The sequence below is a fragment of the Pasteurella oralis genome (genome assembly GCF_002850605.1).
In the GTDB taxonomy this organism is placed as follows: domain Bacteria; phylum Pseudomonadota; class Gammaproteobacteria; order Enterobacterales; family Pasteurellaceae; genus Pasteurella; species Pasteurella oralis.
This window is the reverse complement of the sequence record NZ_NXGB01000002.1, coordinates 57,672-173,014: the sequence shown is the minus strand read 5'-3', so window position 1 is coordinate 173,014 and position 115,343 is coordinate 57,672. Positions and strand designations below refer to the sequence as shown.

Here is a 115,343-nt window from a genome sequence, read left to right as displayed (position 1 = left end):
TTCAGGGTCTGCACCATTTTCTATCTCTTGTTTAGCCTGTTTAAGTAAAGAATGATTAGCTGTTTTGGCGGTTTCCCCTGCAAAAGAATGCTTCATGTTAACACTGTTTTTAGTTCGAACTTCACCACCCGCATTTCTCTTAATGTCGCTTAATAATTTAATCAAATCATCATGACTAAATTTATCCGCTGTTTCTTTACCAAATAATTTTGCAATAAACTCACGGATTCTTTGTGCTGTCATTTCTAGCCAAGATTTAAGTCCTTTCTCATGTCCTTTTGGAATCTCAATTCCATAGCGACTTTTAAGTTCATCTAGCTTACCCGTTACATAAGCCGCGTGTAACTCGGCTAATGCCTCCTCTACTGCTAAGTGGCGATTCTGTGCTGTTTCTGAACGCTGTTTTTGGATGGCGTTCGCAAGTTTATTAATCGTACTGTTTTTATCAATCTTCGCCATGAGATCATTAAACTCTGCACCAAATTTAACCCCTAATCCCCTGTGCGCCAACTCGTGCCAAGCAACCCAAGCTAAACGCTCATCACGAGTTAAAACGTTACTTGCTCGGATATTATCTGCAACAATGAATATTTTACCTGTCTTAGGATTGTAGCCAGCCTCTACCGTTGGATCTGTAATACCTATTTCAGTAGCAGTCACCACTTCAAAATGTTTGGATAGGTGCTTGCCGACGAATCGTTTGATTTGGTTGTGAGTTTGCTCCCGTTCTGCATTTTGTTGTTGCAGAATTTGCAATAGGCGTTTATCATTGACATCAGGTAAAGGCGACGAGCTAGAAATCTCCGCAGTTGATACGCGAGAGGTCATTTCTAACAAGTTGCCTTTTTCTATTTTAGTCAACTTATGATCGTAGTATTTATCCCCAGTCGTTGATACGCCAACAACAGCTCTTACAGTGTAGTCTTCTCCACCAATTTTTAAGCCTGCTAGATAATATTCATACTCTTTAACATCAGGATTTTTTCTGACTTCTTCATTTGGCAATGTATCTATGTAAACTGCATTTTCGATAATTTGTGGAATTGCAGCGATACTTTGCAAATGCTCCACATCTTTATAATCGTGACGTAAAATTTCTGTAATGCTAGCACGTCCAATATGGATTTCTCTGCCAGTATCTTTGTTGGTATAAGCCCCACGCAACAACTTGCCATACTTCAACGCATTGCGTTTATATTGACGTAAGTCATCGCTTGATTGGATTTCATTCCCTGTAATCTCAATCGGTTTTGCTTGACGTAGTTTTTCTAAGCGGTCAGGTTTTTGGAGGGCTTTGGAAAAGCGAATGTCAGCATTGCTATGATCAAACGCCCCCGTGTTGTTAGTGGCGGATTTGATTTGGTTGGGTTCAAAAACAACATTCTCTAATCTATTTGGATATGAAACACCATCATACCCATTATCTTTGATTGCGCTTGTCAAAGAACTTGAATAAGGTTGGTAAACTTTAAAATCAGCATTTGGTGTAAAGGAAAACATTCCATCATCAATACCTAGATGTTTGGAAAGTGTTTCGCCTGAATCAAACTTGAGTGGGTCAAATGGTTGACGAGAATTTAAGAAGCTCTCCGTAACATTAGAACCGTAGTTCATTGAAACAAGATCTTTATTTGGCGAGAAGTAAAAGCCTTTTCCTCTCATGCCATTATCTGTTGTTGTACCAATTTTATTTTTATCGAATACAGTAAACTCCGCATTACTCCCATGATAAACCACCAGTGGTTCACCTGTTCTTGGATTAATAACTTTACTTGCGTTTTCAGGATCGCTCTCCCAATCACCAAACCACGCTTTAAATTCAGGTGTGCGGACTTGTACCCATTGGCGATAACTCAATTCTGTTTTACCGTCTTTCACTGCTTGTTGATATGCTTCTTGTCCACCTAATCTGTTTTCTGTTTCATAGAAAGATGGTATTTCTTGTTGCGAACGACTTAGTTTTAAATCACCACTTTCTTCTGAAAGTGCATTCAGATCATCATTGATATCATCCGCTTGATTATCCTCTTGCTGTTTTTGCATTCTCATTTGTTCGGCAACCACATTCGCTCGTTGATTCATTGCATTTGCTCGTTGAATGTTTATCACCAAATCATCAACATCATTCGCCCATTGGTTTATATTATCCGTATAGCGTTGCAATTGCGCATCAATTTCTGGATTGCCTGTTTCGATTGCATCAACAATGCGCTTACGCTCTTTGCTCATTGTGTTTTTGTGAGTGATTGTATCAATACCACCCGTCACACCACCAAATACACTGCCAAGCACCATGCCATCAGCAATATTCTGTTTCATTCCTTCTGTTAATTCACGACTTGGATCGTAATATTCTTGTGCTGTTTTATTAATTGCATATTGTTCTGCTGCACCCTGCACCCCCTCCGTTGTTGATTCAAGTAATGCACCTTTAAGTAATCCACCTTTGATTGTTTGACCCGGTTTCGCTAGACCCCATAGACCACCACCAAGACCGCTGAAAGAATTTGATACAATATCAGTCGCAATTGCTGCTGGGTCTAACGCGGCAGTACGCCCAACTTGATTTTTAAAAGACTGCTTGGCTTGTTCAAATAATTCTTCATGCGTTAAGTTTTGACCCTTTGGACTTTCTTTAAGTCCCCAATAAGCCTGTTTGAAACCCTCTAAATTAGCCAATTCCTGATTACTCATCTGTCCCACTTCGTCATAGACCTGACTAGCGCGTCCACCAGCAGACATCGCAGACATAACAGCAGTAACCCCCATTGCGCGTTGTAAATGTTGTGGCACACCTCTTTTGGCAGCTTCTTTTACTGCAACTTCGCCAACTTGCTCCGCAACTTCTTTCGTTAAATATTTTCCTGCAACCTTACCTGTTGTTTTTATACCTTCTGTTAAAAGCTTGCCCGATCCCAGTGTTACTATTGTATCTAATTGCTCACCCAGCAAAGCTCCTAGATTACCAGCCCACCAATATGCATTAAGTGCCCCTCTGCCTTCGCCCGTCTCTTCATCGAATCCGTCAAAAGCACTTTGCCCTAACGCCTCTTGCATTCTTGTTGACATGGTAGCCATGTTTTCATCTGCACCACGAGCAGCCCAATCTGCTGCTTTATTAAGCCAATCACTATCTAATGCTACGCCTAATCCGCGTGCCAAATGACTTGCGCCACGCCACACTCCCATTTGAAAACTATCAACAGCATCACCCATAAAGCCTTGCTCTTCTGCTCTTGGTGCCTCGCTGGCAAAAATCGGCGTTGAATCAGAAACCTGTGATTCTTTGTTACCAAATACAGTTTTCTGCATATATTGATATTCGTCATTTGAGAGTTTGAATGCTGACATGTTTATTTCCTTTTCTTTGGGCATAAAAAAAGACCTTTCGGTCTATCTTCTTTCTCTTACTATTAATCTAATCCAATGTTGTTACGCACTTCGGTTTCTGGCACTGGCGTTTGTTTAAGTTGAACTTCTGTCTTAAACTTCGCCATATCAACCGCCTGTCTTCCGCTTTCTTTCTGAATATCAGCGGAGATTCGAGCGGTGTTGAGCTCTCTATCGAGATCGAGTTTAGCTTGTGAGGATTGCTGGTGAGTTTGGATTTCTAGTAGCTTAATCTCTAGCTCTTTTTCTTTAATTGCCACTTTCATCTGCTCTAACTGCAATTGATGTTGGATTTTCATTTGCTCTAATTGCATTTCGTGCTGTTGTTTCTGTTGCGCTAACTGCATTTGCATTTGTGCTTTTAGAATTTCTGGATCTTGCGGTTGCTCACTCTCAGACTGTTGTATTTGTTGTAATTTCTGCTCATATTCATCTTTCGGAATAAGCATCGTCTGAGTCCCCATGCTCATAGATTGCATTAGTGTTTTCGCGCCGTCGTACCAATCGAAAGCGTGCATTAATTGTGGGTGCTGTCCAAATTTTTGGAAAATATCAATAATTTGTGCGGTTTGTGTTTCTTTCACAAGTAATGCAGATGTGCCACGTGCAACCACTTGCATATCGCCTTTTACATCATTGTCCTCACTCATTACCATATTGTATTCGTAGAAACGTCTGATTAGCGGTTTTGTGACTGCGTCATCCCACTCTTTAACTTGCCGTCTGCGCACTGCATTAGCTGCGTTCATCAACATAGACATTCCACCAAGCGTTGGTGTCACCTGTCCTTGCTCACCTTGCGCAATCATTGGTAAGCCACTTTCTTCATCCATAAATGACTTAGAAAGTTGGATGATGTTAGAAAACTCTTGCTGTCGACTGTCAAAGCTAAACACCCCAAAGGCTCTTTGCGTTTCAAACTGAGCGTTAGCTGTTGCTCTGTCGGCTGTTAGCCAAATTTTGTTCGGTGTAATTTCCCAGTTATTATCTGCTGGCTGTAATACAGAATTATTCACTACAATTTGCGATCCAATTGTCATAACACTGTTATCAATCATCCCACGCCAAGCTGTATTTAGGATTTCTTGCGCGTCACGACATAGATAAGGAATACCAAAACCAAATACACACGCCACATCAGGCTCGCATGTATAGACAGAATATGGGAATTCAGATGTGTTAATTGGATTTAAGTTGACGCTTAAAATCTTTCCATTTCCAGACATAACGATAATGCCATCAATTTCTGCGCCACTTTCTTTTTGTGCATCTGTGATTTTGAGCTGTTCACCACTTTCTAGCTCTTGGACCGCTTGTTCAAGCACTGATACGGGAATACCGCCGTGATATGTCCACACTTCATAGCGTTTGTCATTTGTTGCCTTTTCTAATCCAGATAATGTGCGCAATGTATCTAAATAACCATCCATATCAGAACTAGAGGTGTGTGTTTCTTTTGCTTCTGTTTCGATTAATTCTTTAATAGTTTCTTCAAAATAGTAAGGATTATTAATTAATACCTGTAAGTGTTTTTTAGTGAGATAAGAGCGCTCAAACACGAACTGGCACTCTTTCAAGTTGGGTGCGGTCATGTCTGGTACAAAGTCCCACGGTAAGACGGCTTTCACAGACGGCTTGTTTTTAATTGAAGAATTAGCTGACCAATTCCCCAAGCCATCATCTTTCCAGCTTCTTTCTTCGACTGTTTCAAGGACTGGACCTCGTAAAACACCAGTGCCAAGCACTGCGGCATAATGTAAAGCCAAACGTGCTTCTGCTGCGTAATCGCATTCTAATAATTGATCATCAATAAGCCTTTCCATTTTCTCTGCACGCTCTTTTGCATCTAGCATAATTTGACGTGCATTTTGGATTTGTTGCATTTGCATTGGGTCTTGAGAGTCTGGTTGTTTAGCAATATTAGCAATAGACGGCACGGGTGTTGGTGAAATACCATAGTTTTTATCATCACTCGGAAATAGCATATCTGTCATTTGAGCAGACCATGCGTCGGTTTTCGATCTCGTATAACCCACAAATACTTTTGATTTATTTGTGCTAGATTGCTTTTCATATTGATTGCGATATTGATGCATATCAGTTACCCATCGTTGAACTATGGGTTGGCGTTGTTTGATTTGCTCCATTAATCGGCTTTGTAGCGTTTGCCCAAAGCTTTCTACTGCATTTACAAATTGTTCTGACATTTCTAATATCCTGTTTTCGAGCTGATTGGATTATGTGATTTGACGTTGATGATTTGTTGTTTGAACATTGTTGGCATTGCGCCTAAACATAAATATTGGTTTGCATCGTGTGGATGTGAATAGCGGTTTTTATCTGGCGTTTCTGTGTATTTTTCTTCACCACTCACGTTTAATTGACGGTATGCGTAGCCCGTTTCATAACCTTTAATGAGTGTTTTGCAGTGTGGGCTAATTAGCATTGCTGGTTGCCCTTTACCCACCAATCGAGACAACCACCAACGCACTGCTTCTAATCGTGCAGTTGTGTTGTTGGTATCTGCTGGGCGAGCTTTAAAACCGTATTTTTCTAATATCTCAAAGCATGTTCTTTCGTCTGTTTGTGCTCGTTGCACACCCGCAGGATCGCCAATTACATACACATCACATTCCGCATATTTACTTTGAATAAGCGGTGATAATTGCTCTGTGATAAACCGCTCGATCCCCATTCCAGTCGCTACCACCTCATCAATAATTCTAAGCTGTCCAATTGGTGCTATCTGACCAATAATCGCGGCTGGAGTAAGACCAAAATCCAAACCAATAAATGTTTCCCACGATCTGACTGGGACAAGCTTCTCTTTTGAAACGTGTAATTCTTTGTTGAAATGATCTATAAACACTGATTTTCCTGTTTGTACTGTTGCAAACTCATTACAGATGCGTGATTTAATCCAGTTTAACGTTTTGCCCTGAATGTTATCGAACCAGTACTCATATTGTTTTTTGTGATTCTCAACGTTCTCAGCAAGCGGATTAGCAACAAAGCGACGACCTTTATAATCAACAAACAAACCTTGTTTAATAAAGGCTTTTACTTCCTTACTTAAACTGTCATGAGGGATGCCTGTGACATCAATTAACGCACCTGGTTGCGTGATAAATTCCCAATTGGATGGCTTTAACGGCTCGCCTGTTTCTTCATCAACTCCGCATTCAAACTCATACCACCAATGGTCATCATCAGGTGAATTTGTGTCCATAATCATTCCTGACCATGTTGCACCAACACCCTCTTTCATAGATGGATAACGACCCGTACGACTCACCGCTTCGTTAACTATAGCTAACGGCATAAATTGAGCTTCATTGATCCAAACGCCCGTTAATTCCAATGACATTAATTTGTCGATATCTTTCGGCTTATCGAGTGAAAGAAAGAAGAACTCTGCCTCAACAATTGTCTTACCGTCAGGATGTGGAATTCTCATTATTCCAATAATTGGAGAGTCGTATTTAATCGGACAAATACTTTGTGGAATCCAATCTTGGAATGTCTTAATTACAGTCCCCTTTAGCTGCGGATAAGTGTTTCTGATACAAGCCCAGCGTGTTTTTCTAATGCCTTCGGCATTTGGTTCTTGATTTAGGCTTATTTGGAACATCTTCATTACGCAACCAACTGATTTCCCACTACCGATGGGACCACGAATAGCAAGCACGAACGGATTTAAGCGATGGATTTTCTTAAACGTCGCTGATGCTTTGTAGTTGATTTGCATTATTAGAATTCGATGTTGTAAACGACTGAATCTTTAAGTCCGCGAGATTTCGTTTTAATCTCTTGCTCAAGCTTATCTACTTCAACAAGTGTTTTTCTCGTCTGCGCTTTTCTATATTCAATTTGGCTTTTGATATTGAGAATGGTGTTATCCGTGTAATTTAATGCTTCAATTCTTCCAACCGCACGCTCTAGTGCATTATCTGCCGAGTCAATAATCTTTGAATAAGATTCTTTTTCCTCTGCTGTTTCTGCCTCTTCTAAAAGTGCGGTGAATTTCTCAATACTCTTAACTGCGCTCACTGCTCTTTGTCGCATTAAGTCAATTTCGTCTTTTAAACTGAAATCTTTAACAATGCCAAAATCAGAATCATCCTTAAAATAACAAGAATAGCCACCGTGAATTTTTGGTCTACCACCCTTGTTCGCAGTTTTTTGCGCACTTTCTACTTCGCTTTTCGCAATTTCGCAGTTTGATTCGCAGTTTTCGCTGTAATCTTTTGATTTTTCTTGTTTTTCTGTGTTCGCAGTTTCGCAATTTACTTCGCACTTTTCTGTTTGCTCAAAAACAGTTTCAGGCTTTTTTATATAGCGTTTCGCAGTTGCGAGATTTAGTCCTTTTTTAGCGCACCAGTCTTTCACAGATATACCAGTTTTGGCATTTGCTCTGATATATTCTATTTGTAGTGCTTTCCAATTAATTCTTGCCATAAACAATATATAAAAAAGCCCGAGTTAATCGGGCAATAAACTGTTAAACTCCGTAAGTAATGGCTTTTACAGCCCACATTTGAGCGTCAATGATTCGCTTTTCTGCTTCATCAAGAAACATCTCTTTTTCTACATTCAGTGTGCCGCATTGTTGCGCTATTTTTCTGCACTCTTCAAGTTGATCTATTGCTGCTGCAAAATATTTTTTGCATTCATGTACATCATCTCTATTTTCGACATTGAATGTAATTCCCACTAGCTTTTTACCTTTTGTTTGCTCCATTTGTTTTCTCCAAGATTAGTTTTGTGCATTTTCTGTTTGCCATTCACGAATCTTATCAACTCGATTTAAGCAAACATCTCTTTCACGTTTAAGAATGACAGCGTATTTAGCAACTTCCCCATACGTCTGCCCTGTGAATCCTGTTTTATCTAAATGAGCGAGTAATGCTGACGGGATATGCGGACATACTTGTACTACTGGCTTACTTGCGCAAGAAGTCAACAATGCTGCGAGGAGCGTTGCTGTTATAACTGCTAGAAGTCTTTTCTTGTTCTGATATGCTTTTGATAACTTCATAAGATTTACTCCGTGATTCACTTTCTAATCTGCTGATTTCAAGTGTGAGTTGTCTGTTTATTTCTTCTTGATGTTTAAGCTTTTTGATACTTTCGCTCTGTTGAGAAATGATTTGGGCTTGAATGGTGTTTCTGGCTTTTAAGTTAGAAATAGATTGGAACTGGAACCACAACGCGACACACAAGCCCAAAATCGTTACGATAAGCCATGTGTTTGGCTTACGGATAAACTGAGCGATGAAGCTCAAAATGTGGACCATCATAAAATTTCTCGTCTTCTGATTTACCATTTTCATTCCAGTCACCACCCCAGCGAATAGTGACATTTAGTTCTTTCGCTGCGGCAAACATTGCCTTAGCAATCTCTTTAAAGGCGTTTTTATCCTCCCAAGAAATGCGTCCAAACACCAACGGGGCTAAATCCACAGCGTGACCCGTTAAGTGGCGGCTATTCATTGTCTTAGTCGCACCTTTGGCTAAGAGTTCTTTTTGTCGTTGCTTTGTACGAACACCTTCGATTACTGCAAAATCTACCGCGCTTTTTGTGAGTGCTAGACGAACGACTTTTACTAGCTCTGGTTTAACACCAACAAGACATTGCTCACTGCGCTTACCAAATTTAAAGTTATTCATATCCACCACCAATTGAACTGTTATCAACTTTTTTATTAATGAATTTAAATAAAAACTCTCGGATCTTTTCTGTCCCAATAAACCCAATCATAGTTCCAATGAATTGGGAATATTCAGAATGTCCAAAGAAATGACTTCCTGCTGATATAGTTGCATATGCCAGAGAGGCGCAGAGTGTTGCATCAAGTAATTTATGGAAGACAGATATCTTTTTGCGCATAAACCCTATGCGCAGAACAGAAACAAAAATGGCAGAAAAAACACCTTGAATCGTATTAGCGTTGAGCATAATAAAATTCCAAATAATTGCCCAAACATCAGGACTTTTCTCAGGCATAAACATTTCCTTACATGCTTTTTAGGGGTAATAAAAAACCCCAAACACTGCGAATGTTTGGAGTTTGTTTTCTTGGAGTATGCTTCAAATATTGGTAATAACAAAAAGGCATGGTTGTTATGACCATGCCTTAAATTCCTAGGAGTAAATCCATTTGCTGAATCGCTGCAAACTCTCGCTCAAGTTCAGCTTTTTCTTTTTTGCATTCGTTTAACGCCTTTCCTTTTTGGCTAGATCGCATTTTGTAATCTGCCATTTTAGCTTGCCAAGCCTCTGTTTTATTTTTCACTTCATCTCGACGAGCAATACCTGTTGTCCAATAATCCCATAAAGCAAGGAAACATTCTTCTTGGTAGTTTTCTAAACGTTCTTTTAAATCTGAACGCACTTTATTTGGGTTGATTGAGAACAGCCAACCATTTAATTTCTTGATTGGCATACACAACATTTCACGATTTTTCCCATCTTGGGCAACTGTGGTGATATGACCACAGTTGAATTTGGCACTTTGTTCAACCAATTTCTTATGTTGAACTTTCCAGTCCAACCCAATCCCTAAAACAATTTCACGCATTGCTACATAAGCAATACCATTGTTATCAATTAATGTAATTTCTTGACCTAAAAATTCTGTTTTTAATGCTTGCATAAAGATGCTCCTGTTAAATTTTGAGTAATAAAAAACCCCGACCATTTCTGATCGAGGTTGTTTGTTGCCCACAACGTTCCTACCTTTCGGCTTAGTATCTACCAATTTAAAGATGTTTAAGGAATTTTAGACATAAAAAAAGCCAAAAAGTAATTAGTTACAATTTGGCTATTTTGGGAAATCTTACTGCAAAATCAGAAAAAAGTCAAATTCTGGATTAAGCTTATTCATAAATACATTGTGATATTGCGCCTCTTAACTGAGAATTGCTTTTGCTTTTCAATCTCGCACAATTACATATCTTTTTAGAGAATGCATCCAGTTGAGCGTAGTCAACCTTATCCCCTTTCCGCTTTGCCATTTCAATAAAAGCATCTTTAAAGTGTATTTCACAGGTATTAGCAGTTAGTTCATTTAGTCCTTTTGGCTTTTCTGGAAATATTGAACCGTGGCTAATGAAGTTGAAAATCATTCCTACAACTAATGCAATGCCAAGTAGTGATAAAAAACTTTTTAGATATCTCATTATTCTAATTTTGCCCTACAAAAACGGTATTTATCTATAACTATAGAGACTTCACTAGGTGTATGTTTATATTCATTTAAGCATCGATTAAATGGCGTAACAGATGAATAATAATTAGATAGGGAGTAAGCTATACTCGCTATAATTATTGCGACACTTATTACAAAAGCAGACATAAATATTGGGTTTTTAAACATGTCTTTCATAAAAAACTCCATAAACAGGTTAATATTTACTCTAATTTACAGGGTTTTATTAATGATTCCTAGTGTAAGATTTTTAATTTGTGATCTAATCCTCTATTTCTTTTTTTAATCTATCCTTAATCGCAGTTTCAGCTTTACTCATTTCACGATAACAAAGCTGTTCAAACTCAATAAGTTTTGATTCATCGCAATCTACAAGTTTTCTTATCATGTTAATATTAGCAATCAGCCTCCCCTTGCCGCTACAAGAAGGACATTGTGTTTTTTGTACTCTTCCGATCTCACCAGTGCCGCGACAACGAGGGCACATGTTTGATTTTCTTAAATCATTAAATTCACGAATACGAATTTGACGCGCCTCAATGCTGTTTTTTTCTAGATTATTCTCTTTTACTATCTTATTTGCTCTTTCTGCTGCTTTAATGTGTGAAAACTGCGAGCGTAAATGTCGATTTCTGAGTGATTTTAGGTGCTTTATCTGCGTTGGTAAAGGAATATTTGAAATGATATCAACAACGTAATTTAAGCCTGTTTTTTCGCTTTCTGTAAGCGATGGATACATCTGATTAATACACTCCGAGATAGCCTTTCTGGAATCACTATCGTTTGTATATTTCGCAAAAAGTAAATGATAGCCCAGTATACTTCCTCTCTCTGCTTGATTAATAATTGAGATAATCTGCTCACGCTCAAGACCGCCAAACCAGCGATTTTTTATCTCAATACTTGCGCATTTTGGATGTATCATATTAATTAGTAACTCAATAGCTCTCATTTAAAACCCCTTGCGCTTTTCCAACATTCTGCTTTTCTTATTGAAGATTTTTTTAATTCGTCTCAAGTCATCTTTTGAGTAATGTCTTGGTCTTTGGTCTGCTTCTATTTGCTCGACTTTTTCAATACCTAGACGTTCAATTAAGCCAATTCTGAATTGATGATAATTCCCTCCTAGGTGATGATTGCATTTCTTGCATTGACCATGAATGTTTAACGTATAGAATCTTAAGTGTGGCGCACTGCCTCGACTGCGATAATGACCAGCATCAAATCCACCACCCAATTGCTCCGCTACAAGCGATTCCCCGCACGAAATACAACACTTATTTCTATCTCTTAGTCGGATGTACTTATTAACTGCACTTTGTGTTTCAGAGAGTAATTTTGTTGTAGTTTTCATTCTCTCTTTAGTTTCTTTAACGCGTTTTTTCTCTTCCCTTTCGCGTTTTTTGGCTGCTTTTTCTTTCTCTTTTTCTAATCGCTGTCTTGCTAACTTAACGCCACATTCTGGGCTGCACCATTGCACATTAAAAAAATTAGTTTGGAATTTTTCGCCACAGATTTTGCATTTGCGATTTAATGGCTTTGTTTTTTTAGTCATAGAAAATCACCCATTAACAAACAGCCCAAAAACAACATTCCTAGTGATACTATTACAATTAAAAAATCGTCCATATTACTTAACCATAATGATCGTTAGATTTCCGTTAAATACAGCACCAGTGTCAATGTAGAAACGATTTCCCATCTGCTCTGGCTCTCTCATTGGTGTATGCCCAAAAACGAACATATCAGCACCATCAATTGAAATATGGCTATCATTTTCAACACGATCTCGGTTCCAGATAACACCTTTATTGCTTATTTCTTTTCCATATTCATATTCGTTATGTGGATAGTCTGCGTGAGCAATAACAATCTTCTTTTCACCAACGGACAGCTCAATAATTAACGGTAACTCTTTGCATTGTTTAATTAGTTTTTCAGCCTTTTGTTTTTGAATTGGATCGAGTTCAAAATACCAACTTCCACCGTTATACAACCATGCGTAAAGTGACTGTCTATTTCCCTCTAATCCATTAATGGCTAATTGTTCGTGGTTTCCTCTTACTGCTTCGAACCAGTCAAAATTAATCAATTCTAGGCATTTGATGTTTTCAGGACCTCTATCAATCAAATCACCAACAGAAATGAGTAAGTCATTCACAAAATCAAAACCTGTTTTTTCTAATTCATTAACAAGTAAGTCATATGACCCATGTAGATCGCCAACAATAAAAATTTTCTTGTATTTACTTCCGTCAATTTTTTTATAAATTTCTGTCATTATTTACCTCCAAGGGGGTGATCTTATTTTTACTATTTTGACTCACCATAAAAATTAAAAACCTGTATAATCAATAACTTAAAACTAGAAAATAAGTAAAGCCTATTGATCTTATTTTCGCTTAAACAAATCCTATTAATTGATTAACCTTGTTTTCTAACTGCCATTCATTTTCGTAAACGTGGCAAAGTGTTTCATTCCAGATAACACCAAACACTCCTTTGTAAACCTCGTTAAATTTTTCCTGCGGCATATTCGCAAATGATATAGACCAGCGTTCTTTCATGGTTCCCCCATCTTGCGATGGCTTGACATCAAAAAAACCAGCACGTTTCATTACGTGATTAAGGTATGCTTCAAGTGTTTTCATTCCCTCGTAGTCCAGCTTGTTTTCACGATTTTTACGTACTCTTGCCAGCACCCCATCAGCAATAGGCTTGGTTACGTTTTGGTAAAGATTTTCATCATTTGCAGCTACAGCAATTTCTTTTGCTACTGCTTGCGCTATCCACTCTTCAGCTTCCGTTAAAACACTAAATTCTGGTTGCCAATACTCAAATCCAGCATCAAGAAGTGCGAAAAATTTTTTGTGATGTTGATAATTACGATTGCTTGAAATTGGAGTTATTTTTACAGCACTCCCAATAGGTAAGCTTTTTAATAAAGTGCGGTCGTAGTCTGTTTCTGCCACGACTGCGCCATTGGCGTATTTAACTGCGTGAATAACGGTTTTTGTTTTAGCTTTAGAACTTGCCATAGCTAAACCTCATTCCCCCACACGTCCCAACCATCAGTCGTGTTACGTGCGAATAATTCAATGCGCGGCAAATCACCCATCAATTCAACGATTTTTTCACGCACAACATCTGGCTTTTTGCTGTGATGTTGAATTGGCTCAACGATTAATTGACTAACTTTATTGCTGACTCGGCTAGGTTTTCCTTTTGTTGCAATCAAGCAGCATTCCGTATTTCCACGGGTCCATCGACCAAGACCAAAAAAGAACGTATCTTTGTTTTTCTTGTTTGTTTTTAACCACTGAAAACCAATCGTTTTATATTTAAATCCCCACGCCTCAATAAGTCTTAACCCCTCTGCTAACATTGGGTATGTCACCCAGAGAAATAAAACGCAGTTTTTATCAGCTATTTCGTTTACTGGCATTTCGCAAATATCTTTAATATTCATTGTTTGATAATGATTTTCAGCACTGCCGTTACAGCCTTTATCGCTATATCTCCACGGTGGATCAGCGTAGATAATTTGATATTTTTTATTCATGTTGAATTGAATACTCATGCAGCACCTCTGCGAGCATAATTCTTAAATTCCATCTGCTGTGCTGGTTTTTCATTAGCAAATTGATATGCCAACGCTTGATCGCAATCTACAAAATGCCCTTTATCAAACTTCATATAAGCCGTTCCAAGTTCACCAAAACGATTCTTAGTAATAATGGCTTCTGAATAATCGTTGTCGCTATCTTTTTTGTATGCCTTTTCTCTGTAAAGCATAATGATTTGGCTGGCATCCTGTTCGATTGAACCACTATCTCTTAAATCAGAGTTTTGAGGACGCTTATCACTACGAGAATCAACCTCACGGTTTAACTGACTTAGTAAGATGATTGGCACATTAAAGTTCTTGGCGAACGTTTTAAGCGTACTTAATGAATCCTCAATTAATTGGCTTTTGTTAGCATTTTTAAGCGATCCGTGATTCATTAATCCAAGATAGTCAATACAGATTGCTGAAAGTGGTCCTGTATTGCTTAAATGATTTTCTGTAATAGATACAATCTCATTTGCTGATAAACCACCACGATCGACAAAGTAAATGCGGTGATCTTTGATTTTTCCTAGCCCATCACCTACACGACCAAATTCAGTTTGATCCATGCTATTTGGATTGCGGAGCTTTCTGACTGGAACATTTGCATTAGCGCTTAAAATACGGTCCATCAATTGTTGATTTGCCATTTCTAAGCTAAAAAATAAAACTGCACCTTTTTGTTCTGCAATATTACGAGTGAGCGTTAGAGCAAACTCAGTTTTACCCATACCTGGACGACCAGCAATTACAACAATATCAGTCGGATTAATGCCACCTAAAATGTTATCTACAGCCTCAATGCCTGTATGAAGAAGTCTTGAGTTGAAATCTTGTTTGCTGCGTTTTTCTAAAACATCGATATATTCATCAACTAACTCCCCCATTACGATAGGCTTAACTTCAACTTTGCTGCTTAAAAGCTTTTGCATTTCAGAAAGTGCTTTTTCTGTAATTTTTTCTGCCTGTTCATCTCTTGCTTGAGATAGTTTTGCTGCCATTTCAAGCATGGTTTTTTGTGCAGTGCGATTAACCCAAAATGACCGTACTTTATACGCATAACCAGTAAGATTCGCGGGTGTAATTGTGTTTTTCACAATTTCTGCCAAGTTGGCGAAGTCTTCGCCGAAATCTTGATGCAATAAAATAATATCGATCACGTTATCTTTGCGTGCTTGTTTGCGAATGTTGTTATACATTGAACCAAGTTGATAAGTGGCAAACATTTCAGGTTCTAACCATGTCATCACTTCACGAGCTTGAGCAGTTAATCCACCAGCAAGAAATGAACCAATTAAACTGTATTCAAGGTCATACGTTGTGTTTTTCATAGCGATCCCTCGATTGTTTTATCCATGATTTTTTCACTCAAGATATACTCAAAATCAGCACGCCAACCACGTTCGTTCTCACCAAAGTAAAAAGACCTTGCCGACTTCATAAAATCCAAGAAATAATTTTTAAATGTTTCTGCATCACAAGAGCCAAAGCGTTTTTTCATCACTGTGGCAAGTATTTTGATTTTGCGTTTTCTTGCTTGACTAAGGTTTTCAGGGTCTGCAAGTGACGGTAGATTTTTACCAGTTTCAGCTACACATTGGTTGTACGCTTTTCCAATTCCCACATAGTCGATATTCAGTGAACGTTGTTTTTTATTTTCAGCAACTGGCACACCATCAGCGTTAGCTGATTCACCCTTAGGGGGTAAGGGGGTATTTTCTTGTGTATAGATCTCTTTATTCTTATGGTTATTGGTATGGTCATTTTGACCACATGACATCTGGTCATTTTGACTATATCGATCATCCCATTTTGACCTCATGGATGAACCGTTTTGGTCACATCGCATTTGGTCATTTTGACTAGTCAATTCTTCAATTTTTTCATAAGCAATTGAGTACCATTTTGTTTTATCCATTTTCATTTTGTTCAATTTGTTTGTAGATAAAACCAAACCTATTTCTTCAAGTTTTTTAATGGTTCTTTGTATTGTTTTTTTAGACCAAAAAGGAAATACTTCACACCATTCATCAATAGTGTTATATATCCAAGTACGGTCTTCGTATTTGTGCTTGCTGATATTGAGAAAATAATGCAATTGCTGAACAAAGATCGCCTCGTTCAAACCGATCAAAGTGGCAAGACTAGGGATAACTTGTAATGGTTGTTCATTAATTAATAGCTTGCTCATCCTCTACCTCTCCACTCTGTTTATCTTCTGCCTGATAGTCCCAACGCTCTAATAATCCATCTACACAATATTCTAGTAATTCATCCACCCGAACAGGTCTGTTAAAGCGTTCCATATCACACCACCATCGAATACTGGGCTACTCGTTTACCGCTTGGCACGGTTATCATCTTTGTTTCGATTAGATAACCTTTTTGTTTTAAGTCATAAATGCGTGCGCCAAGACGTAAGCAGTTAAAGCGTCTTTCAGCATCAAGGTGAGTGAGTTTCTCGCCATTTTTTAACGCTTTTAAAATCTGTGCACTTTGTGCTTTACTTTCGTTTTCGTTTAAATTAATATTTTCCATGTTATTAATTCCTATAAATTAATTAGCCACCGCTCCAACGGTGGTTTTTTACTGCCCAAACTCAGCCAGACCTTTACTTGCAAAAAGCTTTAACGCCTCAAGCTCTGCATCACTTATTTGATTAAGTCCTTTTTCTGTAACTGTTAATCCAAGCTCATCTAAATAAGCGCAGAATTTATCTAAATGCTCCGCTTTAAAACGACATAAAGTGCTTGGATCTATACCGATACACTCAGCAAGCTCTTTATCTGTTCTTTCTACTGCCTTTCTTCTAACTAAGGCTGCAATCTCTATTGCAGATTTTGTTAATTCATTGCGTGCCATTGCACACCCCTTTTGATAAGTTAACCCCATACGTCAGGGCGAATATCTGCTTTCTTTACTGCCCCATTAGTTAGGTTTTCGATTTTCTTAGCTAACTCGATAGGGGCTTTTGAATATCCCTTTTCGACCTGACAAAGAAATGATTTTGAAATACCTAGCTTTCTAGCAAACTCGGCTTTGAAACCGCGGGGGCGATTTGATAAGTAGTTTTTAAGTTCCATTTCACCTCCGATATTAAAAACTAAATATAGTTTAGCATTTAATAAATACAAAAGTAAACATTATTTAGCATTTGCTAGTTTAGTTATTACTAAATATCATTAAACTGAATAGGAGTACTTTATGAATCTAGACAAAAACGAACTAACACAGGTAAGAAGAGAAAATCTAAAAAAATGGTTCTCAGACAAAGTTGTACCTGAAAAAGATAGAAGTTATATATCTCAGTTAATTAGTGGGAAAACGCCATCATTTGGTGAAAAAGCGGCAAGAAGATTAGAAAGTGAAAATGGAATGCCACCGTTTTACTTAGATATAAAACAAAGCAGTATAGAATCTAACGTAAAAGATATTGGCTCATTTGATTTATGGGATCGCAATACCCCACTTCATGACGAAGATATCGAAGTACCATTTTTACAAGATATTAGGCTTGCAGCAGGTAATGGGTTTGCAGATGACATCATGGACTATAACAATTTTAAATTGCGCTTTTCTAAAGCAACATTACGTAGACAAGGTGTGCAATATGAAAATGCAGTCTGTGTTGTGGCAGAAGGTGACTCAATGGAACCTGCAATACCAGATGGGGCAACTGTTGGTGTAGATATGGGGAATAAAGTTATTCGTGATAACAATATCTATGCAATCAATCATGGCGGATTATTGCGCATTAAAATTTTAAACAAAATGCCAAATGAGCAAGTATTGATCAGAAGTTTTAACTCAACATCATACCCAGATGAAATAGTAAACCTAGATGAAATTGTAGTGATCGGGAAAGTATTTTGGTATTCGGTTTTGTTGTAGGTATTCTGGTGGTCTGTGCTTTGTGATTGGTGGATTTAACATAAGGAAAAAATATGGCAAAAAAAAAATATAACAGAAAAAAAAATCGAAACTGCTCAAGTCGTATTACGAGCCTTTAAAATTAACAATCCTAATGCAACAACAGATACGAGTCAGGTAAGAGAGAAACTTGAGGCTTTTTTAGAAAGTGATCATTCCGCTGAAAAACGCTGTTTGATATTAAATCCAGATGATACTGATAAAGAACAAGATCTTATCTCAGACTATAGCAGTAAAGGAAAACAACAATCTCTATTTTGTACATTATTACGGATGAAATTAGGCAACGGTGTGCAACACATTACTGATGAGCTATTGAATGAACATAAATTCAGTATTAACGACTTAAAGAAGCGCACAATTTCGACAGCTGGTATATATCAACGTCATTACTATTTTTCTATCCTTGATGATTATCTTGTTACTGCCTGTATGCCATTAAATCAAACTATTAAGCAGTTACAAACATATTTGGCATGGCTACTCAATGATGAAATTTTAGAAATTACACCAATGATTTCTCCACCACCGGAATGTAAGCTCAGTGATTTGGTTTCAGCTACTTTTGTTGATCCAGAATTCAACAATATCCCACATTCGCAACCAGAACAACATGTGGATAGTCAGAAATCCCCAAACAACTACACTATGCAAACTACAGAAAATACCGGAACCAAACGTCATTGGCTTAGTAAGGTAGTTATCAAAGAGTTACTTCCTAAACTATTGAAAGAGGGTTCTGACTTTAAAGAAGTTGAAAATCTTGCTAAAATAATTTCCGCTGAATTGGTGGTTAAATTTAAAAAACCACGTAAAATGATTCAGGATGACTATGAAAAAATCCTTGGAGCTACCCTTAAGCCTGTGGGTGATATTGAGAATATAAAATTTAAAACCAAAGATAAAAAAAACATAGTCAAAGGAAAAGATTTGCTCAAAACAAAGACTGTTGAAATTGAAAAAACAGAAAGCGGATATCTTGTTGAAGAGCAACTAATACAGGCTATGGCACATTACCTACAAGAGATCAGGCAGTGAAAATTATAGCTCAATTAATCGTAGCTTTTTTTATTTCATTATTAATCTGCAATATTGGAACTTACCGCCCTAGCACATCTACATTAAACGTACTTTATACCGTGGCAGGCATTTTGTTTAGTGTTGGTCTTGGTCTGATTATTACGATCGTACCTAGTGGAGTTAAAAATCCATCTTATATTGCTGAAATTCGTGGTGCTATAAATAAAGTAAGGAATAGATTTTTTATTGAGTTTTTTTTGATTACTTTGGCTTATATTTCTTTTTCAGAACCAAAAAACTGGGAAGTTATTAAAATCGTACTTTACGAAGAAATAGCGTTAAAAATTGATCTTGTATTATACACAGAAATTTTTCTTATTCTCTCTCTACCTTATTTTATGTACAATTTTTTATCAATTCAAAAGTTGAACAACGATATTTTTGATAAAGTAAATCAAGAGAACAAGAATAAACCTAATCAATAACAAACGCCCAAAATCCCCCAAACCGCCCACACTGGCGGTTTTTTCTTTTAATAAAGAGAAAATCATGAGCAGAAGCTATAAGAAGACAAAAATATTTGGATTTACATCTTCAGACAGCGATCGAGAAGGTAAAAAACTCAATCATAGAAAGTTTCGCCAAGCAACTCGCCTCTCCTTGATTAATAACAAAGAGCCACCATGTACACTCAATGCGTTATATACAGAAAGCCAATTTCCTAAAGACGGCAAGCACTACTGGGCAAGTGCAACTAAAAGAGATATGGTGAAATAACTCTCATTAGATTAAATCGTAATTACAAAATAACTTGACTTACAATCTAATTGTAATTACAATATAGCTAATTTAATCATATTATTATGCCGCAATGAAAATCACTTATGACCCAAACAAAAACCAAAAGAATATTGAAGAACGGGGCTTGTCTTTTGATTTAGTGGCATTACTTGATTGGAATACAGCCATTATTTGGCAAGACTGTCGGTTTAATTATCCAGAAACACGTTACTCAATGCTGGCATTATTAGATGAACGGCTGCATTTCGCTAACTTTACCCCAATTCCACAAGGTATTAGAGTAATTAGTTTTCGCAAGGCAAACAAAAGAGAGGTAAAACGCTATGAAATTAAATACCCGTAACTCTATTGATTATGACGCACTTTCCGAAGCTCCGCTTACCGATAATGAATTAGCACAAATGAAACCTTTACGTGAAGTTATGCCACCAGAATTTGTGAACATGGTGCTTTCTCACCAAGCTGAAATGGAGGCACAAGGAAAAATTAAATCACGTACTCGCGGTAAACAAAAAGCGCCGACTAAACAATCTGTCACTATTCGCCTTTCACCTGAAGTTATTGCTGCATTTAAAGCAACTGGGCAAGGCTGGCAATCACGTATTAATGATGCATTGTTACAATACGTTCACAATTCAATGTAATTTTTAAGCTTTTCATTTCACCACTAAGCTCCACACAAGGGGCTTTTTTCTTACCCAGCTCCGACAATAACTCCACTTATCAACTCTCTTTTCTGTGACATAGCTCACAAATTCAGCAATTAATCAAAAAATTTCAAAAATATTTTTCTTTGAAAATCAACCTTTTACTAAACATTAAGCAGAATTTAACTAAATTTTACTAAATAATCACTTTACTAAACATTTAGTGTTTGCTAAATTATATCCAACAAAACGAGATACATATCAGGAGAGAAAGATGGAATTTAATAACGCACAAGAGCTAAAGCAATTCATTATCAACGAAGTATTGCAAGATTATGCAGACAGAGCAGGTAAGACACTTTCTGAAGCAAGAAAATTGTTTGAAAGCGTAGATTGGGTAAAAGAAGAAGTAATGGATAAAGTTTACGAAATTTCACTTCAAATTGCTAGAAATCAAGGTTTTAAACTGTAATCAGAATTTTTACTAAGCCCTTTCTATAAGAGGGCTTGAATAAAGGTTCTAAACCTCGCTCTTTAAAAAACTGGATAAAAACGCATAGCTTGCCAAATGGTGAGAGTGTTAGTAAAAGTGTGGTAACAGACCCACCGCACTCAACAAGACGGAACCAAAGCCCGAATCAAGTTATGTGTATACTTGCGGAAATTTCAGCACTGGCAGTGAATCAGGAAGCCCAAACGCAAGTATAAAAATTCCTTATGTGTTGTGGTGACCATAAGCCTTGTAGCTTGGGCAAGGTAAAAAAGCCAAGCAACCATCAATAAAGCGCATTTACAGAGAAATCTTGGTAAGTACAACTGAGACAAAGGTCAGACAAGTGTGCTTTATTGATAACACACTTTACTTTTAACTACCTGCTAATTTACTATATAAAAAGGTAAATTTACCTACCAAATTATTATTTTATATCACTACACATGGAACGTTATTATGAAAATTAACACATTACTTTTAACAACGTTGTCAGTTCTTCCTGCTTTTGCAATCGCTCAAGCTGGTCAATTTAATTTTTATGGTAAAGCGGGGATTGATTTAACCTCTCGTTTTGAATCAGTAGAAATAGCAACAATAAAAAGTCCTTTTTTTAATAGCACTATCCCATCAAAGAAAAATACATTTTCACCAAGCATTTTTCTAGAAACAACATATAACATTTTGCCGCAAACAGAGATTGGCGTTGGGATGGGTTATATCAAACGTAAAGGATTCAATCATGAAACATCTAAAGTTTATATGAATGGGAACAATAAAAGCGTAGCTACAGAAAAAGCCAAAATAAATCGCTATTCTTCTATTCCTATTTATTTAATTCTAAAACAAAATTACCCTCTTAATCAGGATACAGCTCTTTATCTCAAAGGTAATTTGGGTTATTCACTGAATAAAGCACGCAATACAACATACACATTTTCTCTCGATAATAATCCTTATTCCCATCCCGTTAATGTAAAAACTAAGAATGGACTTTATTTAGGTCTAGGTGCTGGAGTGGAATATAAATCATTTTTAGCTGAAATAGGATATTATCACACTGACTCTGCTATCAAATATAAGTTCCCTCATGACAACCATAACTTATACGAATCATACAACAATGACGCACTACGCTTCTCTATTGGCTTTAAATTCTGATAAGTAGCGTAATATTTACATAACCCGAAGCCGTTTAATAACGGCTTTTTTTATACCTAAAATTTGGAGAAAACAATGAACAAATATGAAGCTCTCGGCAGATATATTGAAGCTAAAGAAAAATTAACAAAATTAACTGAAAAGCGAAAAATATTCGCTGGAAAAATTATAGATGCTAGTCAACATTTACAAGGAATTAGTGCTACTAGCTTAAAGAAAACATCCGCTGAAATCACTGAAATGTTGGAACAATTTATCAAAATTAACAATGAAGCACTGGAATTAGTCGCTGAAATTAACCAATATGCAGAAATTTGCGAAAGACCTAAAGTAAGTTAATATTGACATAATACCCCCTTTTATTTTACTATCTGCTTCAAGGTGTCGAAACCTAATGTCAAAGGCGGATAGTGTAACTGGTCGCCAAGAGCGACTTTTTTTATATCCGTAATCCTGACTATGTCGGGAGGGCGACTAATACAATACTCGCAAGAGGAATACGTCCAGCCCTTGCCTTTGACAGGGTTTTCGAACCTCCCGACACCACTGTCGAAAGTGGTTATCTCAACTAGTCAAAGGATTAAATTATGTCAAATTTAACTATTCTCAATACCTCAATCCGTACTATTGATAATCTTTTTTGTTTAAATGATCTTCATAAAGCTAGTGGTTCTGATAAAAATAAACAACCAGCTTTTTTTATTCGCAATGAGCAAACTAAAGATCTAATTAGTGAGATTAATAGCGAAAACTCCCACTCTGCAAATTCGCAGACTGCAATAAAATCAATTAATGGTGGCAAAGATCGTGGCACATACGCTTGCGAAGAATTAGTTTTATCTTATGCAATGTGGATTAGTCCAAAATTCCATTTAGTCGTCCTACGGGCATTTCTGGCAATGCACAGAAACGAACCACAACAACTTGCCTTACCTGAACCTGAAAAGAAATATACATTCTCATTTACTGAATACGAACTACAACAACTTGCTTGGGCATGGTTTGCATTTAGTCGTTGTACTGAAACACTACGTAAACTTTATTCTCCATTGCAAAAATTAGGCTCACATTTCGCAGTAGAAGCATATGGTTGCGGTGTGGATTACCATCACTTAGTACAAAACTCAAATGACACAATTAACCGCATAACAAAAGAATTTAAATGCGTAAGTCATAACAATTGGCGAGTGCTAGAACACGTTCGTAATTTCGATAAGAACGCAATAGTCTACAACCAAATTCACGATTAAAACTCCCCAGAAACCGACCGCACTTTATCGTGTGGCGGTTTTCTGCACCCTAAATTCAGCCAATTGATTAAAAAGGAAACGATTATGAAACACATCAATCTATGGAACTTACTATCAGTATTCATTCTCGCGTTTATTTTAGGCATTAGCTGTCATCCAGTCTACGCATCAGAAATCGACTGGGAAGCACAAGCAAAAGCAGAATGGATTATCGAACACGGAGACAATCAAGTCACGCTCACAGAAGAAGCTGAGCAGTATTTAAGAAAACAAACACTAATCATTCAGGAGTTTTATGACGCCAAAAGAGAAAAATTACACAGCGAGAATTAATGAAAGTCGCGGATGGTATCACGGTGCTATTTATATCAACGGGATATTAAAAGAACGAACCGCAGGCGTAAGAAATAAGGTTATAGCAATCTGTTTGTTAAATAAAAGAATTAAGCGGTTAAATCTTAGCTTAGAGAAAAAAATTCCAGAAATGGAGGTGTAATTATGAGAAATAGACGATTTTTACCTGCTTGGCAGTGCGACAGCGATCAAGATTACTATGCACAGTTTGAGCAAAAAGAAGAGCAAGAAGTAGATCCTGATGATTACGATGATGAGTGGTTTGTAGAACAGGATATTAAATATCACAACGGCGACAGAGGTTAATTATGGAATTTGGTTTAATTCTATCAACAGAAAGCAAAGTATTAGCTTGTAACATTCAAGACTTCAAAGCGCAAGCAGAGAAATTCTTATCAACAATCACGAGCAAATTTGAAACAGATGAGGATTTTGGAAAAGCAAAGGACGAAGTAAAACTGCTTAAAGAAGTCGAAGATCGCACTCGCGAAGCAATTAAAAACGCACGCCAAGGCGACATTCAAGAATTAATAGCACAAGCGGAAGATATTGCGGAGCAATTTAGACAAAAACGCTTGTTTTTAGATAAAACAGTAAAAACGCGCGAAGTTGAGATTAAGACTGAGATTGTGTCAACAGCACTAGATGAAGTTGTGCGTTCAATGAGTGGTTATAGCAACGATGTTTCAATCGTACTTAGCAGCAAGTTCACTAAAAATGCCATGAAATCCCGACTTGATGAATCAGGAAAAGGAAGAAGTAAAACTGAAACGTATAGAAAAGCAGTTAACGCTGAAAAATCATTAATTATCACTGAAATTTCATCCGAAGGTGCTCGCATTGCTGAGCGCAGAAAGATGATCCCAATTCATTACGAACATCTGTTCAGAGATTGGCAACAGCTAATTGGTGGCGAGCAAGATTTAGATCCAATTATTTCAGAACGTATCGCAGAGGAAGAAAAGCGAGAAGCAGAATTAAAAGCAAAAGCCGAAGCAGAGGCTAAAGCGAGAGAAGAAACTCAGGCTCAAGAACAAGCTGAAATTGAATCAAGCCAAGCACAAGAAAAGCAGTCAAGCCTGGAAAGTGCGGTAGAAAAAACGCAAGAATCCACTACTACCACAAATGAGCCTGTTTTTGAGTTTTTAGTGAAAATTCCTTTTACCGGCACGATAAATGAAGCGGTTGCTTTCGCAAGAGAAATTAAAGCGAAATATGGCGATCAAGTTCAACTAACAAAAATTAAGTAGGAAAGAAAAATGGCAACAGCATTACAGACGTTAACAAATAAACTCGCAGAACGCTTTGAAATGGGTTCTAGCGAAAATCTTCCACAAACTTTAATGGCAACTGCTTTTCGTGGGCAAAACGTCACACCAGAGCAGATGACTGCACTTTTAGTTGTTGCAAATCAACATGGTTTAAATCCGTGGACTAATGAAATTTACGCATTTCCCAATAATGGCGGAATTGTGCCAATTGTTGGGGTTGATGGTTGGTCAAGAATTATGAACGAACATCCGCAATTTGACGGCATTGAGTTTGTCTTTGGCGAGGATAATAGCTGTACTTGTACTATTTATCGCAAAGATCGCACTCGCCCAATTGTAGTTACTGAATATATGGGTGAATGTCAGCGCAACACGCAGCCTTGGAAATCCCATCCAAAGCGAATGCTGCGACATAAAGCTATGATTCAGTGCGCAAGACTTGCTTTTGGGTTCACTGGGATTTATGACCAAGATGAAGCAGAACGCATAGTTGAAAATAACAAGGAGCCAATTAATGTAACTCCTAAGCCTAATGTAATAGAAGGACAATCAACAGAACTTGCAACTGAAGAACAGGTTAATTTGCTAAAACAGTTAATTCAACTAACTAACACAAATACAGTTAAAGCATTTGCGTATTATGGCGTTAGCACTCTTGAGCAACTACCTAAAGAAAAAGCAGAACATTTCATCAAAACATTAAATCAACGTCTTGATGAACAATCAGCTAATATTTCAAAAAATGATTTAGGTGAAGAAATACCACTATGATTGATGGCTTAATTACGCTCGATTGTGAGCAAGGCACAGAGGAATGGCTAGTTGCAAGGCTAGGCATTCCTACAGCCACAGGAATTAAAAATATAGTAACTCCAAACGGACAGAAGTCTAGCGGTTGGGTTTCTTATCTTGCTGAACTTGTTGCAGAAAGTATTGAGGGAGTGACCGAGGGCTTTAAATCACAGCACATGGAGCGCGGTAATGAACTTGAGCCGCTAGCACGCATGGCTTATGAGTTTGCAACAGGAAATGAAGTAACACAAGTCGGTGGCGTTTATCTCAACGAGAAAAAAGAGCTAATGATAAGTCCTGACGGCTTAATTTTGAGCCGCCAAAAAGGCTTGGAAATCAAGTGTCCGAAGATGAAAACGCATATCAAGTACATTCTTGAAGGTGGTGTACCGTCTGAATACATCATTCAAGTTCAAGTAGCAATATGGGTCACGGGTTATGAAACGTGGGATTTTGTTAGTTATTGTCCTGAATACCAGAAACAAACGCTTTATCTATACACAGCAACTCGAGATGAGAAATTGATGAAAGCGTTTGATGAATATATTCCACAGTTTTTGACATCATTAAAAGCACTTAAGGGGTAAGTAATGGCTGGAGTCAATAAAGTAATTATCGTGGGAAATTTGGGAAACAATCCTGAAATTCGCACAATGCCAAATGGCGATCTTGTGGCTAATATCAGTGTGGCCACAAGTGAAGCTTGGAATGATAAACAAACTGGCGAACGCCGCGAAGTTACAGAATGGCACCGCATTGTGTTCTATCGTCGTCAAGCTGAAATTTGTGAGCAGTACTTGAAAAAAGGTTCAAAAGTTTACGTAGAGGGCAAACTCCGAACACGCAAATGGCAAGACCAAAACGGGCAAGACCGCTACACCACAGAAATCCAAGGCGACGTATTACAAATGCTAGATAGTCGCCAAGATTCACAACCGCAGCAAGCGCAAGTTAATACACAAGCACCACAAAACAACGCTTATGCGAATGCGAAAGCTGGAAAGCCTGTACAGCAGGTTGATAACTTTGAAGAAGATAATATCCCATTTTGAGTTACATATACAGAACGACAGCCACTTTAACAAGTGGCTTTTTATTAGGTGAAATATGGATTTAGTGAAAAATCTTTTGGAAAAACACAATTTTAAAATACATAGCAGTCCACCAGGTTTCATTTGGTCAAAAAGAGATAAAGACAACACAAGTATAGTTTGTAGTTTTAACATGGAAGTAATGACGGTTTCCATCTCTCACGGTGGCGCAAGAAACCCAAGAAAAGCCAAAAAAATTATCAAATCTATTTTTGGTGATTCGTATAGATGTGAGCAGCAAAAAGTAATCAGTGCTAGTGCTGTATATTTTAATTTAACAAGATTAAATTAGGTGAAAGTATGAATAAAGAAATCAAAGAATTAATCGAGAAAATCGAAAAGTGGGCGGAAGATAGAAATTTGATCAAAGGCTCTACTCCACAGAAACAATCCTTAAAGTTGATGGAAGAATTTGGCGAATTATGCGGAGGTATTGCCAAAAACAAACCAGACGTAATCAAGGACAGCGTTGGTGACTGTGCTGTTGTGCTTATTATTCTCGCTAAACAACTCAACTTTAACATCGTGTTACAAACAAAAGACGGGAACTGGTATAGCAAGACCACTGATTATCTGCCGTATTTCGCTGTGAGATCCGCAAGACTAATGTTGGATTTAAGTGAGCGAGGTCGTACGGTAGATGAATTCGATTTTAAACTCACCCAACACTACCTGACATATATTTGCGATCAGCAAGGGTTCACATTCACAGAGTGTCTAGAACGTGCGTGGAACGACATTAAAGACCGCAAAGGAAGAATGGTGGATGGCTTTTTTGTCAAGGAGGAAGATTTGTAATGATTGAAAAAGTCTTAGACGAAAGAGAAACAACACACGGTGATTTTCACGCGGGCGCAATGGATTTTAAAGAGCTGATGAACGTTATTAATAGCGGTAGAAATAATATGGATTCATCACAATATTACGCGCTCACAATGATTGCAAGTAAGATTGTTCGTATTGTGAACGGAAATGCACATGAAGTTGACCATTGGCGAGATATTGCAGGTTATGCGACGTTAGGCGGTCGTTTGAATATTGAAGATGAACCGCTAACTCCACAACCAGCAGTTGATATATTGCCTGTTGTTAACTATCCGCAGAATTAATCAGTTATAAAGTAAAACTTAAATACTCAACAGCACGCAATAGCGTGTTTTTTGTATCTGAAATAAGGAAAAAGTTATGTTTTGGTTTAAAAACGCAATAATTTATCGTCTAACTAAAACGTTAGATTGGTCAACAGAGAAATTACGACAGGCATTACAACAATGCGCTTATCGTCCGTGTGATAAATCTGATGTGAGTAAATTTGGTTGGACAAACCCATTGCGAGGTAGTGAATTACTCTATCATGCAGCAGAAAACAAGATTTTGCTTGTTGCGCAGAAAGAAGAAAAAATTCTTCCAGCTCATGTTGTCAATAACGCACTAAACAAGCGCATTCATGAACTTGAGAAGAAAGAAGAGCGCAAATTAAATAAAGTTGAGAAGCAGGTACTCAAAGATGATGTGATTGCAGTGTTACTTCAACAAGCTTTTAGTAAGTATAGTCACACCGCACTTTTTATTGATGTAGAAAAAGGCTTGATTTATGTCGACGCTAGTTCATATAAGCGATCAGAAGATGTGCTTGCTTTGTTACGTAAAACGCTTGGTTCATTGCCTGTTGTTCCGCTGGCGTTTGCTAAAGAGCCAATTTTAGCAATGACAGCTTGGGTAGTTCAGGATGAGACTCCTGAATGGCTTGATTTGCAAGGCGATAGTAAATTAATAGACTTTAATAGTAATGGTGAGGCTGTTTTAAAAAATCAAGACTTCCATTGCGAAGATATTGCACAGCGTTTCGATGCAGATTTTATCTTAATGACAAGTGTTCTGTCAGAACTAACAGAGTTGTTGCTTAATGAGTTTGGCGGAGAGAAAGAACATGATCAATAAGTTATCTCGACTTTTTGAAAAGTCAGTAAAAATAGCAATACTGTTGTTGCTCATTGTTTTCTTCTTAAATGTAACTGGAGTTTTAGAGCTTGATAAAGTCCAGAAAGCTTTTGTTATAACAACGCTGTTCTCGCTGTGGTTGCTGAGAATTGAAATAACAGTTGATAAAGTCAATGAGAAGCTAGATAGAAAAACACGTATCAGCTACACATATACAGATGAACACGGTAAAGAAAAGACCGTATCATATCTAATCAAATAAGCCACTTAATTGTGGCTTTTTTATTATGAGGAATTTAACTATGACAGAAACAGTAACAATCACAAAAGAAGAATATGAAATGTTATTAGCTAATACAAAGAGAATGAATTTTCTTGAGCGTTATCGACCGTCGATGACAAAAGACAGGGAAGAAGAAGGAGTTGAATTTTCAGTTGATACACACGGAATAATTGATACTTTGCGCTACGGTAGCGTAACAGAATGCATTGATGGTGCAATCAATGATATGCGAGAGCTTCAAACAGTATTTTGGGTCGGTAAAGAAACAGAAATATATGCTGCACGCTCACTTGAAGAGTTAGTTTTAGAAAAATGGTTCACTGAAGTAGAAATGGATGAGTACAAGCGTGAGGGTACTTGGGGTGTAGTTACTGATTTAGATGAAGAGCTTAATGTCTTCAATGAAGAAACTGGGCTTAAAGAGAAAACAACAATTAAAAAGTTATTGGAAGATTGTGTAAATTTTCCAGACCAATTGCTTGCTAGCTACAATTGAGGTGGGTTATGACAGAAACAGAAAATAAATATTTTTCAATAGACATCTGCAACAATAATAGTATTTCTTTTCACAGCAACGAAGAAGAGGCTAAAGAAGAATGTTTGAATTGCGCAGAAGAGTTTCATCAACAATGTGTGGATGATCAAGATATGCAATTTTATGAAGACTGCGTAGATAGTGCAATCTACGGCTTGGTTCTCGGAAAAGCTGAATCTAAGAGCAGAAGCTTAAACGAAAAAGATGATGGCTGGATTAGTGTAAAAGATAGATTGCCTGAAAGAAATCAAGATGTCTTAGTTGCGTTTTGGACTGGTGGCAATTACGGGATTAGTTTCGCTACATACAAAAAATATGACGGAGAGATGGCATTTGTCGAACCAAATTACGGATATTACGGTATCGATGAGGTAACAACTGAATGTGATTTTTGGAGACCACTTCCACAGCCACCGCAAGGTTGAAAAACCAAAAGTCAATAGTTTTTTATATAAAACTAAAAAACAATAAACAATTGATTAAATTTTTTCTATTTGACATTCTACCGCTATTGATTTAGGATGCCATTTGCCTAAAAAGGCAGGTGCTTCAAACACACCTTGACTCATAGCGGAAACCAACCGCATTAAAGTGCGGTATTTTTTTATCCTGATTTTTATGATCGGGTGGCGTTTCGTACATACAAGACCGCAAGGGAAAACGAAAGGCTGTCTATGAGCAGTGTTTGAAGCACCCGATCACCCTATCTCAAACAATAGGGTTTTGTAAAATTACTCATAGGATAAAAAATCATGTCAAATATCAATTCCTTTAGAAGTCTATCCATCGACACGATAGACGAAATCAACAAACTTACCGAACAAGCCAAATCACTTATCCAAATTGTTTTGAATGATGGAAACGATCTCTCGTGTGGATTTGCATCATCTCAACAAGTTATTACTGGTACGCTCTGGGCAGCTTTAGATCTCGTCTCTCAAATTGACCACCACATTTCTAATGCTAAATAATAGGAATTTTTATATGAACAAACTAATCGTATTAAATAATGAAACTTTAACAATAAGTAGTCGTGAGATTGCTGAATTGCTAGATTTTAAACTTGAAAAAATTTTATTAAAAACTGAATTATTTGAACACCTTCAAACAGGGAAATTATCTTTAAGCAGTGCTTCTCATTTGGCATTTTGTTTGAATAAAGAGATACAAAACAACATAACTCATATTTATGACACAGCTCTCACATTATGTGCAAATGGGTACCTCTCAAAAAGTAGAGAGATGTCTACCTCAATCTGTTTATTAAAACAAATTACAGCCTCTGCTGAAATATGGTTTTCTCATTACCCCACATTATCTCGAGCATTTAATGTTTTAGGAAAGATATTGTTTGAGATTGATTGTGGATTAATAATGATGACCTCTCCCATACCAAGAAGAAAACAAAACCATATTAGCTATCAGCATAGTGTAGTTTTAAATTAAGGGAGAAGAAAAATGAAAATTCAAAAATTCTTTTATAACAATATTAGTGTCTCATTCAATGAACAACATTATTTGAATGCAACCGAAATAGCCAAACACTTTAACAAACAAGTTAGGGATTATCTAAAAACAACACAAACACAGGATTATCTAAGAGCACTTGCTCAAAATTTAAGCGTTAAGAATATTATCCTAACGGCAAATGATCTTGTAATCGTCAAACAAGGCGGTGTTGAACAAGGTACTTGGTTACATCCAAAATTAGCTGTCAATTTTGCCCGTTGGTTAAGTGCGGATTTTGCTGTTTGGTGTGATTTAAAAATAGATGCCCTAATGAAAGGAGAGGATACTCCTCAATCAGTAGATCCAATGCAAATGCTCAATGACCCTCGAACTTTACGTGGATTGCTAGATAATTATACTGAAAAAGTTCTGGTATTAGAGCATAAAGTCGAAGAAATGAAACCGACTGTGGCTGCCTTTGATCGCATAGCTACTAAAGCAGAAGGAACAATGTGTATTACTGATTCTGCTAAACACTTAGGTGTAAAACCAAAATTTCTGTTTGATTTCCTATCATCACAAAAGTGGATCTATAAACGACCAGGTAACTCTAATTGGATTGCTTATCAAGATAAACTACAACAACTATTACTTGAACATAAAATCCATGTAGCAATGCGTGATGATGGCACAGAAAAAGTTTGTGAGCGTGTATTAATAACTGCAAAAGGGCTGACAAAACTCGCAAAAATATTTGAATTACAGCAAGCAGCATAAGAAAACCGACCGCACTTTATTGTGCGGTTTTTTATTGCTTAAAAGATTGAAAATTAAGGATTAAAAATGAAATATCCAAAAAAATTAATTCTTGCTGTTTCAGTAGAAAACAAGCAACAAGAAGATGCTATTTTTAACAGTTTTGTACAAAACAAGAGTATAGAAAATGTAGGAAATGTAAGTGCAATCTCAAGAGATGATTTGTTCGAAGAAAGACGTATTTTATATAACTGTTTCAGTGAAAGCGTTATAAACAAGCTAAAAGATATCGCAAAACTGAAAGACGGATCTTTAGAAGAAATGCAATCTCAAATATCAAACATTATTGATGAGTTTATTGAAGATTTGGAGTGAGAGTAAATGAAAGCATTTGACTTAGAAAAAGCACTAGCTGGAGAGCCAGTGGTGCTTAGAGATGGGAGCAAAGCATTTGTTAAGTTCGAGGTTCCGAAAGAATTAAGAGCAAATAACTTTGCTGATATTGTAGGATTCAGGATAAGCGGTTATGAAGACATAGTCGGAATGTGGGAAGAACCACGACCTACAGTAACGCTGACTTTGCCTTGTCCGTTGTTGAAGCCACAAAAAGACATGTGGTTTATTTCTGCATTTAACAAAATTGTTAGATCAGATTATGGATATAATCCAGATACAACAGAGTTATCTTATAATTTAGAAGAAACGTTTTATTTTGCTACACAAGAAGATGCTCATGCTTGGCTTGATGCCATGAAAAATGCACGGAGATAAGTTATATCAGAAGTATGATTTTAACAAATCGTTGTATTAAGCCGTCCATGACGGCTTTTTTATTTAAGTGAGGTAAAAATGGAAAGATTAATACCATTAAAAGAGTTTTTAGAAATAACTGGTGTTAAAAAATCAACAGCGTATAATCGCTGGGACCCGAATAGTAAATATTTTGATCCTGAGTTCCCCCAGCCCATTCATAGAAAAGGGAAATTACTTTTCTCTTACACTCAAACACAAAATTATGCTGAAAAAGTCGTGTCTAACATTATCTAGTAAAAGTTTTTGGTATTATGTTTGGTATTATTTTTATAAAAAATCCAAGCCTAATACCAATAAAATCAAATTACTAAAATAACTTTCCTCAGCCAGCTAGTCGCACCATTTCACTTTCCAAACCTATCCAAAACTCCCAATAAAATCAATAAGAAACCAATAAATCACAAAGTAATCTTTCCAAAATATTCCAACCCCAACCAATAATTTTGGTATTACTTTCTCTAAAAAATGAGCTTTTGAAATGTAATACTAAAATACGAAGGAAGTATAACAATAAAAGTTAAGAGTCGCTTACATATACATATCAAAACAAGGCAAATAGTTTTAAAACTCTATATATCACAAGTTAATCAAAAACAACCTACTTGAATAGAATAGAGAACGAATTAAACGGGCTTATATTCAGTAGCAAAAAACTCTTGTGGATTACCGCCAAAACTAGCTGAATCTGTTTACTATGCAATTTATTTTATTAATTAATAATTATAAGTAGAAATAATATCTGAGGAATCAATACTATCATCCGTATTTTTTTGTAACTCGTAGGATAATATATTAACAAATTCAGCAACTTCCCTTGCTATTGTTGAGGTCAATATTTCTTTAATATTGAGAGCTAGCTTTCAAAATACCTCGAGCCATAACTAAAGTTATTTTTTATGTATTGCGGTGAATAAGCCTTGTAGATTGAGCAAAAGAAAAGAAACTAAGCCACGGTAATTAAGATCAAGTAAATAGAAGACACTAGGCAATTTCAAGTTGCCGAATATGTCAAGCCCCACTCTGACTACTATAATAAAACACATTTACAGGGAGCTAAGAGAAGTTAGCCTTAAGAAAAATGTTAGACAAGTGAGTTTTATTGATAATATACTCTTATCTCCTTGATAACTATAATCAAGGAACATGGATTCATCTGTGAAATTGTTATTATTACTATGCATGGAAGGTTTACTATGAAAATTAAATCATTAATATTAATCACATCTTCACTAATTCCTGCAATTACGGTTGCACAAACAAGTCAAACTAATTTCTATGTTAAAGCGGGTATTGATTTAACCTCTCGTTTCGAGACATTGAAAATACATAGCGGATTTGACGAGTCTTATCATCATTTTGCTAGAGGTTCAAAAAAAAATACGTTTTCACCAAGTATTTTTCTAGAAACAACATATAACATTCTTCCGCAAACAGAAGTTGGTTTAGGGGTAGGTTATATCAAGCGTAAAGGTTTTAATTATTATCATGAATATAATCTATTCAAAGAGGAATACAAAATAAACCGCTATTCTTCTATTCCTATCTACTCAACTTTTAAGCAAAACTTCTCGCTTAACTAAGATACAAAAATCTATTTTAAAAGTGACTTAGGCTATTCATTTAATAAAACACGTAAAACTTTATATAAAGCTAATAGTCATCCATATAGAAATACTATTCATTTTAAAACTAAAGATGGTCTCTATTTAGGGTTGGGAGTAGGGATAGAATATAAATCTTTCTTAACTGAAATAGGCTATTATCATACCAATTCAGCGGTTACTTATGTTTCTAGGCATTATAAAACTAATGCTCATAGCTCATACAACAATGATGCATTACGTCTATCTATCGGCTTTAAATTCTAACAAGTAGCCCATTTACATAATCTAAAGCCGTTTAATAACGGCTTTTTTGTGCCTAAATTTGGAGAAACGCAATGAATTTACCTGATGAATTATTTCTTAGATATGATGAAATGCCTGTTTATCTTGAAAATCAAGCTAAAACAAAGATTAAAGAAATACAAAAACCAAGCAACAGTAACCAAAAAAAGCTTATGAATTACTAAATCGATAGGTTCAATCACTTTATATTAATTAATAGTTCAAATACTATGTATCCAATAATTATTGTTTTTTATTTTTTGGACAGTTTCAGCATTTATACTTACTCATTATAGATTATTAAGCAAAAAAGACATTAAACCTTCAACAATGGGAAAAATTAGCAATGCCTAGAAAACCATTTATTTCCAATTCTAGGACATTATCTTATTGAAAATGACTTCCCCACCTTAATTGGAATTGTAAAACTACTCAATAAAGTATAAATAATGTACTCCGTAGAATCATAATCCTTACTAATCAAATAGTAAGTTTGGTTTAAAAGTTTCTAACCTCAAATTAATCGTTCTGCTAATTTATATTTAGATTTTCTCTCTACTTTTTCACATTACTAGAAAGATATTAAAATCCTAAAAATAGCTATTTATTCTGACTTTCTCTCTCATTCTATTCCTTTGGAATGAATGTTAATTTTATAGCACTTCTAATAGCGGTAAAGTTATTTAATCCAAATTCCTAAGCTACATGACTTCATATAAGCAAGGTAAAATGTGTTCTTATGCTATTTTACGATATTTCTAGTTTCAATATAAACCCCATCTAAAATTCTATCGATAAAGAAATCATCAAAAAATTCTGTTTAAATATCAGGTTACACCTTTATTGCTCATTCTTTGGGCTATTCATTTAATTCTTTAAATTGTTTTGCGTATCTTTAGACTGATGAAAAGTATTCAACACTTTATAGATACTACTGAGAATATGAAAATTGTATAAAAAATAAAAAAACAGCTTAATTAATGAATCAAAAAAGTGCATTTTGTCAACAATAAGATTTACTCTTAACCATTTAATAATTACAATGTGGAATAGTAGGCTTGTCTACTAACTTATTATTTTTATTTTTTATTACTACACATGGAACGTTATTATGAAAAATCAATCATTACTTGTAACAATATTGTCACTCATTCCAGTTTTTGCAACTGCTCAAACTGGTTAGTTTAATTTCTATGGTAAAGCTGGTATTGACCTGACATCTCGTTTTGATGCAATTGAAATAGCAGCCTTCGCTCAAGATAATAATAATGAACTTTTTACAAGTTCCCCTTCAAAGAAAAATACTTTTGCAGCTAGCATTTTCTTAGAAACAACATATAATCTTTTATCACAAACAGAACTTGGCTTTGGTATAGGTTATATCAAACGTAACGGTTTTAATTATCAACGAATCATTAAAGACAGGGAAAACGTTAAAATCAGAGAAACATACAAAGTAAATCGTTACTCTTCTATTCCTCTTTATTTAACGCTTAAACAAAACCATTCCCTCAATCAACACACTAAATTTTATTTTAAAAGCGACTTAGGCTATTCATTAAATAAAACACCTAGTACAGTACATAATGAGTATAGGCTTGATAAAGGTATTAACGATCATCCTTATACAATTAATTTTAAAACTAAAAACGGTCTTTATTTGGGATTAGGCGTCGGAATCGAATATAAGTCTTTCTTAGCTGAGCTTGGATATTATCATACTAATTCAGCAGTTACTTATAATAATTACAAAAAAGTAGGTGTTAACAATCCTATAATGGAAGATGTACATCGTTCATATAATAATAACGCGCTACGCTTCTCTATTGGCTTGAAATTCTAAATAGAATAGATAGTTATACAATAAAAGCCTGTATATATTACAGGCTTTTATTTTTCATTACTAACTAAAAACCACTTTTTATGAAAGTATTTTTTTACTATTGCTGATCATTAAACGCTTCTAATGCACGCAATGAATAAGTGTATGCAGCTCCAGCATTCATCGCAATTGCGGTTGCAAGTGCCGCAGCAACTTCTTCTTCCGTTGCGCCTGCCTTCACTGCTTCGGCAGCATGTATACCAATACAGCTTTCGCAACGTGTCGTTACTGCAACAGCTAATGCAATTAATTCTCTTGTCTTTGCATCTAGCACGTTATTTTCTACAGCTGCAGTATTCAATGCCGCATAAGCCTGTAGCATTTTAGGATATTTTTGACCTAAAGCGCTAAAAGATTTTCTTACATGTGAAACATCATTTTTCCAATCTGCAAACATAAAAACTCCTTATAACTAAAATGAATTGCAATGGTATAGTATTTTCTCATTAAGGCTTTAGACCATAAATTTCATAAATATATCCCAATTCTCATTCAATTACTTTAGTTTTAATCTTATATTAATTTCCAATGATAAATTTTAGCCCACTAATTACTATTCTTTTTTGTTTGTTTTACATACAATTAGTGATTTCTACCATGTATAGTGCAGAATATATCTATTAAGCTATCAACACTAACAAGACATAAATAGATTAATTTTATATTACAACCCACTGGAGGAAATCTATGAAGAAGCTATTTTTATTAATCTGTTTAGTACTGAGTTTAACTGCCTGTAAGACAGAAATTGAAAAAGAAGTATCACTTAAATCTATTTTGAATGAACCTATAAACACGGAAATAGCAGTCTTAAATGTACAAATTGCCTCCTGTCATAGCCATGAAGATTCAAGAAAACCTTCAAAGGATTTAGTGAAGACTCAACAAAAGATTCCTACTGTATTTACAAAAGCAAAATATAAAGAGTGTTTTTCGAAACAATTTGATTCTTTTGCCAGTTTTGAAATTCCTATTGATATAGGCAGACTCAAAAATGAATCTGACTTTCAAAATGATGTCAGTATATACAGTTATAAGAATCGCCAATTGAATGTAAGAACAAGCCCTCAATTGGCACAAAATATTCGTCGTTTTGTTAAAAATGAGTTTATCAATAATTTAGATTTTAATATGTTGATTACATTAAAAAATGATACGAAAGAAAGTCATTCATTTAATGTATATTCTGCTTATATAGATGATGAGCCTATCGCAATTGATCAGTTGACCTTAGATCCTAATACTGAAATTAAAATTAGACTTTCTAATACTTCGGCAGATAGTCTATGGGTATATGAAGATGGTGGAAAAACAACCGTATTAAGCTCTGCATTTGAGCTAGATAAGATACTAGATAAGCTTGATAATGCTTCAAAATAAGCAGGAATGGTATAAAAAAATCCCCCAATTTTCATTGAGGGATTTTTTTATATTCTAAACAAGTATCAATTAAATAACTCGTATATCAATTGCTGATGGACCGCGTTGTGAATCTTGTACACTATACTCTACGCGATCACCTTCGTTTAGCGTTCTGTAATTAGAACCGATAATGCCTGAAAAATGAACAAATAAATCTTTACCACCATCTGCTGGCGTGATGAAGCCGAAACCTTTATCAGAATTGAACCATTTTACTGTGCCATTGAATTTAGACATATTGTCTTCCTCTTAATAAATTGAAATTAAAATTTAATGCTTGAAACAAGCGTAGTGCTAATAACTGCTACTTAAATAAAGATGAGTAAGAGTGCTTTTCAAGTAACAAATTTAACGCTTGTAAACGAGGAAGAACTGTACTAACTAACTTATATAAAGACGGGTCTAGCGAAATGCATTAGAACACGTTAATCTTATTAAAGCAAACAATATTTTAAATTATTTTTCCAATCTGATTTATCTCTCATATTGTGACTCTACCTATAAAGTCGCATTTTCCCTTGCTAGCATTGCATTCCTTAAACCTTTTTATTATCCTACTATTTGAGTCAACTATTAAAATAAATTAAGGGTAAATTATGAAAAACGAATTAATCTGTTATAAAAGAATGCCAGTTTGGACTGCAACCTCACTACCACAAATGTTTCAAGAAAAACATAACACTAAAGTTGGAACCTGGGGGAAATTAACAGTTCTAAAAGGTCAACTTAAATTTTATGTATTGTCGGAAGCAGGTGAAGTGATAAGTGAACATATCTTTACACCAACAAGTGAAATTCCGCTTGTTGAACCACAGCTTTGGCATAAAGTTGAACCACTTTCTGATGACTTAGAGTGCTATCTTGAATTTCACTGTAAAAAAGAAGATTACTTCAACAAAAAATACAACATGACTGTAACCCATTCTGAAGTGAAACATGCAGTAGAAATACTATCACCATGCAAAGTTTTAGATCTAGGTTGTGGTCAAGGTCGAAATTCCCTCTTTTTAAGCCTATTGGGTTACAATGTCACATCCTGGGATCACAATGAAAATAGTCTTAAATTTTTAGCAGACACCGCAGAAAAAGAAAATCTCCTAATTCAAACCGCACTGTATGATATTAACTCAGCCAATATTCAAGAAAATTATGATTTCATTCTTTCTACTGTCGTTTTTATGTTCTTAAACCCTGAACACATCCCACAAATTATTGAAAATATGCAAAATCATACGAATACTGGCGGTTATAATCTAATTGTTGCAGCAATGTCTACTGATGATGTGCCTTGCCCAATGCCTTTCTCTTTTACTTTCAAAGAAGGGGAATTAAAACAATATTATCAAGATTGGGAATTGGTTAAATACAATGAGGAAATGGGAGAATTACATAAAACCGATGAAAATGGTAATCGAATTAAAATGAAATTTGTCACGATGCTTGCTAAGAAAAAATAATACAACAACGCCCTGTTGTCAGGGCGTTTTACTTGCTTTAATCACCTAATTTACTGATTGGAAAATCTAAAATTTCTGCTAAGCTCAGTATGCTTTCTACATCTGTCTTTAGACAAGGTAAAAAGCAATAACTCTCCAAACGCGTTTCAATATCTAATAAACTATAATTTGATTCAGCTTCAAACTTTCTAGCAATATCATTAGGCTGTAAGCCATCTTCTTCCTCAAGTTCAAAAGGTTGTTCTAGATATTTAGCAAGATAATCAAACAACATATCATAATCCATTTGCCAATGATCTTCATAAGTAGAAGTTAAAAATTCACACAAAAGAAAACGGTAATTTAAGAAAGCGGGTTTAACTGTGCCATAAAAACCCTCATCTTTCACTTGTTGGATTAATTGTTTTTGTTGCTGTTGTATTTTTAACCAACGTGCTTTAAAACCGTCTATATCCTGAATTTGTGTTAATTGGCAGAACTGCTCTAAATACAGTGAATATGCTTCTAATGTTTTTTGTTGGTAAGTCGTATTCGATAAAGCGAAACCAGTCACTTCAATAGACAGCGTTTGGCATATCTGCCCAATAGCGCGTTCTAATAGTGACCAATACGTTTTATCTAATTGTGCTTCACTCTCTATGTCTAAGATACGTGCACACTTCATTTCTTTAAAAATGTCACCAAATGTATTTGGCACCACTAAAATTTTAAAGCGCTGCTTCCCTTCCCTATCAGTGTAAGGTGTGCAAAAGAAAGTGACTTGCTCATATTTAGCCTTTTTCGCTTTCAAATGTTCCTGAACTGGTGCAATACCAAAACTTATCATGATAAAACAATAACTATTCCCATCGACTAATTCTTCTTTCGGAATAGGTTCAATATTGGCTTTCCATAATAATTCTGCCAATGCGTCATAATGATCTGTATAACCTGCATCCGCTAAGGTAGCTGTAATCAGCTCTTTTTCGTCATCATCAACATCGACAAAATGCCCTGGATAATAATAGTAATCAACTAAAATATCTGTTTTAAATAGATTATTTGGTATCTCGACACTATAGCTTTCATTGTCTAAATATTCTTCAATTTTGACTAAAGCATTTAAGATATGCTCATACATAATTTACTCTCATCTAAAAAAATTACATTTATCAACGTAGCACAATTTATCAACATGTTAATCATGGATAAACGAACAAAAAACTGACCGCACTTTATTTCTTTCAAGATAAAGTGCGGGCAATTTTAATCAAGTTTTAAAAAAGTGAGCTAACAACACTATTCATCAATTGTGCGCAATAATTCGTTAATACCGACTTTCCCACGTGTTTTCTCATCCACTTTTTTCACGATTACAGCACAATATAAGCTATATTTGCCACATTTAGATGGAAGGCTACCTGACACCACGACAGCCCCTGCTGGAACACGACCATAAGTAATTTCACCCGTTTCACGATCATAAATTTTCGTTGACTGACCAATGAATACGCCCATAGAAATCACAGAACCTTCTTCAACAATCACCCCTTCGACAATTTCAGAACGTGCACCGATAAAACAATTGTCTTCAATAATGGTTGGATTTGCTTGTAATGGTTCTAACACACCACCAATGCCTACACCACCTGACAAATGAACATTTTTACCAATTTGTGCACAAGACCCTACTGTTGCCCAAGTATCAACCATCGTGCCTTCATCAACGCGTGCGCCAATATTCACATAAGATGGCATTAATACTGTATTTTTTGCAATATAAGCGCCTTTACGCACTGCGGCTGGTGGCACAACACGAAAACCTTCTTGTTGAAAACGTACCGCATCATAATCAGCAAATTTCATTGGCACTTTATCGTAATAATTAGTTTCTGCACCAGTAACTAATTCATTGTCATTAATACGGAATGATAATAAAACTGCTTTTTTTAACCATTGATGAGTGATCCATTCCCCATCAATTTTTTCTGCAACACGATATTTTCCACTATCTAAACCTTCAATAGCTTCTTCAATTGCAGCACGAGTTTGTGCATCAACTGTTTTAGGGGTAATTTCAGCACGTTTTTCAAAAGCCGCTTCAATGATATGTTGTAATGACATGTTATGTTCCTCAATGGATTAAAACTAAGGGTGATAGTTTTATCATATTTCGACTTAAAACTCACCTGTTAATTTACAAGGAAATGGTCGGTTCTTTAAAAAAACAATGATCAAAGATTGCTCAACGAAATACATTTCAGGTAGAATCAAATCATTTATATATTGCTAAGTATTGCTAAGGATCTCTTTTATGAATAAACGATATTTCTTTTCCCTATTCAGCCTATTAGCCATGATTTTTATGCTGACAAGCTGTGAAGACAATAAAAATGATGAAGCTAATCGCATTAACTTTGAAATCAGCCCAATAGAATTAACAAATTATTATGAGAACCCTAAAGAAGTATATCCACTAGTCATTTCTTTTTCTGGTCCTGCCGCTCCAATTACCGCTGTTAACAAAGAAGTGACTGAAGGAATCAGCATTGAACCTGCAATAAAAGGAAAATGGTTTTGGCATACTGATTCGATGCTCTCATTTAAACCTGAAAACGATTGGCCAGCTGAGCAAGAATACAAAATCAAAATTGATGAAAAAATTTTAAATCCAAAACAAACTTATGTAAAAGAACTAAAACAACCATTCACCGTTACTACCCCAAGTTTTTATGCGAGAATCGCACAACAACATTTTTATCAAGATCCAAATCAAGCACATATTCGCCATGCCATTGTTGGTGTTGCATTTTCACATCCCGTTGATCGACAAAAATTTGAAAAGGCTGTTCAAGTTACGCTAATCCGTGATAATAAGGATGATACACGACATGTTATTTCACCGTTGAAATTCAAAGTACGTTATGCCGAAAACGATCTTGTTGCTTGGATTAGTTCTGATAATGTGAGTTTAGCACAAACGAATAACCAATATATTGAGACTAAAATTGCACAAAATCTAACCGCACTTGTAGGTGGTAACCAGCTTGACGGAACGCTATTCGCTAATGTAGAAGTCCCGACTAAATTTAGCCTTGATTATTCCTCCAACATTATCATTGCACAAAATGAAAAAAATGAAGCGGAACAAATCTTACGTTTAAACTTCAACCAACTTGTCAAAGGTAGCGATATTGCGCAAAATATTGCTGCCTTCCTTTTACCTGAAAAAACACCTGACAATAATACACACTGGCGTTATAACCAAATTAACCAAGACTTGCTAAATCAAGCACCAAAAGTTGCTTTAAAATTATTGCCAACACAAACTACTTATACCAATACACAGAGCTTCCAACTCGATATTCCAGAAAAGCGTTGTGTTTATCTACAAGTTAACAATCATTTCAGTGCATTAGGCGGCTATCAATTTAAGAAACCACTAGGCGAATTTATCTGTGCACCAGAATATCCAAAACATGTTGGTTTTGTTGGCACAGGCGCAATACTCTCTTCAGCAGGAGAACAAAAACTCACCATAGGTTCACGTAATTTCAATGAAATCACCTTACAAGTTGGTCGTATTCAAGAGGAACAATTACGTCATCTGGTTTCACTCAATCAGGGAGATTTCCAAAATCCAGATTTAGGGCAATTAAAAATTGATCATATTGCGGATTTCATCACAAAAGTTTACAAAGTAAATAATAAGAAACCGCAACAAACCAACTATATTGGCGTTGATTTAGCAAACTTAATCAAAACAGATATGCAATCTGCTGGGATATATTGGTTAAAAGTGAGTGGTGAAGATAAAAATTCCTCAACCCCATTCCGTGATACATCACAACGCTATGATTGGCGTAATGATGCAGATAATCAATTCACTGATTATCGTTTAATTATGCTTACTGATTTAGGCATTATCGCTAAGAAAGCTGTTGATGGTTCACAAATGGTCTTTGTGCAATCTATCAGTACAGGGGAAGCAATTGAAGGAGCGTCTGTTTCTGTTATCAGCCGTAATGGTTCAATTATTAAAACGAGTTTCTCTGATGAAAATGGGGTTGTGCATTTCGCCTCATTAGATCATTTTAAACAAGAGCTGGCTCCAGTAATGTATTTAGTTTCGACAGAAAACCAGTTGTCTTTCTTGCCAATTGATAAGCATGATCGAAGTCTTGATTATTCTCGTTTTGATGTTGGTGGTATTTATACTGAACAAGATATGGCAAGTTTAAAAGCTTACTTATTTAATGATCGTGGTATCTATCGTCCAAATGAAACTATCCATACAGGAATTATCACGAAACTGCAAGATTGGCGAACAGAATTGAATAATGTGCCATTACAATTTCAGATTATCTCGCCAAGCGGTAGAACAATGTTTAAACAGACAGTTCGTTTAGATAAGAGCGGTCTAAATTCTGTCAATTTTGAACTACCCGACGTAGCTGAGACTGGCGAATGGTTTGCACAATTGCTGATTGGCGAACAACACAAGCAAAAAGAAATTGGTTCTATGACATTCCAAGTACAAGAGTTTCAACCAGATAGCCTAAAAATTGCAACGACATTTAATCAAGTTGCAGCTGAAGGTTGGATCGGTCCTCGTGATCTCGTCGCAACTGTAAAACTGACTAATCTCTTTGGTACACCAGCTCAACAGCGTCGTGTCAACGCAGAGCTAACCTTGCATCCAGTATTACCTAAATTCAGTCAATATGAGGATTATCAATTCTTTGATAATCAACGTAACAAGTCAGCTATCTTGTATGAGACTACATTAGATGAACAGACAACAGATAAAGATGGTAAAGCGATTTTCCCAATTGATTTAAGCCAATATGCTGAAAATACAGCACAAATGTTGTATTTCACTGCAGATGGTTTTGAGAATAATAGTGGGCGCGCTGTCTCTAGCGTAAAATCCGTTATGGTGTCAGCACAACCTTGGCTAATTGGATATAAAAGCCATGTGGATTTAGCTTATTTGAAACAAAACACTCCGCAACAAGTTCATTTAATCGCAGTTAACCCTGCATTAGAAAAAATTGCACTTGAAGACTTGAAAGCCACTTTATTTGAGCGTCAATACCTTTCAGTGCTGACACAACAGCCTTCTGGTGCCTATAAATATGAGTCTAAATTAGTTGAAAACGAGGTTGAACAAACTTCAATTCAATTTGCTTCAACTGGTTTAGATTTTAGTCTAAATACGAAAAAAAGCGGTGATTTTGTTCTTGTATTAACCAATGAACATGAACAAGAAGTCAATCGTATTCACTATACGGTGATCGGGAATCAAAATCTGACTGTAGCAATGGATAAAAACACAGAATTGAAGCTACGCTTGAATAAAAAACAATTCAAACCAAATGAGGAAATTGAAATTGCTATTCAGGCGCCTTACGCGGGCAGTGGCTTAATTACAATTGAACGTGATCGTGTTTATGCACATAAATGGTTTAAGGCTACCACGAATAGTTCTGTACAACGAATCAAGTTGCCAGCGAATTTCGAAGGTAATGGCTATATTAATGTACAGTTCTCGCGTGATATCCATTCTCATGATATTTTCACCAGCCCACTGAGTTACGGTGTTGTCCCTTTTACTGTCAATGTGGATAATCGTCGCTTAAAACTCGAATTAACAACACCAAAACATGTGAAATCAGGCGATACCGTCGAGTTTACATTAACTAGTAATAAGCCAAGCAAAGCGGTGATTTATGCAGTGAACGAAGGTATTTTACAAGTCGCAAACTATAAGTTTACTGACCCACTAAAATACTTCTTCCCGAAAAATGCATTACAAGTCCAAACTTCACAAATTCTGGATTTAATCCTGCCAGAGTTCAGTAAAGTCATGCAATTTGCACAAACTGGTGGGGATGCTGAAATTGATATGGAACTCGCCATGAAAAAACCAATGGCGAATACCAACCCATTTAAACGTAAAGCAGATAAACCCGTCGCCTATTGGTCTGGTATTGTCGATATTAATGGTGAAAAAACCGTGACTTATCAAGTACCGGAAGAATTTAATGGTAACTTAAAAGTAATGGCAATTGCAGTAAGCGATGAAGGCAATCAACTTGGTCATGTTGAAACTGCAACAGCCGTACGCAACGATTTAATCCTCTCGCCAACCGTACCATTGATCTTAACACCAGACGATCAAGCACAAGTCAGTGTCAATATTGCTAACAACACGACTCAGACTCAACAAGTGAAGGTAAAAGTTGATGCTGAACCACAAATCAATATTATTGATGAAGCAGAAAAAACTGTTGAAATTGCTCCTATGTCAGAAAGTACGGTCGATTTTATGATTAAAGCGACACAACAATTAGGCGCAAGTAATATTCGTTTTAGTGCCACTTATCAAAATGCACAACAGCAAACTATTGATGTAGTACGTAACATCAATCTTTCTGTACGTCCAATTATGCCAAAACAATTTGTCACACAACTTGGTAAAGTGGAAGCTGGAAAGCGAGTTAATAGTACACTGCCTGTTACCCTCTTCCCACAATATCGTGAGCAATCAGCCCTATTTTCACCAATTCCATTGGTGTTAACACAAGGTGTTTCAGCTTACTTAAATCAATATGATAATTATTGTACAGAGCAAATTATCAGTTCAGCAATACCAACTCTCTTGTTCACGCAAAATAAAGCTTATCAGCCATTATTAAATACATTGTCACTGGTCAGCCATCAACATTTACCACAAGCAAGCGAACAAGATATTCGTCAATCATTACAAAAAGTCTTCAAACTTTTACCAACTCGCCAAACGCAAGATGGTAGTTATGGTGTGTGGAATAATGTCAATCATGGCGAAATATTCCTTACAGCTTATGTTGCACATTTCTTAATTGAAGCGCAAGAACGTAATATCAAGCTACCACAAGCTTGGTTTGGTCAAAACGGCTTATTTAATAACACTGTCAGTGCATTAGAATATCAAAGTATTCCACAAGAAGAAGACGAGTTAGTTGATTTGCGCCAACGTGCCTATTCTGCCTATTTATTAACACGTTTAGGTCAAGTCCCCTCAAATGCACTCATGTCAATTCGTACTGAACTTGAACAAAATTTTAATAATAAAGACTGGCAAAGTGACATGTTAGCAGCATGGTTAGCCGCAGCTTATCAGATGCTAAAACAAGAAACAGAAGCTAATCAGCTCATTGAATCAGTTATAAAACAACTAACCAATGAACGTAACGAAAAATGGTTGTACCGCAGTTATAGTGATCCATTGATTCAAGATAGTTCAATGTTGTATGTTATTGCACGTCATTTCCCAATGCATTTGGCTAAAGTATCAGATAAAGTCTTAACGCGTATCGCGCAAGATCTTAATCAACAGCGTTATAACACATTGTCTTCTGCGATGGTGCTATTAGCGCTAGATGCTTATACACAACAGAACCAAACGGATATAACAGCATTACACATTCAACAAAATGAAAAAGATATCAGTCAAAGTAATCCTCTTTTCCGTTTTGCTGATTTAATGGAAACACAAATGAATTTAGCTTTTGTGAATAATAGCACCCAGCCAGCATGGTTTGCTTTAACTCAGGTTGGTTATCCACAAAAAGCAGATGATAAAGCACTGGCTGATGGCTTAGAAATTTACCGTACTTATACTGATGAAAAAGGTCAACCACTAAACTCAGTCAGAATTGGTGATACCATTTATGCCACAATTAAAGTGCGGTCAATTTCTGACTATTTAACAGATGTGATTATTACGGATCTCTACCCTGCTGGCTTTGAAGTTATTTGGCAATCTGGCGTAGAAGAAGCTTCTGCAAATGGTTGGTATCCACAACATTCTGAAGTGCGTGAAGATCGTATTCTCAGTTATGGTGATGTAGAAGGTGAAATGAAAACCTTAAAATACCAACTTAAAGCGGTAAATATTGGCACCTTCCAAATTCCACCTGTTTATGCTGAAAGCATGTATGATCGCTCAATCAAAGCTTACTCTGCAAGTGAAGGGAAAATCCAAGTGATTAAATAATAACATTCAAGACAAAATGCCCACAGCGATCAATCTGTGGGCATTTTTTATCTATAATATCCAAAAAGAAATGGAGTTAATCCCTTTCTCTATTTTTTTGAAAATTGACGCCTACTTAACGAAAGGCTAATTCAATCCCTTCAAATAGCTTCTTCACAGCATCCTTATCACGTAGTCGTTCTGCTTTTTCAACCACATCACGCGTCAAATGAGGTGCAAAATACTGCATAAAATCATACATATATGTACGTAAAAAGGTACTGTGTTTAAATGCGATTTGTACCGCACTTGGCGCAAACAGATGATCACCTTTTAATGCCAATAAATCCGTATCGACTTCGGTATGTGCCATTGAGGCCATAATACCCACACCAAGCCCTAATCGAACATAGGTCTTTATAACATCAGCATCCGTCGCAGTAAAAACAATATTAGGTAAAATGCCAGCGCTATTAAAAGCATAATCTAAATCAGACACGCCAGTAAAACCAAAAGTGTAAGTGACTAAAGGATATTTTCCGACTTCTTCAATAGTTAAATTTTTACATTGTGCAAGTGGGTGAGCATGCTTCACGATGACTGAACGATTCCACATGTAACAAGGCAATAAAACTACATCATCAAATAAATATTGCGCTTCTGTTGTAATGGCAATATCTACATCTCCAGATAAAAGTGCATCATAAATTTGGCTTGGTGAACCTTGATGAATATGTAAACTCACATCAGGATATTTTTTAGAAAAACATTCAACCACAGGGGGTAAAACATATCGTACTTGAGTATTGGTTGTGGCAATACGTAAAACCCCATGATTAGGCTGAGTATATTCATTAGCAACAGCTTTGATACTTTGCGTTTTGACTAATAATTCACGCGCGATTGTAACAATTTTTTGTCCTGCGGGCGTGAGTGATTTAATGTGCTTCCCATTACGTTCAAAGATTTCTAAACCAAGTTCATCTTCTAACAAACGAACTTGTTTACTAATACCAGGTTGTGAAGTAAACAGCGCATTCGCAGCTTCTGTCACATTCAAATTTTGATTAACAATTTCAACAATATAACGTAGTTGTTGTATTTTCATGCATTTGTCCTCTCACAGCACTTGCTCAGAAGAAAAATTATTTTTTATAACGCTTACTTAACTCTGTATAACGCTTCACAGCCTTGCGAATTTGTCCTGTTTTCGCTCGGCGACGAGGTTTTGTGACGTCAAGTTTCGTTTCCACCTCAGGTGGTAACCCAACTAACTCCCTTAGATAATTTACATTGATTAAGTCCATTTCTTCCCAACCGCCTCGAGGCAATGACTTCATTAATGAAATATTGCCATATCGAGTACGAATTAAACGGCTGACCTGTACACCTTGTGACTCCCATAAACGACGGACTTCACGATTACGTCCTTCCATAAGTGTCACATCAAACCATTGATTAATCCCTACACCACCAGCAAATTTGATTTCTTTAAAGTTTGCTGGACCATCTTCTAATTGCACGCCTTTTTTCAAGCGGTGCAACATAGCATCATCAACCTGTCCAAACACACGTACAGAATACTCTCGTTCAACTTCTCGACTTGGGTGCATTAAACGATTGGCTAGTTCACCATCAGTCGTAAATAACAATAAGCCTGACGTATTAATATCCAAACGCCCAACTGCGATCCAACGCGCTCCTGTTAAACGAGGTAAACGGTCAAAGACAGTAGCGCGTCCTTCTGGATCATGGCGAGTACAAAGTTCACCTTCTGGTTTGTAATACATCAATACACGACAGACTTCTTTTTGTGCTTGTTTTAAATTCACAATATGCCCATCAATACGCACCTTTACGCCAGAATGAACATTAATACGATCACCCAATGTGGCGATTTTACCGTCAACACTAACACGCTTCTCAACAATCATCGCTTCAATTTCACGACGCGATCCTTGACCTGCTCGTGCTAATACTTTCTGTAATTTCTCACCTTCTACATTCGCTTTTGAAACAAGGGACTTTGGTGTAGATTTTACTGCACTAACAGGTTTATCCTGCATACTAGCCGCTGGCTTGATGACATTAGAAACCACTTTTGGATTTGATGTATTTCTTTGTCCTTTTTTCTCAAAGTGCGGTCGATTTTGACGAGAATTTGTTTTAGTAGATTTCATATTTCCTCTAAATTGTCGCTTTCACAAGCGTCTATACTTATAACTATATGCATTAAATAAAGGGGGTGATTGACCCACTGCCTTCACGCATAATGATTGGTGTATCTGTTGTTAAATCAACAACTGTTGTTGGCTCTTGTCCAAGGTACCCACCATGAATAATTAAATCCACCTGACGCTCTAAACGATCTCTAATTTCCTCTGGATCCGACTGTGTCATATATTCCTCACCAGGTAACATAAGCGAACAAGATAAAATTGGCTCACCTAATGCTTTTAGTAAATCTAACGCAATTTGATTGTCAGGCACTCGAATACCAATTGTCTTACGTTTGGAAGTCATCAAACGTCTTGGTAATTCTTTCGTTGCCGTTAGAATAAAAGTATAACGTCCTGGTGTATTATTTTTAATTAAACGATAAGCACTGTTATTCACCAGAGAGTAAGTGGATAGCTCAGATAAATCGCTACATACGAGTGTAAAATTATGCCCTTCTGGTAGCTGACGAATTTTTACAATACGATCCATTGCATGTTTATCTCCAATCATACAACCAAGTGCATAACCAGAATCCGTCGGATAGACAATCACTCCACCATCACGCAAAATCTCAACAGCTTGATTGATCAATCTCACTTGTGGATTTTCTGGATGAATATAAAAAAATTGACTCATAACTCAAATATTTTTATCAAAAAATAATTCTTATTATACACTTTGTTGCATAAATCTTATAACGATTTGATTGAAAAATAACAAAAAACCAAAAGAAATCAGCTTGATCAAAAGCACAACTCAATTCTAACTCTTGACTATTTAGCCAATAAAAATAAACCCACTTTAAATAAGTGGGTTTATTGGTACTATTAAGGACATTAAAGTCTACAATTTCTTAATCTGTAAAAATTGAAGCCATTAATTTTTTTATCACCAGTTATAACCCAAATTAATGCCTAAACTGACCTCAGAAGATTGTGAACCATATTTTTGTAACTTTAATTTAGTGCCAAGTGAAATACTATTTGCAAATTGTTTTTCAAGTCCTACATTGACACCATAAACAACACTGCTTGATTTAATTCTATGTTGGTTATCTTTGTAATTAGCTTGCGATAATGTAGCGCCATCTTTAACTAAAGCAACATTTGGTCTAATAGTCACTTTAATATCTGCTAAGTTATAAGCGATATTTAGTCCCACATCACCAGCCATAACGAGGCGCTTATTCAATGCGACATCTTCATCAATTAATGTTTTAGATGATAAAGAAGCATAAGCACCAACTGACGGTGCTAACGTAAGATGATTATCAACTTTGAATTCGTGAGCATAGTTAATATAAAGATCCACATTATTGTTTCTTTCTATGAAGTCATCATGTTTAACTGTTCTATAGCGTAAGAACGCGGACAGTACATTCTCATCTTTGCGATATTTTGTTCTTACCCCCACTGCGTTAGTTTTTCCGTCTTTTTTGTCATGTTCAAAAAATACACCTGCTTGTGTATTTCCACCTAAACTTGTGTTAACACCAATTGCTAACGATGGACTGTGCTTACTATTTTTGTTTACTGAATCATATTCAACAAAAACATTATTATAAGAACTATAGAGAATGTCCGTATCATAGGAATTCAATTTTTCAACATGTTTGACATAGTTAGAAAAATCCAATTTAGTATTTAGGGCTAAAAACGAATGACGCAACATGTGCATCAAATCTTGTATACTTAAATAGTTCAGATAAGTTTCACTAGTATCACTAGTCAAGCTTCTCACTTCATTCACATCTCGATTAAATTGCTTGATTTTTGAAGGCAAGGCTCTAGTCATTGCGGCAGACTGTTTAGTCAATTCAGTAACTTCATCTTTTAATCCTTTCATTTCACGGTTTAATACTACAGATTCAGAAACCGCATTACCATTTGCTCTTTGCATTTTGGCACTAAGCGTATCTTTTTGTCCTTTATTTAAATGTTCTAATGCCTTTATTTGCGCTACTTCAGTAGCAATTTCATCAGTCAATCCCCATTCGGTCGCTTTATCTTCAATAGTCTTCATATGCTCAGTTAAGTTTTTAACTGTAATATCACCATCATCCTCAAACGCAATAAATAAGTTGCCTTCTTTATAAGCTAAAGAAGAATAGCCCGCGCCAGCAGCATTACCAGACCCAGGTCTAATAATTGCAACTTCATATTTATGATCTGGATTCTTCGCATCTAACATCCATAAGGCTAAATTACCACGTGCATATCTATCATTCCCATTGCCATTCGGTTTCGAAACTAACAACACACGTTTCCCACTTGGTAATGTCACATAAATTGATGAACCTTGTGATGGCGCCGCTGTTGTTGTACTAAAACCATTAACAGGACTATATTCATGCCAAGTTTTACCTAAATCTTCTGTATAATAAGCCCATCTGGTTTTTTTCGTATTGTCTTCACGACCAGTCATGACTAATTTATTACCAATCTCAAATACCATGTTTTCTAACGAACTTTGGTTTGGCGCTAATGCATTCTCAATAGCAGGCATATCCCAAGTCTTGCCATTATCTTTTGAGTACATAATTGTAGTCGCAATCCCATTAATATGAGCTGTTTGAATTGGAAAAACTAAGGTACCATCTCGCATTACAATCCCAGAACCAACGCCACCTAGAAAACCAATTGTTGGATTATTTGGATCTTTTTTAACTTTTGAAAAAACATCTGCGTTTATAGTTTTGCTAAATTCACTGTTTTTTTGCCAAGTATAACCACCATCTGTTGATTTGTAGATCGTTGCCGCCCAAACATTATCATTAAAATACGATATTCTATCCTGATACCAATTTCTCGTTCCTGTTGCCCAAGTACCATGCATCACATATAAACTACCATCAATATTATTATGAAGTAATGTTGGATCCATCGCTCTACGCAAAGGGAATTTTGACTCATTAAAACTCCAAGCTGTTCTTTTTTGCCATGTATGCCCACCATCTTCTGAAATCACTACACCTGGATCGATACGATTTTGATCACTTGCCGTTTTCCATCTCAAGTCAAACATCACAACCATTTTGTTATCGTCAGTAATTGTCATTGCTGGAATTCGGCTATAAGGTAAATTAACAGTACCGCCTGCTTCCCCGTTTGGTCCAACACCAGGCCACGGTTGCCCCGGTTTATTTATAGTAAAGCCATCTCGTCCAGCTACTTTCGTCACATTCGTGAGATTTTCATGTAAGTCAGCTTTCCAAAAAGTGTTGGCTTGCACAGCAATAGAGGTAGAAACCGTTAATAGCGATAACAAGAATACACGGCTTTTCATTTCATTCTCCTTAGGTTAATTTTAATGATTGAAAGGTCAAAAAATGATTGATTTCAAGTATATAAATTGTGAACAAAAAAACAATTACAGGAAAATACGGCTTTTGAAGGGTATTATTCAATTATTGCCAGAGAAAAATGGAGTGAAATCATCATTTTAATAATAAAAATGGAGGTTTTTATATAAAAAAATATCTATTTAATAACCAATATTTTTTTCTTAATTGTGAACTAGATCAACTTTTGTACAACTTTAATATTGCTGAAGTCAGCCTAGAATTCATTTTATGGATAAAATACATACAAAAAAGGCGGTTAATTTCCGCCTTTTTCACTTTGCTTTATATCTAAATTTGCCTGTAATCATTAGCTTGCTGTAACAACTGTCGGCTTTCTTTCAGAAATTGCTCAGAATAATCACCAAACCATTGTTTGACTTGATTAAAACTCTCAATAAACCCTTGTTTATCTCCATTAGCAAAAAAAGCTAAACTTTCTTCATAGCTTTGCTTTAAACTTTCAATAACAGCTAAATTTTCAGGTTTATCTAGGATAATATCAGCATAAAGAGCTGCATCTTGTGCGAATAAACGCCCAATCATCGCGAGCTCTAAACGATAAATGGGCGAAGATAAAGCAAGTAAACTGGCTAATTGCACAGGTTGCTTAGATAAATGCAATCCATTAGCAAAAGTAGAAAAATGACGCAACGCCTGAACGTAAGTCATACTATGATCATGTTCAATTGCATCTACAGGATAAAATTTGGCGCCCCAAATTTGCATTTGTTCAATTAACCACTGATAGCGTTGCTCAAAACGCCCATCACAACGTACAATCACTTGTTTTGCCATGCTTGCAATATCAGGACCAAACATTGGATGTAAACCTAATACTGGACCTTTATGATAATCTAACATCGCAGCTAATGGTGCTCGTTTGACCGAAGTAAGATCAGCTAATAACATATTCTCTGTTAAAAATGGTGCTAAACGCTTGATAGTTTCTACTGTATTAGCAATAGGCACAGAAATAATAACTACATCAGAATTTTTTAAAATATCGACCGCACTTTGCCAATCTTCCCGTTCTAAGACTTCAACAGAGTAACCCGATAAAGTAAAGTAATGTGCAAATAAGCTGCCTAATTTTCCCCTTCCTCCAACGATCACAATTTTTCTGATTGCAGAATTCACTTTCTTAAAGCCGAATTGATTTTCACTGGTGTAAGATTCTCGCATAACACGCCGCAACACATCTTCAATCAAATCAGCAGAAATCCCCAATGCTTCGGCTTCTAAACGTCGCGCGTTTAGCATATCTGCTTCACGTTCTGGCACATAAATTGGTAATCCATGCTTATGCTTAACTTCACCAACTTGCTTCACCAAAGCTAACCGTTGTGCTAAAAGTTGTAGCAACTCACGATCAACTTGATCTATTTGTGTTCTTAATTCTTTTAAAGCATCCACTTATCCCGCCCTTTTATTTTTTACTTAATGCTAAAGCCATATCGCGTAATAACGCTTCTGAGGTTTCCCAATCAATACAAGCATCCGTAATTGAAACCCCATATTGCATTTCGCTAACAGGTTGTTCTGCACTTTGATTACCTGCATGCAAGTGACTTTCTAACATCAAGCCAATAATCGAATGATTCCCTTCGACAATTTGCTGCACTGCATTTCGTGCAACTTTTGGTTGTAAACGGTAATCTTTATTCGAGTTACCATGGCTACAATCAATCATAATCGCTTGTTCTAATCCTGCTTGTTCTAACGCCTGTTCACATTGTGCGATAAACTCAGCTTCATAATTAGGCGTTTTACCACCACGTAAAATCACATGCCCATTTGGATTACCCGCAGTATGTAGTAAATTCACTTGACCTTGCTGATTAATACCAATAAAACTATGCCCCATTGAGGCGGCTTTCATTGCATTAATGGCTGTTGCCAAACTACCGTCTGTACCATTTTTAAAGCCTACTGCCATCGATAGACCTGAAGACATTTCACGATGAGTTTGTGATTCTGTTGTTCTTGCCCCAATCGCAGACCAACTAAATAGATCTGCCATATACTGAGGTGTAATAGGGTCAAGTGCTTCTGTAGCTAAAGGCAATCCCATTTCAGCAAGTTCTAACAGTAATTCTCTCGCAATATGTAAACCATGCTCAACATCAAAAGAGCCATCAATTTTAGGATCATTAATTAATCCCTTCCAACCCACAGTGGTTCTTGGCTTTTCAAAATACACTCGCATAACAATATAGAGTTGATCTTTTAATTCATCAGAAAGTGCTTTTAAACGTGCTGCATACTCTAAAGCAGCAATTGGATCATGAATAGAGCAAGGTCCAATAACGACTAGTAAACGGGGATCTCTTTTATGGATGATATTCGCAATATCACGGCGAGATTGTTCTATCTGTGTACGTAACGGGGCTAATAAAGGTAATTTTTCTTTCAGTTCACGTGGTGTGATGAGTACTTTTTCACCAACAATATTGACGTTATGGATGCTATCTTTATTCATTTTTATTATCCTTGAAACATTAATTATGAAACAGACCAAATAATGTAAACTTTTCTATACAAAAAATGTAAAAAATAAATTACACCAAAATCTCTTCAGATTCAATCATTAAATAGTGTTTTAATGAAAAATGCGTATCTATCCTAACTAATTGTTTTGCAATTGTTAATATTTTCTACTATAGCAATTGATAATCTCTTTCATTTACACATTCCAAATGAGAATGGTTTTTGTTAAATTTTCATTATAAATTAATAAGTTACAAAAAATTTTAGATAAAAATAACTTGCTTATTCTCAATAACGTCTATACAATGCCTGCATCATATAGATTAAATAATAATCTATTATTCATTATTTTTTAACATAGCAACGGAAAGGGGTTAGTTATGCTAAGCAAAGCAATTGCAGAAAAGCTAAACGAACAAATCAATTTGGAATTTTATTCTTCTAATGTTTATTTACAAATGAGCGCATGGTGCGCGCATAATGGTTATGAAGGTGCTGCGGCATTTCTTTTACGTCATGCTGACGAAGAAATGGAACATATGCAAAAATTGTTCAATTATGTCAGTGAAACAAGTGGGATGCCATTGTTAGGCAAAATTGAAGCACCTAAAAATGATTACAAAACATTAAAAGAAATTTTTGAGATCACCTTAGAGCATGAAAAATTTGTCACCTCAAAAATTAACGAACTTGTTGAAGTGACATTTGCAGATAAAGATTATTCTACTTTTAACTTCTTACAGTGGTATGTCGCAGAACAACACGAAGAAGAAATGTTATTCAATAGTATTATTGATAAGTTCAACTTATTAGGCGAAGATGGTCGTTCACTCTACTTTATTGATCGTGATTTAGCCACATTATAATTTAGGAGAAAAATATGTTATCGCAAAATGTTATTAATTTATTGAATGAACAAATGAACCTTGAGTTCTATTCTTCTAATTTATATTTACAAATGAGTGCTTGGTGTGAACAAAATGGTTTTGATGGCACAGCAAAATTCCTTGCTGCCCACGCAGCAGAAGAAATGCAACACATGCGTAAACTCTTTACTTATTTAAATGAAACTGGTGCATTAGCGATTATTGGCGAAATTGCAGCCCCAGCACACCAATATTCTTGCCTTAAAGAAGTGCTTGAAATCACTTACAAACACGAAAAATTAATTACTGAAAAAATTAATGAATTAGTAGGTAAGACATTTGAAGAGAAAGATTATTCAGCGTTTAACTTCTTACAATGGTATGTGGCAGAACAACATGAAGAAGAAAAACTCTTTAGCGGTATTTTAGATAAACTCAATTTACTTGGTGAAGATGGTAAAGGTTTATTCTTAATTGATAAAGATTTAGGTAATTTAGTTGCTAATACTCAGTAATTTTTACTATACGAGAGTTGTTATAACAGTAAGTTTCATTAGATAAAATGAAATAAATGTTAAAATGTTTAGCAGGTTGGAATTTAAGTTCCAACCTTTTTTATAAACAAATCACTCATTCTTCCTCAGCTACTCATTAAATCCATCTTTGAAAAAGGATTTTTGTCATGTATAAATATTCATCTGAATTCATAAAAAATCATCTTTATTAATTAAAAATCTAAAGTAAGTTATCGTTTTTAGATTTTCCTTTCAGAATCTTCGCATTATTTTTATTCATTTTATCTTATTAATAAGGGAAATAATTATTTTGTTAAAAAAGAGATATACCAAAATGCATCTTAAAATATGATTGATATTTAATCATACAAAGAAAATAATAGTTCTCCAAAATATATAAAAAAACCCACGTTAAAGTGGGTTTTTTCACAAAATATTCAATTAACAATTTACTACAAAGTTATAAATTAATCCATTAACTCTATAATAAATTACTCAAAGAATATTTTTCTTCATTTAATCACGGATTCATAAGAAATTAATTTAAGTCATTTAAATATCATTAAAACTCGTAGTTCACACCCATATTATAAGATACTGCTGAACCACCAATGCTTTTTGAAAGTCCTGCTTTTGCGGCAATATTTTCATTAAAGCGATAACCAGTACCCACTGCAATCGCGCTATTTGATTGATATCCGCCAACCGCTGCCGTTAAACTGACTTTACCAACATTATAAGGTTGGAATAAGCCATTTAATGCTGATTGTGTCGCAAGACCACGACGCAGATCTTTATTTAAGTTACTCAAACGCTTTTTGATATTTTCAATGTCATGAATATTACTACCGACATATTTTTGTAAATCTTCAATAGCATGTTTATTAACTTCAATTGCAACTTTATTTTCCATGATAGAAAGAGTATTTTTACCAATAGAACTTTGGTTAAGTTTTATTGCCTCCAGATTAGAATTTATTTTTTCTTCATTAATATTAATTCCATCATTTAAAAGAGCTAAATTATTATATAAAAATTTATAAAAAACAAAATAAGGATAGGGACTTCCTTGCGGCCATTTTTTCATTTCACTAAGCCCCAAAGATAAGTTAGTATATTCGCTCGAACTAATAAGTGTAGAAGTTTTTTCGTTACTATTATATTCTGAAAGAAGTTGATTTGCTTTATCTAATGCCTTTTGCTCTATTGTTTTTCCTTCTGCTAATGCGATACTACTCGCTAAGCTAAAAGATACCGCTACTCCGACGGCAATTTTTGATAAATTCATTAAGTTTTCTCCTTGATTTACTTATACAACTTTTATTTATCCAATGATTAAATCCATTAGCCTATTTAATAAATCAATATCCTACTGATTCATTAAACACGGGAGCAGATTTTATATAATTTCATCTTTTGTACAAGCATTTTTTATTTCTTTTATTTCATTTGCACAAATATAAAACCAAACCAGAATAAAAACAATACCACTTAAATATAATCTAACAAAATTTAGACAAATAAACACTCACCAGAAAATTTAAAAATAAAATCATATATTAATCTATTATAGGATTAAATATAATCAATACAGGATAATTAATAACCCAACCTCATAATGATACAACCTTAATCTTTATCATTAATTAATCATCTTCAAAATAAAGATAAAACAAGAAGTTAATAAAATATATTCAACAGTAAATTTTAAAAAATAATTATTATAAAAAATTATTTTAATAAACGGATTTTGACGTAAATAATTATTAATTTTGACAGAAAGCTCTAATAAAATGCTTATCAAAATGTACCTGAGATTTAACTTTTTTATAAGTGAATTTCAATAATATATAAATAAGTTGGTATATATAAGGACAAAAACCATGACTAGATTTGATAAAAAAATTTTGCCGCATTCAGACATATAACCATCTCTCATCTTTTCAAAAGGAGATAGAACACCTATTTTAGCTAAGGAGTAATAAATTAAATTTTGTTAGCAACAAAAAAGGACGCTAAACAGCGTCCTCATTGCTCTTTACTTTAAAAAATTAAAGTGCAGATTTTGCTTTTTCTACTAATGCAGCAAAAGCCACTTTGTCAAATACAGCGATATCAGCAAGGATCTTACGGTCAATTTCAACTGAAGCTTTTTTCAAGCCATTGATAAATTTGCTGTAAGATAAACCATTTTGACGCGCCGCAGCATTGATACGAGCAATCCATAATTGACGGAATTGACGTTTACGTTGACGACGGTCACGATATGCATATTGACCAGCTTTAATTACTGCTTGGAACGCAACACGATAAACACGTGAACGAGCACCATAATAACCTTTAGCAGCCTTAAGAACTTTCTTATGGCGTGCTCTTGCAATAACACCACGTTTTACACGAGCCATTATTTAATCTCCTATTGTCTATTTATCTTTGGACATAAAATGTTATGTCCTTACTAAAAATTTACTATTCGTACGTTCAACGGCTTATGCGTATGGTAAGCACGCTACTACTAAAACTTGGTCAGCTTTCGCAACCATTGATTTATGACGTAAATGACGTTTACGCTTAGTGGTCTTTTTAGTCAAAATATGACGTAAGTGAGATTGTTTACGTTTGAAACCGCCTGAAGCTGTTTTTTTGAAACGCTTCGCAGCACCACGTACTGTTTTAATTTTAGGCATAAGTTTTTATAACTCCGCATTGTTTAAATACTAATGGTATCTTCATCTTTTTACTTCCACTCAGCCAAGCTTCTTCAACTATGCAATTTGCACTTTCTCGTCAGCTCTCTTTGCGTCAGCCTCAAATCTGAAGACGCTACGTTAATAATTAGGCGAATTAAAGTGCGGTCAAAATTTTAGAAATTTCGACCGCACTTAATTACTTGAGCTTGCACTAATTATTTCTTTTTCGGGGCAAGTACCATGACTGCTTGACGACCTTCAAGTTTTCCCGGTGCAGATTCTACAACCGAGATGTCCGCTAGATCGTTTTTAACACGCTCTAACACCTCTAAGCCTATATCTTGGTGAGCCATTTCACGTCCGCGGAAACGCACTGTGATTTTAGCTTTGTCCCCGTCTTCTAAAAAGCGAATCAGGCTGCGTAGTTTTACCTGATAGTCGCCTTCGTCTGTACCAGGACGGAATTTAATTTCCTTCACTTGTACAACTTTCTGTTTCTTCTTCTGCTCTTTTGCCGCTTTACCTTTTTCATAAAGGAACTTACCGTAATTCATAATGCGACACACTGGCGGCTCTGCATTTGGACTAATTTCAACGAGATCTAATTCGGCTTGCTCTGCCATTTCTAATGCTTGTTGAATTGATACAATACCTGCTTGTTCGCCATCTTGGTCAATCAAACGAACTTCTTTCACTCGAATTTCATCATTAATGCGATTCGGACGATTAGCAACTGGTGCTTTTTTTACGGTCTTAATAGTCTTATTCCTCTATTAGTTTATATTGCTTTCATCTGCTTGGCAGAAGAAGATTATTTGCTGTTCAAAAATGAACAAAAACGGACCGAATTCTACTGGATTTTAAAGATTTATGCAATAACCAACTCAGCGATTTTTGCTGGATAACAAGACACTAAGACTTTCACCAAAACTCAAGGGGTGATAAATTCGCGCACTTTCTAAACAAATCATTTGTTGATAATCTTCAGCTTGCATTGCACCCATTGGATTTTGCCATGGATTCCATAACACGATTTCGCTGGCATGTTGATGTACAATTTTAATTTGACGTTCAAATTGCTCATCAACAATGTAATTTACATTCTCTTCTACACTATAAATACAATCAACATGTTGAGTAATCCGACGGGTAGAAGGTAAATCTTCTTGTTGCTGCGTAATCGCATTAAAACCATTTCGAGGCAAATTTTGAATTGTCACTTGCGCGATATTGCTCAATTTAAAATAGCTATGCAGTGCAGCTTGAGCAGGATGTTGTGCACAATGCATTAACGTAATTTCACATTTATCAGTAAAGGACATGGTCACTTTAGCTTCAAGTATATTCTGCGTATCAAATAATGCAAACTCTAACTTAACTTGCTTTGATGTGATGTCATGATGGCTTAACTGCCATAAACGTAAACGTGCAGTACCATGAATAGGCTGCTTCGCGGCACCAAACCAAGGATAACAAATCGGCACACCACCGCGAATCGGGTTTTCTAAGATAAAAGGTTCAATATCACTTAACCAGAAAATATCTTGACTTTCGTTTTGTGGTTGCCAGCTTAATAATTGTGCACCTTGTAAAGCAATTTTAGCCTCTCCCACACGATGGCTTAATTCTAATACGGGAATTTCGTTGTAACGATATAAAGTCAACTCTGGGGTAAATTGTTTCATTTTGGTTATATTGATCATTTGTTACTCCTCCAATTATTGTCCCCTTGCAAACCGAATTTGATGACGCATTTGTTGCATATCTTCAGCTGTTTGGTGGAAAAAATAGCGGTAAGAAGCACATAAATAATTGTGCCTAAAAGATTCACCTACTAACGACACAATACGATGTTTAGGACAACCACCTTGACATAAAGCTTTAAACTCACATTGTTGACAAATTTGAGTCAATTGACTTTGTTTTGCTAACCCAAATTGCTGTTGCTGTGGTTGTTGTACTAATTCAGCTAAAGCGCTGTGATTTAAATTGCCAAGCTTGTATTCAGGGTAAACAAAGTGATCACAAGCATAAACATCCCCATTAGCTTCTACGACTAATGATTTTCCACAAGTCGGTTGATGTATACAGCTACTTGATGGATAACCTAACCATTGCCCAAGCAAATTATCAAACTCCAACACAAAAACTTGTCCCACATCTTCTTTTTTCCATTCTCTAAAGACATCTACTAAAAAATGTCCATAACCTTCTGGTGGCACAGAAAAGGGTTGTACTTGTTGAGCATGTTGTTCCACAATTGGGATAAATTGCATAAACCTTGAACCCATCGCCTTCAAAGCAAGATAAGTTTCTTTTCCTTTGTGCCAATTTTGATCGTTAATCACTGTTAATGTATTGAAATCCACTTGATATTGTTTCAATAGCGCTAACGCCTGCACGACACGTTCAAAAGTCGGTTGTCCGTTACTGGTAATGCGGTAACGATTATGTACAGCACTTAGTCCATCTATAGATAATCCAATCAGAAATTGGTGTTGTTTGAAAAACTCAACCCATTGCCGATTTAATGCAATACCATTCGTTTGGAATGCATTAGTAATCATTTTTCCATTCGCAAATTCTTGTTGAAAATGTACCGCACTTTTAAAAAAATTTAAGCCAAGTAAAGTAGGTTCCCCTCCTTGCCATGCAAACTCCACTCGATTACTAGCGTGAGACTCAATATAATTTTTGATGTAATTTTTTAGTGTTTGCTGCGACATGAACGCAGTTTGTTTACCAAAGGTCCGTTCTTTGTCAAGGTAGAAACAATACTCACATTGAATATTACAATGAAAGCTACTTGGCTTTGCCATTAAATGAAAATTTGCTTTCCGCGAAAAGACTGACATCTGTTTTGTCCTTATACTCCTTATTTTCCTTTATGATTTGGCAAAAAATCAGTGAACAAGCCATTTTGTTTTAATGCTTTAGCAATACGAATTGCGGTTTCTGTTTCACAACCAGCATATTCTGCAATTTCACGATATGTCCAATTGTAATAAGGGAAATTAGTCGTTAAGAAACACAGGCTATCAATAACACGATCTAAAGTACGTAAATAAGCACTTTTTGCCAAACGTTGTTCTGCATCTCGTAATTCATTCGCTAAGGTTTGTAAAAGTAATTTACTCAGCTCGGCATTATGTAAAAAGAATTGATCAATATTTTCTGGCTTAATACGAATAATCTCAGCTTCAATTAAGACTTTAGCATTACAATGATAGCGGCTATCGCCTAAACCAAATAGCGTACGAAAACCAAAATAATCACCTTGCCGATATAATCGCACTAAACTTTCTTTACCATTATCAAGGGTATGATATAAACCAACAAGTCCTTGTTTAACAAAATAAAACTCTTGTGCGATCTCGCCTTGTTGATAAACCGTCATACCTTTAGCTAACTGATGCAAATAAGTCAATTGGCAATGCTGTAACGCAGTGGGCAAAATTTGGGAATTATCCATACTTTTCCTTCTTATATTTATTGATTAAAAGTGCGGTAACTTTTTTATTATTTTATGATGCGGTGTTTTTAAAATGATAAGGTGAATAATAAATACAGAAAAGAGATTTAATATTCACCTTAACAGCTTAGTTAAGCGAGTGCAAAGTAGAAAGGCGAGCTAATTTTGCTTTTCTTATCTTAGATTTCATCAATGATACGATACACCCAGTTTTCTAATGGGTCGCCTAATCGCTTCATTTCGACTCGCATTTCTTCGAGCATTTCTTTTTTGACGTTATGATAACGTTCATCATAGAATAAATTATGCATTTCCTCAGGATCATTGCGTACATCATACAACTCACAAATATCCGTTGCGTTAAATACTAATTTATAATCTTTGCGACGCCACATACGTTGCTCAAAATAAACAAAATGCCCTGCTAACTGTGCCAGAATACCTTTACGATCATTTTGTTGATGAGCACGTGTAATAGGTAATAAGGTTTCCCCTTCAAATTCACTTGGAATATCTTGCTGTGCAATATCATATACTGTTGAGGTTAAATCATGCAGATAGACTAAATTGTCATCAACTTGATTCACTCGATCAGATTTTGGATCTTTGACAATCATCGGGATATTATAGGTCGTATCAAACATGAACTCCCCTTTTTCTATCATACGATGAGCGCCCATTGCATCACCATGGTCTGCCGTTGCAACGAGGAAAGTACTCTCATATAAATCATGTTGCTCTAAGAAAGTAAATAATTCCCCAATGGCATCATCAATCAAGGTAATGTACCCCCAGAATTTCGTAATTACTTCTTTCCAATGCTCTTCACTTGCTTCCCACATTCCCCACATTTTAGAAATTGTGCGGAAGTGACCTGGTTTTCCTTCAAGTGGTTTAAAAAAGCTTTCATCTAACACTACGTCATCTTTACTGTACATCGAATAATAAGGTTCGGGGACAATACAAGGTGTATGTGGTCCCCAAAAGTTAATCCAAGTAAAGAATGGTTTCTTTTCATCTAACGATTCCTGAATATACTTCTTGGCTTCATCAATAATGAAATAAGGAATCGTTTGCTCTTTTGAACCAGATAAAAAACCACAAAGCTCTTGTACACGTAGATGAGGATTATCACCAAAATAAGCGTGGCTCACTTCTGGGATCTCAAAGCCTTTTTCTTCTAACCACGCTTTATAACGATTAGAATGTGTTGGTGGTTGATTAAATACAAGATTTTTATAAACACCGCTGCCTGGATAACCGTAACCATCAAAGTTATGACCTTTAATACCATAATCTTCTGGCACTGATTTTGTTCCTACATGCCATTTCCCTACTACGTAAGTATTATAGCCTGCTAATTTAGCGATATTTGGGGCTTGCTGGCTAATTTCGCCAGTACCGCCTTTTTCACCATTTTTAATAATGCCATGTGAAGATGGCATCAAGCCAGTAAATAATGACGTACGTGCAGGTCCACAAACAGAAGCTGGCGTAAATGCATTATTAAAGCGAATGCCATCTTGTGCTAAACGATCAATATTCGGTGTTTTAACAACTTGGTGCCCATAAGCACCAAGCATGTCCTTTCTCACTTGATCTAATAAAATGTAAATAATATTCATTATTTAGCCTCTTTTTTACGCATCACGAATAAGATGATTAATTGTAACACCGCATAAATGCCTAATACCAACAATGGTTGACCTGCTGGTGAAGCTAAGCCTAATGGTGATAATAAAGTATATAATGTGATTAAACCAAGAACTAAAGAGGCAACCGTAACAGGGGCATATTCCCAATTAGTTAAATCCACACCTTCTTTATTTTCTTTGCTTTCTTCGTATGGTTCACGTCTGAAGAATTTACCTAACACAAGCATCACAACAACATCAAACACAAATAATGCGGCCATGACATAAACAAAGTTCACTTTAACTTTGAATACCCAGACGATTGAGAAATATAAAACAACGTGTAAAAGTAAAGCAATACGTGCAGCTAAACCTGAAACTGTTTTATTAAATAAGCCGACAGCAAATAATGCAACGATAGGAATATTGACAAAACCAGCAAAACGCTTAGTTAACAAGAAGATACCATCAGTACCAAACATAAGTAATGGACCAATGATCATTGTTAAAATCGCCATTACGGCAGATACTTTTTTCGCATGTAAAATCAGTTCTTTATCTGACCAAGTTTTACTGCTGATTGATGGCAGTAAATCTTTACAGTAAATTGTTGCAGCAGAGTTTAGGAAAGAGTTAAATGTACTTAAAATTGCACCAAATAATGCCGCGATGAAGAACCCTTGTAAGAACGTTGGTAATACTTTATTGACTAATGCTGGATAAGATGTATCAATTGGATTTAGGCCATCACCAAGAATATGGAAACTTAATAATCCCGGTAAATTCAGGATAACAGGCAAAGTTAATAGGAATAATGCAGCAATTAAGATACCTTTTTGACCTGATTTTAAATCTCTTGCGCCTAATGCACGTTGTACAATTGCTTGGTTAGTCGTCCAGTAGAAGAAATTGACAATTAAAATACCGGTAAACATAGCTGGCCATGGTACGGCGTCTGTTGCACTACCAATTGCATTAAATTTCTCGACATGTGTCGTTGTAATTGTTTTAAAGCCTTCAGAAATACTACCATCACCTAAATGTGCTAAGGCAAAAATAGGAACTAATAACGCACCAATCACTAAAATAACTGCATTTAGCGTATCAGATACTGCAACCGCTTTTAATCCACCAAAGATCGCATAAATCGCCCCAACAATACCAATTGCAATCACGGTATAAACAATTGATTGACCATAGGTAATACCAAATACAGTTTCTAAATTAAAAATTTTATTAAATGCAATCGCACCAGTATAAAGCGCGGTAGGAATAACAATGAATAGATAGAATACTAAGAATAACGTTGACATGATTAAACGCGTTTGGCGGTCAAAACGATTCTCAAAAAATTCTGGGATTGTGGTGTAACCATTTTTAATATATTTCGGTAACAAATAAAGTGCTAAGAAACACAATGGAATCACAGACTGTACTGTCCAAGCAATAATTGAAAAGTTACCTTTATAAGATACGGCATTAACACCAATTAATTGCTCTGTAGAAAGTGATGTCAATACCATTGAACAGCCAATCACTAGACCACTTAATCCTCGTCCAGCTAAGAAATATCCCTTAGATGTAGTCAAATCATCATCTTTTGTTTTTTTCCATGAAATAAACGCCACAATACCTGTGACTATAAGAAAGCTGATTATTGTGATGAACATATTATTATCCCCTATATATTTAATCTAAACGAAAAGCATCTAAATCAGATACATATTTAGCATAATACACAGGGAGACAAAAAATTATGATGATCATCATATAGTTGCCGTGAGATGGATCACAGATTAAATAAGAAATAAGAATTTTTTAAAAATATGAGCATGATCATAATGTATTGAATCTATCTTAGGACATAATACACAAAAATTACGGGGTTTTTTGTTATGGATTTACAACTGATCATCATCTTGATATTTTGTGGTATGCTCACAAACCTTATGTCTGCTATCTTTGGTATTGGTGGTGGCGTGCTAATGGTACCAATTCTCTACACTCTCTTTCCAGACTTTCCATTACAAATGGTTGCTGCTACATCACTCACTATTGTTATTGGCTCTGCATTAATTAATTTAACTTATTTTTATAAACAAAAAATTCAAATCAATATTAAATCAATGTTGCTATGGTCTTTAGGTATGATTATCGGTGTACAACTGGGTTTTGAAGCCAGCTTTCATCTACATGATAATATTATTATTGGTGTTTTTGTGATCACTCTCAGCCTACTCGCATTACGTACTATTTTTCATAAAGCTGTTGTTGATAATACGACTGTAACCAGCAATGATAGCTTAAAAGGCGCAATTTTATGTTTATTTGGCGGTAGCGTTGCAGGTATGACAGGTATTGGTGGCGGTTCAATCATGGCACCATTAATTGGACAACTTCGTAGCGTAAAACCTTATCAAATCGCGCCTTACACTAATTACATGATGGTTATTGGTGGCTTAGGCAGCCTTTATGGTTATTTATCTAAAACCCCACCATTTCATCTCGATTACGGCTGGCAAATAGGTTATGTTAATTTTTCAGTCGTTACGCTCGTTGTATTAAGTTCTTTTGTAACTAGCTTTTTATCAATGAAAATTCGCGGTATTCTCAAGCCTGATTTAGCGAGAAAACTACTTGGCTTCATTTTGCTAGTCATCGCTGCTTATATGCTAATCGTCCATTTGGGTAAATAATAGCGAAAAATATCCCGAAAGTGCGGTCTCAATTTTAAAAATTTTACTTATATTGTGTCCATTTTCACAATATAAATACAACTAAATATAAACAACAAATACCTCATACCTGAGGTAATATACGATTTATTTAACTCATCAATCTATCAAACGTTTTAGAAAAATTAAGCTCTGCATAATACAGAGCTCAATATCTTTATTGTATCTATTGTAAAATCAGGTATACAAAATACTAATTCAAACGATAAGCTTCAAAAGTATGGTGTGGTTTCTGCTCATGTAATGGAGGAAGTTGCATATAATCACCGTAATACAGCGTTAAATGCTCATGATACCCATTCATAACAGGAAGTTTTTCTCCCTCAAAATCCAAATAGACTACATCCGAAAAATATTCTTTTAGCATATATGATTTTTGCCAACCACCATAATCCGATAAAAACAATCCTATATAATCTGATTTATTAATAGGGTATTTTTCTTGAAATTGCTTTAAGTGCGACATCATCTTATTAAAAAAATAATGAGACAATTTAGAAAAAATAGCTCTCATAAAAGTATTCTCCCTCGCGCGATACCATCTTTTACGGCAAGAAGAAAACCTGAGTTTAAGACGGCGATGTCTTTTCATTGCGTGATAAAGAATATATGAATCATTTGGGACACCATCCCAAATAAAAATATCAATAAAAATGCCCGTAGTTCTGCCTTTCGTATCAATCAAACGAGTTTCTTTATCAAAAATTTTTGTCATTTCTCCAGGCATCATTCCGTCAATACGCTCCGCAAGAGACAAATCATATTTAGCATGTTGTTGCTGTTCCCATGCTTGAACAAATCTCTCATATTCATCTCGACACATATACACATCAATGTCATCATCCCATGGAATAAACCCTTGATGACGTACAGCACCAATTAGCGTCCCTCCTCCCAAAGAGTACTTGATACCATGTGATAAACAAATTTGATTAAAGTATTTTAAAATGTCTAACGCGATTAATTGATGTTCACGTAAAGTAATCTTTTGCATAAAAACCTATATTTCTTCTAATAAATATACTTCTTTGATATGGTGCGGTATTCTTTGTTCTATTGGTGGAAGCTGCATATAATCACCATAGTACACAGTTAAATGTTGATGATAGCCTTTCATAACAGGATATTTATCGCCTTCAAAATCTAAATATATGACATCATTGAAATATTCTTTAGGCATATAGGCTTTTTTCCAATTATTATAATCAAATAATACCATTGCTATAGTATTTGCTTGTTTAATAGGATATCTTTTTTGAAATGAATAGATATGCTCCATCATCTTATTAAAAAAATAAGATTTAAGAACGTTAATAATATGGCTGAATATTTTTGAGTTTTGATATTTTTTCTCTCTTTTTTCGATAGAAAAATAATGCGCTTTCAATCTTTTATGTTTCTTCATTATTGAAAAAATCGCTTTAGGATCATCAGGTACACCGTCCCAAACAAAAATATCAATAAAAATACCATAAACATCATCATTTGTTTCCACTAAATGTGTCTTCAAATCATAAATTTTTGTAGTTTCACCAACAGATACACCATCAATTCTCTCAGCCAATGACAATCTATATCTTTCATGATTTAAACTTTCCCAAGCTTGAATAAATTTTTCATATTCATCTCGACACATATATACATCAATATCGTCATCCCATGGAATAAAGCCTTTATGACGTACTGCACCAATTAATGTGCCACCACCTAATGAATATTTAATATTATGTTTAATACAAATTTTATTAAAGTATTTTAAAATATCTAAAGTGATCAATTGGTGTTCACGAAGTGTTATTGTTCTCATATTATTTACCAACTAAATTATTTAAAATGAAATTATATTGGATTAAGTTATCCATTTCATAGCCATCGGATATTGACAATTCAACTGTATTCACATCTAATTCAGATATTATTTCCATTGGAATATTATCCCAATATAATACACTTTGGCTTAAAATATTAGGATGAAGATATTCCTTTAATTTTATTTTAATTTTATCGCTGTCACTTTTTGCCCAATATGAGATGCCTAATAAGCTCGGCAACGGCTCATTAGTCACATCTATTCTGATAATTTTTCCTTCCTCATTTACAATAGGAACCCATTCTTTATCTTGACTTTCAGGTCTTTTTACAACAAAGTAGCAACTTATTTCAGGCTTATCCAAAAATATATTTCTAAATAAGACTACATCAGAATCAATAACATAGCTATCAGAAAATGCATTCTGTGCAGTAAAAAAAGAATAAATACTATTATAATCTTTATATTTTTCATTATATAAAAGACAACAGCCATATTTATCATGTAAATAGTCAAACTGGTCAGATAAATGACCTGTCACAATATAAATATCATTTATATTAGCTTGTTTTAAATATTTAATCGTTCTTTCTATATTTGGGATTCCATCAATAGGCAATAATGCCTTGTGCGTATTTTTTGTAATATCTTTAAAACGGCTCCCTAAACCTGCCGCTAATATAATTGCATTCATACATTTTCCCTTTTATCTTTTAATGTTAGTCCTGCACCTAACACAACACCGACAACAAGAAAAACTGTCATCAGATCAATACTCGTATTATTTAATATAAAACCAATAAGGATAATCCAAAAACCATAAGTAATATTCAACATCATAGCTCTTATTGGTTTAATTAAATAAATTGCCTTATAATACAAGAAATAAGATGTCATTGAAGAAACAATAATTAAAAAGATAATAAGTGAGAATTGTTTATCTTTAAAAAATTCAATAAGACCAAAAAACTTCACATCAAAAGAACAAAGCAAAATAAAATAGCCAATACTGGAGCCAAGTTGTCTAAAAAAATAAGCAATAGAAGAGTTAATAGATTGCATGACATAAGATGAGATAACAATTTCGCCTCCCCAACTTAAAGCGCAAACGATTGCCAAAAAAATACCTAAAAGTGAAAACTGAGACGTATTGACATCTAATCCTAGTAAAATGGTGCAACCTATAGCCAAACATAATCCTAGTATGCCTAATTTAGTCATAGTGTCTTTTAAAAATAAAAATGCCAGAATTGCACCAAAAACAGGATAGACCGAAGATATCGGTGCAGCATACCCAACACCAATATATTGAATAGCTTGTAAATAGCATAACATACCAATAGGCCCACCAATAACGCCAGCGACGACACCTAAAAATACACGTTTATTCTTGAAATCACATTCCTTAAACAAATTCAATTTATAATGTGAAACAAAACAAAAAATAAATGCTGAGAATTCTATAACAAATAACAAAGATAATATGATTGTCAGAGAAGTCGTAAAGGGATAAGTTGTATTTAACATCTCATATAAAATACCTGCAATCCCCCATAATAACCCAGATAAAATGCCCCAAAGATAACCAGAATATTTCGTCGTCATTACTTACACCTCTTGGGCTTTCCAAGTTTTCATAAAAGCAATTGCTCTTTCAATACGATTCTTACCGTAACCTTCAAAGAACTCTCCATTTTCTTCTTTCACGAGTGTCCAAACAAACCACAAAACATCCTGAGTAAATTGATAAAAAGCAATCTTCATTAATGCTTCTTCAATATCTTCTTGTTTCTTGAAATAACATTGTAAAAAGAAATCTTGTTCTGCTTTATTCAATTTCGCTTCTAAAAAGAACGCAGCAAGATCAAACATAGGATCATTCATACCAGAATACTCCCAATCAATAAAATAAACTTGTTCTCCTTTTAAAAGGATATTTTCTGGAACTAAATCATTATGGCAAACAGCAAGAAAAGATTGATTGTAAGAAAAATCAGTTTTAATCATTTGGAAAAAAGCCAATAATTCTGGCATGTTTTCACTATATTGATAAAAAGCATCTTTATTTTTAAGTAAATTGATATATTTATCAAATTCCTCAAAAACATTAAATCGATTAGCCAATTTAATTGGGGATTGATGAAGTAAATATAATTTCTCTGCAATAAGTTTCAAATTAGAAAATGTTTTAACATTTTGATGATCTAGTGTACAACTTTCTGACAAATATTGAGTAATTTTAATGCCTGACTTTGCATCAAAAAAACAAGTTTCAACATTAAACCCAGCTTTAGACATTGCAATACTATTTACAGCCTCATTATCTCGGATAATTAAACTTTCAGTCATCGCCCCCGGAATTCTTACAACATAGCTGTCTTGTTGCGTACTGACAATATAATTTTTATTGGTCATCCCACCTAAAAAAGACACTTGTAATATCGATGAGATAGGCAGATCTAGTTTTTCCTTAATAATATTCTTTATTTTTTCCATCATAGATTATCGTATTTAATTTAACTGTTCTTTATTATGTAATGAATCACATTCCCAACCCACATACTCGCCATTAAATTGGGAAGCTATATTTTCAAATTCCTCAACATACTTAAAGATATCTGCGCTATCTAAACTGAGTTCTTGCTCTAACTTCACCACATAAAATGGTATTTCATCATCAATAATGACAGGTGTATTACTGTATTGCATTGAAATGAAATCCATATTTTGTAGGTTTACATGTTCCATAAAACGAAACATATTATTTTCATCTTCAAAATGAAAACCATGTTCAATCAAATAAGTATCAGCAAGATCGCGTCCATTTTGAACAAGTAAATCTAATACTTCTTCTGTTGCATTAATTTTCATTTCTAATGGAGATGGTAATAAAAAATCAAAATAAATATCCCAATTAGGATCATCTTGAATATTGATCTTCTCAATATTGTCAAACTGTTGTAGTACATCTAAAAAAGGCTCAACATACTCACAATAAAAATATAGCTGTGCTTTTCCTGCCGACAAAACATGTCCTGCATATAAAGTATTTGGTAAAGCGCACAACTGAGTCCATACTTTAAATACTTGCTCCATTAAATCCTGATAGGCTTCTGGAGCAGGCAATTGATTTTCATCAGCTTGATATGAAAACTGAAATTGTATGACTTTATGACTTGTTTCTGAGGGAAATTTTTTTAAAATTTCAAGATTAATTGAAAAGATGGCCAATTTATCATTTACCATTGAGCGATAATTTTGCCAACTTTGTTCTAATGTCATCATCTTACCTTATTTAAATACAGCCCACACAGGTGCATGGTCAGAAGGTTTATCCATTGCTCGAATATCTAATGCAATCCCCGTCTCAACACAGCGTGTAGCTAAAGCATGATTCGCAATAATATGATCAATACGCAGTCCGCGGTTATCATCAAATCCTTTAGAGCGGTAATCAAACCACGAAAACTTATCATTCACTTCTGGATTTAAATGACGGAAAGTATCAACTAAACCACAAGCGTATAAACGATTCATCCACTCTCTTTCTTCTGGTAAAAAAGAGCATTTTCCTGTACGTAGCCAACGCTTACGACTCTCTTCACCAATACCAATATCTAAATCTGTTGGGCTGATATTCATATCGCCCATAATAATAATCGGATTCTCTGCTGGGTGTTCTTTTTCTAAATATTGCTGTAAATCTGCATAAAATTTTTCTTTTGCAGGAAACTTAGTTTCATGATGGCGACTTTCACCTTGTGGGAAATAACCGTTTACTACGGTTAATAAACCAAAACCAGTTTCTAAATCAGCCATAATAATGCGCCTTTGAGCATCATCACTGTCAGTTGAGAAGCCCTTGCGCACTGCCTTTGGTTTTTCTTTTGTTAGCAATGCCACACCATAATGTCCTTTTTGCCCATGATGAAAAACGTGATAACCCAAATGTTCCACTAATTCATAAGGAAATGCTTCGTCAGCCACTTTGATCTCTTGTAATCCCAATACATCTGGCTGATGCTGTTCAATAACTGCCTCTAACTGGTGTGGTCTTGCTCTCAACCCATTGATATTAAAAGAGATAAATTTCATTGATATATTTCCTACTAATTGATGCATAAACATCACATTATACTTGTATCTAGAAGATTGCTAAAGCAGAAAAAAGTTCTTCTGCTACTTATCTCACATTTTTAACTAGATAAAATCCAATAAAGCTCTTTCTACTCTAGACATGACTAGAAATACTTTCATTTATCACTCGTGCTTGTAGCTCATACAACAAAGCCCCTTGCGATTAACTCAAGGGGCTTTAAGTGCGGTCAGTTTTAATAAAATTTCGTTATTTATTAATGAGTGTTAAAAATTCTTTACGTGTTTCACGATCATCTAAGAATACGCCACCAAACGCCGACGTGACTGTGTAGCTATTCGTATCTTTAATGCCACGACATTTAACACAAAAATGCGTTGCTTTTACATATACAGCGACATCTTCCGTTTCTAAAATGGTTTGAAACGCTAATAAAATTTGCTCAGTTAAACGCTCTTGTACTTGCGGGCGTTGAGCAAAAAAAGACACAATGCGATTAATTTTCGATAAGCCTATCACCCATTTTTTAGGATAGTAGGCAACAGAGACTATTCCATCAATAGTGACAAAATGGTGTTCACAAGTACTGGTTAGCGTAATATCATTAACCAAGACCATTTCACTGACTTTCATTCGATTTTCAATGTTAGTAATTTTCGGGAAGTTAGCATAATCCATTCCACTAAAAATCTCATCAATAAACATTTTGGCTAAACGTACCGGCGTTTCTTCTAAACTATCATCGCATAAATCTAAACCAATTAATTTCATCACTTCACGCATGTGATTTTCAATCCCAACTCGACGTTCATCTTTATGTTGAACTGGCACTATCATTGGGGTTTCTATCCCTTTACTTAATAATGCATTACGGACTTTTTCTGCTTCTGGCGAAATCTTATTCATTTAACACTCCCGATAAATAATCCGCACATTCTAACAAACTCTTGCTTAATAATAAAATGAGAATAATCGCTATATGGTATGAAAAGTTTTTAGTATAAAATACATGACATCTTGAAATGCATTAAAGGATTCAAATTATGTTACCTCTTGAACAAGCGCTTGCTCAAATGTTAGAAATATTACCAGAGCCAACGCTGCAGAATGTTGAATTATGTTCATTAACTCAGGCTGCAAATCGTATTTGCGCTGAAGATATTATTTCTCCAATTAATGTCCCCTCATTTGATAATTCAGCAATGGATGGCTATGCCGTACGTCTAGCCGATTTAGCAAAATCACCAACTTTAGCAGTTGCGGGCAAATCATTTGCAGGTAATCCATTTAAACAAGCGTGGCCAGCATTAAGTGCGGTGCGTATCATGACGGGAGCAATGCTACCAGAAGATGCAGATGCAGTTGTCATGCAAGAAGAAACTGTATTGAATGAGGACGGTACAGTGACCTTTATTGCAGAACGTATTAAACTTGGTCAGAATATTCGTAAAATTGGCGAAGATGTCAAGCAAGGAGATGTTGTACTCGCAAAAGGAGCTTTGTTAAATGCGATTTCTCTTCCTTTACTCGCTTCCCTAGGTATTTCACAAGTCAAAACCTTTCCTATATTAAAAGTGGCAATCTTATCGACGGGTGATGAGTTAGTACCTGTTGGTCAACCTTTACATGAAGGGCAAATTTATGATACCAATCGTTTTGCTGTTAAATTAATGCTTGAGAAGCTAAATTGTGAAGTATTAGATTTTGGTATTTTGCCTGATAATGAGCAAGAATTTGAACAAGCTTTTATTAAAGCACAACAACAAGCCGATTTAGTGATTACAAGTGGTGGGGTTTCTGTTGGGGAAGCCGATTTTACTAAAACCGTACTAGAAAAAGTGGGTCAAATCAATTTCTGGAAAATAGCAATGAAACCTGGTAAACCTTTCGCGTTTGGTAAATTAGAAAATGCGTGGTTCTGTGGTTTGCCGGGTAATCCTGTATCTGCACTTGCGACTTTTTATCAATTAGTCCAGCCTGTAATTGCAAAGCTCAGTGGTCATAGCCAATGGCAAGCGCCACAACGTTTTTCCGCTATTGCAGCCACAAAAATAAAAAAAGTCCCAGGACGCTTAGATTTTCAACGTGGCTTTTATCAAGTCAATGAAAAAGGTGTAATTGAAGTACAACCTATTGGCTTTCAAGGTTCCCATTTATTCAGTTCATTTGTGAAAAGCAATTGCTTTATTGTGTTAGAACGCGAACGTGCGAATGTAGAAGCGGGCGAAACTGTGACTATTGAACCCTTTAACCATTTAATGAGCTAATATGACTGAACTTTCCTATCAAGAAGAGCTACGTTATAACCGTCAAATTATCTTAAAAGCCGTCGATTTTGATGGTCAAGAAAAGTTAAAACAAAGCAGAATGCTGATCGTGGGCTTAGGTGGTTTAGGTTGTGCTGCAAGCCAATACCTTGCGACCGCAGGTATTGGTCATTTAACACTTTTGGATTTTGATACAGTGTCACTTTCTAATTTACAGCGCCAAGTTTTACATGATGATAGCCGTTTAAATATGCCAAAAGTAGAATCAGCCAAACAGTCCTTACAACGTTTAAATCCACATATTCAAATTGACACAATTAATGCAAAGCTGACCTCTGTAGAACTGGCTGAAATCATACCGCACTTTGACGTAGTGCTAGATTGTACAGACAATGTAGAGATTCGCAACCAACTCGATACTTGTTGTCAACAAGCTAAAGTACCTTTAATTTCAGGTGCTGCCATTCGTATGGAAGGACAAGTTAGCGTATTTACTTATGAAGAAAATACACCAACTTATCGCCAATTAAGTCAGCTATTTGGTGAAAATGTATTAAGTTGTGTTGAAGCTGGTGTACTCGCACCAATTGTCGGTATTGTCGGTACCATTCAAGCGCTAGAAGCAATCAAAGTGCGGTTAAAAATTGGGAAAAATCTCTGTGGTCGATTATTAATGATTGATGGCTTAACTATGTCTATTCGTGAAATAAAACTGCCTGTTTAATACAGGCAATGCTTATCTCTTCTCTTTACTGCACCAACGTTGAAATAAATCTTGTTCTAATTCAATGCCAAATTGATCACATAAACGGTTCACACTTTGATCAACAATATCTTGTACTGTTTTTGGATGATGATAGAAAGCTGGCATTAATGGAGTAATTTGGGCGCCAATTTCTGCTGCCTGTGCCATTAAACGCAAATGCCCTAAATGTAATGGCGTCTCTCTCACACAAAGTACTAATGGCTTACGTTCTTTTAAACACACATCTGCTGCTCTGGTTATGAGATCATCTGTATAACTGTGTGCAATACCAGATAAGGTCTTAATTGAACAAGGCACAATAATCATGCCTAAAGTGCGGTAAGATCCCGAAGAAATCGCTGCTGCGATATCTCGAATATCATAATTCACATCTGCAAGTGCTTTAATCTGTTGAATACTGTAAGCAGTTTCCGCTGCAATTGTCTGTTTTGCTGCATTGCTAATGATCAAATGTGTTTCTATATGTACAAGAGGTTTTAATACCTCCAATAGGCGGATCGCGTAAATTGCACCAGAAGCGCCGGAAATAGCAATAATTAGCCGTTGTTTGTCATTTTTCATGATAACTAAGAGGGAACATATTGTAATATTAACGCAAGATTTTAGCATACTTCATATTTGATTACGTATTATTTCTACTCGTAGTATTTAAAAAATGAAAGATCTAATTTAACAACAATACGTAAAAAAGCTTATCTAAAACAAGTTAAATTGACTAAAATATCAAAAGAAAAAATAATAGATTAGACTTAGGTTATTTAAATTTAAAATTAAAAAATATACTCATGACACAAATAAATAGATGCACCAAAATCAATCAATGTTCATGATAGGCTGACTATTTATTTAACCACATGTATTACACCTCATTTTAAGCTAAATTTTAATCATGTAGGCGGTATAATAGAATTTAGTTATAAATAATATTGATCTAGATGGCAATATACTTTGCCATAAAATATTAGAAAAAATGAACCACAAGCTTTTGTCTAGCGTAGACAGCTTTAAAACAAACTCATTAGCCCATTGAGAGATGTCATATCAAGAAGATGTGATAAAAATGAGGAGAGAGTTCTCCTCTATCAATCCAAAGTTACTTATTTTTCATTATGCATTTCAAGATTAGCCGCGTCTTTTTCACGCATTTTCTTTGCTATATCATTACGTTGTTGTGCAATATTATCTAAATATTCAGGTGTAATATCACCTGTGACATAATACCCTGTAAATACTGAACAATCGAATTCTTCAATCGCCGGATTTTCTTGTTGCACAGAACTCGTTAATGCCTCTAAATCTTGAAAAATCAATTTATCCACACCAACTAATCTTGCAATTTCATCCACATCACGACCATAAGCAATCAGCTCATGTTTAGTTGGCATATCAATCCCATACACATTTGGATAGCGAATCTCAGGTGCTGCTGAAGCAAAATAAATTTTCTTCGCACCAGCAGCTTTTGCCATTTCGATGATTTGCTCAGAAGTTGTCCCTCTTACAATAGAATCATCTACTAATAAGACATTTTTATCTTTAAATTCAGAAGCAATAGTATTCAATTTACGGCGTACTGAACTCACACGTTGTGCCTGTCCTGGCATAATGAAAGTACGTCCAACATAACGATTTTTCACAAAACCTTGCCGATATGGTTTGTTCAATACACGAGCGATACGTAATGCAATATCATTAGAGGTTTCTGGTACGGGAATAACAACATCAATATCATCAACATCTTGCCATTCTCGCGCAATCTTTTCCCCTAAACGTTGTCCCATATGTACACGAGCAGCATAAACAGATACACCATCGATACAAGAATCTGGGCGCGCAAAATAAACATACTCAAAAATACAAGGCGTTAACTTCGGATTTTCGGCACATTGTACCGAATGGATATCCCCATTAAACGTCACATAAACCGCTTCACCAGGCTGAATATCCCGCACAAATTCAAAGCCGACCGTATCTAATGCAATACTTTCCGAAGCAAACATATAATCTGTTTTACCCTTTTCTTCACGTTTGCCTAAGACTAGAGGACGAATACCGTTTGGATCACGAAATGCGACCATACCATGTCCAATGATCATTGCCACACAAGCATAAGCACCACGAATATCTTTGTGTGTCCGCTTAATTGCAGTAAAAATATCATCTGCATCTAATTGGTATTTTTCAAATTTATCAAGATGATTTGCTAAGATATTAAGCAATAATTCTGAATCAGAATTGGTATTCACATGACGACGTGCTAAACGAAATAATTTTTCTTTTAACTCGGCAGAATTGGTTAAATTACCATTGTGAACTAAAGTTAGACCATAAGGTGAATTGACATAGAAAGGTTGTGCTTCTGAAACACTAGAACTTCCAGCAGTAGGATAACGAACATGTCCAATGCCAGCATTACCTTGTAAACGCAACATATGTACTTGCTCGAATACATCGCTGACTAGACCATTAGCTTTACGTAAACGAAAGCGATTTTCATCATCTACCGTTACGATACCCGCGGCATCTTGTCCTCGATGTTGTAATAATGTTAACGCATCATAAATCAGTTGGTTAACAGGATTTTGGCTAACAATACCAACAATACCACACATTCGTGCTTATCCTCTATTTATTTAAAGTTGAGTTTATAAAACTAGAACCAGCTTGTAATTGTTGAAAAAACCATTCAACAATAAAACCAAAGTGCGGTATTAATTTTGACTCTTTCCACCAATCACTTTGGCTGAAATTCGTAAATGTATCCATAAAGAATAACAATGCCGCCACAATTAATACGCCTCTAAGTAATCCAAAACATGCACCAAGAACACGATCTGTACTTGTTAATCCCGTTTTATCCACTAACTCACCTAAAACATAATTCACAATCCCACCAACAATTAAGGTAGCAACGAATAGAATTGCAATTGCACTTCCATTACGTATATAAAGTGACTCGATTTGAGTTAAATAATTAGCGAGATAAGGATAAAAATGGCTTGCCACAAGAAATGCAACAACCCAACTCACAAGTGACATGACCTCTCGGATAAATCCACGTAACAGACTGATAATAATCGAAAATACAATAATGGCGATGATAATATAATCAATCATTGGCATATCTCTAAAAAACTCTCGAATTTTCGCCAGCGCTATTCTACAAAAAAAGAAAACGTTTGCGTAGTAAAAATTTCAAGAAAATTGAACATAAGTGAAAAAAGAAAAAGGCTTAAATAAAACAAGCAAGACAACATGACAAGTTCAAGATAACTTATAATTCTTGCCAAAAAGCTTTATCTAGTTTTCGCTGCGCTTTTTTTAGCACATCAGCTAAATTCTGGTAGTTTGGTTGCTCTTTTACGATAGGCAAGACCTCGTTTGCTTGCTTTAATCGCTCACAAATTTCATAAAACCAGACCGCACTTCGTGGGGATAAAGGCGTAATAGAACGTTTACCTAACCAATACAAACCTTGCAATGGAATCAGCAATGCGAAAATTGCTGTTAACACGGCAATTGCTAATGCACCCATATCGGATTTCGCGTAAACTTGTTGCCATGTGACTGCAAACACGGCTAAAAATGGCATAAACTTTTGCGCAAAAGCCGTTGCTTTAATCACTCGATTTTCGGGAAAAATCATTCCTAGCTTACTTTCCAATGGCCAACTCTTTAAATAATGCTGACCTTTTTTAAAAAAAATAAAAAAACTCATTGTGCTATTGCATAGTACCTTTGTAATACGATAACAACATAAACATAACATAATTTAGTCAAATATTCAGCTCAATTTAACATCAACTTTCCTTTATGTTTGAACAATTGCAAAAAATGTTTAAGTTTTGATAATTTTTTTGATAAATGTCTAATTTTTATCTGTTATTGAATTTATTTTATTGTATGAAAGGTGTATTCTATAGCCATCAGATTTTCATCTGCCTATTCGCTCAATTATTGAGCGAATAATTTTTTTAACTTAAAATCAAATAATAGGTCTCTTATGTCTCAAAAATTAGTCCTAATCTTAAACTGTGGTAGTTCTTCATTAAAATTCTCAATTTTAGATCCACAAACTGGTGATGAAAAATTATCGGGATTAGCTGAAGCATTCCATTTAGACGATGCACGTATTAAATGGAAATTACACGGTGAAAAAGGTAACGCTGATTTAGGTGCAGGAGCTGCACACAGTGAAGCACTCAACTTTATTGTAAATAATATTTTCCCATTAGATCCATCATTGAAAGATGATATCGTTGCGATTGGTCACCGTATTGTTCACGGCGGTGAAAAATTCACTTCTTCTGTAGTGATTACAGATGAAGTTGTCCAAGGTATTAAAGACGCCGTTCAATTTGCCCCATTACATAACCCAGCACATCTCATTGGTATTGAAGAAGCATTCAAAATGTTCCCACATTTAAAAGATAAAAATGTGGCGGTATTTGATACTGCATTCCATCAAACAATGCCTGAGCAAGCTTATTTATACGCACTTCCATATTCTTTATATAAAGAACATGGTGTTCGCCGCTATGGTGCACATGGTACAAGCCATTTCTTTGTTAGCCAAGAGGCAGCAAATCGTTTAAACGTTCCTGCTGATCAAGTCAATGTGATTACTTGCCATCTAGGTAATGGTGCTTCAATTGCAGCGATCCGTCATGGTAAATGTATTGACACGTCAATGGGTCTAACGCCATTAGAGGGCTTAGTCATGGGAACACGTTCTGGTGATCTTGATCCTGCAATTCTTTTCTATCTTCATGACAATCTTGGTTTATCTGTTAATGAAATTAATACATTATTAACGAAAAAATCAGGCTTATTAGGCTTAACAGAAGTCACTAGCGACTGCCGTTATGCCGAAGATAACTATGACAAAGAAGCAGCAGCAAAACGCGCATTAGACGTATTCTGTTACCGTTTAGCTAAATACATTGGTTCTTACATGGCAGTTATTGGTGAGCGTTTAGATGCAATCGTATTTACTGGTGGTATTGGTGAAAACTCATCTTTAGTACGTGAGTTGACATTAAATCACTTGAAACTCTTTGGATACCAAGTTGATTCAGAGAAGAACAAAGCCGCTCGCTTTGGTAACGAAGGTGTGATTACAGCAGACAATACACCTATTGCTATCGTTATTCCAACTAACGAAGAACTTGTTATTGCACAGGATACAGCTCGTCTTTGTATCTAAAATAGATCAATGAACTGCCGATTTATCGGCAGTTTCTTTTTGTTATAAACAATCCACAAATTTAAGGTTTATTATGTCACGTACAATTATCCTTATCCCAATTAGCGCTGGCGTTGGTTTAACAAGTGTGAGCTTAGGTTTAACTCACGCTTTAGAGCAAAAAGGGGCAAAAGTTGGTTTCATGAAACCAATTTCTCAACCAAACTCAGGCGAAGATACCATTGATCGTACTACATCAATTATCCGTACCAGTACAACAATTGAAACTGCCGAACCATTTATGTTAAGCGTGGCGGAATCACTAATTGGTCAAAACCAATCGGATGTTGTGTTAGAAAAAATTGTTGAAAACCATCAACAACTTGCCAAAAACAATGAAATCATTGTAGTAGAAGGTTTAATCCCAACACGCAAACATTCTTATGCCAATAGCATTAACTATGAAATTGCACAGGCACTTGATGCAGAAATTATCTTAGTTGCTGCACCAGCAACAGAAACCCATGCCGAATTAAAAGAGCGTATTAAAGCGGCAGCTTCCCTCTTTGGTAGCAAAAATAATCCAAATTTATTAGGTGTAGTAATTAATAAATTTAACGCGCCAATTGATGAGTCTGGTCGTACTCGTCCTGATTTAGCTGAAATTTTTGATTCATTCCAACACACACAAAATCAAGTTTCTGAAATTTATCAACTCTTTGAAAAAAGTCCAATCAAGATTCTAGCTTGTATCCCTTGGAGTGCCGATCTCATCGCAACACGTGCCATTGATTTGGCTAAGCATTTAGGTGCTGCAATTATTCATGAAGGTGCAATTAGTGAGCGTCGTATCCGTGGCATTACTTTCTGTGCACGTAATTTAACCAATATGGTAGAACACTTCCGTGTAGGTAGTCTGTTAGTAACTTCTGCTGATCGCCCTGATGTGATTGTGGCAGCAGCATTAGCAGCAAGCAATGGCGTAGAAATTGCGGGTGTCCTTTTAACTGGTGGCTACAAAATTGATAGTCAAATTAAAAAATTGTGTCAACATGCAATTGAAAGTACAGGATTACCAATTTTCCGCGTTGAAGGTAACACATGGCAAACTGCGCTTGCCTTACAAAGTTTTAACTTAGAAGTGCCAGTTGATGATAAAGAGCGTATTGAAAAAATTAAAAACTATATCAGTGAACTCATTGATAGTGAATTTGTGGATTCACTTGCAGCAGTCTCATCTCGTTTACGCCGCCTATCACCGCCAGCATTCCGTTTCCAATTAACTGAACTCGCACGCCAGGCGCAAAAACGTATTGTCCTGCCAGAAGGTGATGAACCTCGTACAGTAAAAGCAGCATCACTTTGTGCTGAACGTGGCATTGCAGAATGTGTCTTATTAGCAAACCCAGAATCCGTGATGCGCGTGGCTGAAGCACAGGGTGTGCAATTAGGCAAAGGGATTACCATCATTGATCCAGCAACTGTACGGGAAAACTATGTTGCTCGCCTAGTTGAGCTACGTAAAAACAAAGGGATGACTGAAGATTCGGCACGTGAACAACTAGAAGATAACGTGGTACTTGGCACGATGATGTTAGAAGCCAATGAAGTGGATGGTCTGGTTTCTGGCGCAGTTCATACTACTGCAAATACCATTCGTCCACCAATGCAGATTATTAAAACGGCACCGGGCAATTCAATTGTCTCTTCTATCTTCTTCATGTTATTACCAGATCAAGTATTGGTTTATGGGGACTGTGCAGTCAACCCAGATCCAACTGCAGAACAATTAGCTGAAATTGCGATTCAATCTGCGGATTCAGCGAAAGCCTTTGGTATCGATCCAAAAGTGGCAATGATTTCTTACTCTACGGGCACCTCTGGTAGTGGGGCTGATGTTGAAAAAGTGAAAGAAGCAACACGCCTTGCGCAAGAAAAGCGTCCAGATTTAGTCATTGATGGTCCGTTACAATATGATGCGGCGGTTATGGAAGATGTTGCGCGTTCCAAAGCGCCTAACTCACCTGTTGCAGGTAAAGCAACTGTATTTATCTTCCCTGACTTGAATACAGGTAACACAACCTATAAAGCGGTACAACGTTCTGCAGACTTAGTGTCTATTGGACCGATGTTACAAGGCATGCGTAAACCAGTGAATGATTTATCACGTGGCGCATTAGTTGATGATATTGTGTATACTATTGCATTAACCGCAATCCAAGCCACACAATAATCTTCAAAATTTGCTAAAAACAAACCGCACTTTGATTGTTCAAAGTGCGGTTTACTTTTACTGTATTTTAAACCTATTCGTAATTTTTTAATGTCGCTAATAATGCTAAGCCAAACTCTCTACGCCAACCAATCAGTAAATCTGGTAAGTTTTCTGTCGATTCATTCTCTAACCAACACCACTTAATTAAGCTTTCTAAACTGCGTTTACTTGCAATCACTTCTACAGCTAAACCTGGAGGGGGTAAAGATTTTAATTTCTCTTGTAATGCTTTCAATACCTTTTTATAACGCGGATCATCGACAATACGAATAATTTTTTCAGGATATTCTGTCGGATCAATTCGTTTCACTTGTGTCAGAATATGCAATAATTTCTTACCATGAATCCGTACTTCTTGTGTTGTTAAACCTAACTCTAATAATTCGGAAGTATGCTTTGGATTATATTTTGCTAGTTGCCATAAATGTTCAGATCTCACAACAAAATTCAAAGCGAGATCTCTTTTCATTGCTTCTTCTTGCCGCCATTTTGCTAAGAGTTTAAGACGCATTAATTGTAATGCATCCAAGCGCCATCCATTTGGAATTGCTAAGTAAGCCAATTCAGGATCTTTACTTTTCTCTCTTTTCGCTAATAGTAGATCGCAGTCATTTTCTACTGCTTTTTGCCAAATAGTGTTAGCCAAATCTTGTTGCATACGTTGGTACAATGGTAACAAATACCAAACATCAGCTGCTGCATAGACTAATTGTTTATCAGAAAGCGGGCGAACAAGCCAATCTGTACGAGAAGCCCCCTTATCAATTTCTAAATGGAAATAATGCTGAATTAAGGTTGCTAAGCCAATAGAGTTAGCAAAGTTTAAAAAACTTGCCATGATTTGTGTATCTCGCATGGGTACTGGTAACTGATTAAAATAATGCAAGAAAACCTCTAAATCCTCACTACAAGCATGTAAAACTTTTAATACTCCTTTATTCGCTAATAACGCAACAAAAGGTGAAAAATCTTGAATCGCCATAGGATCGATTAAGCTAATTTGTTCACCATCATAAAGTTGAATTAAACCTAATTGGGGGTATAAAGTTCGGATACGAACAAACTCAGTATCTAATGCGATAACTGCTTTTTGTTGTGCAATATGGCAAACCTCTGCTAACGCGAGATCTGTAGTAATCACCTTAAAGTGCGGTTTATTTTTAATTTCTTTTATTTGACTGTTCATCTTAATACGACAAATTAGGGGCTTATCCTGCCCCCAATAAATTAAATGAATGAGAATTACTCAGCTGGGCGTTTTGCCAGCTCCTCATCACGTAACACTCGGCGTAAAATTTTACCAACATTACTTTTTGGTAACTCATCACGGAATTCGATATCTTTTGGAATCTTATAGCCCGTCAGATGTTGGCGGCAATGTCTACGTAGTTCGTCACGTGTTAAACTTTCATCTTTCTTCACCACAAAGATTTTAATCGTTTCGCCCGAAACTTCATTTGGCACACCTATCGCGACGACTTCTGATACTTTATAATTTAACATAACAACATCTTCAATTTCATTTGGATACACATTAAAACCTGAAACTAAAATCATGTCTTTTTTGCGATCAACGATACGCAAATAATAGTCATTATCCATCACAACAATATCACCCGTAGCTAACCAACCATCTTGCAGTACTTCAGCTGTTGCTTCTGGGCGTTGCCAATAACCTTGCATCACTTGATCACCTTTCACCCATAATTCACCAGCTTCACCAAGCTCAGCTTCATGCCCATCTTCTTTAATGATACGTACATCCGTATTAGGTACTGGCACACCGATACTACCATTATGTTTCACCATATTAATTGGACAAGCCGCAATCAGTGGCGAACATTCCGTCATTCCATAACCTTCAATAATGTTACAGCCCGTCGTATCATGCCAACGCGTTGCTACAGATTGTTGGATTGACATCCCTCCCCCTACAGAAAGTTTCAAAGAAGAGAAATTAATCTCTTTAAAATTTTCATTATTCAGTAAGGCATTAAATAAAGTATTCACTCCTGTAATTGCAACAAAACGATGTTTTTTTAATTCTTTAATAAAACCATCAATATCACGCGGATTAGTAATCAATACCCCAGTAATACCAAGTTCAATAAACAATAAACAATTCACTGTCAATGCAAAAACATGATACAACGGCAGTGCAATAATGGCTTTACGCTCTTTTATACGATCACCTACAAAAGGCTCTGCAATCCAATTCGCTTGGAATAAATTCACGATAATATTCCCATGTGAAAGCATTGCGCCTTTTGCAACACCTGTCGTACCTCCCGTATATTGCAAGAAAGCTAAATCTTTGCGCTCAACTTGTGGGCGTACATACTGACGATATTTTCCCACACTGAGGACTTCACGAAATGTCACTGCATTTGGTAGCTTATATTTTGGTACTAGCTTCTTAATATACTTAACAACAAAATTGACTAAAGTCCGTTTACCAAATGAAAGTTGATCGCCCATACGAGTTAAAATCACATGTTTGACATCAGTATTAAATACAACTTTTTCTAATGTTGAAGCAAAATTTGATACGACAACAATCGCAGTGGCACCACTGTCTTTTAATTGATGTTCTAATTCGCGTGGCGTATAAAGAGGGTTTACATTGACAACAACCATACCTGCACGTAATACACCAAATAATGCAATAGGATACTGCAATAAGTTTGGCATCATCAATGCAACACGATCACCACGTTTAAGTTTCAATTCATTTTGTAAATAAGCGGCAAAAGCTCGACTACGTTCTTCTAATTTACGAAAAGTTAATACTTGTCCCATATTGATATAAGCTGCACGGTCTGGATGTTGGCGAACAGCATTATCAAACATATCAAGGAGTGAATCATATTTCGACGTGTCCAACTCTCTTGGTGAACCTTCTGGATAATTTTTAAACCAAGGTTTTTCCATTTTATATCCTTATTTTTAACAAAAATTGCTCGAAATTATAACTTAATCGTCACGGTGATGCGAAGTAAGAAATTTTATGACTGGTCTTACCAATAACACTCGTTCCGCTTACTCTCAACATATTTATTTTAATATAAACCATAACGCACTCGTGGTTCAGGTCGCCAAAATGGATATCCCCAACCACGACGGCGGCTTTCTCGCCAATCTGCCATTTCATCTGGGTCATAGTAATATTCTGGTACTAATTTCCATAGTTTGTAATGATTTGCCATAACAACAGGATAGGTATAATCTACTTGATCAATTTTACCAACTTCTTGTTTTTGTAATCGACCTTTTACTGTAATAAATTGCTCCTTCAAACTAGCAGGATCAATAAAACCATCAAGATAAGTAATAAAACGTCCATTAGTTTGTGCTGATAAATGTGGTTTAGCAGAAAGTGAAATGATCGGTAGACTTAAAATTTCTAATCTCATTTGTCCTTTTAATGCTGTTGCCGACAAAATTTTTCCACCTAAACGTACCTGTTTACATCGACAAGCATAATCTTGCTCAGTGATTGCCTCTAACTGTTGTATCGTGAATTGATCACGCTCAAGCCCTTTCGGCGCCATGATACAGCCTGTTAACAACACAGACATGAAAAGTGTGGTCAGTTTTTGCATAATTTACCTCCGTTACACTTACTCAATTCAAAATTTATTCACGTCCCGGTAATTTTTTCCAAGTCACTTCATTGCGTAAATAAATCGGTTCAATTTCTAATGCACTCATTGTTTGTTTTTGCTGCCACTTCAATAGGGCTAGAGATAACATATATTGTGCAGAAGGTAACACAATATCTGTTTCTCGCCCAACTGCAATAGTGGCGAGTTGAGGATAGGCAGCCCATCCTGTTCCCACTGTTTTCCATTCCCCAGTCAATAGATCTAATTGTGCGGTAACGCTCTCAGGACTTAGTACTTGTTCTGCACTGACAACTTGCCAATCTAAAAACTCGCCAAAATCTGACCGCACTTTTTGTGCTTTCAACTGTGAAAAATAAACTTCGTTCATACGTGCATCAATTGCACTCAACACCTGTTCTACACCAAGCTTCTCATATGCTGCTTGTGCCATTGCGGTCAAATTAGAAATCGGAATAACAGGTAAATCTGCACCTAAAGCCAAGCCTTGAGCAATACCTGCACCAACACGTACACCAGTAAAACTACCCGGTCCACGTCCAAAAACTAAGCCATCGACTTGTTTTAAACTAATGCCAGATTGCGCTAATAATGTATCTACCATAGGTAAAATACGTTGCGTATGAGTACGCTGCGCTAATTCATCTAAGCTTGTTTTTTCACCCTTATAAAGTAATGCAACTGAACAAGCTTCAGTTGAGGTATCTAATGCTAATAGCGTTAAATTATTCATTCTTATTATCCATCTTGAATTTTCATCAGAAATTGTACCACTTTGTTTAAATCACGGGTACGCGTTAAGTTAGGTAAGCTTTTTAAGAAGGTGGCACCATAAGCACGCATAACTAAACGGCTATCACAAATAATTACTGCGCCACGATCAGTCACATCACGAATCAAACGCCCAACACCTTGTTTTAAACTAATCACCGCTTCAGGAATTTGAATATCATTAAAAGGATCGCCACCTTGTAAACGACAGTCTTCAATTCGTGCTTTTAATAAAGGTTCATCTGGCGCTGTAAAAGGTAATTTATCAATAATCACTAAAGAAAGTGCATCACCACGGACATCAATGCCTTCCCAAAAACTGGAAGTTGCCACTAACACAGCATGTTGTTCAGAAACAAATTGGTCTAGTAATTGGGTTTTAGAGGTTTCGCCTTGTAGCAAAATCAACAAACTACTCTGTTCACGAAAATACGCCGCTAAACCACGCATCATCATATAAGAAGTACAAAGTACAAAACAACGTCCTTTATTCGCTTCAATCACTGGTAATAGCATTTCACCCAGTTGCTTTAAAGTATGTGATTGATTCGTATTAGGTAAATAACGAGGCACACAAAGTAAAGATTGTTCTGGATAATTAAATGGGCTAGGTAAAATTTTCTGCTCAGCATGGCTAATTCCTAAACGCTGACAGAAATGCTCAAAAGTGCCGCCAACTTCTAAAGTCGCAGAAGTGAAAATCCATGCACTTTCACGCTTTTGCATCTCTTCACCAAATTTATCTGCCACTGTTAACGGTGTAATGTGCAAGCCAAATTGACGACCGATTGTTTCATACCAATAACAATAACCAATAATAGCCGTATCGGCTAAACGCTTTAGTTGGATTTTGGCTGCTTCCAAGCGCTCGAAAATACTGTCCAACGTTTGTGAACGTCCTAAGGCTAACTTCACGACTTGTGATACAAAATCAATTTTTTCTTGCAGATGCTCAAAGCTATTTTTAACTGTGGGCTGTGCTAATAATTCACGCCAATTACCACGTAAATTACCTTCACCAAGCACTAAACGAAAATCTTGCACGGTTTTTAATAAATGATCAGAAGCTGTACCGAGCTGTGCCATATCTTTAATCTCAGTGCGATAAACCATATTGATATCTTTGCACAAATCAAATAATTGACGAGAACTTATAGACTGACCAAAATATTGGCTAGCAATATCTGGTAATTGATGAGCTTCATCAAAAATAATCACTTCCGCTTGTGGAATTAACTCCCCAAAACCCGTTTCTTTTACTGCGAGATCAGCAAAAAAGAGATGATGATTCACTACCACTAAATCCGCATTTAACGCACGCTTACGCGCAGACGCGACATAGCAATCACCATAATTGGGACAGTCAGTACCTAAACAGCTATCTGCCGTACTAGTGAGTTGTGACAAAATAGGACTGTCTTCCGCAAGTTCAATACATTCCGTCAGATCACCTGTTTTAGTTGCATTATTCCACTGTCTTACTTTGGCTAAATCAGCTAATACTGTACGATCGCCTAACACACCTTGTGCAATTAACTGATCTAAACGTTCCAAACACAAATAATTGGCACGTCCTTTTAATAAGGCAATTTTTCCCGTGTAATTAAGTGCTTTTTTAATGGCAGGTAAATCACGTTTAAATAATTGATCTTGTAAGTTTTTTGAACCTGTTGAAATAATCGTTTTTTTATTTGCTAATAATGCTGGCGCCAAATAAGCAAAGGTTTTGCCTGTACCAGTTCCTGCTTCCACAACTAATGCTTTCTTATTTTTAATTGCTTTTGCAACAGCACTTGCCATTTCCAATTGCTCTGCACGAGGACGAAAGCCTTGGATGGTTTGATCTAACGCCCCCTGTTCGGAAAAGACCTTGATTATTTGTTCAATATTCGCCATTATTTTTCAGATTTATATCAAAATTGTGGCATAGTGTAGCAGATTTTCCCCTATCACTAAATAACACACTGAATAAAAAAACAGTATTAAGAGGCTTTATGCAAAATCCAGTCCAACCCCAATTAATCAAACAAATTACACCTGAACTTAGCCTGTACCAATATAATCAAATTCCAGTGATTAGCTTACAGCATCAAGTCGGTTCAGCACATATTTCATTACAAGGTGCCCATCTATTTAGCTGGAAACCTGCTGGCGTTGAACAAGATGTCATCTGGCTAAGTGAAATTGAACCTTTTCAACAAGGTAATGCTATTCGTGGCGGTATTCCTATTTGCTATCCTTGGTTTGGACCCGTAAAATCACCTTCTCACGGTACTGCCCGTATTCGCTTATGGCAGCTCACTGATTATCAAATTGCTACCCAACAAGTGCAGTTAGAATTCGGTTTATTTAGTGAAGATCATCTTGTTGAAGCTAAAATGACGATGATTTTCAGCCAACAATGTGAAGTGATTTTCACACATTACGGTCAAGAAGTTGCACAAGTGGCACTACATAGCTATTTCAACATTGGTGATATTCACCAAATTGAAGTACAAGGTTTACCAACAACAGCGATAAGTAATCTCACTCAACAACAAGAGAGCGTTCCTTCACCACGTAAAATTAGCCAAAATGTGGATTGCACATATCATATTCAAAATGCACAAACTACAATTGTAGATAATGCATTACAACGTACAATTGCAATTGCACACCATAATGCCTCCGATGTTGTGTTGTGGAATCCATGGCATAAAGCTACAAGTGGTATGAGTGAAACTGGCTATCAAACGATGGTTTGTGTGGAAACAGGACGTATTAGCCAGTGGTTAAAACAAGGAGAACAAGTATCTGCCATCTTAAAAGTGCGGTCTGTTTTATAAAAGTTTTAGAGGCTGACAATTCAGCCTCTTTTTAAATAGCCTATTAGGCATTATTTCAAGCTATCGTATCACAACAATATTGGTTACTTTAAACCCAGCCTAATTGCGACAAAATTAACAATCCAAATGAAGAGGTAACGATAGCGCCTAAGGTTGTTAACGCAATGATATTTGCCGCACTGGTACCACTACTGCCCATACCACGTACCATCGCATAAGCAATTGTTGCCATAGGAGTAGCTGCCATTAAAAATAAAATCCCCATATTCATCCCTGATAAACCAAACAGTTTGCCAATGCAAACCATAAAAATTGGTGCGATAATCACTCTTCCAATGCTCCCCCAAATCACAGTTCGAGAACCACTGGCAATTCCTTTAAATTTGATACTGGCGCCTGCACAAATTAAAGCTAATGGTAAAGTCATACTCGCAAGATAATTACCTGTTGTTTGCAAGGTTTTTGGAAATTGTAATTCAATCCCATTCACTACATAACCTAATACAATAGCGATAATTAACGGATTTTTAGTCACATTTTTGACAATGCCCCACAGACTTACTCGCCCATCAGCAAAAGAGCGACTTAAGGTGATCACTCCTAATACATTAAATAAAAAGATGGTTGCCGCCGCATAAATCGAAGCTGGTGCTAATCCTGCTTCACCGTAAGCATTAATACATAATGCTAAACCTAAAATTCCGTTATTACCACGATATACCCCCTGTACAAAAGTACCACGCTCTTGTTTTTCTATAATATATTTTGCTGCGACCAGTTCTGCGCCAATGAAAAGTAACAATGTGCCTACAAAACTGGCAGCAATAGGTAACAATTGAGAACGAAAATCTACTGGATTGCTAGTAATGTTTAAGAACAATAAAATCGGTAAAGTAATATTAAAAATAATTTTCGTTGCTTGCCCTGTAAATTTATCATCGACTATGCGCCGTCTTTGTAAAACAACACCAAGCAATAACATTAATACTATTGGCAACGTGACGCTCATTGAAAACAAGAAAGAGGAAAGAAAATCGGTGTGATGCATATTGATATTACCTGTATTAGATCAAATCACTTTCTCTAAACGCTATTTACGGTTAGAATTGCGCAATCAAAACTTTTGGTCATTATGCAAAATTTTGCTAAAAATGACCGCACTTTTTCTCTGATTAGGATAAATTATGTCGATTACATTATCTATTAAACAAAAGCAATTTTTAAAAGGTCTTGCCCACCACTTAAATCCAGTCGTGATGATTGGTAACAATGGCTTAACTGAAGGTGTATTAGCGGAAATTGATAACGCTTTAGCACATCATGAGCTCATCAAAGTAAAAATTGCGGGCGCTGATCGCGAAGTAAAACAACTGATTATAGAGGCTATTGTACGTGAAACGAAAGCTTGTGCAGTCCAAACAATTGGTCATATTTTAGTGCTATACCGTCCAAGCCAAGAACCTCAAATTCAGCTACCACGTAAATAGAATAAACAACAGAAATAAAATGGCGCTGATTGCCATTTTATTTTGAAGCAAAAGAAAGGGGATTGAATTTTCAATCCCCTCTTTGCTTTATTGTGGCAATGAAAAACTACCATTGATAACCGATACTACCACCAAGATTCAAATCACCACGGCTATTGACACCACCACCTAGTTTAATTGAAATCTTGTTGTTATCAGAGTTTCTTGCATAACCTACCGCAACTGCTGACTCACTCTTATAATGTCCCACACCTAATGAAACTAGGCTCTTACCAGCTTCATTTGGACGTTGTAAGAAGGCAACTGCCGTTGCACCTGCAACCCCTGCACGAAGATCTTTATCTACTTTATTGATATGATCACCTAGCTTATTAATTGCATTTGCATTATTGGTGATTTGCTGTTGTACATTGTGCAATTGACTACCATTCACTGCTTGTTTACTTGTCGCACTGACTTCACCATCAGCCACACCGTTAATCACGTTGTTACCCATGTTGATTGCAGCTCCGCTCTCTACAGTGAATTTTTCTCTAACAGTCACACCTTTCACATCGATGTTATCTTTCAGTTTGACACGAATCGTATCACCTGTCACTTCAGTTTCGATATTTTTATCGTCACCTTTCACTTTCACTGTTGTGCCAAGCTTCGCTTTGTGTTCAGTACCTTTATCCGCACCAAACACTAAACCATCGTTCATGGTCGCGACTTGCTCTTCTGTACCATCTGGTTTGGTATAAACGATACGTGTTTTGCTATTACCGTCTTTACCATCATTGCCATCTAAACCTTTCACGCTATCTTTCACGCCAATGATCGCATGCGCATTCTTACCATCCGCACCAGCAGGGCCAGTTAGACCAATCTTACCAACGCCATCTTTACCACTGATCGACACGGCATCATTGCCATCTTTGCCCACGATACTAATACCATCTTTACCATTCGCACCGTCTTTCGCATTGATAACTACAGCACCTTCACCCGGTTTACCATCCACTCCTTTTGGACCAACGACGACAGAATCTTTCACATTAATGTTATCAGCAAGACCAAATGTGACATTATGCTTATCTGTAGTATTTGTTTTCGTGATCACAATATTGCCATCAGTATTGTTAAGATCCACTGTATTTCTTGGTTTTACATTCGATGAGTCATTACCATTTGCAGTTAAATGCCAGCCAGCTTCTGCTGTTTCTTTCACTGCATGTAACTGACTACCATTAACCGCATCTTTGCTGGTTGGAGAGATATCACCATCAGCAACGCCAGTCACTTTCTTATTACCAGCGTTAATGCCAGCAGTCGTTACTGTCACATCACCCGCTTTTAAGCCTTCATTAGTTAATGCAACTTTATCACCTACTTTCACACCATCATTGTTCATTACAGTGTTACCAGTTGTGACCGAAGTAAAGTCAACATCATCTTTTGTTGCTACATTATAAGTAGTACTGCCATCAGCATTCACTGTTGGCGTTACAGTCATATTTTTGCCCGCTTCAACTTTCGTGGTTGCTTTAGCAATACCATCTTTTAATTGGCTAACATTGACTGCATCTTTATCATCAACACCCGCTGTTACATTAGTGATACGACCATCATTTTCAAAAGTCACACCATCAGAACCATCTTGCTTTTTAATAGTCAAACCTGTGGTATTCCCATCTGCATCTTGTTTCGCAGCGATAGACATACCTTGTTTACCCTCTTTTGCAAACTTAATCGCGGCATCTTGACCATCTTTGCCATTTACAACAAGACCAGAAAACTCAGGGCGTTCTTTCATCACAATCTCTAAGCCCGTACCATCTGCGTTGGTTTTCACACCTAAATTGCTAGAAGAGACTTTCGTATCATTTGCAACTGTTGCTGCATCTAATCCACCTTTGATACCTAAAGTTTCATTCAGTTTACGACTTACTTCTTTACCATCGTTACCGACAAACTTCATGCCATCATTTAAGGTTGCGACTTCTTCAACAACTGGTTTGCCTGCTACATCAAGAACTGGATTACCATCTTTATCTTTTGGTGTATAGACGATACGAGTTTTGGTTTCACCTGCTTTACCATCAACACCTGGCTTACCATCTTTCACGCTAACATCTGCTGACGCTGATTTACCATCTGCACCTTTAGGACCCGTTAAACCAATTGAGCCATCTTTACCGTTCAAAACAACACTTGCGCCATCTTTACCGGTCACGCTAACCTTACCATCGACTCCATTTTGTCCCGCTTTACCTAAGGTGATTTCATTTGCTAGGCTAACTTCAAGTGCTTTCTTACCATTCGCACCATCAATCACTTTTGTATTGATATTGCTATCGCCAGTAATCTGTGCTGTAGTGCCTAGATCTTGCTTGAATTCAGCACCTGCTTTATCTTTCAAACCAAAACCACCTTTATCTGCAGATGTAATATCAGTAATTGCATTTTTTAGGTCACCAACATTGACACCATTATTCAGCATATCACCAGTCGCATTTTTAAGCACCACTGGGTTACCATCTTTGCCTTTTAATCCGCTATCAACATTGACAATTTGTTTATTACCATTATCTAGACCATTTTCAGTTAATTTAACTGTTGTATCCCCATTAGTAATAGTTAAACCATCTTTATTAATTACAGCACCATCTTTAGTTCCATCAGCAGGATTACCAAATGTCGCACTATCTAACCCAGCCAATGCTTTCGCTAAAGCGACAGTAATGGTATTACCTTGAATCTGAGTCATAATATTCTGACCCGCATCAAAGTTTGCCCAAGTAGTATTCGTTGCGGCACCTTTTACATCAACACGAGTATTGAGTTTGGCGTTATGTACTGCTCCATCATTTGCACCAAATTTTAAGCCATCGTTTAATGTTGCTAACTCTTCAATTGTTGGTTGTCCACCCTGTGCCGCAGGAATTTCATAAGTAATACGAGTTTTATTCTTGGCTGGTGCGGTTGAATCATTTGGGCTACCAGCTAAATCAGCATTTCCCATACCAACCTTGATTTTCGCTGCTGGAGCTGTTCCACCTGCTTGATCTGGTTGACCTGTTAATGAAATAGTACCTTCACTACCATCAACCACAACTCGATCTGTGCCTTTATCATCTTTTAAAGTGACTTTACCCGCTTCGCCTTTTGCATTAGGCATATTAACATCAGGCGCTTTACCTAAAGTCAATTGATTCGCTAAGCTGACTTCAAGCGCTTTGGTACCATTTTGACCATCAACTACTTTGGTATTCACATTTGAATCACCCGTAATTTGCGCAGTTTCACCTAAATTTTGCTTAAAGATATTGCCATTTTTATCTTTTAAGCCAAAACCGCCTAATGGATTGTTATTACCATTTCCGTCATTACCCGCAGTAATATTATTAATTGCCGTTTTTAAGTCACCAACATTCACACCATTAGTTTGAACTGCATCGTTTAAAGATGTCGTTGCTGTGCCATCAGCTTTGGTTAAACCACTTGCTACATTTTTAATTTGGTTACCACCATTATCGAAAACTTTATCAGTTAACTTAACTGTTTTATCGCCCTCAGTAATGGTTAAACCATCTTTATCAATTACTGCACCATCTTTAGGGTTGCCAGCAGGATTACCAAATGTCGCACTCGTCAAGCCTGATAATGCTTTCGCTAATGCCACAGTAATAGTATTACCATCGACTTGAGTCATAATATTATGACCCGCATCAAAATTAGCCCATGTTGTATTCGCAACCGCACCTTTCACATCTACTTGCGTATTTAACTTCGCATTGTGAACTGTACCAGTATTAGCACCAAATTTTAAACCATCGTTTAAGGTAGCAACTTCTTCATTACCATAAGTAATGCGAGGTTTAGTTGTTCCCGTAGCACCATCTACTGCTGGAGCACCATTTTTGACTGTAATCGTTGCTGTCGCACCATCAGCGCCAGTTAAACCTACTGATCCATTTGCACCATCAAGGATGACTTTATCTGCACCAGCTTGATTTTTCAGCGTTAATTTACCATCTGCAGCAGGATTACCATTCTTAGCTGCGCCACCAAGTGTGACTTGATTTTCTAAGCCAATTTCTAACTTCTTAGCCCCATTTTCTGTCACGACTTTAGTTTTGACATTATCATCACCAGTGACTTTAATCGCCGTACCTAATTCTTGTTGAACAGTCTGACCATCTTCACCTGTTAAACCAAAACCAGCTGCTTTAAGATCTTTTAACTGTTTTACATTCACAGCATCAGTATCAGCTTCACCAGCTTTAACATTAACGATTTTATTACCACCATTATCTAAACCAGTATCAGTCAAACTTACACTTGGCTTACCATTATTAACAATAGTTACACCATCTTTGTTAATAATAGTTTTATCATTTCCTGTACCAAAGGTTGCTTCAGTTAAATTAGATAACGTTTTTGCTAATCTGATTTCCATTGAGTTATCATCAGTCACGATCACACCAATGTTTTTATCTGCTTTTGTTGTTAACTTAGTTTCGTCAGTTTCACCACCTGTAATATCAATTGCTTGATTTGAACTGCGAGAAATAACTTTCACATCAATTCCTGGCTTACCATCTTGATTGGTTAAAGTGGAGTTATCGCCTGCAAAACGTAATGGACGCGTTAAAGCAAATAACTGGCTACCGTTAATCGCATCGGTACTATTTTCTGCCACTAAACCAGCTGATAAATTTTGAATACGACGTTCTGTACCAACCTCACCTAAAGTCACAACACCAGCTGGCTTATTATTCCCAGCAAAGCTATAACCTGATTTATTTGAACCATCGGCAATATTTGCATACGCTTCGTTACCTGCTGTAGATGTGCCTTTAACAACATATCCAGAATTTGAACCTAAATAAACTGAGTTTTCTAAGGTTGCAGTAACATTATTACCTAACACAAAGTAATCACTACCTTTAGTATTTAAGGTGTTATTCGCACCAATAACCGATGAGTTAGTTAATGTAAACTCTTCTGTTGAATCAGGATCTGGTAATTGAGCAACTTTATTGTTATGTCCGTAAACAAATAATCCACTTAAATCTTTAGCCAATTTTTTATCACTGCTGATTTTATTGTCATAACCTGTAACATAAATATCTTTTAGTTCATTAACTGGCGGTGCTGGTGGATTACCTGGTACATGAGGTTTTTCTTCAATTGCACCAATAGTATTCTTATTACCGACAATACGCGTATTTTCTTTCGCTTTGATTTCATTGGTATTACCGAAAATACCGCTTTCATTCGCTGTTAAGGTGCTATTAGTATTACCAAGCGAATAAGTCCCTTCACCATTAATTACAGTAGCGGTTTTACTACCTAAATCACCAGCATAACCAATACTTCCTGAATTCTGCCCATTCACAACTTGATGGGTACCAAATGCAATAGAATTTAAGCCTTTTGCATGTGATTTTGTACCAAGTGCATAAGCATTTACCCCCTCAGATTTCGATTCAGTACCAATCGCTGTCGCAGATTCATTGCCTGATAATGCTTGGCTACCAAACGCATTACCTTTTGCTGAGTTAGCGACCGCACGATCACCGATTGCATTTGCTTTTTCTGCTGAAGAGACTGCGTTATAACCAATGGCAATAGCTCTATCTACATTTGCATCAGGATCTTTATCTGAAGTTGCGGCTAAACTACCAATTGCAATAGAGTTATTACCATCGGTAGTTGTTCCCGCGCCAATTGCAATACCATATTTCACATTTTTTGATGGTTTGGTAACTGTAGTTTCACTTTCTCTTGCAGAGCCATCATCTAGTTCGTCACTACCTTTATAGTACGTCCCTAAACCAATAGAACCCTCACCATTTACTGTGGTATAGTTACCAATCGCTACACTGCGTTCTGATTTTGCTGCCGCATTTTGCCCAATTGCCATCGATAATTTAGCAGTTGCACCATCATTATCTCGGTTACCCGGGACTGGATCGACACCCACATCATTAACACTAAAATAATGTGCTTTATTTTTAGTCACAATTTGATTTACTTGACCTAAATTCACTGCATCAGTATCAAGCTGTGCTGGTGCCACATTAGAAAGACGTGTTTTGGGTTTTAATGTAATTTTATTCTCAGCTCCACTTGCAGCATCAGGCTTTAAGGCATCATATTTAATTTCAGAAGCTGTTGGTCCATGAGACAAAGCATTAAATTGTGCTTGTAAATCACTTGTCACTTTTTCAGTGACTTTTTTCAGCTGTGCCACAGTGGCTGCATCTTGCTCATCTACACCATCAGCAACATTCACAAGACGACGTAAAATATGTTGATCTGCTGCACCATCTTGATGACCAACAGAAACGACTAATGAGGACTGTTTACCAGTTAAATAACCGCTACCTTGTTTTTCTACAGCACGAGAGGTAGCTCCTAATGCAACGTTATTTGAATCTGCAATAGTATTTGCACCAATAGCTACTGATTTATTACCATTAGCTTTTGAAGTAATACCAATTGCAACAGCATCATCACCTAATGCTGTTGCCTCAGCACCCAACGCAGTAGAACGAGTCGCAGCTTTAGTTTGTGCACCAACGGCCGTAGACTTTTGAACTGCAGTCAATTGATCATATTTATTGGCTTCATGACCGATAGAAACATTAGCACCTGAAGTTTCTTCTGAATTTTTTAAATTATTTCCAGCATAAGTACCTAATGCAATATTATGTTTGCCAACAACATTTTTGCCAGCATGAGCACCAATACCAATATTTAATTGCCCAACAACATTTTCACCTGAGTTTTCACCAATATTAATTTGTGAATGCTTAGTCCCTGTTGCATCAGCCTCTTGCCCTTTACCTGCATTTAGACCAATAGAAATTGTACGCTCCGGTTGTGCAATAGCAGATGAACCTATTGCAATAGTATTACTTTGTAAAGTTTTGCTATTATTGCCAATTGCAACAGAATTTAATCCATCTGCTTTTGAAGTATTCCCCATTGCAATAGAAGAAGTACCTTTTGCCTCAGACATTTTGCCCAGTGCAAGCGCAGCTTCAGCAAGCGCTTTAGAAGTTGTTCCTACGGCTAAAGAGTGCGCAGCTTTAGTTTCGGCGCTATCACCAATTGCAATTGATGAATCAGAGTCTTTATTTACTCTTGCTGCATTACCAAAAGCAATTGAGTTATTACTTGCAATTGTTTGTGCGCCTGTACCCAATGCAATATTATTTTCTGCGATTTGTGTTTTGGCATCTTTATTTGACGTTATCGCATTTTTACCGATTGCGATACTTGCCTTACCTCTGCTAATGGCTTTATCACCGATTGCAACTGAGCTTTCACCATCTCCATCACCAATAACATATGACGACGCACCATCATATACCACATCACCAGTTTGTTTAGAACCAACACGTGCATATTCACCAATTGCAATACCCTTGTTTGCTGTTTTTACTGCATAAGATTTGTGACCAATAGCAATAGATTCTTTTGCATTAGCCGTACTATCATGACCTGATGCTACAGCACTTTGCCCTTCAGCCTTAGCTTTCGGACCAATAGCAACAGAATTTTCACCTTCAGCAGATGCATCATCAAGTGTTGATTTGGTACGAAAATATTTAATGCCGCTATAAGGTGTACCATCGGTAATGCCAATTGATGAGACTAAAGTACTTAACTTATCAAAAGCTGTTTTATCTGCTTTTTTAGCTAATTCCGTATTTACAGTTGTTTTATCAGCTTTTAAATTCAATCCCGTTGTTAATTCAGTTTTATCTGCTTTAGTTGCCTTTAATGAATCCACATCTGATTTATTTGCTTTTTGATTAACAGTATTTGTCAAATTAGTAACTGTATTTTGATCTGCTTTTTGATTAACAATATTTGTTAAATTAGTAACTGTACCTTGATCTGCTTTTTGGCTAACCGTATTTGTCAAATTAGTAACTGTAGTTTGATCTGCCTTTTGATTTACTGTGGAAGTTAATGTAGTTATTTGGTCTTTCGTTGCAACATCTTTACCACCAACAGTCAAAGTTGTAGCAACAACATTACCTACAGTAACCATATTATTAAAGGTTGCTGTATTATTAAATGTAGCAGCGCCTGTAAAAGTAGAGGTACCATTAACTGTTAAATTATCTGCAGTAACATCCTGCGCCATGACAGAAGCTGGAGAGAAAGTTAAAAGTGAGAGTACAGCAATTGTACTTAGTTTAAACGAGCTTGGAATACTTGTATTGACTTGCGATTGTTGATTAGAAGGTATAACGCTATATGACTTTACTTTGCCTTTTGAAGTCGCTAGCTCTGATACCGCAATGAAAGTATTAGTTACATGACTCCATATAACTCGATAAACCTTATTCATAAAATGCCCCTTAGATAAATATAATGAAATAACGCAAAGATTTAAATGTTAGATAAATACACTCAACATTAGACTAATTAGATACCAATTAATAATGCACAAAATGCATGCAAATACTAAATCTATGTTATTGGAGCATTAATTTTTAATTAAGTAAATTGTTTGTATATTGATCAAAAAGGGAATACACATTAACCAATTGAAATATAAAGAAAAAAATAATGTAAAATTAAGTAATATTGCTTTTAGAGAAAATTTACATAAGCAACATTATTTACATAACTGTATTTTTCTTTATTTATCAAATAGTTATTAAAAAGGTTTCTATACGCAATGCTTACGTATAATCATACGAAAAAGCCTGATTTCTATATAGAAATCAGGCTGTTAAAGGAGGATAGCAGCTCTACTTATAAATAGTTAACTTCGATAATCTCAAACTCGACCTTTCCACCCGGTGTTTGAATCGAAACAACATCATCTACTTCTTTTCCGACTAAACCACGAGCAATAGGCGAATTAACTGAAATTAATCCTGCTTTAATATTGGCTTCATCATCACCTACAATCTGGTAAGTCACTTCTTCTTCTGTATCAATATTGAATAAAATCACTGTCGCACCAAAGATCACTTTACCATTATTCGGTATTTTAGTGACATCAATAATTTGGCTATTTGCTAGCTTTCCTTCAATCTCTTGAATCCGTCCTTCACAGAATCCTTGTTGCTCACGGGCAGCATGATATTCCGCATTTTCTTTCAGATCACCATGCTCACGTGCTTCTGCAATCGCTTTAATAATTTCTGGGCGACGCGTATTCTTTAAGAAATCAAGTTCTTGCCTTAATTGCTCTGCTCCACGTATAGTCATCGGAATTTGTTTCATAATGTGTTGTTCTTCCCTTTTTAGATAAAAACAAAACCACAACATTGTAGCCACAATGCCGCAGTTCAATTAAAAGTGATTGATTACGAGAAAAGGATTTACTCTCGAAGATTCAAATACTATTATTGTTCGTCTACAAAAAAATAGCAACTATTCGGACCAATTATGTATAAAGCACCCTCTTTTTCCACCGCACTTTTCTCAAAAGCACTGAAAAGTTCACTTTTCATGTTGGCGCTATTTTCTAGTAATCAGCTCGCTGCCAATGTCAATATGACGGACATTGCAGCACACCTACCTGAAGGTACCAATCTCGCCTTCATCGCTAAAAATTTAGAAAACGATCAGATAATTGTTGAACATAACGCAACAACTTTTATGTTGCCAGCCAGTACTCAAAAAGTACTGACTGCATTAACCGCGAAATTGGCGTTAGGGGATCAATTCCAATTTGAGACTAGTCTATTGACGAATGGTAAGATACAAAATAATGCGCTAACAGGCGACTTAATTATTCGTTTTACAGGTGATCCCGATCTAACCAGCGGACAACTGTATAACTTACTTACTCAGTTAAAAAAGCAGCAAATTACTAAAATTAAAGGTGATTTAATTTTAGATACTTCGGTATTCACCAGCCATGATCGTGGCTTAGGCTGGATCTGGAACGATTTAACGATGTGCTTTAATGCTCCACCAGCAGCAGTCAATATTGATAATAATTGTTTTTATGTAGAACTCGATGCAAACCAACCTGTGGGCGAACAAGCAAAAATTAATATTCCGGTGCAATATCCAGTACAAGTTTTTGGGCAAGTTTACATTGCGGGTCCAAAAGAAGCAGGCTACTGCCAACTTGATGCAGTCGTATTAGACAATAATCGTTATCAACTTAAAGGCTGTTTATCACGTAAAAGCAAACCGTTTGGCTTGAGCTTTGCTATTCAGGATCCAAATGCCTATGCGGCAGCCGTTATTCAAAGGAACTTAAAACGTCTGGGCATTGAATTTAATGGCAAAGTGAAACAACCTTATCAACAACAAAAAGGACAGCTACTCGCCCAACATTTATCAAAACCGCTCCCTGATTTAATCAAAAAAATGATGAAAAAATCTGATAACCAAATTGCAGATGCGTTATTTAGGACTATTGCCTATCACCATTATAAACGTCCCGCTTCTTTTCCATTAGCAAGCCAAGCCATGCGTCAAATCCTACAAAGCAAAACGGGAATTAAATTAGGTAACGTGATGATCGCCGATGGTTCTGGACTATCACGCCATAACTTGATTTCCGCTCAAACATTACTGCAAGTTTTAGATTATATTGCTAAAAATGAAACTGCACTGAATTTACTTGATACGTTCCCAATTGCAGGTGTAGACGGTACTTTACTGGGTAGAGGTTCGTTTATTAACGAACCACTAGTTAAAAACGTTACTGCTAAAACTGGCGCATTAAAAGGGGTCTATAATTTAGCTGGTTTTATGACCAATAAACAAGGTGAAAAAATCGCATTTGTCCAATTTATTAATGGCTATTCAACGGGTGATTTTGAACAAAAAACCAAACGTGCACCATTAGTACAATTCGAAAGCAGTATTTATAACGCAATTTATCAGGATTAATATGCAAGTTAAACAGCTTTACCTTTATCCAATTAAATCAACGCAAGCCTATCAAGTTGCTCAAGCTGTAGTCCAAGTGCAAGGGTTAAATTTTGATCGTGAATTTATGTTAACAGAAACAGATGGTAAATTTATAAGTGCACGAAAAGATCAAACACTCTATCATTTCTTTGCGTTGCCTATTCCTTTAGGACTACAAATCCAGCACCAAGACGGTGATATGCTCATAGTACGTTACTGTGATTTTCAACAGCAGTCTATTGCTGAAGTCTGGGGTAGTCATTTTCCAGCTTGGGTTGCGAGTGAACAAATTAATCTGTGGTTTAGTGAAAAAATCGGACGAAAAGTCCAATTACGTTGGATTGGCGAGCAATCACAGCGATACACTAAACGCTTACCTGACACGCCTGTTTCTTTCGCAGATGGCTATCCCCTTTTGCTAACCACTCTGACTTCTTTTGCAGCAGTTCAAGCACAATGCCCTTCTCCAATCAAAATGCTGCAATTTCGCCCGAATATTGTAATTGATGCTGAACAACCCTTTATTGAGCAAACTTGGAAGAAAATCAAAATTGGCGATGTACTATTTTTCAATGTTAAGCCTTGTACACGCTGTATTTTAACGACTCGCGATCCTGATAGTAATACCATTGATGCTAAAATGGAACCCTTTCGCACCTTAAAAAAGATCAATGTAAATGCAGAAGGTCAGCCTTTGTTTGGGATTAACCTTATCCCGCTCAATACAGGGATCATTCGCCTTAATGATAAAGTTGAAATCATTGAATAAATACAAGCGTTGGGTGCAATAAGGCACCCACGTTTTTTCTCAAATAACATCTAACTTAGTGATAATACAAGGCTACAGCTCTCGTTTACATTTTTAACTTAACCCTAATGACCTCTTAAAACTCTGATCATTATTCTAAAATACCTTAAATAACATAAAATTAAGCATTAATGCCATGAAATAAACCCATTGCAAAATTTTGTCAAAATTGACCGCACTTTTAATTGTCTTAAAAGTTATCAAAAGTAAAATTTGATCTAGCGCACAAATTTTAATGATTCAATTTTTTCAACTACTAAAAATTTTACTTATTTATAAATAAGTTATTCCATGTCAATAATTCAAGTGAAAATTTACTGCTTGAATTTTAGTTGCTAGCACATTATCTTGTATCCAACTTTTCAATATATAACTATATCTTGTGTTTTCACAACTCCAGCAATAGGTCAGCAACATGAATAAAGCATTGATGGTCACTAAGCGTGACGGACATCTTGAACCAATCGATCTTGATAAAATCCACCGTGTTATTACTTGGGCTGCAGAGGGACTAGATAATGTTTCAGTTTCTCAAGTCGAACTACGCTCACATATTCAATTTTATGAAGGTATTCGTACTTCCGACATCCACGAAACCATCATCAAAGCTGCCGCTGACTTAATTAGTAAAGAAAGTCCTGATTATCAATATTTAGCTGCGCGTTTAGCAGTCTTCCACTTACGTAAAAAAGCCTATGGTCATTTTGATCCGCCTCGTCTTTACGATCATGTCAAAAAATTAGTTCGCATGGGGAAATATGATCCTGCGTTATTAACAGATTATACACGCGAAGAATGGGACGAGATGGACAGTTATCTTGATCATTGGCGTGATATGACATTCTCTTATGCAGCAGTCAAACAACTCGAAGGTAAATATTTAGTTCAAAATCGCGTCACAGGTGAGATCTATGAATCTGCACAATTTCTTTATTTATTAGTAGCTGCGAGTTTATTCTCTAAATACCCTCAAGAAACGCGTTTGGATTACATTCGTCGTTTTTATGATGCGACCTCCACGTTTAAAATTTCCTTGCCAACACCAATCATGGCGGGCGTTCGTACCCCAACTCGCCAATTCAGTTCTTGTGTACTTATTGAGTGTGGCGACAGTCTTGATTCGATCAATGCGACTGCTTCTGCTATTGTGAAATACGTTTCACAACGTGCCGGTATCGGGGTAAATGCGGGTGCAATTCGCGCGTTAGGCAGTCCAATTCGTGGCGGTGAAGCCTTCCATACTGGTTGTATTCCATTTTATAAATATTTCCAAACAGCCGTTAAATCTTGTTCGCAAGGCGGCGTGCGTGGTGGTGCAGCAACAGTTTACTATCCAATCTGGCATTTAGAAGTTGAAAGTTTATTAGTATTAAAAAATAATCGTGGTGTTGAAGATAACCGCGTTCGCCACATGGACTACGGCGTGCAATTAAACAAATTGATGTATCAACGCTTAATTAAAGGTGGTGATATTACGCTGTTTAGTCCATCTGATGTACCAGGATTGTATGAAGCTTTCTTCGCTGATCAAGATAAATTTGAACAGCTTTACTTACAATATGAACAAGATCCGTCTATCCGCAAGCGCGCGGTAAAAGCCGTTGAGTTATTCTCACTGCTTATGCAAGAACGTGCTTCAACAGGACGAATTTATATTCAAAACGTGGATCACTGTAATACACATTCACCATTTGATCCGACAGTCGCGCCAGTGCGTCAGTCTAACTTATGTTTAGAAATTGCCTTACCAACGAAACCATTACAACATTTCCATGATGAGAATGGCGAAATCGCTTTATGTACATTGTCTGCGTTCAACTTAGGTAAACTAGATAATCTAGATGAATTAGAAGGACTTGCAGATCTTGCAGTACGTGCGTTAGATGCTTTGCTCGATTACCAAGATTATCCTATCCTTGCTGCGGAAAAAAGTTCACTTGCTCGTCGCTCATTAGGTATCGGTGTGATTAACTATGCTTATTACTTAGCGAAAAATGGTGTGCGCTATTCTGATGGTAGTGCTAATGACTTAACCCACCGTACTTTTGAGGCAATTCAATATTACCTATTGAAGGCATCAATGAATTTAGCCAAAGAAATTGGTGCTTGTGAATACTTTAATGAAACCACTTATTCACAAGGTATTCTACCAATTGATACCTATAAAAAAGACATTGACAACTTAACTAAAGAACCATTGCATTATGACTGGGAAACTTTACGTAAAGAGATTCAAGAATTTGGTTTGCGTAACTCAACATTAACTGCGTTAATGCCTTCTGAAACGTCATCACAAATTTCTAACGCGACTAATGGTATTGAACCACCACGTGGTCATGTCAGTGTGAAAGCATCAAAAGATGGTATCCTTAAACAAGTTGTCCCTGAATACGAAACCTTAGGGGAAAACTATGAGTTATTATGGGATTTACCAAACAATGATGGCTATCTACATTTAGTCGGTATTATGCAAAAATTCGTTGACCAAGCGATTTCAGCCAACACGAACTACGATCCACAGCGCTTTGAAGATGGTAAAGTGCCAATGAAACGTTTATTAGGCGATTTATTAACCGCTTATAAATATGGCTTAAAAACCCTTTATTATCAAAATACACGTGATGGTGCAGATGATGGTCAGGAAGATATTGATGATGGCTGTTCAGGCGGTGCTTGTAAAATCTAATTGACGATAAAACAATCTAACCTACTGAAAGTGTGGTTCTTTTAATCAAAGGATCGCACTTTTTTAATTCTTTTTTGAACAACTTTTGTTAGTTTTTTCTTCTCTGATGAATATCTGATTCTAGATGTTAAATTTGTTTACATTTCATTTTCAACATTTAAATCTAATAAATCCATTTTCAACAAAATATTATTCCAGCATTATTCTATTTAATCGTCCAAATAAAGCATTTATCCCTATTGACTCAAGGCAATATTTCATTATATTTCTAAATCCTAACATTTTTTTAACTAAAACTAACAAAAACAAAGGTTGCAATTATGACAACATCATCTCAAAGTCGCGAAACGTTCTCTGGACGTAAAGCGTTTATTTTTGCGGCAATTGGTTCTGCCGTTGGATTAGGAAATATCTGGCGTTTTCCTTATGTGACTTATGAAAATGGCGGTGGTGCCTTTATCATCCCTTATTTAGTGGCGTTATTAACCGCAGGTATTCCACTGTTATTTTTAGATTATGCAATCGGTCATAAATATCGCGCCTCTCCTCCACTTGCTTTTCGTAAGTTAAATAAAAACTTTGAAACTTTTGGTTGGTGGCAAGTCATGATCAATGTCATTATCGGCATTTACTATGCCGTTATTCTTGGTTGGGCAGCCTCTTATACCTTCTTCTCATTAAATAGCGCATGGGGTGCTGATCCTGCCAGTTTCTTCTTTAAAGATTATTTACAAATGGCTGAAGGTGTATCAGTTAGCTTTGATTTCGTTGGTAGTATCGCTGGACCATTAATTGCCGTATGGTTTTTCATCTTAGTGATCTTAGCATTAGGGGTACAGAAAGGGATTGGTAAATCAGCCTCGTTCTTCATGCCATTATTAACTGTCATGTTCGTCATTTTAGTTATCACTGCACTTTTCTTACCGGGTGCGACAAAAGGCTTAGATGCGTTATTTACACCAGACTGGTCTAAATTATTAGAACCAACGGTTTGGGTCGCTGCTTATGGGCAAATTTTCTTCTCATTATCAATCTGCTTTGGGATTATGATCACTTACTCTTCTTATTTGAAAAAACAAAGTGATTTAACAGGTTCTGGTTTAGTGGTTGGTTTTGCGAATAGTAGTTTTGAATTGCTTGCTGGTATTGGGGTATTTGCCGCATTAGGTTTTATGGCAACAGCGGGCGGTAAAGAAGTCAGCGAAGTAGCAACATCAGGCATTGGCTTAGCCTTCATTGCTTTCCCAGCAATTATTGACCAAGCACCTTTTGGGGCAGTGATTGGCGTCTTATTCTTTGGTTCATTATTATTTGCTGGTATTACCTCTTTAATGTCAATCTTAGAAGTGATTATTTCCGCAGTACAAGATAAATTAAGATTGCGTCGTTCTATTGCCACGGCTGCAGTCTGTACTCCAATGGCATTGGTTTCAATCTTATTATTTGGTACAACAACAGGTCTACCTGTATTAGATGTATTAGATAAATTTGTTAACAGCTTTGGTATCGTTGCAGTAGGTTTAATGGTGATTTACGCTATCTTGATCAATGAATCCTTATCTGGTTTAGCAGCACATATTAACGAAACATCTTCTTTTAAAGTTGGCGTAGTATGGCGTGTATTAATTGGTACGGTTACTTCAACTGTTCTTGTCTATATGTTATTTACCGAAATCAATAAAGTCGCAACAGAAGGTTATGGCGGTTATCCAGATTGGTTTGTTAACACATTTGGTTGGGGAATGGCAATTGGTTTAGGGATAATTGCCTTCTTACTATCACGCTTACCTTGGAAATATTTAACTGATTCAACAAAAGGAGATAAATAATGAGCAGTAGCGCAATTATCATGATGTTAGTCGCATTGGCTATTATCTGGGGCGGCTTAATCATCTCTGTTTCAAGATTACCAAAAGAGTAAAAAAAGACCGCACTTTTAATCAGCACCAATAATGGTGCTGATTTTTTTCTGTCTCCACTATAACAACATTTTATTCCTCTCTCTTAAACAAATCAGTCTATTTTATGATTAAAAACAATCAATTACATCTTCTATTCGATTCAGTTTAACTTAAACAAATGAGAAATATTGTCATTTCTCTAGCTTAAATTTTATGACTTGGGTAAAATAGCCATCGTCTATTAATTTCATCAAAAGTGCGGTAAATTTTTACCTACTTTCATCATGGAGAAAACAAAATGGCTTATACAACATTTTCACAAAATAAGAACGATCAATTAAAAGAGCCAATGTTCTTTGGTCAAAACGTGAACGTTGCTCGTTATGACCAGCAAAAATACGAAACTTTTGAGAAATTGATCGAAAAACAACTCTCCTTCTTCTGGCGCCCTGAAGAAGTCGATGTTTCACAAGATCGCATTGATTATCAAGCATTACCAGAACATGAAAAACACATTTTCATTAGTAATTTAAAATATCAAACTCTTTTAGACTCTATTCAAGGCCGTAGCCCAAACGTTGCATTATTACCCTTAGTTTCTATTCCAGAACTGGAAACTTGGATTGAAACTTGGACATTCTCTGAAACAATCCACTCTCGCTCATATACGCATATTATTCGTAATATCGTCAATGATCCTTCTGTGATTTTTGATGACATTGTGACTAACGAAGAAATCATCAAACGTGCTAAAGACATTTCGGCTTACTACGATGATTTAATCCGCGACTCACAGCTTTATACACTCTATGGTGAAGGGACTTACACAGTTGATGGACAAGAATGTGTAGTGACATTACGCAATCTTAAAAAACAACTTTATCTCTGTTTAATGAGCGTAAACGCGCTTGAAGCAATTCGTTTCTATGTTTCTTTTGCTTGTTCCTTTGCTTTTGCAGAACGTAAATTAATGGAAGGTAATGCAAAAATCATTAAATTCATCGCACGTGACGAAGCGTTACACTTAACAGGTACCCAGCATATTCTGAATATTATGGCGTCAGGTCAAGATGATCCTGAAATGGCTGAAATCGTAGAAGAATGTAAGCAAGAAGCTTATGATTTATTCGTGGCTGCTGCTGAGCAAGAAAAAGAATGGGCAGACTATTTATTTAAAGATGGTTCAATGATCGGCTTAAACCGCGATATTCTGGTTCAATATGTTGAATATATCACTAATATTCGTATGCAAGCTGTTGGCTTACCATTACCATTCCAAGCGCGTTCAAATCCTATCCCATGGATCAACGCATGGTTAGTCTCAGATAACGTGCAAGTTGCCCCACAAGAAGTGGAAGTGAGTTCTTACTTGGTAGGTCAAATTGACTCTAAAGTCGATACTAAAGATTTTGGTGATTTCGATCTCTAAAATTGACTAAAAACAGACCGCACTTTTCTCAACAAAACAAAAGTGCGGTCTTTATTTATCGGAAAACAACAATATGAAACAAGTTTATGTCATTCATGGCTATACTGCATCAGCCTCAGCACATTGGTTTCCTTACTTAGCACAACAATTAAGCCAAACGGATATTGCTTGCACCTGTCTTAATATGCCTAATCCAATGCAACCTGATACAGCAGAATGGCTTGTATATCTCAAGCAACAGTTACAATTAACTAAACAAACGGTTATTATTGGACATAGTCTAGGTTGTATTGCAGCACTCAACTTACTTCTCAGCCAACAACAGCCGATATTAAGTGGCATTTTTGTCTCTGGTTTTAATCAATCTATTCCACACTTAGCCAAACTCAATCCCTTCGTTGACACTTATCAGGCTCTGTTAGCACAAAGCAAACTCAATCCAAGCCAATTGTTTCGCCAAACGCCCTGCACTATCGCGGCATACGATGATCATATTGTGCCACATCAGTATACTGAGACATTAGCAACAGCACTACAAGCTGATTATATTCGTTTACAAAGAGGAGGACATTTCCTCGATCGTGAAGGTTGGATAGAATTTCCTCTCGTATTACAACACATTCAAGCACGCTTTAAAAACGAATGAAAATTCATCTTATCCACAGTCAAATTACCCTTGAATACGATAACCAACTCTCTCTACTTTCTCATTTAGAGAACAATGGGATTTTTCATGAATACCAATGCCGTTCTGGCTATTGCGGTTCTTGTCGTGTCAAAATAAGAAAAGGCAAAGTATCTTATAAAGAACCGCCCCTTGCTTTTATTCAACCTAACGAAATTTTACTTTGTTGTTGCCAAGTCGAAGAAGATCTGGAAATTGAGATGTAGGTTGTCCCTCCTTGACAAAAGTCGACAAAAATATACCGCACTTTATGTGTAATAATCTTAGCTAATACACTAGCAAATCTAACTCAAATAATTATCATCGCGGGTCCAGCTATAAACCCATTGATGAATCATCATAAGCACTACATTGCAAACTCAAAAGGCAAGGTATTAAAAATACCTTGCCTTACCCTTAATAAATTTAGCCTATTTTCTTTTAAGTGAGTTTTTGTAATTTGGCTGGAATTCCCTGTCTTACTGCCGAACCACACACCCAATCCACCCATGGAGAAACAATTTCTTTTGTGTTATCTAACAAACCTAAATCGTTAATATTTACTCCACGTTTAATTTGTGGATGCCCTGCGATTTGCTTACCATCAATCATATAGCTTGTCGCTCCTAATTGTTTATGACCATAGCCATGCTCAATGGCAATAGTCCCTTTTATCACACCATCCATCACCACCAGTTGGACATTTTGTTTACCGCCCGGTGTCATTAATGCAACAAGATCACCATGCTGCAATCCCTGTTGTTTAGCATCTTGCTGGTTGATTGCCACAATGCCATCAGGCTTAATACTATGCAATCGTAATAACGGTGCAGTAATACTACTCATTAAATTTGATTTAAAAGAAATCAATTTAAATGGCCATTCTTTTGCTGGGTAATGACTTTCTAAACTGGAACCATCCGCAAACTGTGGTTCAAAATATTTTGGGCAACCATGATAATGCTGACCGGTTTGCGCATGTTTGGCCTTGGCTACCGTTTCATTCCAAATTTGCAAACAATTTTTCCAACGTACTTGCATATTATCGTCTTGCCATGCGCTGTGATAAGGCGCAAAACGCCCCCCTTTACAATACACATTGGCGACTTTTAATACTTCTTCTGGTTTTAAGGTTTGTTGTAACTTAGGCATTAAACGTTGTACACCGGTCAACAACAAATCTTCCTCGCTCGCGTCATTCACTGGTGCTTTTCCATCATAAGCAATATTTGCTGCGGCGCGTAAAAAATAATCTTCACTACAATTAAGTGAATAACTATTTTTTTGTTTATCCGTAATCGCATTATCACCAAAACCCGGTAAATCCATTGCTTTTGCAATCGCAATAATAAAATTTTCCATGCAAACCACATCACCACTCGCAGTTTTCGTATTTTGTGATTGGATCACTGGCCAACGTGCAGTGCTGGTCTTTGTCGGTACGCCTGCCCATGGTGTACTAAATCCCCAGCTCTCAAAATTATGCGTATCTGGCACAATATAATCTGCCAATGCTGTGGTTTCATTCATAAATGCATCAACGGCGATAAACAAAGGTAAAATTTTTGGATCACGTAATTTGGTTTTAGCCACATGATGAATGCCTGTCATACCATAAATTGGATTACTCATATGACTAATCCAAGCTTTAAGCGAATAAGGATAACCTTGTAACGCAGACGTAATCATTTCAGACATTTGCCCACCCGCAAAAGGATACCATGACGCTTTAGCTGGATAAGGTGATACACCTTGTTCTACTTTGCGCTTAAATTCGCTTGATTTCTCATAAGCTTTTTTACTGCGTGCTAAGTTAGTTCCTTTTGGTTGCACCATGTCTGGGAAATTAGCTAAATCATAGCGCGGTCCACCACCAAAATCTTTGAACTTGCCACCCGTCATGCTCATCCCACCTTTCTTGTTCATATTACCGACCATAGCATTCAGTAATAAAATTGCCCAAGCAGTGTAAAACCCAGTGCCATGCATGGTGCCACCATGGGTAATCGCAGCGGCTCGATGACCATGCGAGGTAAATTCTTTGGCTAAATTGATGATCATGTCAGTCGGAACACCACAATGAACTGAATAGGTATCTATACTATGTTCAAAGCAAGCTTGTTTAAATAATTGCATAGCTGACTTCGCTAAGACTTGTGAGCCATCTTTGAAAGTGAGCAAATCTTCTACAAAAATGACCGCACTTTCACAATCTTTAGCAGCAATAAATGTCCCTGTTTGCTGATCTTTAACCACAATATCGCCATCAACTGGCTTTTCAGGTACGGGCATATCAACAAGATCCTGTAAGCGAATAGCTTGTCCATAACGTTTATGCGTTGGATCCGCAATAAACAAATGTGTCGCATTACAAAAACTGACCGCATTCGCTTTTTGCATTGCTTCTTCACTCGGTATCGCTAAATAAGCCGCGTTATAACGTTCATGTTCAATAATCCAACGCAACATCCCTAAAGATAACGACAGATCTGTGCCTGGAATAATCGGTACCCAGCGATTTTGTTTTACCGCTCGGCTATTAGTTAGCTCTAAACGTGGTGCAACAACCACATAATCAAAGTTGTCTTCCGTACGCTGTTTAGCTAACTGTCGAGCTTGACGTTTAAATGGGTTTCCTGCTTGAGCTGGTGAGGTTCCCATAAATAGAATAAATTCAGCATGATCCCAATCTGGTTTAGCATGTGAATTATTCACTAGATCATTCATAAATGCGCCTGAACCTGCACGATAAGACAAACCACAAAATGAACCATGGGAAGCAAAGTTAATCGTACCAAAGCTATTATTAGCAAAACGTTTTAATAAGGGCTGACGTCCTTCTGGTCCAGCAAAAGTCACCATCAATTGATTCACTTTCGCGCCAAAATCTGGATTCTCGGCATCAACTGGCGTTTTCAAATCTCGAATCGCTTTTAGCCCTTCCACATATCCTTCGCCAAACAGATCCCCACCATTCACGACTTCATCCACTAATTGCTCAAAGCTAATCGTTTTCCATTTACCTTCACCACGTTTTCCCACTCGCTTTAATGGCTGAGTAATACGATAAGGGCTATTAATACCTTCTAAAAAAGCTGCCCCTCGCGCACAAGCCGTTGAACGATGTGCTAGACCATTTTCGCCCGCCACACTGAGTTCTGCTTGCTGAATAGATTGATTAAAATCGAGATATTGATCTGCTGATAAAGGATGATATGGGTTGCCATTAATACGCAATACTTGATTTTTTTCTAAATCGACTCTTGCACGTAAACCACATAAGGTCCAACATCCCATACATTGAGTATTACATACCACTTGCTGGCTATTGCTAACGACTTGACCATTTTTAACCTGATATTCAGGTAATAATGCATTACCATTAATTTTATCTAAAGTCGCTTGCCCTGATGCGCCTTCAATTAAACCTGTTGCAATCTCTTTTACTTTTGGTGAATAACCCGTCACAAAGGCTGTTGCTGTGCCTAAGGCTAATCCGCCCTTTAATAAATTACGTCGTTGGTTATTCATATTTTCCCCCCGTAAAATCCATTTGCGATAAAGCTGAACGCAATAGTTGCCATAACAAGATGCCAATAAAAAGCCATAAACTAAATACCGATACAATGCCAATAGTACCGTCAATATGCCAAGTGAGATGATAAGGATTCATTAAAGCGTTATATTTCGCCACACTTTGCACTTGAATTAATAAAATCCAACGTACTAGCCAAGTAAAACACAATGCAACTAACAAACGAATAATGTTCAACAACAATGAATGTGGTAAATAAATTAGAATAGATAATGCCACTAAGCATATAACTGCCAACATTGGCATTGAACTAAAATGCCAAAGTTGAGTTAATTGAAATGCGGTCTGCTCTGACCAAGCATACAGACCGCCCAAAGTCCCTATAAAAATAATCAAACTCATCAAAATAAGATGAGAAAAGTAAGTTGGCATTGATTGCTGAGTAAAACACGCAATAAAAAAGCGACAAAGCAATAATGCCGTCGGGAATGCACTGAATAAAATCAATGGCATTAACCCATAGTGATGCCATAAAGGACGTGCTTCGATAACAAACACTTCCATTGTGGTATACACTAAAATCAAACATGCCAATAACAACGAAAAGAACCGAAAAACATTCGTCCACATTGACAAGTTGAAATTTCCCCAATAAACAAAATGGCAAAATTTAGGCAGTTTGTGTGAGGGAATCACTTGACGTAATAAGCACCCGAAATAGCCTACAACTGCTAGTGTGAATAAAGGTAAAAAAATTGCGCCCCATGCCATCCATGACCATGGTGTCAAGTTTACATAAAAATGCATAATGCGGCTCGGCTGATGAAGATCCGCCGTTAATGCAATAGGAGCAACAATGGCACAGCTAAGTGCAATCGTAACGGCAATGAATTCATGATATTGGTTTTTCTCAACTCGA

At 36.2% G+C, this 115,343-nt stretch carries 114 protein-coding genes (2 of these 114 cut by a window edge); 51 read left to right on the top strand and 63 right to left on the bottom strand.

All coding sequences use genetic code 11. The features are described 5' to 3' along the window. From C0975_RS11470 to C0975_RS03180, 22 genes are all read right to left on the bottom strand, one after another. Positions 1 to 3,351, bottom strand: partial view of an LPD3 domain-containing protein gene (locus C0975_RS11470; protein ID WP_101774971.1) — the 5' portion only. Its footprint begins 4,473 nt before the window's first position; only the first 3,351 of its 7,824 coding nucleotides appear in the window; it begins with the start codon at positions 3,349 to 3,351; its stop codon lies off the left edge, out of view. Positions 3,352 to 3,413: 62 nt separating this feature from the next. After that, positions 3,414 to 5,597: a portal protein gene (locus C0975_RS03280; protein WP_101774970.1), complete on the bottom strand. Its 2,184-nt coding sequence runs from the start codon at positions 5,595 to 5,597 to the stop codon at positions 3,414 to 3,416. A 2-nt stretch (positions 5,598 to 5,599) separates the two neighbouring features. After that, positions 5,600 to 7,132 (bottom strand): TerL, encoded by a 1,533-nt coding sequence (locus C0975_RS03275; protein ID WP_425440149.1) that lies wholly within the window; start codon positions 7,130 to 7,132, stop codon positions 5,600 to 5,602. After that, complete coding sequence (locus C0975_RS11730; RefSeq protein ID WP_369678667.1) at positions 7,104 to 7,169, bottom strand: hypothetical protein; 66 nt, start codon at positions 7,167 to 7,169, stop codon at positions 7,104 to 7,106. The genes C0975_RS03275 and C0975_RS11730 overlap by 29 nt, the downstream gene beginning before the upstream one ends. Beyond that, entirely contained in the window at positions 7,141 to 7,848 is a 708-nt protein-coding gene (locus C0975_RS03270) for a terminase (RefSeq protein WP_101774968.1), read from the bottom strand. Before C0975_RS03270 ends, C0975_RS11730 begins: the two co-directional genes overlap by 29 nt. Positions 7,849 to 7,891: 43 nt before the next feature. Next, positions 7,892 to 8,131, bottom strand: coding sequence for a hypothetical protein (locus tag C0975_RS03265; protein ID WP_101774967.1), 240 nt, complete (start codon positions 8,129 to 8,131; stop codon positions 7,892 to 7,894). A 15-nt stretch (positions 8,132 to 8,146) separates the two neighbouring features. Beyond that, positions 8,147 to 8,428, bottom strand: coding sequence for an Rz1-like lysis system protein LysC (gene lysC, locus C0975_RS03260; protein ID WP_101774966.1), 282 nt, complete (start codon positions 8,426 to 8,428; stop codon positions 8,147 to 8,149). Continuing rightward, a complete protein-coding gene (locus tag C0975_RS03255) occupies positions 8,334 to 8,687 on the bottom strand; it encodes a DUF2570 family protein (protein WP_101775164.1) in 354 nt (117 codons plus the stop codon). Before C0975_RS03255 ends, lysC begins: the two co-directional genes overlap by 95 nt. Continuing rightward, the gene (locus tag C0975_RS03250; protein WP_101774965.1) at positions 8,647 to 9,060 is read right to left on the bottom strand and encodes a M15 family metallopeptidase; all 414 of its coding nucleotides are present in this window, start codon (positions 9,058 to 9,060) and stop codon (positions 8,647 to 8,649) included. Before C0975_RS03250 ends, C0975_RS03255 begins: the two co-directional genes overlap by 41 nt. Continuing rightward, complete coding sequence (locus C0975_RS03245) at positions 9,053 to 9,397, bottom strand: phage holin, lambda family (RefSeq protein WP_101774964.1); 345 nt, start codon at positions 9,395 to 9,397, stop codon at positions 9,053 to 9,055. The genes C0975_RS03250 and C0975_RS03245 overlap by 8 nt, the downstream gene beginning before the upstream one ends. A gap of 130 nt (positions 9,398 to 9,527) precedes the next feature. Beyond that, a complete protein-coding gene (locus tag C0975_RS03240) occupies positions 9,528 to 10,046 on the bottom strand; it encodes a phage antirepressor N-terminal domain-containing protein (RefSeq protein WP_101774963.1) in 519 nt (172 codons plus the stop codon). A 223-nt stretch (positions 10,047 to 10,269) separates the two neighbouring features. After that, on the bottom strand, positions 10,270 to 10,572 hold the full coding sequence (locus tag C0975_RS03235) for a hypothetical protein (RefSeq protein ID WP_101774962.1): 303 nt from the start codon (positions 10,570 to 10,572) through the stop codon (positions 10,270 to 10,272). A 291-nt stretch (positions 10,573 to 10,863) separates the two neighbouring features. Beyond that, entirely contained in the window at positions 10,864 to 11,553 is a 690-nt protein-coding gene (locus C0975_RS03225) for a hypothetical protein (protein ID WP_101774960.1), read from the bottom strand. Next, positions 11,554 to 12,156, bottom strand: coding sequence for a recombination protein NinG (locus C0975_RS03220; RefSeq protein ID WP_101774959.1), 603 nt, complete (start codon positions 12,154 to 12,156; stop codon positions 11,554 to 11,556). Positions 12,157 to 12,231: 75 nt separating this feature from the next. Further along, the gene (locus C0975_RS03215) at positions 12,232 to 12,882 is read right to left on the bottom strand and encodes a metallophosphoesterase (protein ID WP_101774958.1); all 651 of its coding nucleotides are present in this window, start codon (positions 12,880 to 12,882) and stop codon (positions 12,232 to 12,234) included. A 121-nt stretch (positions 12,883 to 13,003) separates the two neighbouring features. After that, positions 13,004 to 13,639 (bottom strand): DUF1367 family protein, encoded by a 636-nt coding sequence (locus tag C0975_RS03210; RefSeq protein ID WP_101774957.1) that lies wholly within the window; start codon positions 13,637 to 13,639, stop codon positions 13,004 to 13,006. Between the two features lie 2 nt (positions 13,640 to 13,641). Further along, positions 13,642 to 14,181: an MT-A70 family methyltransferase gene (locus C0975_RS03205; RefSeq protein WP_101774956.1), complete on the bottom strand. Its 540-nt coding sequence runs from the start codon at positions 14,179 to 14,181 to the stop codon at positions 13,642 to 13,644. Continuing rightward, positions 14,178 to 15,542 (bottom strand): replicative DNA helicase, encoded by a 1,365-nt coding sequence (locus tag C0975_RS03200; protein ID WP_101774955.1) that lies wholly within the window; start codon positions 15,540 to 15,542, stop codon positions 14,178 to 14,180. The genes C0975_RS03205 and C0975_RS03200 overlap by 4 nt, the downstream gene beginning before the upstream one ends. Then, positions 15,539 to 16,402, bottom strand: coding sequence for a DNA replication protein (locus C0975_RS03195; protein WP_101774954.1), 864 nt, complete (start codon positions 16,400 to 16,402; stop codon positions 15,539 to 15,541). The genes C0975_RS03200 and C0975_RS03195 overlap by 4 nt, the downstream gene beginning before the upstream one ends. A 116-nt stretch (positions 16,403 to 16,518) precedes the next feature. Next, a complete protein-coding gene (locus tag C0975_RS03190) occupies positions 16,519 to 16,749 on the bottom strand; it encodes a helix-turn-helix domain-containing protein (protein WP_101774953.1) in 231 nt (76 codons plus the stop codon). Positions 16,750 to 16,797: 48 nt separating this feature from the next. Next, positions 16,798 to 17,073: a hypothetical protein gene (locus C0975_RS03185; protein ID WP_005756640.1), complete on the bottom strand. Its 276-nt coding sequence runs from the start codon at positions 17,071 to 17,073 to the stop codon at positions 16,798 to 16,800. A 20-nt stretch (positions 17,074 to 17,093) separates the two neighbouring features. After that, a complete protein-coding gene (locus tag C0975_RS03180; RefSeq protein ID WP_101774952.1) occupies positions 17,094 to 17,294 on the bottom strand; it encodes a transcriptional regulator in 201 nt (66 codons plus the stop codon). A gap of 121 nt (positions 17,295 to 17,415) precedes the next feature. Here C0975_RS03180 and C0975_RS03175 point away from each other — a divergent pair, with 121 nt between their 5' ends. The 31 genes from C0975_RS03175 (at position 17,416) to C0975_RS11670 (ending at position 34,866) form a co-directional block, all read left to right on the top strand. Continuing rightward, on the top strand, positions 17,416 to 18,102 hold the full coding sequence (locus C0975_RS03175; RefSeq protein WP_101774951.1) for a S24 family peptidase: 687 nt from the start codon (positions 17,416 to 17,418) through the stop codon (positions 18,100 to 18,102). 213 nt (positions 18,103 to 18,315) lie between these two features. Continuing rightward, positions 18,316 to 19,179 carry a hypothetical protein gene (locus C0975_RS03170; RefSeq protein WP_245853291.1) on the top strand — a complete coding sequence of 288 codons (864 nt, stop codon included), beginning with the start codon at positions 18,316 to 18,318 and terminating at the stop codon, positions 19,177 to 19,179. After that, positions 19,176 to 19,646: a hypothetical protein gene (locus tag C0975_RS03165; protein ID WP_101774949.1), complete on the top strand. Its 471-nt coding sequence runs from the start codon at positions 19,176 to 19,178 to the stop codon at positions 19,644 to 19,646. Before C0975_RS03170 ends, C0975_RS03165 begins: the two co-directional genes overlap by 4 nt. A 64-nt stretch (positions 19,647 to 19,710) precedes the next feature. Continuing rightward, entirely contained in the window at positions 19,711 to 19,938 is a 228-nt protein-coding gene (locus C0975_RS03160) for a hypothetical protein (RefSeq protein WP_101774948.1), read from the top strand. A gap of 94 nt (positions 19,939 to 20,032) precedes the next feature. Then, positions 20,033 to 20,305 carry a BrnT family toxin gene (locus C0975_RS03155; RefSeq protein WP_101774947.1) on the top strand — a complete coding sequence of 91 codons (273 nt, stop codon included), beginning with the start codon at positions 20,033 to 20,035 and terminating at the stop codon, positions 20,303 to 20,305. Next, positions 20,286 to 20,606, top strand: coding sequence for a BrnA antitoxin family protein (locus C0975_RS03150; protein WP_101774946.1), 321 nt, complete (start codon positions 20,286 to 20,288; stop codon positions 20,604 to 20,606). The genes C0975_RS03155 and C0975_RS03150 overlap by 20 nt, the downstream gene beginning before the upstream one ends. A gap of 277 nt (positions 20,607 to 20,883) precedes the next feature. Beyond that, on the top strand, positions 20,884 to 21,081 hold the full coding sequence (locus C0975_RS03145) for a hypothetical protein (protein WP_101774945.1): 198 nt from the start codon (positions 20,884 to 20,886) through the stop codon (positions 21,079 to 21,081). A gap of 477 nt (positions 21,082 to 21,558) precedes the next feature. Next, on the top strand, positions 21,559 to 22,260 hold the full coding sequence (locus C0975_RS03140; RefSeq protein WP_101774944.1) for an outer membrane beta-barrel protein: 702 nt from the start codon (positions 21,559 to 21,561) through the stop codon (positions 22,258 to 22,260). 75 nt (positions 22,261 to 22,335) lie between these two features. Continuing rightward, on the top strand, positions 22,336 to 22,599 hold the full coding sequence (locus tag C0975_RS03135) for a hypothetical protein (RefSeq protein WP_101774943.1): 264 nt from the start codon (positions 22,336 to 22,338) through the stop codon (positions 22,597 to 22,599). Positions 22,600 to 22,847: 248 nt separating this feature from the next. Beyond that, positions 22,848 to 23,510 carry a KilA-N domain-containing protein gene (locus C0975_RS03130; RefSeq protein ID WP_101774942.1) on the top strand — a complete coding sequence of 221 codons (663 nt, stop codon included), beginning with the start codon at positions 22,848 to 22,850 and terminating at the stop codon, positions 23,508 to 23,510. Between the two features lie 84 nt (positions 23,511 to 23,594). Further along, positions 23,595 to 23,843 (top strand): hypothetical protein, encoded by a 249-nt coding sequence (locus C0975_RS03125; RefSeq protein ID WP_101774941.1) that lies wholly within the window; start codon positions 23,595 to 23,597, stop codon positions 23,841 to 23,843. 165 nt (positions 23,844 to 24,008) lie between these two features. Beyond that, on the top strand, positions 24,009 to 24,170 hold the full coding sequence (locus C0975_RS11320) for a hypothetical protein (RefSeq protein ID WP_167383025.1): 162 nt from the start codon (positions 24,009 to 24,011) through the stop codon (positions 24,168 to 24,170). A 2-nt stretch (positions 24,171 to 24,172) separates the two neighbouring features. Then, positions 24,173 to 25,114, top strand: a complete 942-nt coding sequence (locus C0975_RS03115; protein ID WP_101774939.1) for a hypothetical protein — start codon at positions 24,173 to 24,175, stop codon at positions 25,112 to 25,114. A gap of 9 nt (positions 25,115 to 25,123) precedes the next feature. Continuing rightward, positions 25,124 to 25,906 (top strand): phage recombination protein Bet, encoded by a 783-nt coding sequence (gene bet, locus C0975_RS03110; RefSeq protein WP_101774938.1) that lies wholly within the window; start codon positions 25,124 to 25,126, stop codon positions 25,904 to 25,906. After that, on the top strand, positions 25,903 to 26,514 hold the full coding sequence (locus tag C0975_RS03105) for a YqaJ viral recombinase family protein (RefSeq protein WP_101774937.1): 612 nt from the start codon (positions 25,903 to 25,905) through the stop codon (positions 26,512 to 26,514). The genes bet and C0975_RS03105 overlap by 4 nt, the downstream gene beginning before the upstream one ends. Positions 26,515 to 26,517: 3 nt before the next feature. After that, positions 26,518 to 26,979 (top strand): single-stranded DNA-binding protein, encoded by a 462-nt coding sequence (ssb, locus tag C0975_RS03100; protein ID WP_101774936.1) that lies wholly within the window; start codon positions 26,518 to 26,520, stop codon positions 26,977 to 26,979. 55 nt (positions 26,980 to 27,034) lie between these two features. Beyond that, positions 27,035 to 27,310 (top strand): hypothetical protein, encoded by a 276-nt coding sequence (locus C0975_RS03095; RefSeq protein WP_101774935.1) that lies wholly within the window; start codon positions 27,035 to 27,037, stop codon positions 27,308 to 27,310. An 8-nt stretch (positions 27,311 to 27,318) separates the two neighbouring features. After that, positions 27,319 to 27,816: a MazG-like family protein gene (locus C0975_RS03090; protein ID WP_101774934.1), complete on the top strand. Its 498-nt coding sequence runs from the start codon at positions 27,319 to 27,321 to the stop codon at positions 27,814 to 27,816. Beyond that, a complete protein-coding gene (locus C0975_RS03085; protein WP_101774933.1) occupies positions 27,816 to 28,127 on the top strand; it encodes a DUF6378 domain-containing protein in 312 nt (103 codons plus the stop codon). Before C0975_RS03090 ends, C0975_RS03085 begins: the two co-directional genes overlap by 1 nt. Before the next feature lie 76 nt (positions 28,128 to 28,203). Then, the gene (rdgC, locus tag C0975_RS03080; protein WP_101774932.1) at positions 28,204 to 28,959 is read left to right on the top strand and encodes a recombination-associated protein RdgC; all 756 of its coding nucleotides are present in this window, start codon (positions 28,204 to 28,206) and stop codon (positions 28,957 to 28,959) included. Then, entirely contained in the window at positions 28,949 to 29,221 is a 273-nt protein-coding gene (locus C0975_RS03075) for a hypothetical protein (protein WP_101774931.1), read from the top strand. Before rdgC ends, C0975_RS03075 begins: the two co-directional genes overlap by 11 nt. A gap of 40 nt (positions 29,222 to 29,261) precedes the next feature. Then, complete coding sequence (locus C0975_RS03070) at positions 29,262 to 29,738, top strand: hypothetical protein (RefSeq protein WP_101774930.1); 477 nt, start codon at positions 29,262 to 29,264, stop codon at positions 29,736 to 29,738. 8 nt (positions 29,739 to 29,746) lie between these two features. Further along, positions 29,747 to 30,202 (top strand): DUF551 domain-containing protein, encoded by a 456-nt coding sequence (locus C0975_RS03065; RefSeq protein ID WP_101774929.1) that lies wholly within the window; start codon positions 29,747 to 29,749, stop codon positions 30,200 to 30,202. A 327-nt stretch (positions 30,203 to 30,529) separates the two neighbouring features. After that, positions 30,530 to 30,748 (top strand): hypothetical protein, encoded by a 219-nt coding sequence (locus C0975_RS03060; protein WP_046338488.1) that lies wholly within the window; start codon positions 30,530 to 30,532, stop codon positions 30,746 to 30,748. A gap of 13 nt (positions 30,749 to 30,761) precedes the next feature. Further along, the gene (locus C0975_RS03055) at positions 30,762 to 31,223 is read left to right on the top strand and encodes a hypothetical protein (protein ID WP_101774928.1); all 462 of its coding nucleotides are present in this window, start codon (positions 30,762 to 30,764) and stop codon (positions 31,221 to 31,223) included. Positions 31,224 to 31,235: 12 nt separating this feature from the next. Beyond that, entirely contained in the window at positions 31,236 to 32,003 is a 768-nt protein-coding gene (locus C0975_RS11510) for a phage antirepressor KilAC domain-containing protein (protein WP_217349314.1), read from the top strand. Positions 32,004 to 32,069: 66 nt separating this feature from the next. Next, positions 32,070 to 32,357 (top strand): hypothetical protein, encoded by a 288-nt coding sequence (locus C0975_RS03040; RefSeq protein WP_101774927.1) that lies wholly within the window; start codon positions 32,070 to 32,072, stop codon positions 32,355 to 32,357. A 6-nt stretch (positions 32,358 to 32,363) separates the two neighbouring features. Next, complete coding sequence (locus tag C0975_RS03035; RefSeq protein ID WP_101774926.1) at positions 32,364 to 32,753, top strand: pyruvate kinase; 390 nt, start codon at positions 32,364 to 32,366, stop codon at positions 32,751 to 32,753. Positions 32,754 to 32,831: 78 nt separating this feature from the next. Then, entirely contained in the window at positions 32,832 to 33,029 is a 198-nt protein-coding gene (locus C0975_RS03030; RefSeq protein WP_014391107.1) for a helix-turn-helix transcriptional regulator, read from the top strand. A 959-nt stretch (positions 33,030 to 33,988) separates the two neighbouring features. After that, positions 33,989 to 34,375, top strand: a complete 387-nt coding sequence (locus C0975_RS11570; RefSeq protein ID WP_245853289.1) for a hypothetical protein — start codon at positions 33,989 to 33,991, stop codon at positions 34,373 to 34,375. Between the two features lie 359 nt (positions 34,376 to 34,734). Continuing rightward, positions 34,735 to 34,866: a hypothetical protein gene (locus C0975_RS11670; protein ID WP_281255520.1), complete on the top strand. Its 132-nt coding sequence runs from the start codon at positions 34,735 to 34,737 to the stop codon at positions 34,864 to 34,866. A gap of 1,755 nt (positions 34,867 to 36,621) precedes the next feature. Here C0975_RS11670 and C0975_RS03015 read toward each other — a convergent pair. Continuing rightward, positions 36,622 to 36,960, bottom strand: coding sequence for a carboxymuconolactone decarboxylase family protein (locus C0975_RS03015; protein ID WP_101774925.1), 339 nt, complete (start codon positions 36,958 to 36,960; stop codon positions 36,622 to 36,624). A gap of 290 nt (positions 36,961 to 37,250) precedes the next feature. Here C0975_RS03015 and C0975_RS03010 point away from each other — a divergent pair, with 290 nt between their 5' ends. After that, the gene (locus C0975_RS03010) at positions 37,251 to 37,943 is read left to right on the top strand and encodes a DUF7424 family protein (RefSeq protein ID WP_101774924.1); all 693 of its coding nucleotides are present in this window, start codon (positions 37,251 to 37,253) and stop codon (positions 37,941 to 37,943) included. A gap of 69 nt (positions 37,944 to 38,012) precedes the next feature. Here the strand turns inward: C0975_RS03010 and cspE are convergent, their stop codons facing one another. Beyond that, complete coding sequence (cspE, locus tag C0975_RS03005) at positions 38,013 to 38,222, bottom strand: transcription antiterminator/RNA stability regulator CspE (RefSeq protein ID WP_101774923.1); 210 nt, start codon at positions 38,220 to 38,222, stop codon at positions 38,013 to 38,015. 359 nt (positions 38,223 to 38,581) lie between these two features. Here cspE and tehB point away from each other — a divergent pair, with 359 nt between their 5' ends. Next, on the top strand, positions 38,582 to 39,442 hold the full coding sequence (gene tehB, locus C0975_RS03000; RefSeq protein ID WP_101774922.1) for an SAM-dependent methyltransferase TehB: 861 nt from the start codon (positions 38,582 to 38,584) through the stop codon (positions 39,440 to 39,442). 37 nt (positions 39,443 to 39,479) lie between these two features. Here tehB and C0975_RS02995 read toward each other — a convergent pair whose 3' ends face one another. Both C0975_RS02995 and dapD read right to left on the bottom strand, forming a co-directional pair. After that, complete coding sequence (locus tag C0975_RS02995; RefSeq protein ID WP_101774921.1) at positions 39,480 to 40,562, bottom strand: DUF7821 domain-containing protein; 1,083 nt, start codon at positions 40,560 to 40,562, stop codon at positions 39,480 to 39,482. A 158-nt stretch (positions 40,563 to 40,720) separates the two neighbouring features. Then, the gene (dapD, locus tag C0975_RS02990) at positions 40,721 to 41,545 is read right to left on the bottom strand and encodes a 2,3,4,5-tetrahydropyridine-2,6-dicarboxylate N-succinyltransferase (protein WP_101774920.1); all 825 of its coding nucleotides are present in this window, start codon (positions 41,543 to 41,545) and stop codon (positions 40,721 to 40,723) included. A gap of 190 nt (positions 41,546 to 41,735) precedes the next feature. Here dapD and C0975_RS02985 point away from each other — a divergent pair, with 190 nt between their 5' ends. Next, complete coding sequence (locus tag C0975_RS02985; protein ID WP_101774919.1) at positions 41,736 to 47,462, top strand: alpha-2-macroglobulin; 5,727 nt, start codon at positions 41,736 to 41,738, stop codon at positions 47,460 to 47,462. 115 nt (positions 47,463 to 47,577) lie between these two features. Here C0975_RS02985 and cysB read toward each other — a convergent pair whose 3' ends face one another. The 6 genes from cysB to C0975_RS02955 all read right to left on the bottom strand — a co-directional run bounded on the left by cysB (position 47,578) and on the right by C0975_RS02955 (position 55,483). Further along, positions 47,578 to 48,549: an HTH-type transcriptional regulator CysB gene (cysB, locus tag C0975_RS02980; RefSeq protein ID WP_101774918.1), complete on the bottom strand. Its 972-nt coding sequence runs from the start codon at positions 48,547 to 48,549 to the stop codon at positions 47,578 to 47,580. 37 nt (positions 48,550 to 48,586) lie between these two features. Then, a complete protein-coding gene (gene rluB / locus C0975_RS02975; protein ID WP_101774917.1) occupies positions 48,587 to 49,621 on the bottom strand; it encodes a 23S rRNA pseudouridine(2605) synthase RluB in 1,035 nt (344 codons plus the stop codon). A gap of 52 nt (positions 49,622 to 49,673) precedes the next feature. Continuing rightward, on the bottom strand, positions 49,674 to 50,297 hold the full coding sequence (locus C0975_RS02970) for an L-threonylcarbamoyladenylate synthase (protein ID WP_101774916.1): 624 nt from the start codon (positions 50,295 to 50,297) through the stop codon (positions 49,674 to 49,676). A gap of 252 nt (positions 50,298 to 50,549) precedes the next feature. Beyond that, a complete protein-coding gene (locus C0975_RS02965; protein WP_101774915.1) occupies positions 50,550 to 52,946 on the bottom strand; it encodes a sialidase family protein in 2,397 nt (798 codons plus the stop codon). A gap of 346 nt (positions 52,947 to 53,292) precedes the next feature. After that, positions 53,293 to 54,417: a bifunctional chorismate mutase/prephenate dehydrogenase gene (tyrA, locus tag C0975_RS02960; protein ID WP_101774914.1), complete on the bottom strand. Its 1,125-nt coding sequence runs from the start codon at positions 54,415 to 54,417 to the stop codon at positions 53,293 to 53,295. A 13-nt stretch (positions 54,418 to 54,430) separates the two neighbouring features. Beyond that, positions 54,431 to 55,483 carry a 3-deoxy-7-phosphoheptulonate synthase gene (locus C0975_RS02955; RefSeq protein ID WP_101774913.1) on the bottom strand — a complete coding sequence of 351 codons (1,053 nt, stop codon included), beginning with the start codon at positions 55,481 to 55,483 and terminating at the stop codon, positions 54,431 to 54,433. 388 nt (positions 55,484 to 55,871) lie between these two features. On the opposite strand from C0975_RS02955, the gene ftnA (C0975_RS02950) reads away from it, so the two are divergent. Both ftnA (C0975_RS02950) and ftnA (C0975_RS02945) read left to right on the top strand, forming a co-directional pair. Beyond that, positions 55,872 to 56,357 carry a non-heme ferritin gene (ftnA, locus tag C0975_RS02950; RefSeq protein ID WP_101774912.1) on the top strand — a complete coding sequence of 162 codons (486 nt, stop codon included), beginning with the start codon at positions 55,872 to 55,874 and terminating at the stop codon, positions 56,355 to 56,357. 14 nt (positions 56,358 to 56,371) lie between these two features. Beyond that, positions 56,372 to 56,872: a non-heme ferritin gene (gene ftnA / locus C0975_RS02945; RefSeq protein WP_101774911.1), complete on the top strand. Its 501-nt coding sequence runs from the start codon at positions 56,372 to 56,374 to the stop codon at positions 56,870 to 56,872. 562 nt (positions 56,873 to 57,434) lie between these two features. Here ftnA (C0975_RS02945) and C0975_RS11565 read toward each other — a convergent pair. The 9 genes from C0975_RS11565 to C0975_RS02900 all read right to left on the bottom strand — a co-directional run bounded on the left by C0975_RS11565 (position 57,435) and on the right by C0975_RS02900 (position 66,338). Further along, entirely contained in the window at positions 57,435 to 58,160 is a 726-nt protein-coding gene (locus tag C0975_RS11565; protein WP_245853287.1) for a YadA C-terminal domain-containing protein, read from the bottom strand. Between the two features lie 763 nt (positions 58,161 to 58,923). Further along, positions 58,924 to 59,277, bottom strand: a complete 354-nt coding sequence (rplT, locus tag C0975_RS02935) for a 50S ribosomal protein L20 (RefSeq protein ID WP_005596075.1) — start codon at positions 59,275 to 59,277, stop codon at positions 58,924 to 58,926. A gap of 84 nt (positions 59,278 to 59,361) precedes the next feature. Next, the gene (gene rpmI / locus C0975_RS02930; RefSeq protein ID WP_005596065.1) at positions 59,362 to 59,559 is read right to left on the bottom strand and encodes a 50S ribosomal protein L35; all 198 of its coding nucleotides are present in this window, start codon (positions 59,557 to 59,559) and stop codon (positions 59,362 to 59,364) included. A gap of 218 nt (positions 59,560 to 59,777) precedes the next feature. Further along, positions 59,778 to 60,320 carry a translation initiation factor IF-3 gene (infC, locus tag C0975_RS02925; protein ID WP_101774910.1) on the bottom strand — a complete coding sequence of 181 codons (543 nt, stop codon included), beginning with the start codon at positions 60,318 to 60,320 and terminating at the stop codon, positions 59,778 to 59,780. 126 nt (positions 60,321 to 60,446) lie between these two features. After that, positions 60,447 to 61,265, bottom strand: a complete 819-nt coding sequence (locus C0975_RS02920; protein WP_101774909.1) for a D-hexose-6-phosphate mutarotase — start codon at positions 61,263 to 61,265, stop codon at positions 60,447 to 60,449. 15 nt (positions 61,266 to 61,280) lie between these two features. Next, positions 61,281 to 62,417, bottom strand: a complete 1,137-nt coding sequence (locus C0975_RS02915) for an anaerobic sulfatase maturase (protein ID WP_101774908.1) — start codon at positions 62,415 to 62,417, stop codon at positions 61,281 to 61,283. A gap of 20 nt (positions 62,418 to 62,437) precedes the next feature. Continuing rightward, positions 62,438 to 63,034 carry a Crp/Fnr family transcriptional regulator gene (locus tag C0975_RS02910; protein ID WP_101774907.1) on the bottom strand — a complete coding sequence of 199 codons (597 nt, stop codon included), beginning with the start codon at positions 63,032 to 63,034 and terminating at the stop codon, positions 62,438 to 62,440. A gap of 179 nt (positions 63,035 to 63,213) precedes the next feature. Further along, positions 63,214 to 64,659, bottom strand: coding sequence for a sulfatase family protein (locus C0975_RS02905; RefSeq protein ID WP_101774906.1), 1,446 nt, complete (start codon positions 64,657 to 64,659; stop codon positions 63,214 to 63,216). Further along, entirely contained in the window at positions 64,659 to 66,338 is a 1,680-nt protein-coding gene (locus C0975_RS02900; RefSeq protein WP_101774905.1) for a solute:sodium symporter family transporter, read from the bottom strand. The genes C0975_RS02905 and C0975_RS02900 overlap by 1 nt, the downstream gene beginning before the upstream one ends. A 225-nt stretch (positions 66,339 to 66,563) precedes the next feature. Here C0975_RS02900 and C0975_RS02895 point away from each other — a divergent pair, with 225 nt between their 5' ends. Continuing rightward, on the top strand, positions 66,564 to 67,364 hold the full coding sequence (locus tag C0975_RS02895) for a sulfite exporter TauE/SafE family protein (protein WP_101774904.1): 801 nt from the start codon (positions 66,564 to 66,566) through the stop codon (positions 67,362 to 67,364). Between the two features lie 232 nt (positions 67,365 to 67,596). Here the strand turns inward: C0975_RS02895 and C0975_RS02890 are convergent, their stop codons facing one another. The 8 genes from C0975_RS02890 to folE form a co-directional block, all read right to left on the bottom strand. Further along, positions 67,597 to 68,397 carry a LicD family protein gene (locus C0975_RS02890; protein WP_101774903.1) on the bottom strand — a complete coding sequence of 267 codons (801 nt, stop codon included), beginning with the start codon at positions 68,395 to 68,397 and terminating at the stop codon, positions 67,597 to 67,599. Between the two features lie 6 nt (positions 68,398 to 68,403). After that, on the bottom strand, positions 68,404 to 69,210 hold the full coding sequence (locus C0975_RS02885; protein WP_101774902.1) for a LicD family protein: 807 nt from the start codon (positions 69,208 to 69,210) through the stop codon (positions 68,404 to 68,406). 1 nt (position 69,211) lies between these two features. Then, positions 69,212 to 69,907 carry an NTP transferase domain-containing protein gene (locus C0975_RS02880; protein ID WP_101774901.1) on the bottom strand — a complete coding sequence of 232 codons (696 nt, stop codon included), beginning with the start codon at positions 69,905 to 69,907 and terminating at the stop codon, positions 69,212 to 69,214. Beyond that, positions 69,904 to 70,818 carry a DMT family transporter gene (locus tag C0975_RS02875; protein ID WP_101774900.1) on the bottom strand — a complete coding sequence of 305 codons (915 nt, stop codon included), beginning with the start codon at positions 70,816 to 70,818 and terminating at the stop codon, positions 69,904 to 69,906. Before C0975_RS02875 ends, C0975_RS02880 begins: the two co-directional genes overlap by 4 nt. Positions 70,819 to 70,821: 3 nt before the next feature. Further along, positions 70,822 to 71,712, bottom strand: a complete 891-nt coding sequence (locus C0975_RS02870) for a choline kinase family protein (RefSeq protein WP_245853286.1) — start codon at positions 71,710 to 71,712, stop codon at positions 70,822 to 70,824. A gap of 12 nt (positions 71,713 to 71,724) precedes the next feature. Beyond that, the gene (locus C0975_RS02865) at positions 71,725 to 72,495 is read right to left on the bottom strand and encodes a TIGR01619 family protein (RefSeq protein WP_101774899.1); all 771 of its coding nucleotides are present in this window, start codon (positions 72,493 to 72,495) and stop codon (positions 71,725 to 71,727) included. 9 nt (positions 72,496 to 72,504) lie between these two features. Beyond that, a complete protein-coding gene (xthA, locus tag C0975_RS02860) occupies positions 72,505 to 73,308 on the bottom strand; it encodes an exodeoxyribonuclease III (protein WP_101774898.1) in 804 nt (267 codons plus the stop codon). A 250-nt stretch (positions 73,309 to 73,558) separates the two neighbouring features. After that, a complete protein-coding gene (folE, locus tag C0975_RS02855) occupies positions 73,559 to 74,215 on the bottom strand; it encodes a GTP cyclohydrolase I FolE (protein WP_101774897.1) in 657 nt (218 codons plus the stop codon). Between the two features lie 137 nt (positions 74,216 to 74,352). Here folE and moeA point away from each other — a divergent pair, with 137 nt between their 5' ends. Next, on the top strand, positions 74,353 to 75,576 hold the full coding sequence (gene moeA / locus C0975_RS02850) for a molybdopterin molybdotransferase MoeA (protein ID WP_101774896.1): 1,224 nt from the start codon (positions 74,353 to 74,355) through the stop codon (positions 75,574 to 75,576). Between the two features lies 1 nt (position 75,577). Beyond that, entirely contained in the window at positions 75,578 to 76,300 is a 723-nt protein-coding gene (gene moeB, locus C0975_RS02845; protein WP_101774895.1) for a molybdopterin-synthase adenylyltransferase MoeB, read from the top strand. A 12-nt stretch (positions 76,301 to 76,312) separates the two neighbouring features. Here the strand turns inward: moeB and C0975_RS02840 are convergent, their stop codons facing one another. The 4 genes from C0975_RS02840 to yfbV form a co-directional block, all read right to left on the bottom strand. Beyond that, on the bottom strand, positions 76,313 to 76,903 hold the full coding sequence (locus tag C0975_RS02840; RefSeq protein WP_101774894.1) for a UbiX family flavin prenyltransferase: 591 nt from the start codon (positions 76,901 to 76,903) through the stop codon (positions 76,313 to 76,315). Positions 76,904 to 77,439: 536 nt separating this feature from the next. Beyond that, positions 77,440 to 78,954: an amidophosphoribosyltransferase gene (purF, locus tag C0975_RS02835; RefSeq protein WP_101774893.1), complete on the bottom strand. Its 1,515-nt coding sequence runs from the start codon at positions 78,952 to 78,954 to the stop codon at positions 77,440 to 77,442. A 13-nt stretch (positions 78,955 to 78,967) separates the two neighbouring features. Beyond that, complete coding sequence (locus tag C0975_RS02830) at positions 78,968 to 79,459, bottom strand: CvpA family protein (protein ID WP_101774892.1); 492 nt, start codon at positions 79,457 to 79,459, stop codon at positions 78,968 to 78,970. A gap of 157 nt (positions 79,460 to 79,616) precedes the next feature. Continuing rightward, the gene (gene yfbV, locus C0975_RS02825) at positions 79,617 to 80,060 is read right to left on the bottom strand and encodes a terminus macrodomain insulation protein YfbV (RefSeq protein WP_101774891.1); all 444 of its coding nucleotides are present in this window, start codon (positions 80,058 to 80,060) and stop codon (positions 79,617 to 79,619) included. A 285-nt stretch (positions 80,061 to 80,345) separates the two neighbouring features. Between yfbV and C0975_RS02820 the strand changes: the two genes are divergently transcribed. Both C0975_RS02820 and pta read left to right on the top strand, forming a co-directional pair. Further along, positions 80,346 to 81,548, top strand: coding sequence for an acetate kinase (locus C0975_RS02820; RefSeq protein WP_101774890.1), 1,203 nt, complete (start codon positions 80,346 to 80,348; stop codon positions 81,546 to 81,548). Between the two features lie 73 nt (positions 81,549 to 81,621). Further along, entirely contained in the window at positions 81,622 to 83,760 is a 2,139-nt protein-coding gene (gene pta, locus C0975_RS02815) for a phosphate acetyltransferase (protein ID WP_101774889.1), read from the top strand. A gap of 73 nt (positions 83,761 to 83,833) precedes the next feature. Here pta and rnd read toward each other — a convergent pair whose 3' ends face one another. The 5 genes from rnd to yoaA all read right to left on the bottom strand — a co-directional run bounded on the left by rnd (position 83,834) and on the right by yoaA (position 90,092). Further along, a complete protein-coding gene (gene rnd, locus C0975_RS02810; protein ID WP_101774888.1) occupies positions 83,834 to 84,988 on the bottom strand; it encodes a ribonuclease D in 1,155 nt (384 codons plus the stop codon). 56 nt (positions 84,989 to 85,044) lie between these two features. Then, positions 85,045 to 86,733, bottom strand: coding sequence for a long-chain-fatty-acid--CoA ligase FadD (gene fadD / locus C0975_RS02805; protein ID WP_101774887.1), 1,689 nt, complete (start codon positions 86,731 to 86,733; stop codon positions 85,045 to 85,047). Between the two features lie 128 nt (positions 86,734 to 86,861). Then, on the bottom strand, positions 86,862 to 87,404 hold the full coding sequence (locus C0975_RS02800) for a Slp family lipoprotein (RefSeq protein ID WP_101774886.1): 543 nt from the start codon (positions 87,402 to 87,404) through the stop codon (positions 86,862 to 86,864). 34 nt (positions 87,405 to 87,438) lie between these two features. Beyond that, positions 87,439 to 88,158 (bottom strand): tRNA (adenosine(37)-N6)-threonylcarbamoyltransferase complex dimerization subunit type 1 TsaB, encoded by a 720-nt coding sequence (tsaB, locus tag C0975_RS02795; RefSeq protein WP_101774885.1) that lies wholly within the window; start codon positions 88,156 to 88,158, stop codon positions 87,439 to 87,441. Positions 88,159 to 88,163: 5 nt separating this feature from the next. Then, a complete protein-coding gene (yoaA, locus tag C0975_RS02790; RefSeq protein WP_101774884.1) occupies positions 88,164 to 90,092 on the bottom strand; it encodes a DNA repair helicase YoaA in 1,929 nt (642 codons plus the stop codon). 98 nt (positions 90,093 to 90,190) lie between these two features. On the opposite strand from yoaA, the gene C0975_RS02785 reads away from it, so the two are divergent. Beyond that, a complete protein-coding gene (locus C0975_RS02785) occupies positions 90,191 to 91,021 on the top strand; it encodes a D-hexose-6-phosphate mutarotase (protein ID WP_101774883.1) in 831 nt (276 codons plus the stop codon). 88 nt (positions 91,022 to 91,109) lie between these two features. Here C0975_RS02785 and C0975_RS02780 read toward each other — a convergent pair whose 3' ends face one another. Beyond that, positions 91,110 to 92,069, bottom strand: a complete 960-nt coding sequence (locus tag C0975_RS02780) for an AEC family transporter (RefSeq protein WP_101774882.1) — start codon at positions 92,067 to 92,069, stop codon at positions 91,110 to 91,112. Positions 92,070 to 92,205: 136 nt separating this feature from the next. Here C0975_RS02780 and yhbY point away from each other — a divergent pair, with 136 nt between their 5' ends. Then, positions 92,206 to 92,508, top strand: a complete 303-nt coding sequence (yhbY, locus tag C0975_RS02775; RefSeq protein WP_101774881.1) for a ribosome assembly RNA-binding protein YhbY — start codon at positions 92,206 to 92,208, stop codon at positions 92,506 to 92,508. Positions 92,509 to 92,614: 106 nt separating this feature from the next. On the opposite strand, the gene C0975_RS02770 is transcribed toward yhbY, so the two are convergent. Both C0975_RS02770 and greA read right to left on the bottom strand, forming a co-directional pair. Then, positions 92,615 to 100,864, bottom strand: a complete 8,250-nt coding sequence (locus tag C0975_RS02770) for a YadA-like family protein (protein WP_101774880.1) — start codon at positions 100,862 to 100,864, stop codon at positions 92,615 to 92,617. A gap of 410 nt (positions 100,865 to 101,274) precedes the next feature. Continuing rightward, on the bottom strand, positions 101,275 to 101,751 hold the full coding sequence (gene greA, locus C0975_RS02765) for a transcription elongation factor GreA (protein ID WP_101774879.1): 477 nt from the start codon (positions 101,749 to 101,751) through the stop codon (positions 101,275 to 101,277). Between the two features lie 165 nt (positions 101,752 to 101,916). On the opposite strand from greA, the gene dacB reads away from it, so the two are divergent. The 8 genes from dacB (at position 101,917) to yfaE (ending at position 111,116) form a co-directional block, all read left to right on the top strand. Beyond that, positions 101,917 to 103,380, top strand: a complete 1,464-nt coding sequence (gene dacB, locus C0975_RS02760; protein WP_101774878.1) for a serine-type D-Ala-D-Ala carboxypeptidase — start codon at positions 101,917 to 101,919, stop codon at positions 103,378 to 103,380. A gap of 1 nt (position 103,381) precedes the next feature. Next, entirely contained in the window at positions 103,382 to 104,170 is a 789-nt protein-coding gene (locus C0975_RS02755) for an MOSC domain-containing protein (RefSeq protein ID WP_101774877.1), read from the top strand. A gap of 454 nt (positions 104,171 to 104,624) precedes the next feature. Then, positions 104,625 to 106,895, top strand: a complete 2,271-nt coding sequence (nrdA, locus tag C0975_RS02750) for a class 1a ribonucleoside-diphosphate reductase subunit alpha (RefSeq protein WP_101774876.1) — start codon at positions 104,625 to 104,627, stop codon at positions 106,893 to 106,895. Positions 106,896 to 107,215: 320 nt separating this feature from the next. After that, positions 107,216 to 108,724, top strand: coding sequence for a sodium-dependent transporter (locus tag C0975_RS02745; RefSeq protein WP_101774875.1), 1,509 nt, complete (start codon positions 107,216 to 107,218; stop codon positions 108,722 to 108,724). After that, the gene (locus tag C0975_RS02740) at positions 108,724 to 108,816 is read left to right on the top strand and encodes a methionine/alanine import family NSS transporter small subunit (protein ID WP_101774874.1); all 93 of its coding nucleotides are present in this window, start codon (positions 108,724 to 108,726) and stop codon (positions 108,814 to 108,816) included. The genes C0975_RS02745 and C0975_RS02740 overlap by 1 nt, the downstream gene beginning before the upstream one ends. 278 nt (positions 108,817 to 109,094) lie before the next feature. After that, positions 109,095 to 110,225: a class Ia ribonucleoside-diphosphate reductase subunit beta gene (nrdB, locus tag C0975_RS02735; protein WP_101774873.1), complete on the top strand. Its 1,131-nt coding sequence runs from the start codon at positions 109,095 to 109,097 to the stop codon at positions 110,223 to 110,225. 73 nt (positions 110,226 to 110,298) lie between these two features. Continuing rightward, on the top strand, positions 110,299 to 110,871 hold the full coding sequence (locus C0975_RS02730) for an RBBP9/YdeN family alpha/beta hydrolase (protein ID WP_101774872.1): 573 nt from the start codon (positions 110,299 to 110,301) through the stop codon (positions 110,869 to 110,871). After that, positions 110,868 to 111,116, top strand: coding sequence for a class I ribonucleotide reductase maintenance protein YfaE (yfaE, locus tag C0975_RS02725; RefSeq protein WP_101774871.1), 249 nt, complete (start codon positions 110,868 to 110,870; stop codon positions 111,114 to 111,116). Before C0975_RS02730 ends, yfaE begins: the two co-directional genes overlap by 4 nt. 214 nt (positions 111,117 to 111,330) lie before the next feature. On the opposite strand, the gene C0975_RS02720 is transcribed toward yfaE, so the two are convergent. Continuing rightward, a complete protein-coding gene (locus tag C0975_RS02720) occupies positions 111,331 to 114,420 on the bottom strand; it encodes a tetrathionate reductase subunit A (RefSeq protein WP_101774870.1) in 3,090 nt (1,029 codons plus the stop codon). Then, positions 114,413 to 115,343, bottom strand: partial view of an NrfD/PsrC family molybdoenzyme membrane anchor subunit gene (gene nrfD / locus C0975_RS02715; protein WP_101774869.1) — the 3' portion only. The gene runs 119 nt beyond the window's last position; 931 of the gene's 1,050 nt are visible here — the last part of the coding sequence; its start codon lies off the right edge, out of view; it ends in the stop codon at positions 114,413 to 114,415. Before nrfD ends, C0975_RS02720 begins: the two co-directional genes overlap by 8 nt.

Coding starts and splice junctions, on each gene's coding strand:
- C0975_RS03280 (WP_101774970.1), bottom strand. CDS start 5,597: ATGTCAGAACAATTTGTAAATGCAGTAGAAAGCTTTGGGCAAACGCTA.
- C0975_RS03270 (WP_101774968.1), bottom strand. CDS start 7,848: ATGGCAAGAATTAATTGGAAAGCACTACAAATAGAATATATCAGAGCA.
- C0975_RS03265 (WP_101774967.1), bottom strand. CDS start 8,131: ATGGAGCAAACAAAAGGTAAAAAGCTAGTGGGAATTACATTCAATGTC.
- lysC (WP_101774966.1), bottom strand. CDS start 8,428: ATGAAGTTATCAAAAGCATATCAGAACAAGAAAAGACTTCTAGCAGTT.
- C0975_RS03255 (WP_101775164.1), bottom strand. CDS start 8,687: ATGGTCCACATTTTGAGCTTCATCGCTCAGTTTATCCGTAAGCCAAAC.
- C0975_RS03250 (WP_101774965.1), bottom strand. CDS start 9,060: ATGAATAACTTTAAATTTGGTAAGCGCAGTGAGCAATGTCTTGTTGGT.
- C0975_RS03245 (WP_101774964.1), bottom strand. CDS start 9,397: ATGCCTGAGAAAAGTCCTGATGTTTGGGCAATTATTTGGAATTTTATT.
- C0975_RS03240 (WP_101774963.1), bottom strand. CDS start 10,046: ATGCAAGCATTAAAAACAGAATTTTTAGGTCAAGAAATTACATTAATT.
- C0975_RS03235 (WP_101774962.1), bottom strand. CDS start 10,572: ATGAGATATCTAAAAAGTTTTTTATCACTACTTGGCATTGCATTAGTT.
- C0975_RS03225 (WP_101774960.1), bottom strand. CDS start 11,553: ATGAGAGCTATTGAGTTACTAATTAATATGATACATCCAAAATGCGCA.
- C0975_RS03220 (WP_101774959.1), bottom strand. CDS start 12,156: ATGACTAAAAAAACAAAGCCATTAAATCGCAAATGCAAAATCTGTGGC.
- C0975_RS03215 (WP_101774958.1), bottom strand. CDS start 12,882: ATGACAGAAATTTATAAAAAAATTGACGGAAGTAAATACAAGAAAATT.
- C0975_RS03210 (WP_101774957.1), bottom strand. CDS start 13,639: ATGGCAAGTTCTAAAGCTAAAACAAAAACCGTTATTCACGCAGTTAAA.
- C0975_RS03205 (WP_101774956.1), bottom strand. CDS start 14,181: ATGAGTATTCAATTCAACATGAATAAAAAATATCAAATTATCTACGCT.
- C0975_RS03200 (WP_101774955.1), bottom strand. CDS start 15,542: ATGAAAAACACAACGTATGACCTTGAATACAGTTTAATTGGTTCATTT.
- C0975_RS03195 (WP_101774954.1), bottom strand. CDS start 16,402: ATGAGCAAGCTATTAATTAATGAACAACCATTACAAGTTATCCCTAGT.
- C0975_RS03190 (WP_101774953.1), bottom strand. CDS start 16,749: ATGGAAAATATTAATTTAAACGAAAACGAAAGTAAAGCACAAAGTGCA.
- C0975_RS03185 (WP_005756640.1), bottom strand. CDS start 17,073: ATGGCACGCAATGAATTAACAAAATCTGCAATAGAGATTGCAGCCTTA.
- C0975_RS03180 (WP_101774952.1), bottom strand. CDS start 17,294: ATGGAACTTAAAAACTACTTATCAAATCGCCCCCGCGGTTTCAAAGCC.
- C0975_RS03175 (WP_101774951.1), top strand. CDS start 17,416: ATGAATCTAGACAAAAACGAACTAACACAGGTAAGAAGAGAAAATCTA.
- C0975_RS03160 (WP_101774948.1), top strand. CDS start 19,711: ATGAGCAGAAGCTATAAGAAGACAAAAATATTTGGATTTACATCTTCA.
- C0975_RS03155 (WP_101774947.1), top strand. CDS start 20,033: ATGAAAATCACTTATGACCCAAACAAAAACCAAAAGAATATTGAAGAA.
- C0975_RS03150 (WP_101774946.1), top strand. CDS start 20,286: ATGAAATTAAATACCCGTAACTCTATTGATTATGACGCACTTTCCGAA.
- C0975_RS03145 (WP_101774945.1), top strand. CDS start 20,884: ATGGAATTTAATAACGCACAAGAGCTAAAGCAATTCATTATCAACGAA.
- C0975_RS03140 (WP_101774944.1), top strand. CDS start 21,559: ATGAAAATTAACACATTACTTTTAACAACGTTGTCAGTTCTTCCTGCT.
- C0975_RS03135 (WP_101774943.1), top strand. CDS start 22,336: ATGAACAAATATGAAGCTCTCGGCAGATATATTGAAGCTAAAGAAAAA.
- C0975_RS03130 (WP_101774942.1), top strand. CDS start 22,848: ATGTCAAATTTAACTATTCTCAATACCTCAATCCGTACTATTGATAAT.
- C0975_RS03125 (WP_101774941.1), top strand. CDS start 23,595: ATGAAACACATCAATCTATGGAACTTACTATCAGTATTCATTCTCGCG.
- C0975_RS11320 (WP_167383025.1), top strand. CDS start 24,009: ATGAGAAATAGACGATTTTTACCTGCTTGGCAGTGCGACAGCGATCAA.
- C0975_RS03115 (WP_101774939.1), top strand. CDS start 24,173: ATGGAATTTGGTTTAATTCTATCAACAGAAAGCAAAGTATTAGCTTGT.
- bet (WP_101774938.1), top strand. CDS start 25,124: ATGGCAACAGCATTACAGACGTTAACAAATAAACTCGCAGAACGCTTT.
- C0975_RS03105 (WP_101774937.1), top strand. CDS start 25,903: ATGATTGATGGCTTAATTACGCTCGATTGTGAGCAAGGCACAGAGGAA.
- ssb (WP_101774936.1), top strand. CDS start 26,518: ATGGCTGGAGTCAATAAAGTAATTATCGTGGGAAATTTGGGAAACAAT.
- C0975_RS03095 (WP_101774935.1), top strand. CDS start 27,035: ATGGATTTAGTGAAAAATCTTTTGGAAAAACACAATTTTAAAATACAT.
- C0975_RS03090 (WP_101774934.1), top strand. CDS start 27,319: ATGAATAAAGAAATCAAAGAATTAATCGAGAAAATCGAAAAGTGGGCG.
- C0975_RS03085 (WP_101774933.1), top strand. CDS start 27,816: ATGATTGAAAAAGTCTTAGACGAAAGAGAAACAACACACGGTGATTTT.
- rdgC (WP_101774932.1), top strand. CDS start 28,204: ATGTTTTGGTTTAAAAACGCAATAATTTATCGTCTAACTAAAACGTTA.
- C0975_RS03075 (WP_101774931.1), top strand. CDS start 28,949: ATGATCAATAAGTTATCTCGACTTTTTGAAAAGTCAGTAAAAATAGCA.
- C0975_RS03070 (WP_101774930.1), top strand. CDS start 29,262: ATGACAGAAACAGTAACAATCACAAAAGAAGAATATGAAATGTTATTA.
- C0975_RS03065 (WP_101774929.1), top strand. CDS start 29,747: ATGACAGAAACAGAAAATAAATATTTTTCAATAGACATCTGCAACAAT.
- C0975_RS03060 (WP_046338488.1), top strand. CDS start 30,530: ATGTCAAATATCAATTCCTTTAGAAGTCTATCCATCGACACGATAGAC.
- C0975_RS03055 (WP_101774928.1), top strand. CDS start 30,762: ATGAACAAACTAATCGTATTAAATAATGAAACTTTAACAATAAGTAGT.
- C0975_RS11510 (WP_217349314.1), top strand. CDS start 31,236: ATGAAAATTCAAAAATTCTTTTATAACAATATTAGTGTCTCATTCAAT.
- C0975_RS03040 (WP_101774927.1), top strand. CDS start 32,070: ATGAAATATCCAAAAAAATTAATTCTTGCTGTTTCAGTAGAAAACAAG.
- C0975_RS03035 (WP_101774926.1), top strand. CDS start 32,364: ATGAAAGCATTTGACTTAGAAAAAGCACTAGCTGGAGAGCCAGTGGTG.
- C0975_RS03030 (WP_014391107.1), top strand. CDS start 32,832: ATGGAAAGATTAATACCATTAAAAGAGTTTTTAGAAATAACTGGTGTT.
- C0975_RS11570 (WP_245853289.1), top strand. CDS start 33,989: ATGAAAATTAAATCATTAATATTAATCACATCTTCACTAATTCCTGCA.
- C0975_RS11670 (WP_281255520.1), top strand. CDS start 34,735: ATGAATTTACCTGATGAATTATTTCTTAGATATGATGAAATGCCTGTT.
- C0975_RS03015 (WP_101774925.1), bottom strand. CDS start 36,960: ATGTTTGCAGATTGGAAAAATGATGTTTCACATGTAAGAAAATCTTTT.
- C0975_RS03010 (WP_101774924.1), top strand. CDS start 37,251: ATGAAGAAGCTATTTTTATTAATCTGTTTAGTACTGAGTTTAACTGCC.
- cspE (WP_101774923.1), bottom strand. CDS start 38,222: ATGTCTAAATTCAATGGCACAGTAAAATGGTTCAATTCTGATAAAGGT.
- tehB (WP_101774922.1), top strand. CDS start 38,582: ATGAAAAACGAATTAATCTGTTATAAAAGAATGCCAGTTTGGACTGCA.
- C0975_RS02995 (WP_101774921.1), bottom strand. CDS start 40,562: ATGTATGAGCATATCTTAAATGCTTTAGTCAAAATTGAAGAATATTTA.
- dapD (WP_101774920.1), bottom strand. CDS start 41,545: ATGTCATTACAACATATCATTGAAGCGGCTTTTGAAAAACGTGCTGAA.
- C0975_RS02985 (WP_101774919.1), top strand. CDS start 41,736: ATGAATAAACGATATTTCTTTTCCCTATTCAGCCTATTAGCCATGATT.
- cysB (WP_101774918.1), bottom strand. CDS start 48,549: ATGAAAATACAACAACTACGTTATATTGTTGAAATTGTTAATCAAAAT.
- rluB (WP_101774917.1), bottom strand. CDS start 49,621: ATGAAATCTACTAAAACAAATTCTCGTCAAAATCGACCGCACTTTGAG.
- C0975_RS02970 (WP_101774916.1), bottom strand. CDS start 50,297: ATGAGTCAATTTTTTTATATTCATCCAGAAAATCCACAAGTGAGATTG.
- C0975_RS02965 (WP_101774915.1), bottom strand. CDS start 52,946: ATGAAAAGCCGTGTATTCTTGTTATCGCTATTAACGGTTTCTACCTCT.
- C0975_RS02955 (WP_101774913.1), bottom strand. CDS start 55,483: ATGAATAAAGATAGCATCCATAACGTCAATATTGTTGGTGAAAAAGTA.
- ftnA (WP_101774912.1), top strand. CDS start 55,872: ATGCTAAGCAAAGCAATTGCAGAAAAGCTAAACGAACAAATCAATTTG.
- ftnA (WP_101774911.1), top strand. CDS start 56,372: ATGTTATCGCAAAATGTTATTAATTTATTGAATGAACAAATGAACCTT.
- C0975_RS11565 (WP_245853287.1), bottom strand. CDS start 58,160: ATGAATTTATCAAAAATTGCCGTCGGAGTAGCGGTATCTTTTAGCTTA.
- rplT (WP_005596075.1), bottom strand. CDS start 59,277: ATGGCTCGTGTAAAACGTGGTGTTATTGCAAGAGCACGCCATAAGAAA.
- rpmI (WP_005596065.1), bottom strand. CDS start 59,559: ATGCCTAAAATTAAAACAGTACGTGGTGCTGCGAAGCGTTTCAAAAAA.
- C0975_RS02920 (WP_101774909.1), bottom strand. CDS start 61,265: ATGATCAATATAACCAAAATGAAACAATTTACCCCAGAGTTGACTTTA.
- C0975_RS02915 (WP_101774908.1), bottom strand. CDS start 62,417: ATGTCAGTCTTTTCGCGGAAAGCAAATTTTCATTTAATGGCAAAGCCA.
- C0975_RS02910 (WP_101774907.1), bottom strand. CDS start 63,034: ATGGATAATTCCCAAATTTTGCCCACTGCGTTACAGCATTGCCAATTG.
- C0975_RS02905 (WP_101774906.1), bottom strand. CDS start 64,659: ATGAATATTATTTACATTTTATTAGATCAAGTGAGAAAGGACATGCTT.
- C0975_RS02900 (WP_101774905.1), bottom strand. CDS start 66,338: ATGTTCATCACAATAATCAGCTTTCTTATAGTCACAGGTATTGTGGCG.
- C0975_RS02895 (WP_101774904.1), top strand. CDS start 66,564: ATGGATTTACAACTGATCATCATCTTGATATTTTGTGGTATGCTCACA.
- C0975_RS02890 (WP_101774903.1), bottom strand. CDS start 68,397: ATGCAAAAGATTACTTTACGTGAACATCAATTAATCGCGTTAGACATT.
- C0975_RS02885 (WP_101774902.1), bottom strand. CDS start 69,210: ATGAGAACAATAACACTTCGTGAACACCAATTGATCACTTTAGATATT.
- C0975_RS02880 (WP_101774901.1), bottom strand. CDS start 69,907: ATGAATGCAATTATATTAGCGGCAGGTTTAGGGAGCCGTTTTAAAGAT.
- C0975_RS02875 (WP_101774900.1), bottom strand. CDS start 70,818: ATGACGACGAAATATTCTGGTTATCTTTGGGGCATTTTATCTGGGTTA.
- C0975_RS02870 (WP_245853286.1), bottom strand. CDS start 71,712: ATGATGGAAAAAATAAAGAATATTATTAAGGAAAAACTAGATCTGCCT.
- C0975_RS02865 (WP_101774899.1), bottom strand. CDS start 72,495: ATGACATTAGAACAAAGTTGGCAAAATTATCGCTCAATGGTAAATGAT.
- xthA (WP_101774898.1), bottom strand. CDS start 73,308: ATGAAATTTATCTCTTTTAATATCAATGGGTTGAGAGCAAGACCACAC.
- folE (WP_101774897.1), bottom strand. CDS start 74,215: ATGAATAAGATTTCGCCAGAAGCAGAAAAAGTCCGTAATGCATTATTA.
- moeA (WP_101774896.1), top strand. CDS start 74,353: ATGTTACCTCTTGAACAAGCGCTTGCTCAAATGTTAGAAATATTACCA.
- moeB (WP_101774895.1), top strand. CDS start 75,578: ATGACTGAACTTTCCTATCAAGAAGAGCTACGTTATAACCGTCAAATT.
- C0975_RS02840 (WP_101774894.1), bottom strand. CDS start 76,903: ATGAAAAATGACAAACAACGGCTAATTATTGCTATTTCCGGCGCTTCT.
- purF (WP_101774893.1), bottom strand. CDS start 78,954: ATGTGTGGTATTGTTGGTATTGTTAGCCAAAATCCTGTTAACCAACTG.
- C0975_RS02830 (WP_101774892.1), bottom strand. CDS start 79,459: ATGATTGATTATATTATCATCGCCATTATTGTATTTTCGATTATTATC.
- yfbV (WP_101774891.1), bottom strand. CDS start 80,060: ATGAGTTTTTTTATTTTTTTTAAAAAAGGTCAGCATTATTTAAAGAGT.
- C0975_RS02820 (WP_101774890.1), top strand. CDS start 80,346: ATGTCTCAAAAATTAGTCCTAATCTTAAACTGTGGTAGTTCTTCATTA.
- pta (WP_101774889.1), top strand. CDS start 81,622: ATGTCACGTACAATTATCCTTATCCCAATTAGCGCTGGCGTTGGTTTA.
- rnd (WP_101774888.1), bottom strand. CDS start 84,988: ATGAACAGTCAAATAAAAGAAATTAAAAATAAACCGCACTTTAAGGTG.
- fadD (WP_101774887.1), bottom strand. CDS start 86,733: ATGGAAAAACCTTGGTTTAAAAATTATCCAGAAGGTTCACCAAGAGAG.
- C0975_RS02800 (WP_101774886.1), bottom strand. CDS start 87,404: ATGCAAAAACTGACCACACTTTTCATGTCTGTGTTGTTAACAGGCTGT.
- tsaB (WP_101774885.1), bottom strand. CDS start 88,158: ATGAATAATTTAACGCTATTAGCATTAGATACCTCAACTGAAGCTTGT.
- yoaA (WP_101774884.1), bottom strand. CDS start 90,092: ATGGCGAATATTGAACAAATAATCAAGGTCTTTTCCGAACAGGGGGCG.
- C0975_RS02785 (WP_101774883.1), top strand. CDS start 90,191: ATGCAAAATCCAGTCCAACCCCAATTAATCAAACAAATTACACCTGAA.
- C0975_RS02780 (WP_101774882.1), bottom strand. CDS start 92,069: ATGCATCACACCGATTTTCTTTCCTCTTTCTTGTTTTCAATGAGCGTC.
- yhbY (WP_101774881.1), top strand. CDS start 92,206: ATGTCGATTACATTATCTATTAAACAAAAGCAATTTTTAAAAGGTCTT.
- C0975_RS02770 (WP_101774880.1), bottom strand. CDS start 100,864: ATGAATAAGGTTTATCGAGTTATATGGAGTCATGTAACTAATACTTTC.
- greA (WP_101774879.1), bottom strand. CDS start 101,751: ATGAAACAAATTCCGATGACTATACGTGGAGCAGAGCAATTAAGGCAA.
- dacB (WP_101774878.1), top strand. CDS start 101,917: ATGTATAAAGCACCCTCTTTTTCCACCGCACTTTTCTCAAAAGCACTG.
- C0975_RS02755 (WP_101774877.1), top strand. CDS start 103,382: ATGCAAGTTAAACAGCTTTACCTTTATCCAATTAAATCAACGCAAGCC.
- nrdA (WP_101774876.1), top strand. CDS start 104,625: ATGAATAAAGCATTGATGGTCACTAAGCGTGACGGACATCTTGAACCA.
- C0975_RS02745 (WP_101774875.1), top strand. CDS start 107,216: ATGACAACATCATCTCAAAGTCGCGAAACGTTCTCTGGACGTAAAGCG.
- C0975_RS02740 (WP_101774874.1), top strand. CDS start 108,724: ATGAGCAGTAGCGCAATTATCATGATGTTAGTCGCATTGGCTATTATC.
- nrdB (WP_101774873.1), top strand. CDS start 109,095: ATGGCTTATACAACATTTTCACAAAATAAGAACGATCAATTAAAAGAG.
- C0975_RS02730 (WP_101774872.1), top strand. CDS start 110,299: ATGAAACAAGTTTATGTCATTCATGGCTATACTGCATCAGCCTCAGCA.
- yfaE (WP_101774871.1), top strand. CDS start 110,868: ATGAAAATTCATCTTATCCACAGTCAAATTACCCTTGAATACGATAAC.
- C0975_RS02720 (WP_101774870.1), bottom strand. CDS start 114,420: ATGAATAACCAACGACGTAATTTATTAAAGGGCGGATTAGCCTTAGGC.